Consider the following 112,882-nt stretch of genomic DNA (forward strand, 5'->3'; position numbering starts at 1 on the left):
AAGGTTTTCGTAACGAATTTCCCGCGGTAATATAGCATCATGGATATAAACAACCGGCTGCAAAAGATATTAAAGAAAATGGTTTTCGTTACGAAATAAACCCCTTAATGTAGCAGCATGGATTAGTGACAGGCAGGGAGAAATGAAAAAGGAAAGGTTTTCGTAACGAATTTCCCGCGGTAATATAGCATCATGGATATAAACAACCGGCTGCAAAAGATATTAAAGAAGATGGTTTTCGTTACGAAATAAATCCCTTAATGTAGCAGCATGGATTAGTGACAGGCAGGGAGAAATAAAAAATCAAAAGGTTTTCGTAACGAATAGCCCGCAATAATCTGGCAGCATGTAAATAATCAAACGATCAAAAAAACTTTAAAATACATCTCAAAAAACGATGTAGGGAGCAAGCTTTCCCTGCGCCGTAATGATACAGGAGGCCAGATATAAAGCATGTTTCCTCAGGAGCCAAGCTTTTGGGCCAGTGTCGGACTCTGGCTTTACAGCCATAAAACAGAATGGGGCTATGCCGGCATCGCCGCCATGTTTTCCCTGCTGCGCAGCGCTTGTGCCCGAACCCCCTGGAGCAAGCGTGTGCTTGACGCGGTGTCGTGCAGCGCCCTGGCTTTCTTTGCGGCGCCGACGCTGCAGGTAATTGGCGCGCTGCTGAACTGGAATATGCCCGAGGCCGCCGCCCAGGTTTTTGCCGTTTATATTGGCTACGTGGGTAATGACTATATCAGCGAAAAGTTAAAGCGCTGGATCAACAAAAGAACGGGAGAGCCAGATGGAAATCAGCCCTGACGGTATCAGCTTTATCAAGCAGGAAGAAGGTGAAAAACTTACGGCCTATCGGGATAGCCGCGGCATATTAACTATCGGCGTCGGGCATACGGGCCTTGTTGCCAGTAAAACGATAGCGGACGGCATGGTCATTACGCCTGAGCAAAGTAATAAGCTGCTGCTTGCGGATATTTCGCATGTTGAGCATTTTATTAATGAAAAAGTCAGCGTCAGTCTGACGCAAAATCAGTACGATGCTTTATGTAGTCTGGTATTCAATATTGGCGTCAGCGCTTTTAATAGTTCGACGCTGTTAAAGAAATTAAATCAAGGCGATTATGAGGGCGCCGCAGAAGCCATGCTGTTATGGAAAAGGGCCGGTCAGTTATCTGACGTGCTGCTGCCACGCAGAAAAAGAGAAGCCGCTCTTTTTCTGAAAAAATAAAAACGTCCTTTTTTATTTTCTTCGCTAAAAACCGTGGCGTTTCGCTATGCCATAACCATAAAAATAACTAACCAACAACCCAAGGAAATCAAGATGATTGAAGTTAATTCATTTGCAGAGTTACGCACCACCAAACCTTCCGCCTCTGGCGATATCGCCATGCTGAAACGTTATTACGATAAAGATTCCACCTTTCAGGGCGGCGGGCGTTTCGTCGGCTTTATTGATGCGTCGATAGCAGCATCAAAGGATGATGGCGGCTCCGTGGCGGTAGCGACGGGCGGCGGCTATTACTGGAAGCGTATTATTGATAACGTCGAAGATATTAATATCTATCATTTCGGCGGCAAGCGTCTGCGCGGCGACAGTAATTTCGATGCGGACAATGGTAAAGTCAACCATGACGCCTGCATCAATATGTATAAATGGGGACAGGCTTTTTCATCGCCGATTAGCGATACCAGCAAAAATCCGATCCACGGCGTGGGTATTCGCTTCCCGGCCGGGAAATTCCTGGTAAACCCGGTCGATCTTACCGGCGAAGGCGAAATCAACTATTTCAGCCTGTACGGTGACGACTGCGAATATGGCGTGTCACCGCGCACCATTATTGTTTCCGACCAGTCCGCCGCGACGGTATTTAAAGTGAAGGCGCGCCGCACCGCTATCCGCGGCATCTTCTGGGACGGACAGGCTACGGCGGACACCGAAACCAATACGGGCGTGATTACGCCGGAAATGGTCAGCAACACGCAGCCCTTTTTTGAAAATACCGTGATTGAAGGCGAGTTCGTCAATATTACCTGCTGCCGCATTGAGAATATCGGCGGCGCCGCTTTCAAACTGCTCGATACGCTGGATACGCGTCTGGATCAGATTTACAGCAACACCACCTATGCGCGAGTGTTTGATATCCAGTGGTCGGATTCTGTTATTGGCGTCTGGGATCACTCGACAGCGGTCGAGCTGTCGAACTGTAATTTCCAGAAAGGATACAGCGACGCCACGCTTTATATGCCGCGCGTCACCCAGGGACTGATCCGCAACGTCTGGATTGAACACACGCGTTTCCCCGGCGATTTGAGCAACGGCCAGTGGATTATCGACGCGCTGAGCATCGAGTCTTCTGAAAATCCGCTGAAGCTGAACTACACCAGGGCCACGATGCGCGCCCTCAGCCTTCAGTCCGGCGCCAAAGTCGACCTGAGCAGATCCGGTACGCCGTGGCTGTCAGGCTTTGAATACGGCTGGCGTCGCGATGAAAACTACGGTTCGGAGATGACCGGTTCCCTGAAGGCCGGCTGGTATTCCGGCTACCGCGTCAGCAACACGACGGATGAGGATAAATGGTTCCGCGTCGGCAAATTCTTTTTCCCTCATGCCAACCAGCACTGGCATCTGGAAATGCACGGCAAAACGCTAAGGGATACCGTTACGCAGCCTGCCGATGCGCCGCTGCTGACCAACGTCTGCGGTAAGGCCTACCTGAACCTTTATCGCGGCGCCAGCTCCGTTGGCGGCAACCTGCATTATGAAGGGGATTCGGGCGTGGTTGACTGCATTGTCAGAACCAGCGACAGCAAAGGCCTGTACGGCGAAGTCTGGATCAAGCTCAAGGCGCAGTGCGGCGACGTGATGGTAAATCTGAAAACCACCGGCCCGTCGCGCTTTGAAGCGGGAGAGTGCTCGCTGTTCAGCGCCGACTTCTCAGAAGTCACCGATCTGGATACCACTAAACGCGTCACGCTCTCTACGGTGATGAATTTTCATAACGGCACTGCCGGTTATGGCTTTGACGGCAGCCTGGCGACGCTGACGACGGCAGTAGCGGAAGCGCCGGCGGCGACCGCAACGCCTGCAGGCTATATCACCGTTAAAATTAACGGCGTAAACCGCAAGCTGGCCTATTTCTGATAAATAAAAGGAGAGGACGGATGAAATGAATGAACGCTAAATGGCTAATCTTTATTTTTCTGTCGGTTGTTATGTTGGCCGCAGTAAAAACCGCGCTTTTTTATCATTCCCACTATGTGGATACCCGTAATCAGCTTCGGCAGCAGCAGGAGCAGGTTAATACGCTACAGCAACGGCTTAACGCCGCGGCCGCTATGGATAAAAAATATGTTTCGCAACTGCAACAGGCCAGGGAAAACGCTGGCCAGCTTGAGCATGATGTTGCTGCTGGCCAGCGCAGGCTGCAGCTCGCCGCCAGCTGCCACAGCGCCTCCACGGCCCGCGCCGTCGGCGTGGCTGATGCAGCCGGCCCCCGACTTACTGACGCCGCTCAACGGTATTATTTCACTCTCAGAGAAAGAATAGCGACGGCCCGCATTCAGATAGCGGGATTACAGGATTATATTCGCCAGCAGTGTCAGCCTTAATAAGCGTTATATCCCGACGGATGAAATCTTTTCATCCGCTTTTCTGCTGCCTGCAATTTGCTTTTCATTGCAATAACTAACAGGAGGTGTGCTGGTGACGAATACCAGTAAAACAGCCGGCTGGCTGACGCCGCTTAATGACGAACCAGCCAGGGACGCCGCGCTGGAAGAACAACTCAGCACGTGGATCCAGGGGCTTACCGGCCTGGCTGCCGATCGGGTGGCGGTTGACGACGGCGCGTCGCCGCCTGCATGGCTGCCGACCGGCGAAAGCGGCTGCGCTTTTATGGTGATGAAAATCGCCGCCGAAGGCACGCCCGTGTTGACTAACCAACAGGAGGACAATGTCCAGCTGTGGCGGGATGAACGGATGGAATGCCGACTGCATTTCTATGGCCCTTCCGCCCAGCTTTATGCCGCTCGTTTTCGCGACGGAAATACGCTGGCGCAAAACCTTGCCGCTTTAAAACAGCTTTCGCTTGGCGTCAGCGATTGTAGCGATATTACCACCGTATTGGAAATGGTTAATAACGCTCAGACCCGCCGTTATGAATTAACGGTCAGTGTTGTTCGTAAAATATTCCGTCTCTACGGAATTTACTCACTGGTGGAAACACCCGTTCAATTTTTTGGAGAATAAAATATGCCTCAAGGATTGCCTTTATCCGGCATCGTGAATGTTGACGTCCTGATGTCACCCGTTGCCGCTTCCGGTCGTAACTTTGGCTCAATGCTGATTATGGGAAGCGCCACGGTGATCCCCCTGACGGAACGCCTGCGTCTTTATACCGCCGCCGCCGATATCGGGGCCGACTTTGGCCTGGATTCCCCGGAATATCAGGCGGCAGCCGTCTGGTTTGCGCAGTCGCCGCAGCCGCAGCAGCTTTATATCGGCCGCTGGGCTAAAACGCTCGCCGCGGACGAAGAGGGTAAGACAGAAACGCTGGTCGAAGCCGTCAACGCCGCGCTGGAATATGCTAACTGGTACGGCCTGGCCGTGGCCACCGCCGCAGACGACGTTATCAGCGACGAAGATGTACTCGGCGTAGCGGCGGCTGTCGAATCGGCCGGTCAAAGCCGTGTCTTTGCCGTTACCACCGGCAGCGCAGCGGTGCTGGATGCAACTTCCACCACGGACGTCGCCGCCCGGCTGAAGGCGGCAGGCTATGCGCGCACCTTTGTGCAGTATTCCACCCGCAGCCGCTTTGCCGCGATTTCCGCGTTCGCCCGTGCCTTTACCGTTAATTTCAACGGCAGCAACACCACGCTGACGCTGAAATTTAAGCAGGAGCCGGGCATCGCTTATGAAACCCTGAACGCCAGGCAGGCCGCCGCACTGGAAAGCAAAAGGGCCAACGTCTATGTCCTTTTCGCCAACGACAGCGCCATTCTGCAACAGGGCGTCATGGCTAACGGCGACTTCTTTGATGAGCGCCACGGGCTGGACTGGCTGCAAAACTTCGTGCAGACCAACCTTTATAACCTGCTCTACACCTCTGCCAGCAAAATTCCGCAGACCGAAGCGGGCATTACCCGGCTGATGGGCAATGTGGAAGCGTCGATGGATCAGGCCGTGACCAACGGGCTGATCGCGCCGGGCGTCTGGAACGGCGGCGAGATTGGCCAGCTGGCTGCCGGCGACATGCTCACCAAAGGCTATTACGTCTATGCCCAGCCGCTGGCGCTGCAGTCGCAGGCCGATCGCGAAGCGCGTAAAGCGCCACTGATGCAGGTTGCCTGCAAACTGGCCGGTGCCGTGCACTACGCCGATGTCCAAATTAACGTTGTTCGCTAAGGAAAAAAATATGTCTGCCTATTCATTTATGGATGTTACCGCCTCTTTTATTGGCCCGGGCGCGGTATTTGATTTGGGAAGCGGTTCCGGTAGCTCGGAAGAGGGCATTACCGTTTCCATGAAGGAAAATAAAAACAGCATGAAGCTGGGGATTGACGGCGAAGGGATGAATACCCTGCTGCCGGGCACGTCCGGCCAGATTACGGTTAACCTGCTGGAAACCTCGCCGGTGAATAAAAAGCTTTCGCTGGCCTATAACGCGCAGAGCGCAAGCTCTGCCAGCTGGGGGAAAAATATTATCGTGATCCGCAACAGCGCCTCGGGTGAAGTCATCACCGCGCGCGGCGTGGCCTTCCAGAAGCTGCCCGATCGTAAATTCGCCAAAGAGGGCGGCACCACCGCCTGGATCTTCGACTGCATCAAAATCGATGTGGTGATGGGGGAATATTAATCGATGGAATTCACACTCAACGAAATCACGTTCCGTATCGCTAAGCTGGACGTTTTTCAACAGCTTAAAGTCTCGCGAAAGCTGCTGCCGCTGCTGGCCGGGCTGCTCTCCGACATTAACACGGTGAAATCGGCGGCGGCGCAGGGCGACTATTTCCAGGTGCTGGAAAAAGCTCTGCCCGCTATTGCGCACTCTCTGGCCGACATGAGCGAGGAAGACACCAATGCGATTTTGCATCCCTGCCTGGCAGTAGTCTCGCGCCAGCAGGCAAAAAGCTGGGTGCCGATCTTCTCTCAGGGCGTGCTGATGTTCGATGACCTCGATCTGATCACCATGCTGAAGCTGGTGCTGCGGGTAGTGGAGGATTCGCTGGGCAGTTTTTTGCCCGAACTCCCCGTCAGCAGGAGCGAGGTCCCGGCAGTGGGCTGACACTGGAAACGCTTCCTGACGGGGAAGATTTTCTGATGCGCCCGGTGGATGCCGGGCTTATCAGCTACACCGCGCTCAAGGATGGCTCAGTGGATCTGGCGGATATTGCCCGCCTGAACGACTGGCTGGATCTGAAAGCGGATAATCAACACCGCATTGAGCAATGGAAACAGGCCAATGAACGCTGAAAATACAAAAAATTTTCTGATGGTGCTGGATACACAGCTGGCGGCGGAGGCCGCCAGCTGGCAAAAAGTCAGGCAGTTTGTTGAGGCGCCGGGCTGGCAAAACAACGAACAGGCGGCAAAGGCGCTCGATCTGCAAAAGATCAAACAGACGGTAGAGCAGGCGGGTAAAGCGCTGGTGGAGTACATCAACCGCTTCGCCAGCCGTCTGGAGCAGCTTGGCGTCCGTGCGCAGAATGCCGGTACGCCAGCGGGCGATCTCAACGCGCTGGAATACGGCGCGGCGCAGACCGGCCTCAGCAACGATGCCATAGCGAAAGCTTTCCAGACCCTCATTAATAAGCCGGGCGCGGAAGCGCGCCTGAATAAGCTGGGCGTGGCAACGCGCGACGCCAGCGGCCAGAAAAAAACGGACAGCGAACTCTTCAGCGAGGCCAGCAGCAGGCTTGGCGCTATGCCGGAAGAGCAGGCGCTGGCGACCGCCAATAGTCTGGGACTTGCGCCCGATATCCTGGCCGCCATGCAAAGAGGGCTGGGGAAATTTATCGGCGACTATAACCAGCTTTCCGACTCTCTCGGCGTCAATATGACGCAGGCCGTCTCCGGCGCCGACCACTTTATGACGGCCAGGCGCAAGTTTGATGAGGTTGTCGAACTGCTGCAAACCAACAGCAGCAGCCGGCTGAACAACGGACTTGGGGAGATCTTCGATAACTTTACGAAAAAGCTGACCGACAACGCGCCTGACGTAGAGCGGGTGCTTGACGGCGCGGTGAGCCTGCTGCTGCTGCTTGCTGAAGTGGGAGAGAGGGTCATATTGCGTCTGATCCAGGCGGTGGCCGATTTAAGCGGCTGGTGGGACTCGCTGGATAGCAGTTCGCAGGAGCTGATCGTCACGCTTGGCGTAATGACGGCGGCCTGGCTGGCGCTGAACAGCGCTTTTTTACTCTCGCCCATAGGAATAGTCGTGGCGCTGGTAGCGCTGCTTTTCACGCTTTACGACAGCTATAAAACCTGGCAGGAGGGCGGAAAAACCCTGATTGACTGGGATCAGTGGGCGCCAGGCATCAACGCGGCCAAAAAGGCGCTGGACTGGCTGCTGGAGAAATTCGGCCAGCTTACGGCAGGCACGCTTGACTGGAAGGGCGGGCTACAGGCTATTACCGATTTTGTGACGGGTAACTGGTCGGCGGGCATGACCGCCGCCGTGGATAAGGTGAAGAACTATTTCGATAACTTCTTTACCGATATCACTAATAAGCTGGCCAACAGTCCAATCTGGCGCTTTGTGAAAAAAATGGCCGGAGAGACACAGGCCGCCGTGTCGGACATCTCATTGCCAGGTTTGGCGGATCCAAACAGCCCGTTGAACCCGCAGCAGGCCCGGATGCTGGCGAACGTGATGACGTGGTCTGCCAATGACAATCTGACAGGCGCGCTGCCTTTCAGCATGGGCGGCCGTTTACCCTGGCAAAGTGAAATAGCGCAGAGCCGAACGGACAGCACCGTGGGCATCCAGCAGGAAACCAATATTTATGTGCAGGGTGGCGAGCCACACCTGACGGCCCAGAGAGTGGCGGACAGTCAGTTCGATGTGAACTCGCAATTCGTCCAGACCGTAAGGAATATGCCGGTATGATAAAAGGTTTCCCCACGCTATTAATGCAAAGCAAACGTAAAATCGGTTTGCTTATTCCCAATGTGGTAATGAAAGAGAGCCACACCGACAAACTGAACGTCACCACGCATCCTGTCGAAGCGGGCGCCACCATCGCCGATCATGCTTATCTCTCGCCTGCGGAGCTGACTATGGAGGTAGGCTTTTCCGGCGGCGGTTCGCTGGTGGACTTTATGGATACGACACAATTCGGTATCCAGACATCGTTAAGCCCGGCAGAAAGCTACCAGAATTTGCGGGAGCTGATGACCAACAGGCAGCCGCTGACCGTGGTGACCGGCAAGCGGCTGTACAACAATATGCTGATTACCTCAATTTCCGTGACAACGGATGCCTCTACGGAACACGTGCTGTTCGCCTCGTTAGGCCTGACCGAGCTGATGATTACGCAGACGCGAACGCTCAGCAGCGCGGAAAAGGAGAATATGGCGCAGGGCGCGAAGACCTCTGCCGTGCAGAATAACGGCAAGAAAGTCGCCAGGCCCGGCCCGGCGAATGTGGTTCTCACGAGGGGGAGCAGCTGATGACTATTACCGAAATTCCGCTGACGCCCGATAATCAGCTGTTCGATATTTCCATCAATAATAGCGATTATAAAATGCGCATTATCTGGCGGGAGAGCGGCTGGTTTCTCGATCTGCAAAACAGCGACGGCGGGGATATTATCGCGGGCATTCCGCTGGTGACCGGCGCCGACCTGGTGGCGCAGTATGCTTATCTGCAGCTGGGCTTTGGCCTGTGGCTGTTTTCCGACAGCAGCGGCAATACCGCGCCGGGTCAGTACGATCTCGGTTACACCGCGCATCTTTGCATTATCACGGAGGCGGCATGAGCGTTAACTGGATGCGCTACTGTGAGCTGCTGCTGGAAGATGCCAGTAAAGCGTCGATTATCCTGGGCGATTTAAAGGTCGATTTCAAAATTGTTACTCATGTGCAAAGCAAGGGCAGCACTGCGGAGATTAAAATTTATAACCTGAGTGCGGAAACCCGCAACGCGATCGTGAGCGGCAAATATAAAAAGCTGCGCCTTATCGCGGGCTATACGGGAGTCCTGCCGGATAAGAACGAAGAGGAGCCGGTTATACCTGACTATATGGTGGGAAAAGCGATCGAAAACCCGCCGGTTAAATCAGGAGGCCCAAATTACGGCGAAATCTTTAGCGGCGAAATCCGCTATGCGTTTATTGATAAGATCGGATCCAAAGAATCTACGCAGGCTAGTCCGGAAAGCGTATTGAAAATTCAGGCTATCGATGGTCATCAGGCCGCAATGGAGGCAACGGTCAACACTACCGTCGCCGCAGGTTACGATGCCAGCGCCATCCACAGGTTAACCCTGCGCAGCTTTAATCCTTACGGCGTGACCGCTGGCGCCACCGGCACCATGCCGCCCACGCGTTTCCCCAGAGGGCGGGTACTCTATCAGACGGCCAGCCAGGTGATGGATAACGTTGCCGCGCAGTGCCGCGCGACCTGGCAGTTTGTCGACGGCAAACTGCAAATGGTGCCGGAAGAAAGCTATCTCGAACGCATTGTGGTGCTGAACAGCCAGACCGGCATGATCGGCGCGCCCGAACTGACCACGGAAGGGGTCAACATCAAATGCCTGATCGACCCAACGCTTCGTCTGCATGGTCTGGTGCATATCAATCAGGCTGCGCTTAACAGCATGCGTAATGCCATGGAATCGGTCAACCGCGCGGCCGCCGAAGAAAGAGAGGCGGCGGCAAAAGGGAACAAAGCGCAGCCGCAGGCGGCGCCCCAGGGCGAGCAAAAGAACGCGCAGCCGCCTGCCGATATCGCGGCCGACGGCGTCTATATCGTTAAAGGTATCACTTACGAAGGTGATACCCGTGATAAGAATTGGTATATGACACTGACCTGCATCGTGCGGGATAAACAGACCGCCCTTAAGGCGCCCGCCGCGCCGCACTAATTCAACCATCCGCCTGAGGCGGTTTTTTTTTGGAGTTTTTATGCCCGTTTCTATCCAGTCAGTGATTGGCGGGGAAGCTCAGGCGTATCGGGCTTTAGCGGACATGGTGTCCACAACGCTACGCGTAGCCTTACCCGGCATTATTCAATCCTTCGATCCCGACACTGTAACCTGCGTGGTGCAGCCGGCCATTAAGGGCAGCGTGCGCAATGCCAGCGGCCAGCCGGTTTCTCAGGCGCTGCCTTTGCTGGTCGACGTTCCCGTGATTTTTCCCCGCGGCGGCGGCTGTACCATCACCTTTCCCGTTAAAAAGGGCGATGAATGCCTGGTGATCTTCAGCGATCGCTGCATCGACTTCTGGTGGCAAAACGGCGACGTGCAGGAACCGGTCGATCCGCGTCAGCACGATCTGTCCGACGCTTTCGCGCTGGTCGGGCCGCAGTCCCAGAAGGAAAAAATCAGCGCTATCAGCACGGAGGCTTTGCAAATCCGTACGGATGAAGGCCAGGCCTTTATCGAGCTGAAACAGAGCGGTGAGGTCAATATCACCACTACGCGGCTAACGCTTAACGGCAATCTGCACGTCAATGGCGATATTACCTCGACCGGCGATCAGACCGCTGGCGGCATCAGCCAGATCGATCACGTTCATGGCGGCATCCAGAGCGGCAGCAGCTACACAAGGGGGCCGCAATGAGATATCGCAGAGAAGAGCAGGACGGCGATTACGCCTTTGGCAAAGGGGACAGCGCTTTCCTGGTTAACTCGCCGGCGTGCGTGGCACAGGCGATTAAAACGCGGCTGCAATTATGGTATGGGCAATGGTTTCTGGATACCACGGAAGGCACGCCCTGGCTGCAATCGCTGACCGGCAAGCAGCACAGCGCGACGGCGGAAATGGTTCTGCGCCAGCGCATCCTTGCCACCCAGGGCGTTAAGTCCATTCTCTCTTTCAATACCACGTTCGACTCTTCATCCCGCCGGGCAATTTTCACGGTAACCGTGGAAACGCTGTACGGCACGACGACAGTAACAAGCGAGGCATAATGGCTCTTAAGACAGACAGGCTGGGGTTATCGGCAACGATAACGGCCCAAGGCATCGGCGCGCCTGATTACCAGACAATCCTCAGCGCGCTGACCGACTATTTCCGACAAATTTATGGCACCGACGCCTATCTGGAACCGGACAGCAAAGACGGCCAGATGATAGCGATTATGGCGCTGGCTATCCACGATGCCAATAATATGGCGATAACCTGCTACAACTCGTTTTCGCCGTCCACCGCGGTGGGCGACGCGCTGACGCGCAATGTAAAAATCAACGGTATCGTGCGTAAACCCGCGACCAACTCAACGGTGGATTTACAGCTGAGCGGCACGCCGGGCACCACCATTGTTAACGGCTCGGTCAGGGACAGTAATAACGTTATCTGGAACCTGCCCGCAAGCGTAACGATTGCCACCACGGGATTGGTCACCGTGACGGCCACCTGCGCGGAAACCGGGCCGATAGCGGCGGTAAGTGGTTCCGTTAACCAAATCAACACGCCGACGCGCGGCTGGCAGACGGTGACCAACCTGAACGCGGCGGCCACGGGAAGCGTTGCCGAAACGGACGCGGAACTGCGGCTGCGCCAGGCGCAAAGCGTTTCATTGACGGCGCTGACCACTTTTGACGCGCTGGACGGCGCAATTTCAAATATCGCAGGCGTCGTCGGGCATAAGCTTTACCAGAACGACAGCGATGATAAGGATGCGAATGGGCTGCCCGGCCATACTATTTCGGCAGTGGTGCAGGGTGGTGACGCAAATACGATCGCCGACGTTATTCGCAAAAAGAAATCGCTGGGCGTAGGCACGTTTGGCAATACCACCATAACGCTTGCCGACAGCTATGGCACGCCGCAGGCGATCCGCTTTTCGCGGCCGGTGCCGGTGCCGGTTTATCTGTCGCTGGAGCTGAAAGCGCTGACGGGCTACACCAGCCCCATCGCGGAGAAAATTAAAAAGGCGCTGGCGGCCTATATCAATAGTCTGGGGATCGGCAATAGCGTTCTGCTCAGCCGTCTTTATTCGCCCGCTAACCTGACGACAGGGCAGGACAGTACGGACAGCCAGTACTACGACATCCTGACCCTGCTGGCAGGAAAAAGCGAAGCCGCGCTTTCCTCAGGCAATATCGCTATCGGCTATAACGAATTTGCCAGCTGCGAGGCAGATAATATTACGATATCGGTGACCGCATGAACTATACCGATCTGATCACCAACTACCATCGCGGAAAAGCGAAATACGTTGAGCACATTGATTTAACCACGCGGCCGCAAAAAGAAATTATCGATCTCTTTAGCGAAATCGTAGCGGCGTTAGATATAGACAACGCTACCGGCGCGCAGCTTGATATTTTAGGCGAGTGGATCGGGCGAGCCAGAAGTATTAACGCACCGATTGAAGATTACTTTTTTACCTTTGATAAGGCCTCGCTGGGCTTCGACCTTGGCAGCTGGAAAGACAGGTATGAACCCGATTCGGGCATTATCAAAGTGGATGATGAGGATTATCGCACGATGCTGCGCGCTAAAATCGGCGCCAATAAGTGGGACGGCACGGCCGACACGTTGCCCGCAATTCTGCAAGAAATCTATACGAAGCAGGATATCAATATCACCTTTACCGATAATCAGGATATGACCGTAACGGTATATGTGACGGCAAAAAACCTGTCCACCATTACCAAAGAAATTATTAAGCAGGGCTATCTGGCGATCAAGCCCGCTGGCGTCACGGTAAATTATGAAATTAATGGAGAATAACGATGGCAAAAAATGACTTTAAACCTTTTGCTACGGGCGAAAGCGCAAACGTGCTGTCACAGGCGGATTACGAAGCGCTGGATGCTACGGCAAACGGCTTTCAAACCGGCATCGCCAGAAGCGAACAGCTGAATAAGGTCTGGCGACAGGCCTCGACGATTGCTTCTGTCGTAGCCAGCTTTATGGCAGATAAATCCGGTAATGATGTGCTGGACGATGGTGACACAGCGGCATTGCAGGCAACTTTACTGAAAGCGCTGTTAAATAATTCCACTTCTCAGCTGGATAACCGTTATTTGCAAAGCGGCAAAAACCTTGCGGATGTAAATAACGTAGCGCAGGCGCGCGGCAATCTTGGTTTGGGTAGCCTGGCGTTAAAAAACGGGCTTAGCGCGGCAGAAGTAGGGGCGTTTCCTGTTACTGGTGGTGAGATAAAAGGCGAAGTTTGGTCGAACGCAGTAGATAATTATCGGATTATTTCTAATAACAAAGGCGTTTTTTGGCGATTTGATGGTGAAAATTACTATCTGATGCTGACAAAAGATGGCGATCCCCGAGGTGGATGGAATAATTTAAGGCCATTTGCTGTTAACTATGCCTCTGGCGATCTACGTACAGAGCGTAATTTTTCAGCAAACGGTAGGATTTCATCTGCTCAGGACATATTGTCTATGAGCAGTGTCTATGCCGGAAACGGCGCCTCGCAGCTGGCATCGGATGGTAATGTTTATGGATCTCGATGGGGAGGGTGGCTATATGATTGGGCAAGCGGTCAGCTTAATTCAAGGGTGTCTTCATTCAGACTTGCTGGCTGGGGCAGTGCAACTAATAACAATAATGATAATACGTTTGCAAATGCCCCTGATGGTACGGTAGTGGTAGGCGTGCAACAGAAAACAAACTATACCGCTGTAAACTACCGTTACCCGCAAATTTTAATCAATGGAAATTGGTATAATGTAGGAGTTGCCTGATGTTACACTTGAAGAATTTTATTAAATACTTTCCCGTTCAGAATGAAAACAATAGCGATATTTTTCATTTCATCAATGTAAATAATGTTTCGATTGTTTTTTATCAGGATGAAACTGGTCGGGACTGGTATGACAGTTTGTCTTCTTTTGAAAAGGATACGATCAAAATAGCTTACGATAAAAAAGGTGTGGTCAGGGACTTTAACCAGGATGCTTCGGCAATAGTTCCTGATGATTTAAGCGTTATTGAGATGAATAGCACCGAGCTTCCCAAAGGTTTTGACAGGCTTGGTAATTGGATGGTTGATAATGGAAGCATTATATCTTCTCCGGTAGATTATGTGGAAAAAGCAACTATTCAAAAGGCAGACTTTCTCAGAGAGGCAAATGAGAATATTGAGATTATTCGGGACGCTGAATCACTTGGTATTGTAACCGATGCTGAAGAAAAGATGCTCGCTAAGTGGAAGGCGTTTCGGGTTCTGGTGAGTAGAATCGATGTTAACGTTGCGCAAGATATTATATGGCCTACAGCTCCAAATCGCTAAAGACGATCATGTGATTTAAAATTAATTTGTTGGGTATTTTTTTATTAAGTGCATTCGGCTGGAGTGGCAAATTGTATTTATATAATGCGCTATATTACAATTTTTGATGTAGTTAAAAATATATTTATAGAAATAACCATTTGTTTTTAAATTATAATAGTGAATATCATTCTAAAATAATTTCAAGGGCCTTGTGATTCTGAGGATATCCTGGGAATATATTTTTTAAAGGTACATGGCACACTAGGGTAGTGGTCTGCTCACTACCCCAAGTGTGATTTCATAGTTAATTTTTTTTCTTAATAGAAATAAACGGCCTGACAAAAGCCAGCCACAAACTTTTCTTGATCTTTAACATTACAGGGCGTGAATTCCTTATTCTTCGCCATATTATTTTTTTCTCCTTCCTTACCAATTCTGAGCTTCTGTCCCCAATGGTTGTTACTTTTTCCAACGGTTCATAGGTATTTATCAATGATGGCACTACCCCGTGAAGATCAATTAACCCAAACTCTTGAAACGTTGTCCATTGATCTGCGACGCACCAGACTGGAAAGAGGTTGGCCAGCATCTTTTTTGCCGCCGGTTTATTGATCACATAGCCGTGCGAGAAGGCTGCATTAAGTACTTTATGAACATGATGCGTATTATCTGTAGAATAAAGCTGCTTGTTCTGATATTGGTTAATATCAGAAAGCAGAGTGACGGTACTATGCCTGTCACTGTTATTTTTAGCGATACTCTCCAAATGTTTCCCAATATCGGCGGGAACGGTGACATCATCTTCCAGAATTAAGGCTAGATCATAGTCAGAGTCCACCAGCTGCTTATAAGCCTTCAAATGGCTCATTGCGCAGCCCACTTCCCCTTTAGTGATGGCGTAGCTCACCTCTCTTTTATAGAAGAAGAACTCGTCATCGGCTATTTTCGAACCGTCGACAGCTTTAATAGTAAAAAATTCTTTACCTATAGCAGCCAGCTGTCTCTGCATAGATTGTAACCTGTCTGTAGAGACAGGCAAATTGATCACGAAAATGGCTATATTACTCATCTTTTATCCGCTATTACTTTTTTATTGCTGTTGAGGCTGGCCAACAAAATCAGTGTGCTGAGCAGTACTATATACTCTATAGAGGTCAACAGCACATCTGTCATGCCATACAGCAACGCAGAGATTGCCATAATCGAGACAGGGTTACTAAAGATACCTGCTGTACCATTATCAAAAATCAATTTTATAAAAAAGAATAAAAGGATAAGGAAGCCAAAAACGCCAAATAGCGAGGTGTACTGTAGGAATTCATTGTGCAAGTGAACATCAATATATTCCAGCGCAAATGAATCAGGATGGTTTGTGGTGATCCAGTTGCGTATTATAGTGTTTCTGGTGACCTGGGTTTGACCCAGCAGATTTTCCTGAATAGCCACAAGGCCCGATTGCCACAGGGTAAAACGAGATCCCAGGGATGTGTGGTCATCACCCTGACTGAATCGTGTTATTTCCTGCTGAGTGGTATCAACGCGTGAATAGATGATGCTCTTACCAAAGGTAGCGATGGCCGCAAAAGCTATAACGATGGCTATCACCGGTAAAGGTTTGATGAGTTTACCGCGCCAGAGCGCACTAATCATAATCGCCACTGACAGAAGCGTATGGATAAACATGGCAGAACGGGTTTCAGTCAGTAGAATGATATATATAGAGAGCAGGCAGGTAAGGATGATGGCGGTAAACCTGACGGATAGCGAATTTATTTGATTAAGCATGGTCATCATAGCCAACGCCAGCGCGCTATAAGCATAGGCGGTAAGCGTAGCGCGGTTTATACCAAGAACGATCCTGTCGACGCCGTTTATATGCTGCCAGATGCCGTAAACGCTGGAAAGGATAAAGGCAAAAGATAACGAAACCCACGTTAATTTATAAAGTAGCGTCTTACTGATCAGCTCTTTTTTTACGCCCCACAGGGTAAACAAAGCGATAAGCGTAGCTAAAAACCAGCGTTTAGCCGGGGTGAATAAGAGGCCGTTATCCACTCCTGGAATTTTGTTATACGATGCGAACAGTGACCATACTGTAAACATGATTGCCAATAGCAGACCGGGAAGGATTATTTTGGAATTAAAAAGCGTTGAGCGGATATCTTTAAAGTTCAGTAAAATGCCAGCGGCGCAAAGATAGCTACAAAGATAGAATGAAACTCTGCTGGCCTTTTCATGAATAAATCCGAAAGGCAGTATCAATAAGAGTAATGCCAGAGAACCAAAAAATATTACCCTGGTGACTTGCTCATTTCTTGTGTATTTCCGGGAGGAAAGTAATTCGCTCATTTAGAATAGAGTCCTTGGCACAAGGGAAGATAAACCGTTACGAATGAACGTTAACTGAATAAATACCTGATAACATTTGCTGGGGATACTGCCGCCATTTCCTTTATGGATAATCATTGCGCCTGCCTTCAGGGGAGTAATTTTAGTACTGCCGACTGAGAAAATTAGCCTTCGTTTATAACTGATCTATAAAGAAAAATCAAAACAGCCCGCTTAAAGGTAAGTGCAGGGTCTTATCTATCTGTTTGAAAGAAATGATAAATCCCCTGGTTGCGCATTTGAACCATCCAGACAGTACTATCTTGTTTTACCGCTGGCGCGAGCCTCAAACCAGCTTCTTCACCAGCGCCTCGCTGTGGCGGATATGGCTGGAAGCGCGTTCGGGATCGTGCTGCACCAGCGCCATAAACAGCAGGTCGGTCAGCGTCAGCTGGGCGGAGGTCGAAGAGATTGCCGCGCTGCTGGTGGTTTGCTCTTCGGCCACCGTATAAAGGCAATGCGTGGCGCACTGTTGCAGCGTGTTCGGCGTAAAGCCGGTGAAGGCCAGCACGCTGGCCCCGGCACGCCGCGCTTCCTGAGCGGCAAGGTTGATTTCGCGGCGTTCGCCGGTATAGGAAATTGCCAGCAGCACATCGCCCGGATTTAACGCCTGCACGCTGGCCAATAGCGCATGCATATCCTGCTCGGCCACGGCGTGAATACCAATCTTCATCAGCTTCCACGAAAAATCTTTCGCCACCAGCCCCGACGCGCCGATACCTACCAGCACAATGCGATTCGCTTCCTTTAACAGCTGCAACGTTTCCGTTAGCTTTTCCTCGCTGTTGATATCCAGCGTGGCGCGGATAGCGGACTGTTTTTCTGCCAGCAGCTTCTCGCCCACGACTTTTAACGGATCGTCGCTTAAGATCAGGTTATGCACGGTAATAGCGTCTTTTTTCGCCAGCGATTCGCTCAGCGCCAGCTTCAGTGCCGGAAATCCCTTGTAGCCCAGCTTCTGCGCAAACTTCACCACGCTGGACTGGCTGACGCCCGCTTCTTCCGCCAGCCTTTGCGAACTGAGATGCCGCGCCTTATCCGGCTGCGACAGTAAAAAGTCAGCGAGGCGTCGCTCGTTCAGCGCCAGCGTGGGATAGAGTTGGCGAATACGTAATAGTGAGCTCATCGGCTCCTCCTTAAAACGGTCTGAACACGCTTCAGCACGTCAGCTACCCTTATAAAAGGCGGCCAGCTTAGTAAAAAAGACCCTTCGGAAAACGGTTATGAATATAATATTCAGTAATTAAGCCGAATACAGAATTAAAAATTCATTTGTGAGGATAGCATGGATCTTGGCGCACTGATTTCAGAAACACGTAATGCAGACACAATGGACCTCGACAGTCTCTCCACGCTGGAGATGGTAACGAAATTTAACGATCAGGACGCTACCGTTGCAGCAGCGGTGCGCAGGACGCTGCCGCAGGTGGCGCAGGCGGTAGACGCGGCGGCCGCTTCGTTACAGGAAGGCGGCAGGCTTATCTATATGGGCGCGGGTACCAGCGGGCGGCTCGGCGTGCTGGACGCTTCCGAATGTCCACCGACCTTCGGCGTGCCGCATGGGCTGGTGGTAGGGGTAATCGCGGGCGGGCCGGGCGCGCTGCTGAAAGCGGTCGAAGGCGCCGAGGATAATGAACAGCTGGGCGTCAGCGATTTGCAGGCGCTGAAGCTGACGCCGCAGGATATGGTGGTCGGCCTGGCTGCTTCCGGACGCACGCCTTATGTCATTGGCGCATTGCGTTTCGCCCGCCAGTCCGGCTGCCGCACCGCAGCAATCTCCTGTAACCCGGCCTCGCCCATCGCGCATGAAGCGGCCATCGCCATTTCGCCGGTCGTGGGGCCAGAGGCGCTCACCGGATCGACGCGGCTAAAATCGGGAACGGCGCAGAAGCTGGTGCTGAATATGATCTCCACCGGCGCGATGGTGAAAATCGGCAAGGTCTATCAGAACCTGATGGTGGATATGCAGGCGACCAACGTCAAACTGGTCGATCGCGCCTGCCGGATGGTTTGCCAGGCGACGGGCTGCGAGCGGGAAGAGGCGGAACGGGCGCTTCGGCAAACGGCATATGAAGTAAAAACCGCTATCCTGATGGTGTTGAGCGGCCTTGACGCAACAAAAGCCGCTACGCTGCTTGCCGAACACGGCGGCTTCTTACGCGCGGCATTACAGGCGAGTATGCGCTGAAGCGGATTTACCCGCACCGCGCGCAGTTTTGACATTGCTGTCTCAGCGTCCACTATTATTAACAGCGTTATGACGGCGCGAAACGCGTCTGGTTTGTGGGTTTTCCCCGAGGAGAAAGGTTTGATAACTGGTCAGGAACGACGTGTGGTATTTTTCGATCTCGACGGCACGCTGCATCAGCAGGATATGTTCGGCACTTTTATGCGCTATTTGCTATGGCGTCAGCCGCTCAACCTGTTGCTGGTGGCGCCTTTGCTGCCCGTGATCGGCGCCGGCCTGCTTCTCAAGGGGCGCGCTTCGCGCTGGCCGATGAGTCTGCTGCTGTGGGCGATTACGTTCGGCCACAGCGAAAAGAAGCTGCTGGTGCGCGAAAAAGCCTTTGCGCAGTGGTTTCGGCAACGGGTCACCGCTTTCCCGGTGGTGCAGCAGCGGCTGACCGACTACCTGAACAGCGCTGACGCTGATGTCTGGCTGATTACCGGCTCGCCGCAGTCGCTGGTGGATCTGGTCTATTTTGACTCCGCTTTTCTGCCGAAGGTAAAAACGATCGCCAGCCAGATGTCACGCGGCTACGGTGGACGAGTGCTGACAATGCGCTGCCTGGGACATGAAAAGGTGGCGCAGCTGGAAAAACGTATCGGCACGCCTTTACAGCTTTACAGCGGCTACAGCGACAGCAAGCAGGATAACCCGCTGCTTTTCTTCTGCCAGCATCGCTGGCGGGTGACGCCGCAGGGCGAACTGCAACAGCTGGAGTAAACGGGTATACTGCCCCGCGATTTTTTGCTGGAGGCTCAGGTGAGCGATACCCAAATTGATGAAAAATGGATGCGCCATGCTTTAACGCTGGCGCGCCGTGCCTGGGATGAAGGCGAAGTGCCCGTCGGTGCCGTGCTGGTGCAGGGCGATACCGTTATCGGCGAAGGCTGGAACCGGCCTATCGGCTATCACGATCCGACCGCGCATGCGGAGATTATGGCGCTGCGGCAGGGCGGCAAGGTGCTGGAAAACTATCGGTTGCTGGACACCACGCTGTACGTAACGCTGGAGCCGTGCGTGATGTGTGCGGGCGCGATGGTGCACGGCAGAGTGGGGCGGCTGGTGTTTGGCGCGCGGGATGAGAAAACCGGCGCGGCGGGGTCGTTGCTGGATATCTTAGGCCATGCGGGCATGAATCATCAGGTCAGCGTGGAGCAGGGCGTGCTGGCGGCAGAGTGCGCGGCTATGCTAAGCGATTTCTTCCGCCATCGTCGGGCGGAGAAAAAGGCGCTGCGCGACAGGCTGCGCGCGGAGCTGCTGAAAGGAGAATAAACAAGGGCGCTGGATAACAGCGCCCTTTTGCAGAAAAGAGCAGAGAACGTGGCCTGGCTTAAAGATTCATAAAATGTTGCCGTGCCGCGCTCCGGGTGTTTTTACTTCCCCGCCGTTCCCCGCGCCCATATTCAGTTCATCGCCACCTGCGGCTCCACGGCCGGATAGCCTTTACCCAGCTGCGCTTCCATTGCCGCCTGCTGCGCCAGCTTCCTTTCCTGATCCTGTAAATAGCCCACCAGGCTCAGCTGGTAAATGCGGATGTTCTCCACATAGTTGTAGGCTTCCTGGCCGCGCGCGTAGCCGTAGGTGGTCTGGCTGTAATAGCGTTTCTGGCTCAGCATCGGCAGCCGCTGCTTGACGTCGGCCCAGCTGTCCGGATTGCCTTTTTGCTTTTCGGTCAGCCTGCGCGCGTCCAGCATATGCGCGTAGCCCATGTTATACGCCGCCAGCGCGAACCAGATGCGCTCATCTTCCGGGATGGTCGGCGGCACCTTCTCCATCATTTTCACCAGATACGCGCTGCCGCCGCGAATGCTCTGTTCCGGATCGGTTCTGTCGCTGACGTTGACGCTGTCCGCCGTATTGCGGGTCAGCATCATCATACCGCGCACGCCGGTAGGCGAGGTGGCCTGCGGGTTCCAGTGCGACTCCTGCCAGGAAATAGCCGCCAGCAGCCGCCAGTCGATCTCGCTGGCGTATTTTTGAAACAGCGGGCGGATAGCAGGCAGCATACTGTCGATGGCGCGCAGAAAAGTGCGGGTATCGACATAGTCGAAGGTGCCGACGTGGCCCAGATACTTCTCGTCCAGCCGCGCCATCGCGCCTTCTTCCGCCATCTGGTTAAAGTAGTCCAGCATCGCCGCATACAGGCTGTCATCTTCGTCGCGCGCCATATACCAGGTCACCGGCTCTTCATCCGTGATATCGAAAGCCACCGCCAGCTGCGGATGGATCCGCTGTAGCAGCGCGATCGACACCGAATCGCCCACCGTATAGTCGAGCTTGCCGTCCGCCACCGCTTCCAGCAGGGCATTCGGGCTCTGATCGGTAGAGATGGCCCAGTCCAGATCGGGATACTGATTTTGCCGGATATCGCGCAGCGTCGAAGCGAACGCGGAATCGGACGCAACCGTCAGGCGACCCTTCAGCGCGCCCAGATTCGGCGGACGCGGCTTGCCCATCCGGTAAACCAGCTGCTGGGAAACGGAATAGTAGGTCGGGCCGGTGCGAAAGCGCGACAGGCGATCGCTGTTGTAGATTAGCCCCGCCGCCAGCACGTCCGCTTTATCCTCTTCCAGGTCGTCAAACAGCTCGCTGAGGTTTTGACGCACCGTGATTTGCAGCTTTACGCCCAGATAATCGGCAAAGCGTTTCGCCAACTCGTAATCCATACCGGCCGGTGCTTTATTCACTGTGTAGTAAGTCAGGGGCGAATTGAGCGTGCTGACGCGCAATACTCCCCGTGCTTTTATCTGTTCCGTTCGGTCCAGCCCGCTGCTGTGCCACGGGATCGACGGCCACAGCGCAAGCGCGAGCAGTACCGTCACCAGCCCGATGAACAGATAATTAATTTTCAGGCGTTTCAAATGGTTATCTCTCGATTTCTCTCAGGATTCTGTCTGTAACGGCAGTATTTGTGGTCTTTAATGGTCCCTGAGCGTGGGGCATTTTGCGCAACTCCCTGCGGCGGCGCAACCAGATTTGTGCGGAATTGTGCGCTTTTCAGGCAATTCCCTGTGCCGATTAATTCTGCGCAAACGGTTTCGTAACAGATGGGGATTCTTTATAATGGCGCCCGTTTTCCCCTGTTGCGCCCAAAGAAGCGTCGCCTGGCGCTCTGACGAGAGATCTTTAATGATGGAAATTCTGCGTGGTTCGCCCGCTCTGTCGGCATTTCGTATTAACAAACTGCTGGCCCGCTTTCAGGACGCTCACCTGCCGGTGAGTGACATTTACGCCGAGTACGTCCATTTCGCCGATGTCAGCGCGCCGCTTGACGAGGCTGAAAAAGCCCGTTTACAGCGCCTGCTGAAATATGGTCCTTCTCTCGCCGAACATACCCCCGAAGGTCGCCTGCTGCTAGTGACGCCTCGTCCGGGAACGATTTCCCCGTGGTCTTCCAAGGCGACCGATATCGCCCACAACTGCGATCTGCCGCAGGTGACGCGCCTGGAGCGCGGGCTGGCCTTCTACATCAAAGCGCCGCAGCTGACCGAAGCGCAGTGGACGCAGCTGGGCGCGCAGCTGCATGACCGCATGATGGAAGTGGTGCTCAGCGATCTGTCGCAGGCCGAACGGCTGTTCGCGCATCATGAACCGGCTCCGCTCACCAGCGTGGACGTGCTGGGCGAAGGCCGTACGGCGCTGGAGCTGGCCAACCGCAGGCTGGGCCTGGCGCTGGCGGAAGACGAAATCGACTATCTGCAGCAGGCTTTTGAAAAACTCGGGCGCAACCCGAACGACATTGAGCTGTATATGTTCGCCCAGGCGAACTCAGAGCACTGTCGTCATAAAATCTTTAACGCCGACTGGATCATCGACGGCGAACAGCAGCCAAAATCGCTGTTCAAAATGATCAAAAACACCTTTGAGAAAACGCCGGATCACGTGCTGTCCGCCTATAAAGATAACGCGGCGGTGATGGAAGGCTCGCAGGTTGGCCGCTTCTATGCCGATGCGGAAAGCCGCTACGATTTCCATCAGGAAGAGGCGCATATCCTGATGAAGGTGGAAACCCACAACCACCCGACGGCGATTTCGCCGTGGCCCGGTGCGGCAACCGGTTCCGGCGGTGAAATCCGCGATGAAGGCGCAACCGGACGCGGCGCGAAGCCCAAAGCGGGCCTGGTGGGCTTCTCGGTCTCCAACCTGCGTATTCCCGGTTTTGAACAGCCGTGGGAAGAGGATTTCGGCAAGCCTGACCGCATCGTTACCGCACTGGATATCATGACTGAAGGCCCGTTGGGCGGCGCGGCGTTTAACAACGAGTTCGGCCGTCCGGCGCTGACCGGCTACTTCCGTACCTATGAAGAAGAAGTTAACAGCCACAACGGCGTCGAGCTGCGCGGCTACCATAAGCCGATTATGCTGGCCGGCGGTATCGGCAATATTCGCGCCGATCACGTGCAGAAAGGCGAAATCACGGTGGGCGCGAAGCTGATCGTGCTGGGCGGCCCGGCGATGAATATCGGCCTGGGCGGCGGTGCAGCCTCTTCAATGGCTTCCGGCCAGTCGGATGAGGATCTCGACTTTGCCTCGGTACAGCGCGACAACCCGGAGATGGAGCGCCGCTGTCAGGAAGTGATCGACCGCTGCTGGCAGCTGGGCGAAGAGAACCCGATCCTGTTTATCCACGACGTGGGCGCGGGCGGTCTGTCTAACGCCATGCCGGAGCTGGTGAGCGACGGCGAACGCGGCGGCCGCTTCAACCTGCGCGATATCCTCAGCGATGAGCCGGGCATGAGCCCGCTGGAAGTCTGGTGTAACGAGTCGCAGGAGCGTTACGTGCTGGCCGTGTCGCCGGACAAACTGGCGCAGTTCGCTGCGCTTTGCCAGCGTGAGCGCGCGCCTTACGCCGTTATCGGCGAAGCCACGGAAGAGATGCACCTGTCGCTGAGCGACAGCCATTTCGATAACAAGCCGATCGATATGCCGCTGGACGTGCTGCTGGGCAAAACGCCGAAGATGACCCGTGAAGCCGTCACGCTGAAAGCCAAAGGCGAGCCGCTGGCGCGGGAAGGCATTACCGTTGCCGATGCCGTTAAACGCGTGCTGCATTTACCGAGCGTGGCGGAAAAAACCTTCCTGATCACTATCGGCGACCGTACCGTTACCGGCATGGTTGCGCGCGATCAGATGGTGGGGCCGTGGCAGATCCCGGTCGCCAACTGCGCCGTGACCACCGCCAGCCTCGACAGCTATTACGGCGAGGCGATGGCGCTGGGCGAGCGCGCGCCGGTAGCCCTGCTGGATTTTGCCGCTTCCGGCCGCCTGGCGGTAGGCGAGGCGCTTACTAATATCGCCGCCACGCAGATCGGTTCGTTAAAGCGCATCAAGCTTTCCGCTAACTGGATGGCGGCGGCAGGCCATCCAGGCGAAGACGCCGGGCTTTATGAAGCCGTTAAAGCGGTAGGCGAGGAGCTTTGTCCGGCGCTGGGCATCACTATCCCGGTCGGCAAAGACTCCATGTCGATGAAAACCCGCTGGCGGCAGGGCACCGAGCAGCGCGAAATGACGTCGCCGCTTTCGCTGGTGATCACCGCTTTTGCCCGCGTGGAAGACGTGCGCCGCACCGTGACGCCGCAGCTGCAAACCGCCAACCATGACAATGCGCTGCTGCTGATCGACCTTGGCCAGGGCGTGAATGCGCTGGGCGCGACGGCGCTGTCGCAGGTGTATCGTCAGCTGGGCGACAAGCCTGCCGACGTGCGCGATGCGCAGCGGCTGGCGGGCTTCTTCACGGCCATGCAGACGCTGGTGGCGGAAGAGAAGCTGCTGGCCTATCACGACCGCTCCGACGGCGGCCTGCTGGTGACGCTGGCGGAAATGGCCTTTACCGGCCACTGCGGCGTTGAGGCGGATATCGCCGCGCTGGGCAGCGATGCGCTGGCCGCGCTGTTTAACGAAGAGCTGGGCGCCGTCATTCAGATTGCGGCGGCCGATCGTGAATACGTAGAGCAGGTTTTTGCCGCTCAGGGACTGGCGGACTGCGTGCATATGCTGGGCCGCGCGCTGCCTGGCGATCGTTTTGTGATCACCTCCGGCAATTCGGCAGTCTACAGCGAAAGCCGCAGCACTCTGCGTACCTGGTGGGCAGAAACCACCTGGCAGATGCAGCGCCTGCGCGACAATCCGGCGTGCGCCGATCAGGAACATGAAGCGAAGAAAAACGATCTCGATCCGGGCCTGAACGTGAAGCTGACCTTCCGGCCGGAAGAAGACATCGCGGCGCCTTATATCGCAACGGGCGCGCGGCCAAAAGTGGCCGTATTGCGCGAGCAGGGCGTTAACTCCCACGTCGAGATGGCGGCGGCTTTCCATCGCGCCGGGTTTGATGCGGTCGACGTGCATATGAGCGATCTGCTGGCTGGCCGTCGCGATCTGGCGGATTTTCAGACGCTGGTGGCCTGCGGCGGTTTCTCCTACGGCGACGTGCTGGGCGCGGGCGAAGGCTGGGCCAAATCCATCCTGTTCAACAATCGCGTGCGCGACGAGTTTGAAACCTTCTTCCATCGTCCACAAACGCTGGCGCTGGGCGTCTGCAACGGCTGTCAGATGATGTCCAACCTGCGCGAGCTGATCCCCGGCAGCGAAGCCTGGCCGCGCTTTGTGCGTAACCAGTCAGAGCGCTTCGAGGCCCGTTTCAGCCTGGTGGAAGTGGCGGCCAGCCCGTCGCTGCTGCTGGCCGGCATGGCGGGATCGCAGATGCCGATTGCCGTTTCGCACGGCGAAGGCTTTGTGGAAGTGCGCGACGAGGCCCATCTGGCCACGCTGGAGCATAAAGGCCTGGTGGCGCTGCGCTTTGTCGACAACTTCGGCAAGGTGACCGAGCAGTATCCGGCTAACCCGAACGGCTCGCCGAACGGGATCACGGCGGTGACCAACGAAAGCGGCCGCGTCACCATTATGATGCCGCACCCGGAACGCGTTTTCCGCACGGTCAGCAACTCCTGGCATCCGGCAGAGTGGGGCGAAGACAGCCCATGGATGCGGATTTTCCGCAACGCGCGTAAGCAGCTTGGTTAAGTTTAGCCTCAACCTTAAAGGCAGCTTCGGCTGCCTTTTTTTATGTTTTCTGAGCCGATGGTGAACAACCGTTGCAAAATAGCGACAGGCCGTCAATCGGGTGTCTCTTAATGGCGACATTTAACTTATTGATTATGCTGTGTTCCTGAGGTTAATCCTAATCCTGTTCCCGAACGGCGACACTTTCTGCCAGCCGGGCGAACTCTTCTGACGCCATTGCGCCGTACTGTTTTTAAAAAGCTATTTAAAATAAAGCGTTATAATTTAATTCCAAACATGGCATGGAATTTGCTATACTAGGCCCAGCGGCTCATTCACCTGGTTATGACAGCCCTGCGCAAGCGGTCAAGCGCTTCATAACGTTCCGAATGACGCACAATACGGTGCCTGCCGTCCAGCGAGACCGATACAGCTCCGGCTCTATCACACTCAGGGCGCAACGTTGAGTTAGGCACCACCTATTCAGGCATGTCGGGATCCCGGCATCGCATCGCATGACGGCAGGCTCCCTGAGCCTGCCGTTTTTCGTTTTACGCTAAGGCTTTCCTCTCGCAGCACACTCCGTTAGCATCGGGCTGACTAAAAACAGGAGAGCTTCCCGTGAAAAAATGGCGTCTGTTTCCCCGATCGCTGCGCCAGCTGGTGCTGATGGCCTTTCTGCTGGTGCTGCTGCCGCTGCTGGTGCTGGCCTGGCAGGCGTGGGAAAGCCTCTCCGCGCTGAGCAATCAGGCGGCCGATATCAATCGCAATACGCTGACCGATGTGCGCCGCAGCGAGGCGATGGCGCGCACCGCGCTTGAACTGGAACGAAGCTACCGCCAGTACTGCGTGCTGGACGATCCGATGCTGGCGAACCTTTATCAGACTCAACGAACCAAATATGCCCGCATGCTGGAAGAGCAGGCGGCGGCGGTGCCCGACGATCGGCTAACGCAGTCGTTGCAGCAGCTGCTGTCCGGACTGGCGAAAATAGCGTGCGACAACAGCAGTCCTGTTAAGACGGCTTCCGACAATCTGGAACGTTTTTCCGCCGTCAACGGCCGGCTGGTGCAGTCCACGCGTGATGCAGTATTTTCACGTGGGCTACAGCTGCAGCGCGAAATAGCCGAACGCGGCCAGTATTTCGGCTGGCAGGCGCTGATCCTGTTTCTGCTCAGTTTAGGGCTGGTGGTGCTGTTTACCCGCATGATCATCGGGCCGGTCAAGGCGGTCGAGCGCATGATCAACCGGCTGGGTGAAGGGCGTTCGGCCGGGCACAATCTCGCGCTGAAAGGCCCGCGCGAGCTGCGTTCTCTCGGCCAGCGGATCTTATGGCTTAGCGAGCGCCTGGCCTGGCTTGAATCGCAGCGACATGAATTCCTGCGCCATATCTCTCACGAGCTGAAAACGCCGCTGGCCAGCATGCGTGAAGGGACGGCGCTGCTGGCGGATGAAGTCGCCGGCCCGCTGACCACCGATCAGCGCGAGGTGGTCGCCATCCTCGACGAAAGCAGCCGCCATCTGCAACGGCTGATTGAACAGCTGCTGGACTATAACCGCAAGCTTTCAGAGGCGCAGGTGGTGCTGAAGCCGGTGGAGCTGCAACCGCTGATCGAGCGCATCGTCAGCAGCCACAACCTCACGGCACGCAAGCGCCTGATCCAGACCGATATTGCCCTGACCGCCACCGCCTGCCGGGCGGATGAAGCCCTGCTGACAAGGGCGATCGATAATCTCTATTCGAATGCGATACACTACGGCGATGAATCCGGTACCATCTGGATCCGCAGCTGGCCGCAGGGCCGCAAGGTCATCATCGAGGTCGCCAACAGCGGCACGCCGATACCGGATGCGGAGCGGGCGATGATTTTTGAGCCTTTCTTTCAGGGAAGCCAGCAGCGCAAAGGCGCGGTAAAAGGCAGCGGTCTGGGCCTGAGCATCGCCAAAGACTGCGTGCATCGCCTGCTGGGCGATCTACAGCTGACCGCCAGTAAAGAGGCCGACGTCTGCTTTCGCATCGAACTTAACTCCATTGGCGAGAACAAATAATGCGATTACCTTTCTTTTTTCCGGCTGCGGGATCGGTTATGCAGCTGGGCAAATACACGGCAGCCGCGCTGCTGGCTGGCCTGCTGGCCGCCTGCGCGAGCGACGCGCCCGGCGCTAAAATCGTGGGTCATAGCGCGCCCGTAGAACCGGAAGCAAAGATAGTGGACTACCGGCTGGTGGACTGCGCCCGGATCTGGGACGTGGAAGAGAGCAAAACCAGCAATCCGCTTTACTGGCTGCGGGCGACAGACTGCGCGGCGCGGCTTTCTGCCGCTGACGCGCGCGCTCAGGCACGCCAGCAGGGCGGCGACAGCTGGCAGGGCGCTTTCAAAGAGGCGGTGCTGATGGCCAACGGTAACGTCACGCCCGTCGAGCGGCGTCAGTATATGCTCCAGCTGGACGCCTTCAGCCGCGACTATCCCGCCGCCGTGCGCCCGCTGCTTCAGCTGTGGCGCGATAACCAAATGGCGCAGCTGCAGCTCTCCGAGGAGCGCACCCGCTACCATCATTTGCAGCAGACCAGCGATGCCCAGCTGGACGCGCTGCGCCAGCAGCAGGCGACGCTGAACAGCGAGCTTAAAGTCACCCGACGCAAGCTGGACACGCTAACGGATATTGAACGTCAGCTCTCCACGCGCCGTTCGCCCGACGGCAGCGACGGCCACAGCGAGAAAAACGACGCGGAAAAAGGAGCGCAGCGATGATAAAAAAATCGGCAAACCTGCTGCTGGTGGATGACGATCCCGGCCTGTTAAAGCTGTTAGGGATGCGCCTGGGCAGCGAAGGGTTTAGCGTATCCACCGCCGAAAGCGGGCCGGAGGCGCTGCGCACGCTGCAAAACGAGCGCATTGATTTGGTCATCAGCGACCTGCGCATGGATGAAATGAACGGTCTGGCGCTGTTTGCCGAGGTGCAGAAAAGCCATCCCGGCATGCCGGTGATTATTCTTACCGCTCACGGCTCGATCCCCGAAGCCGTTTCCGCCACGCAGCAGGGCGTATTCAGCTTTTTAACCAAGCCGGTGGATCGCGACGCGCTCTATAGCGCCATCGATCAGGCTCTGGCACATCGCGCGCCGGCCAGCGACGACGCCTGGCGGGAAAGCATTGTTACCCGCAGCCCGGTGATGCTGCGGCTGCTGGACCAGGCCAGGATGGTGGCGCAGTCCGACGTCAGCGTGCTGATCAACGGCCAGAGCGGAACCGGAAAAGAGATCCTGGCGCAGGCGATTCATGCCGCCAGCCCGAGAGCCGGCAAGGCTTTTATCGCGATTAACTGCGGCGCGCTGCCGGAGCAGCTGCTGGAGTCCGAGCTGTTCGGCCACGCAAAAGGCGCTTTTACCGGCGCGGTGAGCCAGCGCGAAGGGCTGTTTCAGGCCGCAGAAGGCGGCACGCTGTTTTTAGACGAAATCGGCGATATGCCGCAGGCGCTCCAGGTCAAGCTGTTGCGCGTGCTGCAGGAGCGCAAGGTGCGGCCGCTGGGCAGCAATCGCGATCTGGATATTAACGTACGTATTATTTCCGCCACGCATCGCGATCTGCCGAAGGCCATGGAGAAAAAAGAGTTCCGCGAGGATCTCTATTATCGTCTGAACGTGGTGACGCTGCGCCTGCCGGCGCTGCACGAGCGCGCGGAAGATATTCCGCTGCTGGCGAACCATTTGCTGAAGCAGTCCGCCGAAAGGCATAAGCCCTTTGTCCGCAGCTTTTCTACCGATGCGATGAAGCGCCTGATCGCCGCAAGCTGGCCGGGCAACGTGCGCCAGTTGGTTAACGTCATCGAGCAGTGCGTGGCGTTAAGCTCCGCGCCGGTAATAGGCGAAGCGCTGGTGGAGCAGGCGCTGGCGGGCGAAAACACGGCGCTGCCAACTTTTGTCGAGGCCAGAAACCAGTTCGAGCTGAACTACCTGCGCAAGCTGCTGCAAATGACCAAAGGCAACGTGACGCACGCGGCGCGCCTGGCCGGACGCAACCGCACGGAATTCTACAAGCTGCTGTCGCGCCATGAGCTGGATGCCTCTGATTTTAAAGAATAGTTTTTTTGTGCCGCATCGCGGTGCAGATATGATAGTTTATCTGCCCGGCAAAAGTGACAGACCGCGCGGCGGATCCTGTCTGCTGCACATATACTGAATACGCTTACCCTCCGGCTGGCGAGGGAACAACAAGGGTCTGCCATGAAAAAGATCGATGCAATTATCAAACCGTTCAAACTGGATGATGTGCGCGAGGCGCTGGCTGAAGTCGGCATCACCGGGATGACCGTGACCGAAGTGAAGGGGTTTGGCCGCCAGAAAGGGCACACCGAACTTTATCGCGGCGCGGAATATATGGTCGATTTTCTGCCGAAAGTTAAAATCGAGATCGTTATCGCCGACGATATTGTGGATACCTGCGTGGAAACGATTATGCGCACCGCCCAGACCGGGAAAATCGGCGATGGCAAAATTTTTGTCTTCGACGTGGCGCGCGTGGTGCGTATCCGTACCGGCGAAGAAGATGAAGAAGCGATCTGAGTCGCCTGTCTTCAGGTAAAAAAGGCCGGACTATCCGGCCTTTTGCGTATTAAAGCACTTTATGCGGGCCGAATACCTCATAGTGCACGCGCTCAACCGCTACTCCCATGCTCACCAGCTGTTCAGCGATATGCTGCATAAAGCCTACCGGGCCACAAAGATAGAAGTGCATTGCCGGATCGCTGAGCTGCTCTGCGATCGGCAGCAGATCCATCAGGCCCGGCGTCTGATAGCGATCGCTATCGTCGGGCTGCGGATCCCGATACCAGATATGCTGTGAAAACTGCGCCAGCTGCTGGCCCGTCGCTACAACCTCATCAGCAAAAGCGTGGGTTTTGCCGTTATCTGCCGCGTGCAGCCAGCGTACCGGCGCAGGGTGGTGCTGTTCCGCCAGCACGTGCAGCATCGCCAGCATCGGCGTCTGACCGACGCCCGCTGAAATCAGCGTGACCGGCGTTTGCGGCGTGATATTCAGGAAGAAATCTCCGGCAGGCGCTGCCAGGCGCACCTCGTCGCCCACTTTGGCGTGATCGTGCAGCCAGCCGGAAACCGTTCCGCCCGCCTCATGCCGCACCGCAATCCGGTAATCTTTGCCGTTTGGCGAACGCGTCAGGGAATACTGGCGGATCTCCTGATTAGCAAAGCTTTTTTCCCGCAGCCAGACGCCCAGATACTGCCCGGCCTGATAATCGGCTACCGGCTGACCATCAACCGGGCTGAAGACAATACTTTTTATTACTTCGCTTTGTGGCGTAATCTCGCTGATGCGGAACGCGCGCGGCGTCCGCCAGCCACCCACTTTTTGTTCCGACGCCTCATACAGCTCTTCTTCACGCTTAATAAACACGTTGGCCAGCACGCCATAGGCTTTTCCCCACGCATCCAGCACTTCCTGGCCGGGGCTGAGCATCTCATCCAGCGTGGCCAGCAGGTGTTCGCCCACTACCTGGTAATGTTCAGGCTGCACGGCAAAGCTGGTGTGCTTCTGCGCGATTTTCTCAACCGCCGGCAGAATAGCGGGCAGGTTTTCAATATTGCCCGCATAGGCGCAGATAGCGTTGAACAGAGCTTCACGCTGGTTGCCGTTGCGCTGGTTGCTCATATTGAAGATGTCTTTCAGCTCCGGATGATGGCTGAACAGCCGATCGTAAAAGTGGGCGGTAAGGGCGGGGCCGGTAGCCAGCAAAGCCGGGATGGTCGCTTTGATGGTGCTGATAGTGCGGGCGTCTAACATGGCGAACTCCTGAGGATTTTTATAAGTTGCATTTTAAATGCATCTTATAGCGAAACACGTCACGCTGTAAATAACCTTTAACCAGACAAGGGCATTTATTACCAAAAAAAAGGGTCGATGTTGAAAAACCTGCACGTAGATGATGATGAAACAGACGAGCCGCCACGCCAGGGAAAAAGAGAACTAACCCTTGCCAGCGCTGGAGCCAATCGTTTGCGTAAAAACCCTGCTTTCCGGCTATCCCTGAGCAGGCAAAACGGTTTACACTGTTGGCCTTCGCCCAAAAGGGCCGTTCAATGCCGAATAGATTGTTAGCTGAGTCAGGAGAAGCGGATGTTAAAGCGTGATATGAATATTGCCGATTATGATGCCGAGTTGTGGCAGGCAATGGAGCAGGAGAAAGTGCGTCAGGAAGAGCATATTGAACTGATTGCTTCGGAAAACTACACCAGTCCGCGCGTCATGCAGGCGCAGGGATCTCAGCTGACCAACAAATATGCGGAAGGCTATCCGGGCAAGCGCTACTACGGCGGCTGTGAGTATGTTGATATCGTAGAGCAGCTGGCGATCGATCGCGCTAAAGAGCTGTTCGGCGCCGATTTCGCCAACGTGCAGCCGCACTCCGGTTCTCAGGCTAACTTTGCCGTTTATACCGCGCTGCTGCAGCCGGGCGATACCATTCTGGGCATGAACCTGGCGCACGGCGGCCATCTGACCCACGGCTCCCCGGTTAACCTTTCCGGCAAGCTGTACAACGTGGTGCCTTACGGCATCGACGAGACCGGCAAAATCGATTATGACGATCTGGCCGCGCAGGCGCAGAAGCACAAGCCGAAAATGATCATCGGCGGTTTCTCTGCCTACTCCGGCATCTGCGACTGGGCGAAAATGCGTGAAATCGCTGACAGCATCGGCGCTTACCTGTTTGTCGACATGGCGCACGTCGCCGGTCTGATTGCCGCAGGCGTTTACCCGAACCCGGTTCCGCACGCGCATATCGTAACCACCACCACCCATAAAACCCTGGCGGGCCCGCGCGGCGGCCTGATCCTGGCGAAGGGCGGGGATGAAGATTTCTATAAAAAGCTGAACTCCGCCGTCTTCCCTGGCGGCCAGGGCGGCCCGCTGATGCACGTGATTGCCGGTAAAGCGGTAGCGCTGAAAGAAGCGATGGAGCCGGAGTTCAAGGTCTATCAGCAGCAGGTTGCCAAAAACGCTAAAGCGATGGTGGAAGTCCTGCTGGAGCGCGGTTACGACATCGTTTCCGGCGGCACCTATAACCACCTGTTCCTGATCGATCTGGTGAGCAAAGGCCTGACCGGTAAAGAAGCTGATGCGGCGCTGGGCCGTGCCAACATCACCGTTAACAAAAACAGCGTGCCGAACGATCCGAAAAGCCCGTTTGTGACTTCCGGCATCCGTATTGGCTCGCCAGCGGTGACTCGTCGCGGCTTTAAGGAAGCGGAAGTGCGCCAGCTGGCCGGCTGGATCAGCGACATTCTTGACAATATCAACGATGAAACGACCATCGAACGCGTGAAAAAGCAGGTGCTGGAACTGTGCGCCCGCTTCCCGGTGTACGCGTAAAAGCCATAAGCCTGCGGGATGCGGTATCCCGCTTCAGAACGCCGGAGAATTTTCCGGCGCGACAACGAAACGGGACGCTACGTCCCGTTTTTTTCGTCTGTACATTGCCGGAGGAAAAATGGCAATCCGTTCTGCGTGGTGGCTGGGGCTGGGCTACTTCACCTACTTCTTTACCTACGGCGTCTGGCTGCCGTTCTGGGCCGTCTGGCTGAAAGGCATCGGACTTGATGCGGAAAAAATCGGCCTTTTATTAGGCGTCGGCATGGTTTCCCGCTTTACCGGCAGCCTGCTTATCGCTTCCCGCGTGACGACGCCTTCGCGCCTGATTAGCGTGCTGCGTCTGCTGGCGGGGCTGTCGCTGCTGTTTGCCCTGGGCTTTTGGTTTAGCGCGTTCTGGGTCTGGCTACTGCTGGTCATGATTGGCTTCAACCTGTTTTTCTCTCCGCTGGTGCCGCTGAGCGACGCGCTGGCCGCCACCTGGCAACGGCAGATTGCAATGGCTTACGGCCCGGTCAGGCTGTGGGGATCGCTGGCGTTTGTTATCAGCTCGGCGCTGACCGGCGTGCTGGTTAACGCTTTCTCTTACCAGGCGATCCTGTGGCTGCTCTGTGCAGGAACGGCGGCGATGCTCGGCGGGATGCTGCTTCGCCCGGCGACCCCGCCGCAGGGGAGCGACAAGGTTGTCGCACGTGCGGGCTGGCAGGACTGGCAGCGGCTGCTGAAATCATCCTGGCGCTTTCTGCTCTGCGTCACCCTGATGCAGGGCGCGCACGCGGCCTATTATGGCTTTAGCGCTATCTGGTGGCAGGATGCAGGCTATTCGGCGAGCGTGGTGGGCTACCTCTGGTCCTTGGGCGTGGTGGCAGAAATTATCGTGTTTGCCTCCAGCAACCGGCTTTTTGGGCGCTGGACCGCACGGGACCTGCTGCTGCTCTCCGGCGTATGTGCGCTGATCCGCTGGAGCCTGATGGCCTCAACCACGGCGCTGCCGCTGCTGATCGTGGCGCAGATCCTGCACTGCGGCAGCTTTACCATTTGTCACCTGGCGGCGATGCGCTTTATCGCCGCCAGGGAAGGCGCCGAGGTTATTCGTCTGCAGTCCGTATATTCGGCGCTGGCGATGGGCGGCGGCATTGCGGTAATGACGATAGTCTGCGGGGCGCTGTTCCAGCATCTGCACGGCGATATATTTTGGGTGATGGCGCTGCTGGTGGTGCCGGCGCTGTTTCTGCGGCCGGAAAAGAGCGCTCGCATTGCGGCGAAAACCTAATCGCACTGCGGCTTTGCTAAAATACTCCCCCTTTGCGCGTAGCGCATTGGGGGAAGTACCTCAGAACTTATGCTTGACGATAATGTAGCCGTTAAACCTTACGGCACAATCCTTATCATTCACAAAAGGCGACACAGTTAACCGCACGGGCGGCGGCCTCTCAACAGGCAAAAAGTAAAAATCAGGCAACAAGGTATTCAGAGCCATTGGGCATTGATTTTATGCAAAACAGGCGCTTTGCCCGCAAGTCTAACCTGCTTTTCGCAGGCGTGGGTCAGGACTCCAGCAGCAGCCTGATACGATCCTGCTGATGCGGCTGTAGCGGCAGTTCCGCATGGATTAACGGCGGAGAGTAGAGCGGCAGCGGCGTGGCATAGGGCGTAATCACCAGCGCAATACCCTTTGGGGCGCTGCTGCGCTGATATTCCGCCACGTCCAGATATTTGATGTTCAGCGGCAGCAGCGTTAATTCCCGGAGCTGCTGTTCGAGCTCTTTTTCCAGCGCGGCATCTTTTCCGGTTAGCAGCAGTACCTGTTTTTCCTGCAGCACGTTTTCCTGCATCAGCCACGCGCCGAAAATAATAGCAATAAGCCCCATCTCTTCTTCAGAAAAACGCAGCGAGTAGCGCTGTTCAAAGCTGACTATTGCCGCCTGGGTGGTACGCAACAGCCGTGGATAAAGCTGCAGAACCTCTTCCGCCAGGCTGTTATCAATGCCGATACCAAACAGGGATCGCTCCAGCGCCTGCGCCATGTGCGTATAGAGCTGTTCGCACAGGCCCTGCACGTTGCCGATACGGTGACCGGAAAGCATCTGAAATTGCTCAATCAGCCGATAAATATCGGCAAGCAGCTGCTGCTCATAGTCATAACGGATCCCGGCGAGGGTGGGCGTATGAAGCTGGCTGAATAGCAGGGCAAGCAAGCAGGCAATATTCGCCTCCGGCGCGGCCTTACAGCGTTTTTGCCAGTGCTGCACAATCTCCTGCGCTACCTGATATTCCCGACGCTTTGCCAGCCAGGCCTGCTGGGCCTCATTAAATGACAGGGGCGCCTGGCGACCCAGCGAATGCTGCATAAACAGCGCCAGAAACTGACAGTCGCGCGGCGTAAACTCTCGTGACAAACCCTGCGCGCAGTGGTGAACCAGCGCATTCAGGTTATGGTCATCATAAAGGGCTTTTTCTATCCGCAGCGTTTGCAGCTGCTGCTTCAGCGCCGGAGAAAAATGCTGCCGAACAAAATCAGGGCTTAGCCGCAGCGCGCGTTTAAGCCAATGCAGCAGGCAAAGCCGCCGATCCAGTTCCGCACCGTCAATCCGATAGCCGTCAGTAGCGTGCTGTAGCAGCGACAGCCGGTGATAGCGCTGGATTTCTGCCGTGACCTCCGCTATATCTTGCCGGGCCACGGAAGGATCCACGCCGTTGAGCTGGCACAATAGCTCCAGCGTGACGCTGCCTGGCAGATAAAGCAGTAATAGCAGATGGCAGCGTCGCTGCGGACTGGAGAAAGCAGCTGGCCCGATTAGAGGTTGAGTCATGATCTGCTGTCCCGATAAAAGTCACCCCGCTAAGAATAGCGTGACCCGGTCGGACTAAACCGACAGCCAGCAGATTTTTTTGTAGCTTTTAAGGCAGGTCACAGATTTTTTCACCGGTTGGATAAGGAGCAGGTATTGTTACGTTATAACATTTTTATCAGACTGCTGTGCATAGCGCTGCTGATGGTAATGCCGCAAGCATGGAGCCATCCCCATAGCTTTATCGCTATGCAGGCCACGCTGGTGCAGCAGGACGATCGGCTGACCGGCCTGAAAATGCACTGGGTGATGGATGAGATCACCTCCGCCGATTTATTGTACGACGCGGGCAAAGCCAAACCGGATTCGGTGGTCTGGAAAAAACTGGCGGCGGAAGTGATGGCCAACGTGATGGCGCAGCATTATTTCGCCGAGTTTTGGCATAAAGGCAAGCCGGTGAAATTTGGCAACTTACCGCCGGAATACCGGCTGTCGCGAGAGGGAAACAAAGCCGTGCTGGAGTTTATTCTGCCGCTGGACGAACCGCAGCCGCTGGCCGGACAGCGCTACACCTTTTCCATTTTCGATCCGACTTACTTTGTCGATATGACTTTTGCATCCGAACAATCGCTGCATCTTCCGCCAGAGCTGGCGCAGCGCTGCCGATTGACGCTTAAAACGCCCAATCCCAACGCTTCGCTCCAGACCTATGCGCTGTCGCTGGATAAAGCCGATGCGCCGCCTGCCGATATGGATCTTGGCCGTCAGTTTGCCCAAACGGTGACCTTATTATGTCAGTGATGTCCGTAGCGCAGCGATCCCGCAGCCGCTGGCTTCAGGCGTGGCCGCTTTACCTGCTGCTGCTGATATTTATCGCAGCGGGCGCGGCGGCCTGGCTGTACTGGCCGCAATTATTGCTGCAAAGCGTGGTCTGGCAGCGCAATTTGCATGTGGAGATGACGGCGCTGCTGCAGCAGGTGGCGAGCCGGCCGCATCAGGTCGGCCTGACGCTGATGGGGTTCAGCCTGATTTATGGCATCCTGCACGCGCTTGGGCCGGGCCACGGCAAAGTAGTGATCGCAACGTTTCTGGCTACGCATCCCACGAAGATGAACACCAGCATCCGGCTGACCCTGGCCGCAGCCCTCCTACAGGGCGGCGTGGCGATTGCGCTGGTGACGATAATGCTGGTGGTGCTACAGCTCTCTTCCCGCCAGCTGCATGTGGGCAGCTACTGGCTGGAAAAGGGCAGTTATCTGCTGGTAGTCGGGCTGGGGCTGTGGTTGTGCTGGCGAGCGGGCGGCAGAATTGTGCGCCTGCTGAAAAAGCCCCGGCTTGCCGTTCGCCGCCTGGTGCCTGTAGAACAGGACCATCAGCACGGCGCACACTGCGGCTGCGGGCATCAGCACGTGCCGGATAGTGGGATGCTGGATAAGGCGGTCAGCGGTAAAACCAAAGCGCTGGTGGTGCTGTCAATGGGGCTGCGGCCGTGCTCCGGCGCGATTATGATGCTGCTGTTTTCTAAAGTGATCGGCGTTTACGCATGGGGCGTGCTTTCCGCACTGGCGATGGCGGTGGGAACGGCCGTTACGGTAACGGCTATGGCCGTGCTGGTGCAGGTTTCGCGCGCGCTGGCGCTGAAGCTGAGTCGACGAGAAAACGCGCAGAGCGATCGCGCTTTTATCTGGGCAACGCTGTCGCTGGCAGGCGGCCTGCTGCTGCTGGCAACCGGCGTAATGCTGTGGTTGAGCGCGCAGCCTGCGTTATCCGGCGGGATACGACCGCTTTTTTAAATGCGCGGCAATAAAAAAGGGCTGAACAAACGTTCAGCCCTTTCTTGAGAGTGATTTAGCGCTTCAGCGCTTCGCTCAGCTCGTCGCGCATGGTCGCCAGCATCGCTTTTACCACGCGTGGGTTACCGGCGACGATGTTGCCGGAGTGCATATAGCCATGCGCGCCAACGAAGTCGGTCACCAGGCCGCCTGCTTCACGTACCAGCAGCTCGCCCGCGGCGAAATCCCACGGCTTCAGGCCGATTTCAAAGTAGCCGTCCACGCGGCCGGCGGCAACGTAAGCCAGATCCAGCGCGGCAGAACCGGTGCGACGGAAATCCGCGCACTGGGTAAAGAGTTTACCCACGATATTGATATACGGCGTGGCGTGCTGCTTCAGCTTGAACGGGAAACCGGTCGCCAGGATGGTGCCATCCAGATCGCGAGCGGTAGAGCCGCGCAGGCGATAGCCGTTCAGCTGGGTGCCCTGGCCGCGTACGGCGCTGAACAGTTCGTTACGCATTGGATCGTAAACCACGGCCACTTCGGTGCGGCCTTTGATACGTACGGCGATAGAAATACAGAAATGCGGCAGGCGCTTAATGAAGTTAGTAGTGCCATCCAGTGGATCGATAACCCATTGCACATCCTTGTCTTCTCCGGGCAGCTCACCGCTTTCTTCACAAATAATGGTGTGCTTTGGATAAGACTTGCGGATCACCTCAATAATCAGGCGCTCGGCGTCGCGGTCAACATTGGTAACGAAGTCGTTGCTGCCTTTCTGGCTGGCTTCAACGGCGTCTGGCGTTTCATAATTCTTGGCAATTAAATTACCGGCCTTGCGCGCAGCGCGCACGGCGATGTTGAGCATCGGATGCATCGGTCTCTCTCACTGGATGTTAAAGAACGGAAAACGGCGCGGATTATAGCAGGGGGCTCGGTAAAAGTCCTGAAAATATGTTAACATTGGCAAATTATCTCACAGACCTGAACTCCTATGCTGCATAACATCCGAATCGTGCTGGTGGAAACTTCTCACACCGGCAATATGGGATCCGTCGCTCGCGCGATGAAAACCATGGGCCTGACCAACCTTTATCTGGTCAATCCGCTGGTCAAACCTGACTCGCAGGCTATCGCACTGGCCGCTGGCGCCAGCGACGTGATTGGCGAAGCGCACATTGTTGACACGCTTGATGAAGCGCTGGCCGGCTGCAGTCTGGTGGTTGGCACCAGCGCCCGTTCGCGTTCGCTACCGTGGCCGATGCTCGATCCGCGCGAGTGCGGCATCAAGAGCGTGCAGGAAGGGCAGCAGGCGCCGGTTGCGCTGGTGTTTGGCCGCGAGCGCGTGGGCCTGACCAACGAAGAGCTGCAAAAGTGCCACTATCACGTAGCCATTGCCGCTAACCCGGAGTATAGCTCGCTCAACCTGGCGATGGCGGTACAGATCATCGCTTATGAAGTGCGCATGGCGTTTTTGCAATCGCAGGAAACCACGCAGCCCGACTACGAAGAGTCGCCTTATCCGCTGGTCGACGACCTTGAGCGCTTTTACCAGCATATGGAACAGATGATGGTGAGAAGCGGCTTTATACGTGAAGGCAATCCCGGCCAGGTGATGAGCAAGATGCGCCGCCTTTATACGCGGGCGCGTCCGGAGCGCGACGAGCTGAATATTCTGCGCGGCATGCTCTCTTCGCTGGAAAAGCCAAAGAGCGAGAAGTAGTCGAGGCGCGCAAAAAAGCAGCGGTAATAGTTGAGTAAATTACCAGGTTAAATACTTGAGTGAATTACTCGGTTAAATAGTTGACCAAAACACTCAGGAATGGCAGACTTCGACCATCAAATGTTCACGAACAACCGAGGTCGTTTACGCCATGAGACTGACATCCAAAGGCCGTTATGCCGTTACCGCTATGCTTGATGTTGCGCTGCACTCGCACGAAGGGCCAGTACCTTTAGCTGATATTTCAGAGCGTCAGGGCATTTCGCTGTCCTACCTGGAGCAGCTTTTCTCTCGCCTGCGTAAAAACGGTCTGGTGGCCAGCGTACGTGGGCCAGGCGGCGGCTATCTGCTGGGCAAAGCGTCCGGCGAGATTGCGGTTGGCGCGGTGATCACCGCCGTGGATGAGTCTGTAGATGCGACCAAGTGTCAGGGCAAAGAAGGCTGTCAGGGCGGCGAACGCTGTCTGACCCACGTGCTGTGGCGCGACCTGAGCGAGCGCATCAGCGACTTCCTGAACAACATTACGCTGGCGGAACTGGTGAACAACCAGGAAATCCTGGATGTGGCCGATCGTCAGAACAACACTGAAAAAGCGCGCGTGCCGGCCGGCCGCCTGCATGAAACGATTAACGTCAATCTGCGAGCCTGATTAAAGCGGCGGCGAAAGCCGTCGTCCTCATACCACTCTGTGTCGGGGACGATGGTCACCGACGCGGCAGACCGCATTGAATGACATACTTAACTGTACGGAGTTCAACGCAATGAAAGTCCCGATTTACCTTGATTACGCCGCCACCACGCCCGCCGATCCCCGCGTAGCGCAAAAAATGGTGCAGTTTCTGACCCTTGACGGGACTTTTGGCAATCCGGCTTCCCGCTCCCATCGCTTTGGCTGGCAGGCGGAAGAAGCGGTCGACGTCGCCCGCAACCAGGTTGCCGAACTGATTGGTGCCGATCCCCGCGAAATCGTTTTTACCTCTGGCGCAACCGAATCCGATAATCTGGCCATCAAAGGCGCGGCCGAACTCCAGCAGGAGAAAGGCAAACACATCATCACCAGCCAGACCGAGCACAAAGCCGTGTTGGATACCTGTATCCAGCTGGAGCGCGAAGGGTTCGAGGTAACTTACCTGGCCCCGCAGGCCGACGGCATTATCACGCTGCAACAGCTGCAGGACGCGATGCGCGACGACACCATCCTGGTTTCCATTATGCACGTCAATAATGAAACCGGCGTGGTGCAGGATATTGCAGCTATCGGCGAGCTGTGCCAGTCGCGCGGCGTTCTCTTCCACGTTGACGCCACGCAGAGCGTCGGCAAGCTGCCGGTGGATCTCAGCGAGCTGAAAGTCGACCTGATGTCTTTTTCCGCGCATAAGCTCTATGGCCCGAAAGGCATCGGCGGACTTTACGTGCGCAGAAAGCCCCGTATCCGTATCGCCGCGCAGATCCACGGCGGTGGTCACGAGCGCGGCATGCGTTCCGGCACGCTGCCCGTGCATCAAATCGTCGGCATGGGCGAGGCCTACCGTATCGCAAAGGAAGAGATGAGCAGCGAAAGCGCCCGGCTTAACCTGCTGCGCAGAACCCTGTGGGCGGGCCTGAGCGAAATTGACGAGGTGTATCTTAACGGTAGCCTGGAGCAGAGCGCGCCGAATATCCTTAACGTCAGCTTTGCGCACGTGGACGGCGAATCGCTGATTATGGCGCTGAAAGATCTGGCGCTCTCCTCCGGCTCCGCCTGCACCTCGGCCAGCCTTGAACCTTCCTATGTCCTGCGCGCGCTGGGCCTGAGCGAAGAGCTGGCGCACAGTTCGCTGCGCTTTTCGCTGGGGCGCTTTACCACGGGTGAGGAGATCGAATACGCTATCGAGCTGGTGCGTAAATCCATTACCCGCCTGCGTGACTTGTCTCCGCAATGGCGAGCGGCGTCTTCGCGCTAATCTTTTCCGTTCTACGGGCTGTTTAGCCCGTTATGCTTAATCTGTTAATCTTAAAACGAACAGGCAGCGTTATCGCTGCCGTCGGCCGTTGCAAGGTCGATATAACAAATTTTTAACAAGGAGCCAGGTTATGACAACCACGCCAATGATCATTACGCTGTCGACGACAGCGGCGGATGCGCGCTGGGGCGAAAAAGCGACCCTGACCAGCAACGACAGCGGCATGACCATCCACCTTAACGGCGGCGATGTGCTGACCACCATTCAGCGCGCGGCGCGCAAAATCGACGGGCAGGGCATTCGTCACGTCAGCCTGCAGGGCGACTGGGACCTGGAAAAAAGCTGGGCCTTCTGGCAGGGCTATCGCGGGCCGAAAGGCGAAAGAAAAGTTGAATGGGCCGCGCTGAGCGAGGCGGATCGGGCCGAGCTCGATCGTCGTCTGAAAATCATCGACTGGGTGCGCGACACCATCAACCTTCCGGCGGAAGAACTTAGCCCGGAGCAGCTGGCGCAGCGCGCGGTCGATCTGCTCTGCGGCGTGGCGGGCGAAAAGGCCAGCTACCGCATTACCAAAGGCGAGGATCTGCGTCTTCAGGGCTACAGCGGTCTGCATACGGTAGGACGCGGCTCAACACGCAGCCCGGCGCTGCTGGCGCTGGACTATAACCCGACGGGCGATGAGAAAGCGCCGGTCTTCGCCTGCCTGGTGGGCAAAGGCATCACCTTTGATACCGGCGGCTACAGCCTGAAACCCAGCGGCTCGATGGATTCAATGAAGTCGGATATGGGCGGTGCCGCCACGCTGACCGGCGCGCTGGCGCTGGCTATCGATCGCGGACTGGATAAGCGCGTGAAGCTGTATCTCTGCTGCGCCGACAACATGGTCAGCGGCAACGCTTTCCGTCTGGGCGATATTATTCGTTACCGCAACGGGAAAAGCGTAGAGGTGATGAACACCGATGCGGAAGGGCGCCTGGTGCTGGCGGACGGCCTGATCGACGCCAGCGAACAGAACCCGCAGCTGATGATCGATGCGGCGACGCTGACCGGCGCGGCCAAAACGGCGCTGGGCAACGATTATCACGCGCTGTTCAGCTTTGATGACGCGCTGGCGCAGTCGCTGCTGGAGAGCGCCGCCAGCGAGAACGAACCTTTCTGGCGACTGCCGCTGGCCGAGTTCCATCGCGGCTATCTGCCTTCTAACTTTGCCGATTTAAACAATATTGCCGCGCCTTCGCATACGGCAGGCGCCAGCACGGCCGCCGCGTTTCTGTCGCACTTTGTGAAGCACTATCAGCAGGGCTGGCTGCATATCGACTGCTCAGCGACCTACCGTAAAGGCGCGGTGGATCAGTGGTCTGCCGGCGCGACCGGACTGGGCGTACGTACCGTGGCGAATCTGCTGCTGAAATAGAACGTGTAGCCGGGCGCTGCGCCCGGCGCTTTGACTGGAAGCAAGCAATGAACGAAATCAACCAGCGCCTGGAAGAGGTGTTGAAACTGGCGGCGACCGAGCCTGCGCACCGCCCGGAGTTCTTTACGTTACTGATGGAAGCCAGCGTCTGGGTGCCTGGCGAAAGCGTGGAGCAGGCCGATGCGGAGCTGCAGCACTGGGAAAAAGAGGACGGCACCAGCATTATTCCCTTTTTCACCTCAGAGCAGGCGCTACAGCAGGCCGTCACCGAAGAACAGCCTTTTCTGGTGATGCCGGTACGCACGCTGTTTGCCATGACTCAGGGCGAAACGCTGTTTCTGAATCCCAAACTGCCCGTCGGCAAGGAGTTTTCGCCGGGGGAAATCAGCAGCCTGTTGGGGAAAGAGGGCAACGCCCTGAGCCAGCAAACGGTGCTGGAAGGCGGCGCTTCGCTGCTGCTGTCGGAAATTGCCGAACCGCCTGCGCAAACCATCGCCTCGCTAACGGAGCTGTTTGCTAAACATAAGCAGGTGCGGCGCGCATGGGTGGCGCATATTAAAGAAGCGGCGGACGCGAAGCCTAATTTGCTAATTGGCATTGAAGCCGACGGTGATATCGAAAATATCATTCAGGCGGCGGGCAGCGTGGCGACCGATACGCTGTTAGAGGATGAGCCGGTAGATATTTGCGAAGTAGTGGATAATGACAATATCAGCCACTTCTTTACCGCGCATATCACGCCCTTTTATGAACGGCGGTGGGGCAGCTTCCTGCGCTCGCTTAAGCAGGACAGGATCCTGTAAAGCGCCGGGCGACTTCTGCTTTGCTGATGGCGTTAAAACAGCGCGGCCAGTGTAAATAGCCGCGCTGAATATCGATCGCCATCGCCCGTCTTAATAAGGCTTTCCTTCCGGCCGCCGGGGCGGCTGTTTATCGGGTAGCGATCGGCAAATCGTCGCGGCTACCCCATTCGCCCCAGGAGCCGTCATAAAGCGTGACGTTTTCCACGCCCAGCGACGTCAGCGCCAGGATCAGCACGACCGCCGTCACGCCGGAGCCGCAGCTGGCCACCACCGGCTCGTCGAGCTTCACGCCCTGACGCTGGAAAATGGCCGTCAGCGCCTCCGGCGACTTCAGCTGACCGTTTTCCACCAGTTCGTTCCACGGCACGTTCAGGCTGCCGGGAATATGACCGCGATGCAGGCCCGGACGCGGCTCGTCCACTTCACCGTAAAACCTGTTGGCGGCTCTGGCGTCGACAATCTGCGCGCCGCCTTCATGGCTGATGACCATCACGTCGGTGATCCGCTTCACCACGGCCGGATCGAAACTGGCCTCGAACTCCGCTTCCGGCAGCGCGACGTCGCCGGTAGCCACCTCGTAACCGGCTTCGCGCCAGCCGCTCAGTCCGCCGGCCAGAATGGAAACCGAGGCTACGCCGAACTGACGCAGCATCCACCAGGCGCGCGGCGCAGAGAAGAGATTACCCTCATCGTAAACCACTAAATGTTTTTCGCTGCTGACGCCCAGCTCGCGCATCGCCACGGCAAAAGCCTCCGCTCGCGGCAGCATATGCGGATAAGGGCTGGCAGGGTCGGAAAGCGCTTCGATATTGAAAAAAGGCGCGTCCGGCAGATGGCCCGCACGGTACTCCGCCTGAATATCGCGAACCTTCTCCTGGCCCGGCGGCAGCATACGCGCGTCCAGTACCTGAATATCATCATCGGCATAGTGTTCCGCCAGCCAGTCGGCGGTCACAAACAAAGAGCAAGTCATAGCGGCCTCGCAACAGGAATAGTTGCCCTGAGTGTCGGTTATCCTGACGGGCATCTCAAGATCTTCTCGGGTTTTCTCCACGCCGGGCGGCGAGCTGAAGCATTTTTGCGCGATTGCGCACTAAGGTTGCCAGTCTGTAGGCGCTTAAGCGACTTTTTTAACGATTTGTTGAATATCCGATAGGAATGCGGGCTTATGCCCCCTATAATCGGCGCCATTTTCCCGGCCGGGGAGCCTTTTCACCGGCCAAACTCGACATCAAACAGGGGTCACTATGACTATCGAACGTACTTTTTCTATCGTAAAACCAAACGCGGTGGCAAAAAACGTAATTGGTGCCATTTTTAACCGTTTTGAAAGCGCTGGCTTCAAAATCGTTGGCACCAAAATGCTGCACCTGACCAAAGAGCAGGCTGAAGGCTTCTACGCAGAACACCAGGGTCGTCCTTTCTTCGACGGCCTGGTTGAATTCATGACCTCTGGCCCGGTAGTGGTTTCCGTGCTGGAAGGCGAAAACGCCGTACAGCGTCACCGCGATCTGATGGGCGCAACTAACCCGGACAACGCGCTGGCTGGTACGCTGCGTGCCGACTACGCGGACAGCTTCACCGAGAACGCGACCCACGGTTCTGACTCTGCCGAGTCTGCCGCTCGCGAAATCGCCTTCTTCTTTGGCGAAGGCGAAGTGTGCCCACGCACTCGTTAATTATTGATTATTGATGGCAGGGGAATGCGGCGCGTTTACAATTTATTTTCATAACGCCCTTTAATCCGCAGACGCTCTGCCTGTACAATAATGCGCCCCTGCTCAGCGGGGGCGTTTCATTTATACTTCTTATTAACCTCCCCAGCGCCATAACGTGTAACAACGAGGCCAGAGAATATTATGTCTGAACAAATTGTCACCCCGTCATCTGCTATCACCACGCCAAAAAAAGAAAAAATCAACCTGCTCGATCTGAACCGTCAGCAAATGCGCGAATTTTTTGTTGGCCTGGGCGAAAAGCCGTTCCGTGCCGATCAGGTAATGAAGTGGATTTATCACTACTGCTGTGATGATTTCGATGAGATGACCGACATCAACAAGGTTTTCCGCGGCAAGCTGAAAGAGCTGGCCGAAATCCGCGCGCCGGAAGTGGCGGAAGAGCAGCGCTCGGCGGACGGCACCATCAAATGGGCGATCACGGTCGGTGGCCAGCAGGTGGAAACCGTTTATATTCCGGAGAAAGATCGCGCTACGCTGTGCGTCTCCTCGCAGGTCGGCTGCGCGCTGGAGTGTAAATTCTGCTCGACCGCGCAGCAGGGCTTCAACCGCAACCTGCGCGTATCCGAAATCATCGGCCAGGTCTGGCGCGCGGCTAAAATTATCGGCGCGTCGAAAGTGACCGGCCAGCGTCCTATCACCAACGTGGTGATGATGGGCATGGGCGAGCCGCTGCTCAACCTGAATAACGTTGTCCCGGCGATGGAAATCATGCTGGACGATTTCGGCTTCGGGCTGTCAAAACGCCGCGTGACGCTGTCCACCTCCGGGGTCGTTCCCGCGCTGGACAAGCTGGGCGATATGATCGACGTAGCGCTGGCGATTTCGCTACATGCGCCAAACGACGCTATCCGCGACGAAATCGTGCCGATCAACAAAAAATATAATATCGAAACCTTCCTGGCTTCCGTCGCGCGCTACATCTCCAAGTCCAACGCCAATCAGGGCCGCGTGACCATCGAGTATGTCATGCTGGATCACGTCAACGACAGCACCGATAACGCGCATGAGCTGGCCGCGCTGCTGAAAGAGACGCCGTGCAAGATTAACCTTATTCCGTGGAACCCCTTCCCGGGCGCGCCGTATGGCCGGAGTTCGAACAGTCGCATCGATCGCTTCTCTAAAGTGTTGATGGATTATGGTTTTACCACTATTGTGCGTAAGACCCGCGGCGATGATATTGATGCCGCCTGCGGCCAGCTTGCTGGTGAAGTCATCGACCGCACGCGCCGCACGATGCGTAAAAAAATGGCCGGCGAAGCGATTTCTGTGAAAGCGCTCTGAAAGCCAGGCTCGCGGCTTGTCCGCTGAGTAAAAGGGCGTAACATCGCTTCCGCTAAGGAGGCGATGATGAATAAGGGATTATCATTTTGGCTGGTCGCGCTGCTGCTTGCGGGCTGTAGCCTGACGACACCGCGCAGCGAGCTGGCCGGGACGCGACTACAATTAGGCCTGGCCTGGCTGGCGCAGGATCAGCTGGCCCCGGCGGAACGCAATTTACGACAGGCGCTGCAGCTGGCGCCTGACGACTATCGCTGCAGGCTTGCCATGGCGCGCTATTTTCAGCGCGTGGGCGACAACGCCGCGGCGCAGGAGCATTACCGAAAAGCCGTGGCGCTGGCAGGACAAAACCGTGACGTAATCAATAATTACGGTGCGTTTCTCTGTCTTTTAGGGCAGTATGATGCGGCCCAGCAGCAGTTCAGTAAGGCGATCCGAATACCGGGTCGCGCCGACGCCCTGGAGAATGCCGGCTATTGCTATCTGCGCGCGGGTGAAGCGCAGAAGGCCAAAGCCGCGTTGCTGGAAGCGACGCAAAACGATGCGGAAAAGGGCGCTGCGCTGCTGGCGGAAGCCGAAAGGCGATTTGGAAAGAACGAGCGCGATTCATCGCGGCTCCTGTTAGATGTTTATCAACACAACTTTGCCGCTTCGGCGCAGAGCTTGTGGTTAGAGATTCGCTTCGCCGCGCGGGCAGGGCATCCGGAGAGCATCCGGCTTGCCGGGGAACAGCTGGCGCGAAATTTTCCACAATCGATACAGTACCTGCATTTTTTAGCTAATGAATACTGAAGCCACTCAAGATAAATCAGCAGTAAATTCAACAGGCGAGCGCCTGCGCGTAGCCCGTGAGCAAATGGGCCTGTCTCAGCAGAACGTTGCGGAGCGCCTTTGCCTGAAACTTTCCACCGTCCGCGATATTGAAGAGGACAAGGCGCCTGCGGATCTGGCGTCTACCTTCCTGCGTGGCTATATCCGTTCTTACGCCCGGCTGGTGCACGTGCCGGAAGAAGAGCTGCTGCCGATGATGGCGAAACAGGCACCCGTACGGGCTGCTAAAGTCGAGCCGATGCAGAGTTTTTCCCTGGGCAAACGCCGCAAAAAACGCGACGGCTGGCTGATGATTTTTACCTGGCTGGTGCTGTTTGTGGTGGTAGGCCTGACCGGCGCATGGTGGTGGCAGAACCACAAGGCGGCGCAGGACGATCTGGTTTCAATGGCCGATCAGAATGTCGGCGCAGGCGGCGATAACAGCCAGTCCATTCCGCTGAACAACAGCGGCGCGGACGGCATGTCGCCAGCTGAAGAGGCGCCGACGGCGCCGGCCCAGAGCGCGCCTGCGGATACCGCGGCCGCGCCTGACGCTGCTGCCACTTCTTCTGCGGCCAATACTTTAGCCGCCGCGACCGGTTCAGCCGCCTCTGCAGCCAATACTTCAGCCGCTGCTACTGGCTCAGCCGCGCCGGTTGCGGTTTCGCCTTCGCAGGTGCCGGCCGACAACGGCCAGATGCCGACGGCTTCTGCAGGCGTTAGCGCGCCAGCCGCCGAGGCCAATGCGCTGGTTATGAACTTCAGCAAAGAGTGCTGGCTGGAAGTTTCCGATGCGACAGGCAAGAAACTGTTCAGCGGGATCCAGCGTAGTGGTGGTAAACTCAGCCTTTCCGGCACGGCGCCATATCGTCTTAAGATTGGCGCGCCGGGCGCCGTTCAGATCCAGTATCAGGGCCAGCCGGTCGATCTGAGTCGTTTTATCCGTAGCAACCAGGTTGCCCGCCTGACAGTCGGTGCGCAATAACGCATCTTCTGGTCGCGAGTAATTTCGGAGAAAGAATATGCATAACGAAGCACCCATTATCCGTCGCAAATCAAAGCGCATTTACGTCGGCCAGGTGCCAGTGGGCGACGGCGCGCCTATCGCCGTCCAGTCCATGACCAATACGCGAACCACCGATGTGGCCGCAACGGTTAACCAAATCAAAGCGCTTGAGCGCGTCGGCGTTGATATCGTTCGCGTCTCTGTTCCCACCATGGATGCCGCCGAAGCGTTCCGCCTTATCAAGCAGCAGGTTAACGTCCCGCTGGTTGCCGATATCCATTTTGACTACCGTATCGCGCTGAAAGTGGCTGAATACGGCGTTGACTGCCTGCGCATCAACCCCGGCAATATCGGCAACGAAGAGCGTATTCGGCAGGTCGTTGACTGCGCGCGTTACAATAATATCCCAATCCGTATCGGCGTTAACGCCGGATCGCTGGAAAAGGATCTGCAGGAAAAGTATGGCGAGCCGACGCCGCAGGCGCTGCTGGAATCCGCTATGCGCCATGTCGATCACCTCGATCGTCTTAACTTCGATCAGTTCAAGGTCAGCGTAAAAGCGTCGGACGTGTTCCTGGCGGTGGAGTCGTATCGCCTGCTGGCTAAGCAGATCGAGCAGCCGCTGCACCTGGGCATTACCGAGGCAGGCGGCGCGCGCGCCGGCGCGGTGAAATCCGCGATTGGCCTGGGCCTGCTGCTGTCGGAAGGCATTGGCGATACGCTGCGTATTTCGCTGGCGGCCGATCCAATCGAAGAGGTGAAAGTCGGTTTTGATATTCTGAAATCGCTGCGCATTCGCTCCAGAGGCATTAACTTTATCGCCTGTCCAACCTGCTCCCGTCAGGAGTTTGATGTGATCGGCACCGTTAACGCACTGGAGCAGCGTCTGGAAGATATCATTACGCCCATGGACGTTTCTATTATCGGCTGCGTGGTCAACGGGCCGGGCGAGGCGCTGGTTTCCACGCTGGGCGTCACCGGCAGCAACAAGAAAAGCGGGTTTTACGAGGACGGCGTGCGCCTGCGCGAGCGTCTGGATAACCACGATATGATTGACCAGCTGGAAGCGCGTATTCGTGCCAAAGCCGCGATGATGGACGAATCCCGTCGTATCGATGTGCAGCAGGTTGAAAAATAAATAATGGCGGGGCGGGCCGCAGCTTGCGCGTCCGCCCCCGAAAGGAAAGAAGAGAAAACAGTGGCGAAGAATATTCAGGCAATCCGCGGCATGAACGACTATCTGCCTGTGGATACCGCGGTGTGGCAGCGTATTGAACAAACCCTTAAGCAGGTGCTGGCCAGCTATGGCTACAGCGAAATCCGCACGCCGATTGTAGAGCAGACCCCGTTATTCAAACGCGCTATCGGTGAAGTCACCGACGTGGTTGAAAAAGAGATGTACACCTTCGACGATCGCAACGGCGAAAGCCTGACGCTGCGTCCTGAAGGCACGGCAAGCTGCGTGCGCGCCGGCATCGAGCACGGTCTGCTCTACAATCAGGAACAGCGCCTGTGGTATATCGGGCCGATGTTCCGCTACGAGCGTCCGCAGAAGGGCCGCTATCGTCAGTTCCATCAAATCGGTGCGGAAGTGTTTGGTCTTCAGGGGCCGGATATCGACGCCGAGCTGATTATGATGACCGCGCGCTGGTGGAAGTCGCTGGGCATTGCCGATCACGTCCGTCTGGAGCTGAACTCTATCGGTTCGCTGGAGGCGCGCGCCAGCTACCGCGATGCGCTGGTGGCTTTCCTGGAACAGCATAAAGAAGTGCTGGACGAGGATTGTAAACGCCGCATGTACAGCAATCCGCTGCGCGTGCTGGACAGCAAAAACCCGGACGTCCAGCAGCTGCTGAACGACGCGCCGGTGCTGGGCGACTATCTGGACGCTGACTCCCGCGAACACTTTGACGGTCTTTGCCAGCTGCTGGATGCCGCCGGTATCGCCTACACGGTGAACCAGCGCCTGGTGCGCGGCCTGGACTACTATAACCGTACCGTCTTTGAATGGGTGACCAGCAGCCTGGGCGCGCAGGGCACGGTGTGCGCTGGCGGCCGCTACGATGGGCTGGTCGAACAGCTGGGCGGTCGCGCTACGCCGGCCGTCGGTTTTGCGATGGGGCTGGAGCGTCTGGTGCTGCTGGTGCAGGCGGTGAATCCGGAATTTGAACCGACGCGCATTGTCGATGTCTATGTTATCGCTTCAGGGGCTGGCGTACAGTCTGCGGCGATGCAGCTGGCGGAAAAACTGCGCGATGCGGATCCGTCTCTGAAGCTGATGACCAATTTTGGCGGCGGCAACTTCAAGAAGCAGTTTGCCCGCGCGGACAAGTGGGGCGCACGCGTCGCGCTGGTGCTGGGCGAGGAAGAAGTGGCCAACAATCAGGTTGTCATCAAAGATTTGCGCAACGGCGAGCAGCAGAAGCTGGAGCAGCATGAGGCGGCAGCGACGCTGGCAGCAATGCTGAAGCAGACGGCCGCGATTTAAGGAGAGTTTGCGTGGAAGTGTATAGCAACGAAAACGAGCAGGTCGACGCGCTAAAAGGCTTTTTCGCGCAGAACGGCAAGGCGCTGGCTATCGGCGTGATTATCGGCATCGGCGCGCTGGCGGGCTGGCGCTACTGGAGCAGCCATCAGGACACCAGCAGCCGCGAAGTCTCGGCGACCTACCAGCAGGTTTCGGGCGCGCTGGACGCCAGCAAGCCGGAAACGCTGACGGCGGCGGCGAAATTCGCCGACAGCAACAGCAACACCTATGGCGCGCTGGCTTCGCTGGATGTGGCAAAACGCTATGTTGACAACAACGAGCTGGATAAAGCCGCCGCGCAGCTGCAAAGCGGCCTGAAGGCGACCAAAGACGCCAATCTGCAGGCGGTGTTGAACCTGCGCCTGGCGCGTATTCAGCTGCAGCAGAAGCAGCCGGATGCGGTACTGAAGACCCTGGATGCGATCAAGGGCGACGGCTGGACGGCTATCATTGCTGACGTACGCGGCGAAGCGCTGCTCAGCAAGGGCGACAGCAAGGGCGCTCGCGAAGCCTGGAGTAAAGGCATTGCTTCCAACGCCTCGCCGGCGCTGAAAGAGATGCTGCAGATGAAAATGAATAATTTGCCAGGTTAATAATTGCCGCAACGGGCTTAAGAGGGATTTCATGGAATTGCGTAAGATACTGCTGCCGGCACTGATTTCAGTCACGCTGCTCAGCGGATGTTCATGGTTCAGCGGTGAAGAAGACGTGGTCAAAATGTCGCCGCTGCCGAAAGTGGAAAATCAGTTTACCCCGGAAGAGGTCTGGAGCACGTCGGTAGGCGATGGCGTGGGCGATTACTACTCCAACCTGCATCCGGCCTGGTCTGAGAACACCGTTTACGCCGCCGATCGTTTCGGCGTGGTAAAAGCGCTGAACGCGGGCGACGGCAAAGAACTGTGGAAGGTCGATCTGTCGACCAAAACGGGCTTCTTCTCTAAGAACCTGCCCGCGCTGCTTTCCGGCGGCCTCTCTTACGACGGCGGTCACGTCTATGTCGGCAGCGAGCGCGGCCAGGTTTATGCGCTGAACAGCAGCGATGGTTCCATCGCCTGGCAGACCAAAGCGGCTGGCGAAGTGCTGTCGCGCCCGGTTGCCAGCGACGGTCTGGTGCTGGTGCATACCAGCAACGGCATGCTGCAGGGCCTGGATCAGAGCAGCGGCGTCGTAAAGTGGACGGTTAACCTTGACGTGCCGGCGCTGTCGCTGCGCGGTGAGTCCGCGCCTGCTACCGCCTTCGGTGCGGCTATCGTCGGCGGCGACAACGGTCGCGTCAGCGCGGTGATGATGAACCAAGGCCAGATTATCTGGCAGCAGCGTATCTCCCAGCCGGGCGGCGCGACGGAAATCGATCGTCTTGCCGATGTGGATACCACGCCGGTCGTCGTTGACGGCGTGGTTTACGCGCTGGCCTATAACGGCAGCCTGGCGGCGCTGGATCTGCGCTCAGGACAGGTGATGTGGAAACGCGAAATCGGCTCCGTAAACGATATGATCGTGGACGCGGGACGCATCTACCTGGTTGACCAGGACGATCGCGTAGTGGCCTTGAGCACCGATGGCGGCGTAACCCTGTGGCGTCAGAGCGATCTGCTGCACCGCAACCTGACCGCGCCGGTGCTTTATAATGGCTATCTGGTCGTAGGCGATAGCGAAGGCTACCTGCACTGGGTGAATACCACCGACGGCCGTTTTGTTGCGCAGCAGAAAGTGGACGGCTCTGGCTTCCAGACCTCGCCGGTGGTCGCCAGCGACAAGCTGCTGATCCAGGCGAAAGGCGGCGAAGTCTACGCTTTCACGCGCTAATACGCTGCCTGCACGTCGAAACGGCTCCTGATTGTTCAGGGGCCGTTTCGTTTTTTTACAGGCGTGGTATCCTCTACGCCTTCAGCCTGCGTGTGCGCCAGTAATCAAGTTGCAAGCGGTCAGGCGTTTAATTTTAGTAATGAGGCTTCAATATGGTACCTGTGGTCGCGCTGGTCGGGCGTCCCAATGTGGGAAAATCTACACTTTTTAACCGTCTTACGCGCACGCGAGATGCGCTGGTAGCGGATTTTCCTGGGCTAACCCGTGACCGTAAGTATGGTCGCGCCGAGGTCGAAGGGCGTGAGTTTATCTGCATTGATACCGGCGGTATCGATGGCAATGAAGAGGGCGTGGAAACCCGTATGGCCGAACAGTCGCTGCTGGCGATCGAAGAGGCCGACGTGGTGCTGTTTATGGTTGATGCGCGTGCAGGCCTGATGCCTGCCGATCAGGCCATTGCCCAACATTTGCGCTCACGCCAGAAACCCACTTTTCTGGTAGCCAACAAAACCGACGGCATGGATCCGGATTCCGCCGTGGTCGATTTCTATTCGCTGGGGCTGGGTGAAATCCATGCTATCGCCGCTTCGCACGGTCGTGGCGTTACCGGCCTGCTGGAAATGGTGCTGCTGCCGTGGATGGATGAGGTTGCGCCGCAGGCGGAGCTGACGGAAGAAGAAGAGAACGAAGCCTACTGGGCGGAGCTGGCGGCGAAAGAGAGCGGCGCAGAGCAGGAAGAAGAGGAAGACGACTTCAACCCGCTGGATCTGCCGATCAAGCTGGCTATCGTCGGTCGGCCTAACGTGGGTAAATCCACGCTGACTAACCGTATCCTCGGTGAGGATCGCGTTGTGGTTTACGATATGCCGGGCACCACGCGCGACAGCATCTATATCCCTATGGAACGCGACGGCCGCGAATATATCCTGATCGACACGGCAGGCGTGCGCAAGCGCGGCAAAATTACCGAAACGGTCGAGAAGTTCTCGGTGATCAAAACGCTACAGGCGATCGAAGACGCTAACGTGGTGATGCTGGTGATCGACGCCCACGAAGGGATTTCCGATCAGGATCTGTCGCTGCTCGGCTTTATCCTCAACAGCGGTCGCTCGCTGGTGATTGTGGTGAACAAATGGGACGGCCTGTCGCAGGAAGTGCGCGAAGAAGTTAAAGAAACCCTCGACTTCCGTCTTGGCTTTATCGATTTTGCCCGCGTGCACTTTATCTCCGCGCTGCACGGCAGCGGCGTAGGCAACCTGTTCGAATCGGTTACCGAAGCTTACGACTGCTCAACCCGTCGCGTGAATACCTCAATGCTGACCCGCATTATGAATATGGCAGCCGACGATCATCAGCCGCCGCTGGTGCGCGGTCGCCGCGTGAAGCTGAAGTATGCGCATGCCGGCGGCTACAACCCGCCGATAGTGGTGATCCACGGCAACCAGGTGAAAGATCTGCCGGATTCCTACAAGCGCTATCTGATGAACTACTTCCGCCGCTCGCTGGAAGTGATGGGTACGCCTATTCGCATCCAGTTTAAAGAAGGGGATAACCCTTTTGCCGGTAAACGCAACCTGCTGACGCCTAACCAGCAGCGTAAGCGCAAACGCCTGCTGAGCCATCTGAAAAAGAACAAACGCTGATTTGCGGGCGATGCCTTATCGCCCTGACAACGGTGTTTTCCGGGCCCGGCATTCTGTCGGGCTCGCTTTTTTGGGGTCGGAATTGATGTCGGCGAGCGGCTTTTCTCTTTGCGGGCCGCCAGCCGGTTACCTCTTTTCTTATTGCCCGACAAAGGCTGCTTCTTAAATGCGGCGGTGCAACTTTGTTTTATACTTATCAAATAAAACAGGAGAAAACGATGAGTGAACATTGCCCGATTTGCCAGCATCCCCTTGTCATCCAGGATGAACGGCTGTACTGCGCCAGCTGCCAGCGTGATTTTGCCGCCAAAGCTATCTGCCCTGATTGCGATCGGCCGCTACAGCTCCTCAAGGCCTGTGGCGCTACCGACTATTTTTGCCCTAACGGCGACGGCTTAATATCCAGAAAGCGGGTTGTCTTCAGGCCGCTGATTGAATCGCTGTAAGCGTATTAAAATAATGCTTCGCTCTGAATGCAGGTTGCTGCTAAGTGGCGAGGCCATTTTCATCAATTCTGCTTTTATTTCCCCGCCCTGAATCCGCTTTAACCCTTTCTTTTTTCGTACCGCCGCGTGCTGCTTATTAAGCTGGCGTGAACTATTATCCCGCGAAATTGTTTAGTAAAAGTTAAAATAAAGTACCAATAAATGTGCTTAATACGCACGAGTGTGAAGTTTGTTAATTTTGTGTGTAGTTATTTATGAACCGCGTGGTACAATTTTGCCGTTAGCGGTCGGCAGGCCGCCAACGCAGGACGGGGTCAACCCGTATCGCCTTGTTAAGCGTCTATAGCATAATGTTGAGTTGCTTTACGCCGCGCCCGTTTAAAATGGGTGCAGAAGCAGCCTGAGATTACGCTAAACGCTGTTTTCCAGGAGTGTTTTTCCATGTCTCAAACAAATGCCCGGTCGTCGAAATGGCTGGGCCTGTGGTGCGTTCTGCTGGGCCTGATCTTGCTGGCAACCGGCCTGTTCTTCGTGGTTGGTGGCGGAAAACTGCTGTCGCTGGGCGGCAGCTGGTATTTCATGATCGCCGGTATTTTGACCGTGATTGCCGCTATCCAGTTTTTCCGCCGCAAATCTTCCGCCGTTGCGGTTTACGCGCTGGTCTTTATCGGCACGGTAATCTGGGCGCTGCTGGAGGTCGGTCTGGATTTCTGGCCGCTGGTTTCGCGCCTGATGACCATCGCCGGGCTGATGCTGCTGGCCGTGATTACGCTGCCCGCGCTGCGCAGGCACGAAGGGAAATCTGCTGCGGCTAAGCCTGCTTATATTTCTGCTGCCGTGCTGGTTGTAGGCCTGGTGGCGACCTTTGTACAGATGTTCCAGCCGCACGCGCCGGTTGCCGACGGCAGCGAACTGCCGCTGGTGCCGGTAAATAAAGCGACCGAACAGAAAAACTGGGACAACTACGGCAATACGCCGGGCGGCAGCCGCTTTGTGGCGCTGGACCAGATCACGCGCGACAACGTGAAAGACCTGAAGATAGCCTGGACTTTCCGTACCGGCGATATTCCTGACAGCCCAACCGGCAACGGCGCGGAAGATCAGCAAACGCCTTTGCAGATTGGCGATGTGCTCTACCTTTGCACGCCGCACAACAACGTGATCGCGGTCAACGCCGACACGGGGAAAAAGATGTGGGAACACGTGGTGAATGCGCAGGCAGAGGTCTGGAACCGCTGTCGCGGCCTGGCTTACTTTGACGCCACTCAGCCACTGAAACAGCCTTCAGTGCCTGGCTCTACGCCGGTGCCGCAGGCCGTGCTGCCTGCGGGCGACAGCTGCCAGCGTCGTCTGCTGATGAATACCATCGATGCGCGCCTGATGGCTATCAACGCCGACAATGGCGAACTGTGCCAGAACTTTGGCGACCACGGTGTGGTTGACCTGAAAGCGGGCCTGGGCGAAGCGCAGGATCCAAAATATCAGCTGACCTCTGCGCCAACGCTTGCGGGCACCACCGTTGTGGTCGGCGGCCGCGTTGCGGATAACGTCCAGACCGATATGCCTGGCGGCGTGATCCGTGGCTTTGACGTGATTACCGGCCAGATGCGCTGGGCCTTTGATACGGGCAATGACGATCCGAATGCAAAACTGCAGCCGGGCCAGAACTATGCCCGCAGCACGCCTAATTCCTGGGCGCCGATGTCCTACGATCCCGCGATGAATACCGTGTTTATGCCAATGGGCAGTTCGTCGGTCGATCTGTATGGCGCAACGCGTACCGCGCTGAACCATAAATATGGCGCTTCCATTCTGGCGGTCGATGCGACTACCGGCAAAGAGAAGTGGGTTTACCAGACCGTGCACAACGATCTGTGGGACTTTGACCTGCCGATGCAGCCAAGCCTGATCGACTTCCCGATGAAGGATGGCACCAGCAAACCGGCCGTAGTGATTGGCACCAAAGCGGGCCAGATCTACGTGCTGGATCGTCTGACCGGCAAGCCGCTGACCGAAGTGAAAGAAGTACCGGTTAAAAAAGGCAATATCCCGAACGAGCAGTATACGCCAACTCAGCCTAAGTCTGTCGGCATGCCGCAGATTGGCGCGGAAACGCTGAAAGAGTCTGATATGTGGGGCGCTACGCCGTTCGATCAGCTTGCCTGCCGCGTGGCCTTTAAATCCATGCGCTACGATGGCCTGTACACCGTGCCGGGCACCGACAAAGCCCTGAGCTTCCCTGGCTCGCTGGGCGGCATGAACTGGGGCAGCCTGTCTACCGATCCGAACAATCACTACATCTTCGTCAACGACATGCGTCTTGGCCTGTGGGTGCAGATGATCCCGGCCAATACCGGCGCTACCGCTCGCGGCAGCAACGGCGGGGAAGCGATCAACACCGGCATGGGTGCGGTGCCGCTGAAAGGCACGCCTTATGCGGTAAACAAAAACCGCTTTATGTCGCCGCTGGGCATTCCTTGCCAGAAACCGCCGTTCGGTACGCTCTCTGCTATCGATCTGAAAACGCAGAAGCTGGTATGGCAGGTTCCGGTTGGTACGGTGCAGGATACCGGCCCGTTCGGCATCAAAATGCACGCGCAGATGCCGGTAGGGATGCCGACGCTGGGCGGCACGCTGGCTACGCAGGGCGGCCTGGTGTTTATCGCGGGCACGCAGGATTACTATCTGCGCGCGTTTGACACGGCTACCGGTAAAGAGGTGTGGAAAGCACGTCTGCCGGTTGGCAGTCAGGGCGGCCCCATTAGCTACAAGTCGCCGAAAACAGGCAAGCAGTACATCCTGATTTCAGCCGGCGGCGCGCGTCAGTCTCCGGATCGCGGCGACTACGTAATTGCTTACGCGCTGGATAAATAAGCGCGATAATAAAAAGCCCCGCCAGCAACGGCGGGGCTTTTTTCTGGCTACTGGCCATCGTGCCAGAGCTGCACCAGCTCGGGCGGCGCCAGATCCTCAGGGATTAGGATCACCAGATTGCCGACCTGCTGCCGCGTGGCATAGCTGATTTCGATACGGTAATAGCGCTGATCGCCTCTTCCGGCGCGGCTTTGCTCTCCCGGCGGTTCTCCCAGCCGCAGTGCATGGCGCAATACGCTGCACACATGTTCCCGCTGCGGAGGATCCAGTTGGGCCAGCGCGATGCGTCTTGGGCTGGACAGTTTAGGGATAAAAGCAAAACCGCCTTCGCGCGCCACGTCGATGACCGCGTCGTCGCTCAGTTCCGGAAGTGAATTCATAACACGCCAACCTCCTTCCAGGCATTTTCAATGGCCTGACCTACCGATTTATTAAAACGTTTCTGACCGTGATTAACAGTATACTGCGCGAAAGTTTTAAAGTCGGCATTCTGTGGCAGCGTTTTATCGCATACCGTATCGTACCAGGCGTAGCCGGCCAGCTCCCAGGCGTAGCCGCCGAGCGTCTTCGCGGCCAGATAGAAAGCGCGATTGGGAATGCCGGAGTTCAGATGCACGCCACCGTTGTCTTCGCGCGTCTGGATATAGCCTTTCATATCCGCAGGCTGAGGATCTTTGCCCAGCAGCGGATCGTCGTAGGCCGTTCCCGGCGCCGACATAGAGCGTAGTCCTTTGCCGTTAATGCCTTTGGCCAGCAGCCCTTCGCCGATTAGCCAGTCCGCCTGATCGGCCGTCTGCTTGCGGCTGAACTGCTTAACCAGCGAGCCAAACACGTCCGACAGCGATTCATTCAGCGCGCCCGCCTGCTCAAAATAGATCAGGCCGGCTTCGGTTTCCGTTACGCCGTGCGCCAGCTCGTGGCCGACCACATCCAGCGCGATGGTAAAACGATTGAAAATTTCGCCGTCGCCGTCGCCGAACACCATTTGCTGACCGTTCCAGAAGGCGTTCTGATAGTCTTTGCCATAGTGCACGGTGCCTTTCAGCGTCAGCCCCTGATTATCCAGGGAATTACGCTTATAGGCCTGCCAGAAAAAGTCGTAGGTGACGCCAAGATAGTCGTAAGCCTCATTGGCGGCAACGTCGTTATTGCCTGACTGGCCTTCGCTGCGCACCAGCGTGCCGGGAAGATTTTGGGTCTGCTCTGAATCATAGATTTCCCGCTGGACCTGACCCGGCGCGGCAGTTTTTGCCCCGTCCGGTTTGACCCAGGTTTCCGCCATCAGCGTCTGCACGTGCGCCAGAGTCTGGCGCGCGCAGCTCTGCTGCAGGCCGGAGCCGTTATCAATGATTTTGCTCAGCATATAGGGAGGGATGACGCCGTAATGCATACCATGCTCCTTGGTCCATCGTAAATGTCCAAAAAGTATAGTGGCTGCTTTGCGTACGCGCTTAACAACACTGGAGCATGTTTCGCATTAACGCAGTAGGTCGTTTTCTGCTATTCCATAATAGCAAGAGAGAATGTATCCTTTCTTTACCCCAACAGTAAGTAAGGATATTTACTATGTTTGCAGAAACCACGGCAGCCATCACAGCAGCTAAAGAAGCCTATGCTCTTGTCAAAGTATTGAAGGACGCCAGGGAACAGTCGGTTATTGATAAGGCGACTGGAGAATTACATGAGAAAATCACAGAATTACAAATGCTTAATGCAGAACTCGCGAGCCTGTACCACGCGGAGAAACAGGTCACCATGCAACTCACTGAGGAAAATGCTCAGATCAAGATGTTTGCTCTGCAATCTTCTCAATACGAAATTCACACGATGGAGTCCGGTTCTACGGTATATCGGCTTAAGGCAGTACCTGACCCTGATATGAAAACGCATTACCTTTGTGCAAACTGCTACCAGAAAAGAGAAATATCGATACTTCAGCCGACCGGAAAAGTAATAGCAGATTCTGCATCTAATTATTGTAAGCAGAGCCTTTGTCCCGCTTGCGGTACTACATTTCTTATGCACAGGCTCCCCAAAAAAGAAAAATACATTCCGCAACCAATATCCAGAAAAGGGGGATGGTAACTTTGTAGATACGGAAATGGGTTTTAGAATATAAATGGAGCGCCCTGACGCATCACAGCGATAATTACATGGCATATCCACCGCAGTTCTAAAAGGGAAAGCGCCGAGGGTAAGTCCATTATTGGGAAGTGTCATATACACAAAAATCCGCGGCCATTACTATATAAAAGCAAGCCAGTGATGAAAAACTTCACCCCTGTCAGCAATTTCTTCGTCGTCTTTTTCGGCCAGGACAGCGATGAATATGGAGACAGTTATTCAGAGATTGTTGACGCTGCTTTCAAAATTTATCTCGAAGACGGCCCGCATTATCTTGATAATTTAATTCGTAATATCGATGATTTTCGGCGTACTTATCCAGATAATGAAACGGCCGCAGTAGCGCTGAATGAATTAACGCGAGGTTCCGCAGGTGACACAAGGGAATATACTCCGACGCTTATTGGTTTTCTTGATTGGTTATCAGCCTACCTCAAAAAAAAGCGGGATGGCATCTGATTTTTTGAACATCCGCTCTTTTTCCGGATCTTATTTAATCCAGACTGGGGAGACGCATACCCTTAAATCGTAGATACGTATCTTGAGTATCAGGATGTGATTGAAAAATTTATTAAGCAAGTTGACGCGTTTTTAAAACGATTATCCAGATAATAAATCAGCAATCTCCGCCCTTCAGCTGCGCCGCCATCAGCATCTGCACGTGCGCCAGAGTCTGACGCGCGCAACTCTGCCGCAGGCCGGAGCCGTTATCAATGATTTTGCGCAGAATATAGGGAGAGATGACGCCATAATGCATACCATGCTCCCTGGTCCATCGTAAATGTCCTTTGCGTACCCGCATAAACAAGCCTGCGGCGCGTCCCGCATTTTTAAAACAGCGATTTTCTTTTGGTTTCTTCAGAGGGTAGATTTGTTTACGGCAATGCTGAATGGCGAAAAGGACGCTTGATATGTGGTCTTGTTGTGTCCACAATATCAGGCGGAGCTACCCCGACCATTTAGCCTTGACCGAAGGAGTAAATATGAACGCAGATGCACTGGTAAAGGCTCGTATCCCGCAAGATATCAAGGAACGAGCCGTCGCTGCCCTTAACAAAATGGGCCTCAGCACATCGGATGTAATCCGCATGGTAATGATCCGCGTGGCGGACGAAGGCCGTCTTCCTTTTGAGGTAAAAACCCCAAATGTGGCTACCCAGGCTGCTATGGAAGAGCTGGATAATGGCCACGGAGAACGCTTTGAATCCGCTGACGCTCTGTTTAAGGACACAGGGATCTGATGTTAAAACCGGTACTGGCGAGTGCCTTCAAAGGAGATATAAAAAGACAGCAACGACGCGGCAAAGATATGACCCGACTGAAAATATTAATCACGTTGTTGGCCGAGGGGAGGAAGATCCCCTCTGAATATGAAGATCATCCTTTGCAGGGCACCTGGCGCGGCTACCGCGATGCGCATATCGAAGGCGACTGGATCTTGATTTACAAAGTCGTAGGTAACGATCTCAAACTCGCAAGAACCGGTACGCATCAGGATATCTTCAGCAGCGCCTGAGGTGAGAAACCCGAAGGCGGCGAAGCGATATGTCTGCCAAAAGCCTCACGCCTTTTTAGCGCGGGCTTTTTTAACGGGCGTGACCGCCGTGACTTCGCTCTCTACCCAGCCGTCGCTCAGCCGGGTTTTCAGCCTGTCGCCCGCCTTCAGCTGCGCGGCCTTTTTAATGGCCTGACCGTCGGCTGCCGTAGTGACGCTGAAACCGCGCGCCAGCGTCGCCAGCGGGCTGACGCCTTCCAGCTGGGCCGCCAGCGTGGCGAACTGCTGTTTGCCGCCGTTGAGCTGCGCCTGCATCGCCTGCTGTAAACGGTAGCGCCACTGCTGAAGCTGCTGCTGCGCGCGATAAAGCCGGTTCTGCGGCTGCGTGGCGGCAAGCCGCTGCGTAGCCTGTTCCTGCTGACGAGCGGCCTGGCGCAGCCGCAGCTGCATGGCGTCATCCAGCCTGCGGTGGAGCCGCATCAGCGTCGTCTGCTGGCGCGCCAGCCGTAGCTGGGGATGCTGCTGCTGTAAACGGTGGTGCAGGCGGGTAAAGGTGCGGTTCTGCTGCGCAAGATAGTAGTCCATCGCCATTTCCAGCCTTGTCTGCTGCGACTGAAGCTGGCGCAGCAGCTCAAGCTGGTTGCGGCTGACCAGCTCCGCTGCCGCAGAAGGCGTTGGCGCGCGCAGATCCGCAACGAAGTCGGCGATAGTCACGTCGGTTTCGTGCCCTACGGCGCTGACGATAGCGATGCGGCTGGCGAAAATTGCCCGTGCCACGCGCTCGTCGTTGAAGCTCCACAGATCCTCCAGCGAGCCGCCGCCGCGTCCGACGATCAGCACGTCACACTCTGCGCGCTGGTTGGCCAGCTCAATCGCCCGCACAATGCTGGCTGGCGCATCCGCCCCTTGAACCGGCGTGGGATAAATCACCACCGGCAGGGAAGGGTCGCGGCGGTGTAAAACCCGCAGCACATCGTGCAGCGCCGCGCCGGTGGCAGAGGTGATCACGCCTACCTGGCGTGCAGGATCGGGCAGCGGCTGCTTATGACTCTGTTCAAACAGGCCTTCGCTCGTCAGCTTTTGCTTCAGCTGTTCAAACTGCTGCTGAAGCAGGCCGTCGCCGGCAGGCTGCATACTTTCAGCAATCAGCTGATAGTCGCCGCGCGGTTCATAAAGCGTGATGGTGGCCCTGACCAGCACCTGCTGGCCGTTTTGCGGACGAAAGGTTACGCGGCGGTTACTGTTGCGGAACATCGCGCAGCGTACCTGTGCGCCGTCGTCCTTCAGCGTAAAATACCAGTGGCCGGAAGAGGGCTGGGAAAAGTTAGAGATCTCGGCGCTCAGCCAGACCTGGCCCATCTCCATTTCCAGCAGCTTGCGCACCGTGGTATTCAGGCGGCTGACGGTAAAAATATTGGCGGTTGGCGGTAGCGACATGTGATAGAGATCAAACTTTAAATCAGAGGGTTAATTAACCGATACTACATGCCTGACGGGAGGGATCAAGAGTTTTTCGTAAATAATGCTGGAGGCAATCGATTACGCCCTGTATAATGCCGCGGCAATATTTTACAAGTTCTCATTCACCCTGAGGTTGAGATATTGCCATGCTAAGAATCGCTAAAGAAGCCCTGACATTTGACGACGTGCTGCTCGTTCCCGCTCATTCGACTGTGTTGCCTAATACGGCCGACCTCAGTACCCAGCTTACCAAAACCATTCGCCTGAATATTCCTATGCTCTCTGCGGCTATGGACACCGTGACCGAAGCGGGCCTGGCTATTGCGCTGGCGCAGGAAGGCGGGCTGGGCTTTATTCATAAAAATATGTCCATCGAGCGCCAGGCGGAAGAAGTTCGCAAGGTGAAGAAACATGAAAGCGGCGTGGTGACCGATCCGCAAACCGTGCTGCCCACTACGGCGCTGAGCGAAGTGAAGCTGCTGACCGAGCGTAACGGCTTTGCGGGCTATCCGGTGGTTAACGGCGACAACGAGCTGGTAGGTATCATCACCGGCCGCGACGTGCGTTTCGTCACCGATATGAGCCTGCCGGTTTCGGCGGTCATGACGCCAAAAGAGCGTCTGGTCACCGTACGCGAAGGCGAAGCGCGTGAAGTCGTGCTGCAAAAGATGCACGAAAAACGCATCGAAAAAGCGCTGGTGGTGGACGATGCTTTCCATCTGCTGGGCATGATCACCGTTAAAGATTTCCAGAAAGCCGAACGCAAGCCTAACGCCTGTAAAGACCAGGAAGGTCGTCTGCGCGTCGGCGCAGCGGTAGGCGCGGGCGCGGGCAACGAAGAGCGCGTGGACGCGCTGGTCGCGGCTGGCGTTGACGTGCTGCTGATTGACTCTTCTCACGGCCACTCTGAAGGCGTATTGCAGCGTATCCGTGAAACCCGTGCTAAATATCCTGACCTGCAGATCCTCGGCGGCAACGTCGCGACCGGCGCTGGCGCGCTGGCGCTGGTTGAGGCTGGCGTAAGTGCGGTGAAAGTGGGTATCGGCCCTGGCTCCATCTGTACCACCCGTATCGTCACCGGCGTGGGCGTGCCGCAGATCACTGCAGTTTCTGACGCGGTCGCCGCGCTGGAAGGTACCGGTATTCCTGTTATCGCCGACGGCGGCATTCGCTTCTCCGGCGACATCGCCAAGGCGATTGCGGCTGGCGCCAGCGCGGTGATGGTCGGCTCTATGCTGGCGGGCACCGAAGAATCGCCGGGCGAAATCGAACTGTATCAGGGCCGCTCGTTCAAATCCTATCGCGGCATGGGCTCGCTGGGCGCGATGTCCAAAGGCTCTTCCGACCGTTACTTCCAGACCGATAACGCGGCGGACAAGCTGGTGCCGGAAGGTATCGAAGGTCGCGTGGCCTATAAAGGCCGTCTGAAAGAGATCGTACATCAGCAGATGGGCGGCCTGCGCTCCTGTATGGGTCTGACCGGCTGCGGCACCATCGAAGCTCTGCGCACCAAAGCGGAATTCGTTCGCATCAGCGGCGCGGGCATCACCGAAAGCCACGTGCACGACGTCACCATTACCAAAGAGTCGCCAAACTACCGCATGGGTTCCTGATAACCCGGCCCGATGCCCGGCGCTGACCGGGCATTTTACTTAATCCCTGTATTTGTTTATCGCTCTGGAATAGCCCAATGACCACGGAAAATATCCATAAACACCGCATCCTGATCCTTGATTTCGGCTCGCAGTATACGCAGCTGGTGGCACGCCGCGTGCGCGAGCTGGGCGTCTACTGTGAACTTTGGGCGTGGGACGTCACTGAAGAGCAGATCCGCCAGTTTAATCCAAACGGCATCATTCTTTCCGGCGGCCCGGAAAGCACCACCGAACACAACAGCCCGCGCGCGCCGGAATACGTTTTCAACGCGGGCGTGCCGGTATTCGGCGTTTGCTACGGGATGCAGACCATGGCGCTGCAGCTTGGCGGCAAGGTGGAAGGCTCCAGCGAGCGCGAGTTTGGCTATGCGCAGGTAGAAGTTGGCGTGGACAGCGCGCTGACTCGCGGCATTGAAGATTCCCTGAGCGCGGACGGCAAACCGCTGCTGGACGTCTGGATGAGCCACGGCGACAAAGTTACCGCTATCCCGTCCGATTTTGTGACCGTTGCCAGCACCGAAAGCTGCCCGTTCGCCATTATGGCTAACGAAGAGAAGCGCCTGTACGGCGTGCAGTTCCACCCGGAAGTGACGCACACGCGTCAGGGCCAGCGGATGCTGGAGCGTTTTGTGCTGGATATCTGCCAGTGTGAAGCGCTGTGGACGCCGGCAAAAATCATCGAAGACGCGGTTGAGCGTCTGCGCGTGCAGGTGGGCAACGACAGGGTGATCCTGGGCCTGTCTGGCGGCGTGGACTCTTCCGTGACCGCGATGCTGCTGCACCGCGCCATCGGCGATCGTCTGACCTGCGTATTCGTCGACAACGGCCTGCTGCGCCTGAACGAAGCGGAGCAGGTGCTGGAGATGTTCGGCGATCACTTTGGCCTGAACATTGTCCACGTGGAAGGCGAAAAACGTTTCCTGGACGCGCTGGCGGGCGTCGACGAGCCGGAAGCCAAGCGAAAAATCATTGGCCGCGTCTTCGTGGAAGTGTTCGATGAAGAGGCGCTGAAGCTGGAAGACGTGAAGTGGCTGGCGCAGGGCACCATCTATCCGGACGTGATCGAATCCGCCGCTTCTGCTACCGGCAAAGCGCACGTTATCAAGTCGCACCACAACGTGGGCGGCCTGCCGAAAGAGATGAAGATGGGCCTGGTTGAACCGCTGCGTGAGCTGTTCAAAGACGAAGTGCGTAAAATCGGCCTGGAGCTTGGTCTGCCGTACAACATGCTTTACCGTCATCCGTTCCCTGGACCGGGTCTGGGCGTGCGCGTGCTGGGCGAAGTAAAGAAAGAGTATTGCGATCTGCTGCGTCGCGCCGATGCGATCTTTATCGAAGAGCTGCACAAGGCCGATCTGTATAACAAGGTCAGCCAGGCGTTCACCGTGTTCCTGCCTGTACGTTCAGTAGGCGTGATGGGCGACGGGCGTAAGTATGACTGGGTGGTTTCGCTGCGTGCGGTAGAAACCATCGACTTTATGACCGCGCACTGGGCGCATCTGCCTTATGAGTTCCTGGGCCGCGTCTCTAACCGCATCATCAATGAAATCAACGGTATTTCCCGCGTGGTTTACGACATCTCCGGCAAGCCGCCGGCGACGATCGAGTGGGAATAGTACTGTAGTTAACCGCCTGTTTTTATACCTGGAATAAAAACAGGCGGTGGTTTTTCTGCGTCATCAATCGTTTTGGTGCGCAGTGCAGGCCTCATCAGAAAAGCCCCTCGAAACCCTGTTCAGTTAGTTAATGCTGACAGGGTATCAGGCACGCTTGTCCGCTCAACGCAGCAAGCGAAAAGTCTCACGCACATGGTCGGTAAGCACTGCCGGGTTTTCCATCGCGGCAAAGTGGCCGCCGTGCTCAGCTTCCGCAAAGAACCTCAAATCCTCGAAACGCGCCTGCGCCCAGCGCCGTGAGAGACGAAGCAGCTCGCCCGGAAACATGCTCACGCCCGCAGGGGTGGGGATGGCAGAAGCGGGACCTTGCTGTTGCATTTCACGTATTCCTTCCCAGTAGAAGCGGACCGAGCTTGGGCCGGCGTTAGGCAGCCAGTACAGCATGATGTCATCGATCAGGGCGTTGATGTCGATTGCCCGCTCAGGCTCGCCGCCGCTGTCGGAGGCGTCCTGAAATAGCGCGTATATCCATGCGGCCAGGCCCACGGGGGAGTCTGCCAGGGCAAAACCTACCGACTGCGGCCGGGTGCTTTGCACCTTCATATAGCCCGAAAGCTCCTGGTCGTAGCGTTGCGCATCAGCCAGCATGCGCTGCTCTTCAGGGGTGGCCTGCGCGATTTCATCCTGGGTCGGCTGATACATCACCATGTTCAGGTGAATGCCGACCAGGCCTGGCGGGCGCATATGCCCCAGAGCGGTGGTCACGGCCGATCCCCAGTCTCCACCCTGGGCAGCCCAGCGCTGGCCATAGCCCAAACGCGCCATTAGCTGCACCCAGGCGCTGGCGGTTTTACCCACGCCCCATCCCGGGGAAGTTGGCTTATCACTGAAACCAAAACCCGGTAGCGCAGGGATAACCAAATGGAACGCATCGCTGGCTTGCCCCCCATAGGCCGTAGGGTCGGTAAGCGGGCCGATCATTGCCCTGAATTCAAGAACAGAGCCTGGCCACCCGTGGGTCATCAGCAAGGGAAGGGCGTCAGAATGGGGCGAGCGAATATGCAGAAAGTGAATGCCGAGGCCGTCGATCTCAGTGCGGCTGCTGTTCCACTGGTTGAGCTGGGTTTCAGTGGCGCGCCAGTCATAGTCTTTTTGCCAGTGCGCTACCAGAGCGCGAAGACGTTCAAGCTTCGGCCCCTGGCTGTTGTCGCTTACGGTTTCCGGATCTGGCCACCGGGTTTGCGCCAGGCGCTGGGCCAGATCGTCAAGCTGCGTCTGGGGAATGTGAATGGGGAAGGACTCTACAGGACTGGTCATCGTTTGATTCCTTGCATAGAGGTGTGGGCCAGTGTGTCGCGGATGGAAGCCCATTCCCGCAGGCTATGGCGTGAGCCGCTATCTTGCAAACCCTGCCGGGCGGGAAAGGGGGTTTACGCGCAGGCGTTAGCGCGCGCTACGCTGATAAGGGTGGACAGCGTCCCGATATTGCCGGGTGGTGTGATCCATAAAGCACCTGTTGGTTAGTGGATGCGGATGAGTAAAGCAACGGTTATACGTGTTGATTCCTGACGTTACCGTTTAATTAACGAACAAACAAGGCATGGATAAGTTGCAGGCCATATCGTTGACCCAATTTGGACTTTATTATCTTGTCCTGCCGGGCGGGAGTAGCGCCATACTGCTAACGCCATCGGCTACCCGCTGGCGTAGCGGAAAGTCGCCGTTATCGCTGCCATAACCAGAGCTTTGCAGGCGCGCGCAACAGCTTCTCATCAGCGGCATCCTGCTCTCTACAGCAGCGCGTCCGGCCCTCTGAAGGCCCGACGCCATTCGCTGGGGCTGACGGCAAACCGGTGTTTAAAATTCTGTCGGAACGATACCGGCGTCTGAAATCCCGACATGGCTGCCACCACCTCAATACTGTGATCCGTCGACTCCAGCAGCACCTGGCTGCGCTGAAGCCGCTCGCTGATCAGCCAGTCGCTCAGCGTCAGGCCGGTAGCGGCAAAAAAGTGGCGGGTCAGGGTGCGGCGGCTCATATTGCAAAAGGCCGCCAGCGAATCGATAGTGTGCGGTCTTTCGAGGTTTCTGCGCAGATAGCCGATCAGTTCGTTAATCGCATTATCGCGAGTGGTTTCCGGGACGGGACGCTCGATATACTGCGCCTGTCCGCCTTCCCGATAGGGCGGCATCACCATGCGCCTGGCGACCTTGTTGGCTAACACGCTGCCATAACGATCGCGCACGATACTCAGGCAGCAGTCGATGCCGGCAGCCGTCCCGGCGGAAGTGGTCAGGCGTTCATCAGTGATATAAAGCGCGTTGGTATCAAGATGCACCTGCGGGAAGCGTTCCGTGAAGTCTTTTTCATATTCCCAGTGCGTAGCCGCGCGTCGGTTTTCCAGCAGTCCTGCATAGGCCAGCACGTAGGTGCCCAGACATAATCCCACCACCTCTGCGCCGCGCCGCCAGGCTGCTTTTAGCGCGCTGAGCAGCGCCGGAGAGGGTTTCTCTTCCGGACGATCCCAGAAAGGCACCACGATAATATCGGCCTTTTCCAGCAGCGCCAGCCCGTGTTTTACATTAATAAACAGGCCAATATCGGACAGAACGTTGCCGGGCGTTTCCGCACAGATTTGCAGATCGAAGCGATCCGGCTCGGGCAGCGCCTTGCCGAAAACGATACAGGGGACGGAAAAGTGAAAGGTGCTGACTCCGGCAGTGGCAATCACGGCAACAACAGGAACGGTCACGTTTTTTCTCCTGACTGGGCTGGGAACCCGCCGAACTGAGCAGGTTCCCCAAAAGCATCAGAATACCAGCGTTTCGCCATCTTCAGGCGCGCACACGCTCTGTTGCATACCTTTTTGCTGAGCAAACTCACGGATTTCCGCGCGGGTCAGCACGCAGTGATTAACGGCTTCCAGATGCGAAGCCACGATCGTCGCCTCCGGCAGCATTTGGTGAGTACGCAGGATATCTTCGGTGCCCATAATAATGGCGCCATAACCGTCGACCTGAGCAAAACCGGCATTAAGCACCACGACGTCCGGCCGGTGGCTTTGCAGGCTTTCCTCATAGGGTTTCACCCAGATAGTATCGCCGGCGATATACAGCACTTTTTCATCGGCGTGGCGGAACACCAGGCCGCAGGCATCACCCAGCATGGCAGCCATTTCCGGGTTTGCATAGGCTTCATCGCTGCCGTGCTGCCCGCCCGTTTTAATGATAGTAATGCCTTCATAGCTGTTTTCCGTCGTCAACACGCGAACGTTGGTAAAGCCCTGGCTGCGGATCAGCGTGGCATCAGCATCGTGCTGGGTAAAAATAAGCTTGTCGTCAGGAATAAGCTGCTGCGCCGCATCGTCCCAGTGGTCGGGATGGGTATGGGTCACGATCACCGCATCGACGTTCAGCAGGGTATCCACGGCAACCGGCAGCGCCACCAGCGGGTTACGCAGATGCGGACGTGCCGTTCCGGGAAAGCCCGGCCAGGCTTCTTTGTCCGCCAGCATAGGATCGATAAGAAATTTTTTCCCCGCATATTCAAGAATAAGCGTGGCGTTACGGATTTGCGTCAGTTTCATCGTTTCTTCCTTCTGTAGTCTTTTTCCGCGTAGCGAAAGGCTTTTAAGCAGGTACGGAAGCAGTATAGGGAGGATAAACAGCGAGGCGTGAGTAGCCCGATGGTCAATAAGCGATGAGATTGGGCCAACCTGAAAGTGAGGGTGTGCCGGGGCGTTTCGATCAGGATCGCAGCTGAATCAGCCTGCCTTTCCAGCGCACTATGCCTTTGCTATCAAGCAAATACCGCGACAACTATGGCCGTTCTGAAGCAACAGCGCACAAATTACCTGGCGATCCTTTTGCAAGCGACAGGAAAATCTGCCAGGATTATCTAGTGCACTAGATAATCAACCAACAGATATTACGAGATGACCATTAACAAACAACGCCGGGAAATAGGCACCGAGCTTTCCTTTGCCCTTTACGGGGCGGCAAACAGGATGAACCGGATGCATAAACCTTTCCTCGATCCGCTGGGGCTGACCTTCCCGCAGTATCTGGTGATGCTGGAATTGTTTAACGGAACGCCCCGATCGGTAGGGGATTTGGGCGGCAGGCTGGGGATGGATACGGGCACCATTACGCCGCTCCTGAAGCGGTTGGAAGCGGCGGGGAAAGTATCCCGCCGACGCGATCCAAAAGACGAACGTCGGGTGCTGGTCACGCTGACAGAGAGCGGAGAGGCGCTGCGTGACACCCTGTGGGCCGTGACCGATCAAATCAGATCGGCCTGCAAACTGACGGAAGCAGGGCTGGTTCAGCTACGCGACACGCTCAATGACTTTGCCCATCCGGCAGCCGAATAACCCCTCAGCAATCAGGAGACATTTATGAATATCGGCATTATTGGCGCGGGAAATATCGGCGCCACACTGGCAGCCAAACTCTCTGCCTGCGGCCATAGCGTCAGGCTGGCAAATTCACGGGGGCCGGAAACCATCGCCGAGGTCGCCCGCAAGGCTGGCGCAACGGCGGTGACGCGGGAAGAGGCCGTCAAAGGCGCCGACGCCGTTATCCTGTCAACGCCCTTTACCGCTCACCAGGGTCTGGCCGAACTGTTGAAAACCGTGCCGGCCAGCGTACCGGTTATCGATACCTCTAACTACTATCCGTTTCGGGATGATGCTATTCCCGCTCTCGCGCAAGGTAAGCCGGAAAGCGTTTGGGCCAGCGAGCAGGCAGGCAGGCCGCTGATTAAAGCCTGGAATGCCGTGCTGGCGGCTACCCTGGCTGACAAGGGGATGCCTGTGGGCGTAACCGAACGGATTGCCATTCCGGTCGCTGGCGATGATGAAACAGCCAAACGCATCGCGATGGCGCTGGTCAGCGATACCGGGTTTGATGCCGTGGATGCCGGTAGCCTCGCGGAGTCCTGGCGTCAGCAGCCCGGTACGCCAGCCTACTGTACAGAACTTAGCGCAGCGGCGCTGAAGAAGGCGCTGCTGGCGGCAGATAAAGAACGTGCCCCCGTAAACCGCGAGGCGCTGCTGAAAGAGTTTATGTCTGCCAGCGAACCGCTGACCCACGAGCATATCGTTGCCCGCAACCGGGCAGTGACGGCATAACGCCGTTTGCACAATGACAATAATCACGGCGTTCGGGCTGTAGATATCGCCAAAGACACGCCGTATTGGAGAACGCTGCCCCGAGCGGCAGCCAATAAGACAGGAGAGAACCATGAACCCTTCATCCCCTTTGAAAATCGGTATTCTCGGTACAGGTCATATAGGCAAAACCCTGGTCCGTAAGCTGGCCGCCGCCGGGCACCAGGTGAAGGTCGCCAACTCGCGCGGGCCGGAAACCATCGAGGCAGAAACGCTTGCCACGGGCGCCCAGGCGGTAAGAACAGAAGAGGCCGTTAACGATATTGACGTCCTGATCCTTTCTATTCCGCTCGTCCGCATTCCGGACGTGGCGCCGCTTATTCGCGCGCTGCCTTCCGGCGTTGTGGTGGCGGATACCTCCAATTATTATCCGCACCGGGATCTGAAAATCGACGCTATCGAAAATGGCCAGCCAGAAAGCCTGTGGGTGTCAGAGCAGATCGGTCGACCCGTGATCAAAGCCTGGAACGCCATCGGCTCGGGATCTTTTGCCGAAAAGGGCATGCCGCAAGGCGCGGCGGATCGCATTGCGATACCGGTTGCCGGCGATGATGAGGCGAGTCGGCAGCTGATTATGCGTCTGGTGAATGATACCGGCTTCGATGCTTTTGACGCCGGCAGCCTGGCGGATTCCTGGCGTCAGCAGCCTGGCTCGCCGGTTTACTGCACGGATTTGCACTATGATGAGATCCCGGCGGCGTTGGCCGAGGCCGATATCTCTCGTCTGCCGAAAAGAAGAGATCTTGCCGTTGCTGTTTTCCAGGAGCGGGCTGGCGACTCGGTTACCAATCCGAACGCGGACTTTGGCGTCCAGGTATCGCGGATAATCTTCAGGTAAGCGAACCACAAATCTTAAAGTCCTGGCAGCGTGGCGTCTTTTCAGAGGATGTCGGGCGAGGATAAAAGAGTGGCCGTGGGGCGCGGGTACAAAGTGAACAGGCTTTGTGCGCGCGCCCCGGACGATACCGTTACTTATGCAGTAAAAAAATCGTCGCCAGGCCCAGGAAAATGAAAAAGCCGCCGGTATCGGTCAGCGCAGTGATCAGAACGCTGGAGCCGACTGCCGGATCGCGTTTTAGTTTGGTCATAATCAGCGGAATAAGGACGCCCATCAGCGCCGCCAGCAGCAGATTCAGCACCATCGCCAGCATCATGACGCCGCCCAGCGCCGGATTGCCGTACATCGCCCAGGTGACGCCGCCCATAATACCGCCCCAGCAAAGACCGTTAATCAATGCCACGCCCAGTTCGCGCGCGATCAAAAACGAAAAGTTGCCCGGTTCGACCTGATGCAGCGCCAGCGCGCGCACGATCATGGTAATGGTCTGATTGCCGGTATTGCCGCCGATCCCGGCTACAATCGGCATCAGCGTCGCCAGCGCCACCAGCTGGGAAATCGTATCCTCAAACAGGCCGATCACGCGTGAGGCGACAAAGGCTGTACAGAGGTTAACCGCCAGCCATGTCCAGCGAGTGCGTACCGCTTTCCTGACCGGGGCAAAAACGTCCTCGTCAGGGTTTACGCCGCCCATCTTACGAATATTGCTGTCGTTCGCCTCGTTAACCAGGTCGATAACGTCTTCGATGGTGACGCGCCCCATCAGCTTGCCTTTGGCATCGATAACGGCGGCAGAGATCAGATCGTAACGCTCAAATGCGCCCGCCGCGTCTTCAGCCTTGTCATCCAGCCGAAAGGTTACCGGCCTGTCGTTCATCACCTCGAAAACCCGCTTGCCGGGCTTGTTCAGCAGAATATCCATCAGCGTCAGCTCGCCCAGCAGCATATTGTTTTCGTCGGTAATAAAAAGCTTATCGGTGCCTTCCGGCATCACTTTCTTCCGTCGCAGATAGCGCTGTACGGTTGCAAGCTTGATGTCGGCCGGTACGGTAACCAGCTTAAAATCCATGATGCGCCCGACGCGGTCGCGGTCGAAATCCATCACTTCCAGCACGCGTGAACGCTGCGCCGGATCGAGCGAGGTCAGCAGCCGGCCCGTTAAATCACGCGATAAATACTTGGCGAGATAAACCTGTTCATCAATATCCAGCGGTTCGATCGCCTGGAGCAGATCGCGATCGCTCATCTCCTCGATCAGGCTTTCCCAGACGTTTTCAGACGCTTCGACCAGCACTTCGCCGCGTCGGTTGGTACCGACCAGCTGCCAGAGCGCCTGGCGTTCCTCTTCCGGCAGCGCTTCCAGCAGGTCGGCGATATCCGCCGCGTGCAGCAGCGGCAGGTAGTCTCTCAGCTCCTGCACCTGCTCCTGATGCGCTGCAGCTTCCGCTTCGCTTTGTTTCAGCGGTTTGCGGAGCAGCGTATCCACGAGGTCGTTGTCGTTGAGCAGAAGATTAAGTATACGGTTACGGATTTCAGCAAGCTGCTGAGCATGTGACTGAGCTACAGACATAAAAATTCCCTTGTGTCTGGCAAAAGCGGACAAAGAAGTAAGTATTGCTTAATTTGGGCGGATGAACGGAATAAGTTGCACTTTTTCAGGCGGCCAGGCCGCTATTTAGCGCCGGGGGCAGAGACCGTCGTTTCCTGCTGTTTTTGTTTGTGGTGTTCGATAGCCCCGGGCAGCACATAAAGCAGGCGTGCTGCCAGGATAATAAAGCTGACCAGCAAAACGATCCGGGTCATACGGCTTGTTTTACGCTGTTTTCTGAATGGCATGGCGCGGTTCACGCAAGTTTCCTGAAGTTAGCCCGTAGGCAATTGCACAATTTAGACACAGCGCGGCCGCCAGGTCAATGCCGATCGCCCGAAGGAGAGGGCTTTGTTCAGACGCGCGGCGCGGCGGGTTTACCTCTCAGCTTCCCTGACGGCAGCGAGATTCTGGCAGAGAAAAGCACTGAAAATGATGAAGATCAATTTTAGCCGGAGGAATATGCATAGTATTGCGGATACGCCAGCGTCGGTCTGCTCCGGCCTATCCTGTTCGGGCGTGATCGCCCTGTTATCCAGCGAGTATCATGATCATCACGGCCCGCCTTAACCGCTTCCGTCAAAGCCCCTGGGGGCTTGCCCTTATTCTGCCGGCTATTCTGATGCCGCTCACCACGCAGCTTTCGGTGCGCCTTTGGATGCTGGATGGCTACGTTTATCTGATCTATCTGCCGCTGGCTATGATCATAGCGATGCTGCTGGTGTATGACTGGAAGGCTTTTCCGGGGATAGCAACAGGGCTGAGCCTCTACTATTTTAACCGCTACGCGCCCGGGCCTGCGGCGGCGATCGCCGCCACCTGGCTGTTGGTGCTGTTAAGCGGCTGGAGCGGCTACCGGCTTCAGGTGAAACGGCGCTGGGGCGTCAGCTATGGCGAGCTGCGCCTGATGCCCAACAGGCTGTTCTGGCTGGCTTTTTTTATCCCCTCGCTGTTTGTTTTTATGATGCAGGGGCTGGCGACGGCAGGCCTTGTGCCGCTAAAAGGCTCGATTTTCCCCTGGGAACCGTTTTCGCTGCATACGTTGCTGAATTTTCAGTCCGTGCTGCTGGCTTGCGTCACTATGATGCCGGTCTGCTATCTGGTTGTCCGCAGCCTGCGCAGTCCGGGCTATCTGCGGCTGACCATCTTTCGCCTTCGCCAGCAGTTTTCACCCGAGGTCAGCAAAACGGAAGGCGTGGTATGGACGCTGCTGTTGGCGTTTCTGTTGACCATGCTGCTTCAGGTCGCGCCTGGCCGGCAGAATCTGTTGGCCACCGAATACGGTTTGCCCCTGATGCTGCCTTTAATGCTCTGGGCAGCGATGCGTTTCGGCTATCTTTTTACCGGCCTGCTCTGGGCGCTGCTGCTGATGGTGCTTTATCAGCTGCGCGATCGTTTTCTTCATCCGGATACCGGGCCTTATCAGCTGGCGGTTATTTCAGCCAACCTGCTGGTGTTCAGCCTTAGCCTGCTGCTGATGGCGGCTATCACCACGCGCCAGCGCCGCACGCTGGCCAGAACCAAAGCGGCGGCGTTAAACGATCCCGTCATGAACCTGCCTAATCTGCGCGCGCTGAGCCTGGCGCTGGCAAACAGCCCCGGCTCCACGCTCTGCTTTCTGACTATCCCCGATCTGGATCGCCTGAGCCGTATCTATGGACTGCGCCTGCGTATTCATTATAAAAGCAGCCTGGCCGCCCATTTGAAGCCTGAACTTCAGCCGGAGGAAGACGTTTATCAGCTCCCCGGCTTCGATTTAGTGATGCGGCTGGAAGGGAGCGGGCAGCTGGCGCGGATTGAAAAGATCACGGCCCGGCTGAAAGATTACTGCCTGAGCTGGGACGGCCTGCCGGTGCATCCCGGTATCGGCGTCAGCTATTGCAGCGTCCTGCCGCCGGTCAATCATCTTTATGAGCTGCTCGGCGAGCTGAGCGGCATGGCGGAGCTCTCGCTGACCAGCGGCATAACGGAGAACCTGCAGCAGAAAATGACGCAGCCGGTGCAGTACCGCATCAGCAAAAAAATCGCGCTGCTGAATACCATCCAGCAGGCGCTAAAATCCAACGGTTTCCAGCTGATTGCGCAGAGAATTTGCGGCGTGCGCGGCGACGACTATCACGCGGTCTGGCTTGCTTTGGAAAACGACCATCGCGAACCGGTACCGGCAACAGAGTTTTATGCGGTCATCAACGAGTTCGGCTTAACCTGGGAGCTGGACTGCTGGCGGCTGCGCCAGATCCTCTCTTTTATCAACCAGCATCGGACAAGGCTGCCCGGCATCCGCATTGCGACGGAGCTTTTCACCCTTAGCCTCTGCAGGCCGGGGCTGGCGAAAGAGATACAGGCGATGTTGCAGGACTACTGCGTTGAGCCGTGGCAGCTGATCTTTTACGTGGAAGAGTCGCCGATGCTGACGCCGCACGGCGGTGGCTATCGGGCCATCGACCAGCTGCGCTATCTGGGTTGCCGCGTCGCTATCAGCAACTTTGGCCACGGCTACGGCAGCTACGCGCTGTTAAAGCAGATCGAGGCGGATATGCTGCGGCTTAACGGCGAGTTTGTCCGCAATATGTTTAATAACAGCCTGGATTATCAAATCATTGAATCAACCTGCATTATGGCCCGGCTGAAAAAAATGCAGATTGTGGCGGCGGACGTGGAAACGCAGGAGGCAGACACTCTGCTGCGCAAGCTGGGCGTGGATTACCTTCAGGGCGCGCTGTACGGCGAAGCAAAGCCGCTGTATTCGCTGGCGGAGAAGGCCGAGGCGCCTCCGCAGAGGCTGCCCGACTAGCCGCTACTCTTTCACCCGCTCTTTTTGCGCCAGCAGCGTGGCGAAACGCAGCGAAATGCGGTTGCCGTGCTCGTCCGTGCGGTGCAGCTGGCCGACATGCTCGTTATATTTCACGATCCGCCATTTGCGATAGTACTCGCTCAGCTCGCCGGATTTAAACGTGAAGGGGAACAGCGAACACGGATAGTCCTCCGTGTCCATCGCCGAGACAATCAGGTTATAGCCGCCCCGTACCGTGCTGGCCTGCATATCGGCAATCAGCTGCGGGATGGCTTCCGGCTGTAAAAACATCATCACCACGGTAGAGAGCACCAGCTCGTAAGCGCCGTTAAACCTCACGTTATTAAGATCTTTAACCGCCGTGTGAATGCCGCTCAGCTGCTCTTCCGCAATAATTTGCTCAAGACGCGCCGGATTGCGATCCCAGGCGGTTACCTCAAATCCCTTCAGATGGAGATAAAGCGAATTCCGCCCGCTGCCGCAGCCCAGATCGAGCGCCCGACCGCCGGGCGCTATCTGACTAACGGCCGCCACCACTTCAGAGTGCGGGGCGGTAAGCTGATACTTTTCGGTGTAGTAATGGTCGGGCTTCTGGTTCATTCATCGGACTCTTTGATCGTCAGCTGCCAGCCGGTCACCTCTTTCCAGTAGCTCTGTTCGCGTTCCAGATCGAGCTGAACCAGATTGTTCTGGCTAAAGTAATCGCGGGGGAAGGTCAGCGTCCAGTGGCCGTCGTCCGTCTCCAGCAGCAGCGAATCGGGCGTCGAAGTCGCCTGGCGCTGATTGTTCAGCAGCGTGCCCAGCCGCAGCAGAAACACCAGCGGCAGAAACTGCTTTTTCTTGTACAGCGTCAGGCGCGGCAGCTCGTCCACCTTCACCGCTTTGCGATGCCAGCGTACCAGCGTCGCCAGCAGCGTTTGCTGATCCTGATTAAAGCCCGGCATATTGGTGTTTTGCAGGATATAGGACGAATGGCGATGCAGGCCGCTATGGTTGATGGTCAGCCCCACCTCATGCAGCATCGCCGCCCATTTCAGCAGCGCGGCCAGCTGCGGATTCGCCTGCTTAGGATTTTGATCCCGCCACTGGACGTAGAGCTGTTCGGTGGTGTCCAGCACGCGCCGGGCCTGGTCGCTGTCGATGGCGTAGTGGTTCGCCATGCTCTGCGCGGTACGGCTGCGAATATCCTGATGGCGGAAGCGGCCCTCCATCTCATAAAGCACGCCTTCGCGCAGCGCGCCGTCGGAAAGCCGAAGCTCGCGGATAGCCAGCGCGTCAAAGACGCCGCAGAGAATAGCCAGGCCCGGCACAAACACCACCTTACGCTCGTCGGAAAGGCCCGGCAGGCTCAGGCTGTCGAAAGACTTATGCTTAATCACCTCGTCATAAAGACTCTCCAGCCGCTCTGGCGTAATCAGCTTGTCTTTCTCGCCCATCGCCTGGAGCACTTCCACCGTGGCTTTGATGGTGCCGGACGCGCCCAGCGCGTACTGCCAGCCGTGCAGGCGATACTGCCAGGAGAGCGTTTCCAGCTTTTGCGTGGCGGCCAGCCGCGCGCGGCGGAAATTCTCTTTGCTGATGGCGCCGCCGGGGAAATAGAGATTGGCGAAGCTGACGCAGCCCATGCGGCGGCTTTCCACCAGTTTAGGTTCGAAATCTTCACCGATCACCAGTTCGGTCGAGCCGCCGCCGATATCGATCACCAGCTTGCGGCCTTTTTCAGGCTGGGTGTGCTCCACGCCCATAAAAATCAGGCGCGCCTCTTCCTGCCCGGAAATAACTTCAATCGGGTAGGGGATGACGTCCGCCGCGCGCCGTAAAAAGTCTTCCGCATTCACCGCCTGGCGCAGCGTGTGGGTGCCGACGATGGTAACGTTGGCCGCGCTGAAGCCCTGCAAACGCTCGGCGAACAGCGCCAGACAGCTCAGGCCGCGTTCAATCGCCTCTTCGGCCAGCACGTTGTTGTGATCCAGACCGTCGGCCAGATGCACCCGCTGTTTCAACCTGCCGAGCACCTGCATGGCGCCGTCCACCACGCGGGCAATCACCATATGAAAACTGTTTGAGCCCAAGTCGATGGCGGCGAATTCCTGGGGTTTGGGCGTACTTTTCTGGGATATTGGCATAGTGGTTAGTCAGGTTGTTCCAGAGATTTAATGTAATCGTAAATAGCCAGCTGCGCGCGCACCTTACGGCGGTTGCCGCGCGGAACGTAACGGTTGCTAAGCTCTTTGTCTACGAAGCGCGCCTTAAGCGTATCACTGAAGAGGATGCCAATAATATCCAGCACCCGCTGTTTCAGAATAGGGTCAAGGATGCAGCAGGCCACTTCAATACGGTAATCGATATTGCGTGTCATCCAGTCGGCGGAGGAGAGGAACACTTTTTTGTCGCCGCCGTTATCGAAAATATAGACGCGATCGTGCTCCAGATAGCGATCGACAATGCTGATCACGCGGATATTATCGCTGATGCCTTCCAGATTGGGGATCAGCGAGCACATGCCGCGCACCAGCAGGTTAACCTTCACGCCGACGCTGGAGGCGGTGTAAAGCCGATCCACCAGGCCTTTATCGACCAGATTGTTGATCTTCAGCGTGATGCCGGCCTGAATGCCTTTCTGCGCGTTGGCTATTTCGTTATCAATCAGCTGATAGAGCATCTGACGCGAGTTCTGCGGCGACACCATCAGGTGCTCGAAACTCACCGGACGATAGGGGTTTTCGATAAAGTTAAAGACGCGTCTGACCTCGTTGGTGATGCGGGCATCTGCGGTCAGTAAGGAGTAGTCGGTGTAAATTCGCGCCGTTTTTTCGTTGAAATTGCCGGTGCCGATATGGGCATAGCGGACGATCTCGCCGTTTTCACGGCGGGAAATTAAAAACAGCTTGGCGTGAATTTTCAGGCCCGGCGCGGAGAAAATCACGTGCACGCCCGCTTCCGTCAGACGTTTCGCCCAGTGAATATTCGCCTCTTCATCGAAGCGCGCCTGTAGCTCCACCACCACGGTGACTTTTTTACCGTTATAGGCCGCGTGGATCATCGCATCGATAATGCGTGAATTCTTCGCCACGCGGTAAATGTTGATCTTTATCGCCAGCACGGCAGGGTCGAAAGAAGCCTGGCGCAGCAGCTCCAGCACGTGCTCAAAGGTGTGATAAGGATAGTAAAGCAGCACGTCGCGATTGCGGATGGCGTCAAAGCCGTTGCGGAAGCGGTCAAACCAGATGTGGCGCAGCTGCGGCAGCGGTTTGTTGACCAGATTGGCCTTGCCGACGTTCGGGAAGCCGATAAAGTCTTTAAAGTTATGGTAGCGGCCGCCGGGCACGATGGAGTCATAGTTGCTGATGTTCAGCTTCTTGCTGAGCATCTCCACCATCGCGTCGGGCATATCGCGCTGATAGACAAAGCGCACCGGCTCGGCGGTCAGGCGCTGCTTCAGGCTGGAAGACATCAGCTCCAGCAGGCTGGACTCCATTTCGGTGACCAGGTCATATTCCGCATCGCGGGTCATCTTCATCGAATAGGCGTTCAGCGCATCGTAATCAAAAAAGCCGCGGAAGATATCGCCCAGACAGTAGCGCAGAATGTTATCCAGCAGGATCATCGGTTTGCGGCGGCGCGGTGTTTCCGGCGGCAGGTTGACAAAGCGCGGCACCTTATCAGACGGGATCTCCAGCAGCGCATAGTCAATCTTTTCGCCGCGAATAATCTCTACCGCCAGATAGGTGTAATCGTCTTTCAGAAACTCAATCAGATCGGTGTCGGGATAAACCAGGATCGGCGTAATGTGCTGCCGCAGCTCGTGTTTAAAATAGTGCCGCAGCCAGCTTTGCTGATTGGGAGAGAGCTGACGTTCGTTGATCAGAAAAATTTGGTTGCGCGCCATTTCCAGCAGCAGATCGTTATACAACCCGTCAAATTCCTGATCGGCTTTCAGCACGCGCGCCTGGATTTTTTTCAGCAGATGGCGCGGCGTGTCGGGCGAACCCTGTTCTTCCCCAATCAAAATGCGGCGTTTCAGATCGGCGAAGCGGACTTTATAAAACTCTTCCAGATTATTGGAGTAGATGCCCAAAAACCGCATCCGTTCAATCAGGGGATTGGATTTGTCCGCCGCTTCCTGTAAAACGCGCTCATTAAAGGATAACCAGCTTAGTTCTTTCTCTATATAAAGCTTTTCCTGACCCATTTTTACTCCGTTCCACAGATCCTGTAAAAAACCAGGCATTGTCTCGGGGCATTATGACGAGAGTATGACAGCCCTGTCTATGGCGAATCCCGATTGTCTTATTAGCCACATACGGGCAACATAAGGCGCTTAAGCGCATTTTATAGCGAAGACTGGCATGAACCCAATTCCCATTCCTGCACATTATAACGATCGGCGGCGGCAGTTTATCGATCGGCTGACCCGACGCGTGGTGATGGCCTGCGGACTGGCGATTTTGCTGGTGATGCTGCTGCTGTTCGTCTGGCTGATCTGGGTGGTGGTGCCGCTTTTTTCGTCGCCGACGCTCAGCAGCGTTAGCCGCATTGCGCTGGATCAGGACCAGCCGGCCGTAGCAATGGGCATGGACGCGCAGCAGCAGTGGGGATGGCGTATTGACGCGCAGGGCAGGGCGGAATTCCTTTCGCTGATGAATCAGTCGAAAGTGCCTGCGCTATGGCTGGCGCAGGGCCGCGTCGCCGTTGCGACGGATAACGACAGCGTCCTGCTGAAAAGCGCCGCCGGCCTGACGCTGGTGCAGCCCGACTTCAGCGAAGCGGAGCCGCGCTGGAAGTTTCCGCTGGGCGACCAGCCGCTGGGCGGCAATCCCGACGCGAAGGTTATTGCGCTGGCGCAGACGGCGGAAAACCGCTGGCTGGTGGCCGAGGCCAGCGCCACGCAGATCACGCTTTACCGCTTTCAGCCGCTACAGGCGACGGCAAGCTTCAGCGTCAGCGTGCCGGACGTCAGCCAGCTGATGATTTCGCCCGATGGACGGCTGCTGTACGGCCTTGCCAAAAACAGCCTGCGCGTCTGGCGCATCACCGACGGCGGTCTGACGCTGCGCGAATCCCACACCTTACTGCAACAGCCGGAACGGCTGGCCCAGCTCAGCGGGGGCAGCACGCTGCTGATGGCTAACCACGACAGCATCACACAGTGGTTTGATATCGCCAGCGCGACCGGCCCGCATCTGAACGCTATCCGTGCTTTCCATCACGCCAGCAACCAGCCTCTGCTGTTAAGCGAGGCGCATCGCCGCGTGTTCGCTACCTTAAACCCGGCGGGCGAATTTAAGCTGTTCGCCAGCAAGCAGGAAGGCGTGGTGCTGCGCAGCCAGCTCGATCCCGGCGTGCTGAACGCGGCCTTTGCGCCGCGCGGCGACGGGCTGCTGGTGGAGCGACAGGGCAGCTGGCAGCATTATCACCTCAGCAACCCCTGGCCGGATATCAGCTGGCGCAACCTGTGGCAAAAAGTCTGGTATGAGCACTATCCGCAGGCGGACTACGTCTGGCAGTCCACGTCGGCCAACGACGATTACCAGGGCAAGTTCAGCCTGGTGCCAATGGTGGTCGGCACGCTGAAGGCGGCGGGACTGGCGATGCTGTTCGCCACGCCGCTGGCGCTGGCCGCCGCTATGTATACGGCCTGGTTTATGGCGCCCGCGCTGCGTCGCTGGGTAAAACCGGCGATAGAGATGATGGGCGCGCTGCCCAGCGTGGTGATCGGGCTGATTGCCGGGCTGTGGCTGGCGCCGCAGCTGGCGGATCGCCTGGCGGGCGTGCTGCTGTGGCCGCTGGCGCTGGCCGCCGCGCTGCTGCTGTGCAGCCACGTTTCACAACGGCTGCCGGAAAAATGGCGCAGGCGGCTGTGCGACGAAGGGCGTGAAATCTGGATTTTACTGCCGGTGCTGCTGCTGGTGACGCTGGGCTGCCTCTGGCTGCTGCCGATGCTGGAACATCGCGTGCTGGGCGTCAGCCTGGCCGACAGCCTGTGCGGCGGCTATCAGCAGCGTAACCTGCTGATCGCCAGCGTGGCGATGGGCTTTGCGCTGGTGCCGCTGATCTTCACCCTGGCCGAGGACGCCATTTTCAGCGTGCCGCCGTCGCTGGGGCAGGGATCGCTGGCGCTGGGCGCGACGCAGTGGCAAACCTTAACGCGCGTCGTGCTGCCGGGCGCGTCCGCCGGTATTTTTGCGGCGCTGATGATCGGCTTTGGCCGGGCGATAGGAGAAACCATGATCGTGCTGATGGCAACGGGCAACACGCCGGTGACGGAAGGCGGATTGTTACAGGGCGTACGCACGCTCTCCGCTAACGTGGCGATAGAAATGCCGGAAGCCGCTGCAGGCAGCGGCCATTATCGGGTGCTGTTTCTGAGCGCGCTGGTGCTGCTGGTCTTTACGCTGGTGGTCAACACCCTGGCGGAGCTGGTGCGTCAGCGGTTGCGTCAGCGCTTCAGCCAGCAGGAAATGCAGGGATGAGCGCCGTTAGCCGCAATCATCGCTGGCGATGGCTGACCGGCGGCGCGGTGGCGCTGAGCCTGTTGGCGTTTCTGTTGCTGATCGCGCTGCTCGGCTGGTCGGCCATGCGCTACTTCTGGCCGCAGCCGGTGACGCTGTTTACGGTGGATCATGCGCCGCAGACGCTGGGTGAAATCGCCAGCTCTCAGGGCGTCTCGCGCGAGCGTCTCGAGGCCAGCGGCGCGCCGCTGCCGGATAATCTGCCGGAACACGTGACGCGTTACCTGATTAAAACCGGCAACCGCGACTTCAGCGACAGTGATTTTCACAGCCTGCTCAGCAGCGATATTATCGCGACGGAGCGGCCAGGCAACGTTATCGCCCTGCAACGTCGCGTCGGCGGTATGGCCTACGGCTGGTTTGACGGCCTGCGCGAAAACGGAAGGCCGCTGGTGGCTGCCGATATGATGCGCGTGCTACAGCAGCGGATTAAAGAGACGCGGCAGCGCCAGCGGCAGGCAGAAAAAATTCGCCATGTGGCGCTGGCGCGGCTGAACAGCGAAATGGAGCAGCTGGATCGTAAACGGCAGCGCCTGGAGCAGGAGCAGCGCTATACGCCGCAGGCGCAGAGCATCTGGCAGGCGGACAGCGCCGAGCTTCAGCGGCAGTTTCGCCAGCAGGCGCAGGCGCTGACCGGACTGAGCCAGGAGAACGAAGGCACCGTGCTGGTGCTGCGCGACGTCACGGGATCGCAGCATCTTATTCCGCTGACGCAGATCCTGGCGGCCTGGTATCCCAACGCCATGAGCTACGGCGAAAAGTGGCGCCATTTTGGCTCGCAGCTGTGGCATTTTGTCAGCGGCGCTTCCGGCGGCAGCCTGGGCGAAGATGGCGTATTTCCGGCTATTTTCGGCACGATTTTAATGGTGCTGCTGATGTCCGTGGTGGTGATGCCGCTTGGCGTGGTGGCGGCGATCTGGCTGCATGAGTATGCCGGCAACGGTTTTCTTACGCGTCTTGTGCGCATCGCGGTAGTCAATCTTGCTGGCGTGCCCTCCATCGTTTACGGCGTGTTCGGGCTGGGCTTTTTTGTCTGGCTGGTCGGCGGCAGCCTGGATCGGCTGTTCTTCGCGCACGCGTTGCCCGATCCCACTTTCGGCACGCCGGGCCTGCTCTGGGCGTCGCTGACGCTGGCGCTGCTGACGCTGCCGGTGGTGATTGTCGCCACGGAAGAGGGGCTGTCGCGCATTCCGCAGACGCTGCGGCAGGGATCGCTGGCGCTGGGCGCAACCCAGGCGGAAACGCTGTGGCATGTGGTTTTGCCGCTGTCGATCCCGGCGATGCTGACCGGGCTGATCCTGGCGGTGGCGCGAGCGGCAGGCGAAACCGCGCCGCTGATGCTGGTTGGCGTGGTGAAAATGGTGCCGGAGCTGCCGGTGGATGCGGTTTTTCCCTATCTGCATCTTGACCGCAAATTTATGCATCTTGGCTTCCAAATCTACGATCTGGCGTTTCAGAATCCCCACGCGCAGGCGGACAGGCCGCTGGTTTTCGCCACGGCGCTGCTGCTGGTGCTGATTATTCTGGCGCTGAACCTGCTGGCGATGGCGCTGCGCCACCGGCTGCGCGAACGCTACCGCGCGCTGATTAATTAATGGAGAAGAGCGTAATGCCAAACGAGCAGGACACCGCGCTGGAGGTGGAGAACCTTTCGCTGTGGTATGGCGAGAAACAGGCGCTGAAGGCAATCGATCTGCGCGTGCCCAAAAACCGCATTACCGCGCTGATTGGCCCGTCGGGCTGCGGTAAATCGACGCTGCTGCGCTGCTTTAACCGCATGAACGATCTGATTGACGGCTGTCGGGTTACGGGCGATATCCGCCTGCAGCAGCAGTCGATTCTGGGCGGCAATGAGGATCTCGCGGCGCTGCGCAGAAGGGTCGGCATGGTTTTTCAGCGGCCAAACCCGTTCCCCAAAACCATCTATGAAAACGTGGTGTACGGGCTGCGTCTTCAGGGCGTACGCGACAGGCGCGTGCTGGACGAGGCGGTGGAAAGCGCGCTGCGCGCGGCGGCGCTCTGGTCAGAGGTAAAAAACAACCTCTGGCAGAATGCCTTAACGCTCTCCAGCGGCCAGCAGCAGCGGCTGGTGATCGCCAGAGCCATCGCCATCGAACCGGAAATTTTGCTGCTGGACGAGCCGACCTCGGCGCTCGATCCGATCTCCACGCTGGTGATTGAAGAACTGATGAGCACGCTGAAACAGCATTTCACGCTGGTGCTGGTCACGCATAATATGCAGCAGGCCGCGCGCGTATCCGACTATACCGCGTTTATGCATCACGGCAGCGTGGTGGAGTTTGATGAAACGGACAGGATTTTTACCGCGCCGCGCCAGCGACGCACAGAGGATTATATTACGGGACGCTATGGCTGAATAAAAAAGGGAAACGCCGGTTTCCCTTTTAGCCCCAGGCGTAGCCTTCCGGCGGCAGTTGCTCGCCGTCCAGCCAGGCCGCGCCGTCCTGCATTTTCAGGCGGCCATCCGCAAACCAGCCGACCACCAGCGGATAAATAGCGTGCTCCTGATGCTGCACGCGCGCCGCGACCTCATCGATCGTATCTCCGGAAAAAACCGGTACTTTGGCCTGAAGGATCACCGGGCCACCGTCCAGCTCTTCGGTAACGAAATGCACCGAGGTGCCGTGCTCTTCGTCGCCGTTTTCAATCGCCTGGCGATGCGTGTGCAGGCCAGGATATTTCGGCAGCAGGGAAGGGTGGATATTCAGCATCCTGCCCGCGTAGCGCGCCACGAAATCCGCACTCAGAATACGCATATAGCCTGCCAGGATCACCAGGTCGGGCGCGTAGGCGTCAATTTCCAGCATCAGCTGGCGATCGAAGGCGTCGCGATCGGCAAACTGCGCGGCCGCCAGCGCATGAGCGGGCACGCCCGCCTCGCGCGCGCGCGTCAGGCCGTAAGCGTCGGCTTTGTTGCTGAACACGGCAGCAACGCTGCCGTGGATCCGTCCCTGCCGGCAGGCGTCCAGAATGGCCTGGAGATTGCTCCCCTGGCCGGAAACCAGCACGACGAGCCGCTTCATGCGTTAATCACCACGCGCTCTTCGGCATCGGAGGCTTTAATCACGCCAATCTTCCAGGCTTTTTCGCCGGCGGCGGTCATCAGCTCTACCGCTTTATCCGCTTCGCTGGCGTCCAGCGCAATCACCATGCCGACGCCGCAGTTAAAGGTGCGATACATTTCAAAGCGGCTGACGTTGCCCGCTTCCTGCATCCAGCCGAACACGGCAGGCCACTGCCAGCTTGACTCCGACAGCACCGCCTGGGTGTTGTCCGGCAGCACGCGCGGGATGTTTTCCCAGAAGCCGCCGCCGGTCAGGTGGGCGATAGCGTGGACGTCAACCTGCTCAATCAGGCTGAGAATATTTTTAACGTAAATGCGGGTTGGCTCCAGCAGATGATCCGCCAGCGGCTTGCCTTCAAGCAGGGTGGTTTCCGGGTCGGTATTGCTGAACGCCAGAATTTTGCGCACCAGCGAATAGCCGTTGGAGTGCGGGCCGCTTGAACCCAGCGCAATCAGCACGTCGCCGTCTTTGACTTTGCTGCCGTCGATAATTTCCGACTTTTCCACCACGCCAACGCAGAAGCCCGCCACGTCGTAATCTTCGCCGTGATACATGCCGGGCATTTCAGCCGTTTCGCCGCCGACCAGCGCGCAGCCGGACTGTAAGCAGCCTTCTGCAATACCGGTAATCACGCTGGCGGCCGTCTCCACATCCAGCTTACCGGTGGCGTAGTAATCAAGGAAGAACAGCGGCTCGGCGCCCTGGACCACCAAATCGTTCACGCACATCGCAACCAGGTCGATACCGATGGCATCGTGGCGCTTCAGGTCCATGGCCAGACGCAGCTTGGTGCCGACGCCGTCAGTGCCGGAAACCAGAACCGGTTCACGGTATTTTTGCGGCAGCGCACAAAGCGCACCGAAACCGCCCAGTCCGCCCATCACTTCCGGGCGACGAGTCTTTTTCACTACGCCTTTGATACGGTCGACTAAAGCATTGCCAGCATCGATATCTACACCGGCGTCTTTATAGCTGAGAGAGGTTTTGTCGGTCACTGCGAAATCCCCACGCGGTTTGCGGTTGGTGGTTGGTAATAAAGCGCGGCAATTCTAACAGCGCAGGCAAACGTTTGCGAGCCTCATCTTCGCCACCATTGCGCCGCGCTCACTTTGCGCTAATCCTTAAGGGGATGGCAGGGATCCGGCAGAAGTCGGATTAAGTAATAGGTACTGGCTGCTAAATGGCGCTATAATCTCGCGATTTTTTTTTGCAGCCATACACTCCGGGAGTAAAACAATGAAGATCGTGGAAGTCAAACACCCGCTGGTCAAACATAAACTGGGTCTGATGCGTGAACAGGACGTCAGCACCAAACGTTTTCGTGAACTCGCCTCGGAGGTGGGAAGTCTGCTGACTTATGAAGCCACATCGGATTTAGAAACGGAAAAGGTCACTATCGAAGGCTGGAACGGCCCGGTAGAAATCGACCAGATCAAAGGCAAAAAAATTACCGTTGTGCCTATCCTGCGTGCCGGCCTGGGCATGATGGAAGGCGTGCTGGAGCACGTGCCCAGCGCGCGCATCAGCGTCGTGGGCGTGTATCGCGACGAAGAGACGCTGGAGCCGGTGCCTTATTTTCAAAAGCTGGTTTCCAATATCGAAGAGCGCATGGCGCTGGTGGTTGACCCTATGCTGGCGACCGGCGGCTCGATGATCGCCACTATCGACCTGCTGAAGAAAGCGGGCTGCAGCAGTATTAAAGTGCTGGTGCTGGTTGCCGCGCCGGAAGGCATCGCGGCGCTGGAAAAAGCGCATCCGGACGTGGAGCTGTATACCGCCTCCGTCGATCAGGGACTGAACGAAAAAGGCTATATCATTCCGGGCCTTGGCGACGCGGGCGACAAGATCTTCGGTACGAAATGATAAAGCCGCAGGCCTTTTTATCCGCCCGTCCGGGGCCGGACAGCGTCCGGCATCGCCGCGCGTTGCCCAACGGCCGCGCCGGGCATCGGCCTGCAACCCGCGTTTTATCATGACTGCCAGCGATCAAGCCGACCAGAGAGTCGGTTTTTTATTGTGAAAAATAAGGGGTAACTCACCATGACGCGTCGCGCTATCGGCGTAAGCGAGCGGCCACCGCTGCTGCAAACCATCCCACTCAGCTTCCAGCATCTGTTCGCCATGTTTGGCGCGACGGTGCTGGTGCCTATCCTGTTTCATATCAATCCGGCCACCGTGCTGCTGTTTAACGGCATCGGCACGCTGCTGTACCTTTTTATCTGTAAAGGGAAAATCCCGGCCTATCTGGGCTCCAGCTTTGCCTTTATTTCGCCGGTGCTGCTGCTGCTGCCGCTGGGCTACGAGGTGGCGCTGGGCGGCTTTATCCTTTGCGGCGTGCTGTTCTGCCTGGTGGCGCTGATTGTGAAAAAAGCCGGAACGGGCTGGCTGGATGTGATGTTTCCACCGGCTGCGATGGGCGCTATCGTGGCGGTCATCGGGCTGGAGCTGGCCGGCGTGGCGGCGAATATGGCCGGCCTGCTGCCGGCTAACGGCGCGGCGGTCGACGGCAAAACCATTCTGATTTCCATGGTGACGCTGGCGGTGACCGTTTTCGGCTCGGTGCTGTTCCGCGGCTTTCTGGCGATTATCCCTATCCTGATCGGCGTGCTGGTCGGCTATGCGCTTTCCTGGTTTATGGGCATCGTAAACTGGTCATCGGTTGAAGCGGCACCGTGGTTTGCGCTGCCGACCTTCTACACGCCGCGCTTCGAGTGGGCGGCAATGCTGACCATTCTGCCTGCGGCGCTGGTGGTGATCGCCGAGCATGTCGGGCATCTGGTGGTTACGGCGAACATCGTTAAAAAAGACCTGCTGAAAGATCCCGGCCTGCATCGCTCGATGTTTGCCAACGGCGTCTCGACGATTTTTTCCGGCCTGTTCGGCTCTACGCCTAACACCACCTATGGCGAAAATATTGGCGTGATGGCAATTACCCGCGTTTACAGCACCTGGGTGATTGGCGGCGCGGCTATTCTTGCCATTCTGCTTTCCTGCGTTGGCAAGCTGGCCGCCGCGATCCAGGCGGTGCCGGTGCCGGTGATGGGCGGCGTGTCGCTGCTGCTGTACGGCGTGATTGGCGCTTCCGGTATCCGCGTGCTGATTGAATCCAAAGTGGATTACAACAAGGCGCAGAACCTGATCCTGACCTCGGTGATCCTGATCATCGGCGTCAGCGGCGCCACGGTGCATATTGGCGCGGCAGAGCTGAAAGGCATGGCGCTGGCGACTATCGTCGGCATCGGGCTGAGCCTGATCTTCCGGCTGATTACGCTGATCCGCCCGGAAGAGGTCATTCTGGATCCGCAGGATCGCGAGTAAAGATCTGACGGGCAGCGGCGCTGCCCGTTTCATAATCCTTAAAGAACTGTGATAAACTGCCGCCGGATTTCGACCCATTACTGAGGTGCTTCTGAACACTCCGGCACAGCTCTCACTGCCGCTCTATTTGCCCGATGATGAAACCTTCGCCAGCTTCTGGCCGGGGGATAACCCGTCGCTGATCGCCGCGCTGCAAGGGGCGTTACAGCAGGAGCACGGCAGCTATCTCTATTTCTGGTCGCGTGAAGGCGGCGGGCGCAGCCATCTGCTCCACGCGGCCTGTGCGGAACTCTCCGCGCGTGGCGAAGCCGTGGGCTACGTGCCGCTCGACAAGCGTACCTGGTTCGTGCCTGAAGTACTGGACGGTATGGAACAGCTGGCGCTGATCTGCATCGACAACATCGAGTGCATCGCCGGCGACGAACCCTGGGAAATGGCGATTTTCGATCTCTATAACCGTATTCTGGAAACGGGCCGCACCCGTCTGCTGATCACCGGCGATCGCCCGCCGCGCCAGCTGAACCTGAAGCTGCCCGATCTCGCTTCCCGTCTGGACTGGGGACAAATCTATCGTTTGCAGCCGCTGTCGGATGACGACAAGCTTCAGGCGCTCCAGCTGCGGGCGCGGCTGCGCGGTTTTGAACTGCCAGAAGATGTCGGCCGCTTTCTGCTAAAAAGGCTGGATCGGGAAATGCGCACGCTGTTTATGACGCTGGACAAGCTGGATCGCGCCTCGATCAGCGCCCAGCGCAAGCTGACCATTCCCTTCGTGAAAGAGGCGCTGGATCTTTAAAGGATAGCCAGCACCTGCTCCGGCGGCCTGCCCAGCCGCGCCTTGCCGTTAGCCACCACGATCGGGCGCTCAATCAGCTCCGGATAAGCGACCATTGCCGCCAGCAAATCCGCTTCGCTAAGCGTGGGATCGTCCAGGTTCAGCGCCTGATAGCGCGCCTCTTTGCTGCGCATCAGCTCGCGTGCAGAGCTGAAGCCCGCCTGAAGGAGCAGTCTTTCCAGCGTGGCGACAGTCGGCGGATTTTTCAGATAGAGCACGACTTCCGGTTCAATCCCTTTACTTTGCAACAGCGCCAGCGTTTCGCGGCTTTTGGAGCAGCGTGGGTTATGGTAAATCTCAACGTTCGACATCATTCGCCTACCTTTTCTGATACTGACGGAAACGCTGCTGTAAATAGCGCAGCTGATCGATACGGGCATCGTAGCGGGCCTGCTTGAGGCTGCCCAGCGGCACGGCGGCGCTGGCGTCGCTCAGGCTGCGGATCGCCTGATCCAGCTGGCCGTTCAGCGCCAGGCTTTCCGCCCGCGCCGCCTCTTCTTCATCCGTCAGCCCCTGAGCGGACGACGCCTGCGCCAGCAGATCCCAGCCGTTGGGATCGTCTTTATGCGTCCAGGTATAGCGATAAAGGATTTTGCTGGCGCTGGCGGGCTGCTTCGCCTCGACGTAAGCGTTAGCCAGGTTGAGCTGTACCACCGGGCTGGATGCTTTGGCTTTTTCCAGCAGGGCGATAGCGCGCTGCGGCTGCTTCAGGCCGATATCAATATCGGTCATCAGATCCAGATACCAGACGTTATTCGGCTGAGCGGCCAGCAGCGGCGCGATAATGCGTCGGGCGTTGTCATAGCTTTTCGCCTGCAGGAACTGAACGGCCTTGCCGTACTGCGCGGCGGTCTGCTCGCGCGTGTTGCCTTTACTCAATGTTTCCAGCAGATCGTCACCAAGCTGGTTTTTTCCCGTCGCGTACATGCCCAGCACGCGCACTTTCGCCATATAGAAATCCTGTGACGACTGCACCACGACGGGCTTCATCTGGTTGGCGCGGTTGCGGGCATCGGCCAGGCGGCTGTCGGGCAGGGGATGGGTCAGCAAAATTTCCGGCGGCTTAGAGGCGAAGCGGGACTGGTCGGACAGCTTTTGCAGAAAGTTGGGCATCGCCTGGGGATCGAACCCCGCGCGCTGCAAGACCTGAATGCCGATACGGTCAGCCTCCTGCTCGTTCTGCTGGGTAAAGCTGATCACGCCCTGCTGCGCGCCCGCCAGCGTGCCGCTTAACGCCGCCATCCCGGCCTGCGGGTTTGCCATCGCCAGCAGAATGGAGCCAAGCGCGCCCACCCAGGTCAGCGGCGCGTTACGCTGCTGCTCTTCCATCGCGCGCGCCAGGTGACGCTGGGTAACGTGAGAAATTTCGTGTGCCAGCACCGAGGCCAGCTGGCTTTCGTTTTCGGTATAGCGGAACAGGGCGGAATGCAGCACCACGTTGCCGCCGAAAAAGGCAAAGGCGTTCAGCTCGTCATTGCTGACCAGGAAAAAGTGGAACGGCGTCTTGACCGACCAGGCGTGCGCCACCAGCCGCTGGCCCAGCTGGTTGATATAGTCATTGAGCAGGGGATCGTTGATCAGCGGCGCGCTGGCCCGCAGCTGGCGAACATAGAAATCCCCCATCGCCAGTTCCTGATTAACGGAAAGCGTATTGCCTGCGGTGGTGCCGATATCCGGCAAAGTATCGCTGATGTCGGCCCTGGCAGGCTGCGCGGCTATCGTGGGCAGCAGGATCAGCGACGCCAGCGCGCACCTTTTCAGTCGGTTAATCATGCAAAATCCTATTCTGATAACGTCCTCAATTGCCCGGCAGAAGGATTAACGGTTCTGCAGGACGGCGCTCTTCAGCGGCTATCTTAACCAGAGGTGATAAGGAAGGAAACGCCGCTAAGCATGAATAAATACCGGGCCGGACAAGCATGCCTTAAAGTCAGCGAAAAAAACTGAACGTAGGCCCTGCTGGCACACAGGGGCAGGAAAGCGGACTGTTAAGTAAATTCAGGTAAATTTATTCAGTAAAATTGAATATGGCACGAAAATTGTTTAGGTTTACTCCTAAAAATGGCTGTAAACCGATCCTTCTCGCCGTCTCTTGCACAGGCCTTCCTTGCGTTTATCTTTATAATCCCGCTCCAGGCTTTATCAGAATTTTTTGCTTAGCCAAAAAACCATGGCTGACTCAGCAGGAATAATAAAAAGCATTGAGGAGAAAATGCTTTTATACGCTGGCACTTTTTTCTGATTAGAAATATATCTCACTTTTAAATAAAACAGATAAATAAAACCAACGAACAGTGCCGCACTTATAAAAGCAGAGTAGCGCTTATTTACAGCAAGACATAATTTACTCAATCTTTGCGTCAGATTTACACGATAACTTCACTTCCCTCTGTTCCGTTTCCGATTCGTTACGCTTTCTGGAGAGCATGCTATGCGTCCTGTTGTGTCTTACGTTTTAATCGCTGCCGTGGCCGGTTTTATTGGCGCCAGCTTCTCTTCCGCCCCGGCTATTGCAGAGAAAATCAGCCAGCACTTTGGCGTTCAGGATAACGATCCTGACGGCTTCTGGAGCACGCCGGCTATCGATGGCTACGGCAAAATTCATTATGAGGCGGATGCGGCTTATAAGCCGGCCGTGGGCGACAGCAATAAAGTCGTGTTCCAGATAACCAAAGCGGAAAATGGCCCTAAAGTCCCTAACCTTGGCCTGGAACGCGTTGCCCGCGTGGTAAATTTATATATTGCTTCCGGAGTGCCGCAGGAGCAGCTTAAATTTGTGGTTTCGGTGACCGGCGACGGTACGCCAGCAATGTTAAATAACGCGGAATATAAAAAAGTCTTCGGCGTGGATAACCCTAATCTGAAGCTGATTAACGAACTGCGCGCTAAAGGCGTGGACGTCTCCGTCTGCGATCAGTCAGTGGCTTTCCATCACTTTAAGCATGAGTGGATTGATACCTCCGTTACCCATGCACTTTCCAGCCCGACCACGGTCGCCACGCTGGAAAACCAGGGCTACGCTTTCCTCGCTATGTAGCCATCTTTGTCCCGCCCGTTATCGGTGCGGGACGCTACCCCCGCTGTCGCCTGAATTCGCCTTCTTATCAGTTACCTCTGCCCATCTGCAAAAAATTGAGTTAAAATCTCTAAGATTATTCCTAATGCTGACGATACTCCTTGTATGACTCCATGCTTCACCAGGGCATGACGCGTTACCAAACCAAATTAAAAAAAAAGAAGCGACATCTATGAAATGTTTCCTCGGGGCTAATCTATGAGGCTTCCTCGCCTGAAGCTGGATTTGCGCACGCTGATTATGCTGCTGGCCTTCGCCAGCATTGCCATCACGTTGGCCAACTCTCTGTACGCCACCCGGCAAGTACAGCGGGAAGTGCTGATCGAAAATACGCTGGAATCCAACCGGGTTTATGCGACCAAGCTCGCCTCTACCACGGAAATGTTTTTTCAGCTGGCGGAATCGCAGCTGGCTTTCAGTGCCAAAACGCTGGGACAGGGCGGCAATGATGACGCGCTGATGCAGCGTGAAGTCATGCGCCTGCGCGAGCAGACCAACAGTTTTAACTCGGCGGTGATTGTCGATGCCAACGGCTGGGTAAAAGCCATCTCTCCCGACTCGCTGATGCTCAAAGGCGTGCATCTGACCACGCCGGTTACCCGACAGGCGCTGAAAGAGCGTAAACCGCTGGTCAGCCAGCCTTCGCTGTCGGTCGCCAATAATTTAATGGTGTTCGTCTCCTATCCCATCTGGTCGCCCAACGGCGTCTATCTGGGTTTTGTTGGCGGCACCATCTACCTGAAGAAAAAGAGCATTCTCAACGAGCTGCTGGGCGAGCAGTTCTACCGTGACGGCTCTTCTCTTTACGTGGTCGACAGCGGCAACCGCGTGCTGTATCACCAAAACGGCACGTTAATCGGGCAGAAAATCGCGCCGCTGATTAGCGACGAGATGAAACAGGATAACGGCTCTCAGCAGGTGTCAAAGCAAAACGGCGAGCCGATGCTGGCGGGCTACGCAATGGTTGCCACGCCCGGCTGGATGATTGTGGCGATGAAGCCGACGCCCACCACGCTGACGCCGCTTACCAGCATGATGCTGCAGGTGGTGCAGCGCGCCGTTCCGCTGGCGCTGTTGACGCTGGCGTTAGCCTGGCTGTTTGCCTGGCTGATCGCGCGGCCGCTGGGGCAGCTGGCGGACAACGCCAGCCAGATGGATGCGCCCGGCGCGTCTACGGAGATTGGCGCCATCCGCTCCTGGTATTACGAAGCGGCGCAGATCAAGCGGGCAATGCTCACCGGCCTCGGCCTGCTGCAGGATAAAATTGGTCGCCTGAAGTTTGAGGTGCAGACCGATCCTATGACCTCCTTGCTGAACCGTCGCGGCCTGCACGCCGTGCTGGAGTATTTTTACGCCACGCGCCAGCCTTTTGCCGTGCTGGCGCTGGATATCGATCACTTTAAACGCGTCAACGACGGCTGGGGCCACGACGTGGGCGACAGCGTGATTAAAAGCGTGGCGCAGGAGCTGAGCAAAAGCTCGCGCCAGACCGATGTGGTATGCCGCAACGGCGGCGAAGAGTTTTTGATGATCCTGCCGGGCGCGGACCGGGAAATGGCGGCGGTAATTGCCGAGCGTGTGCGTAAAAAAATTGAACAGCTGGCGCTGGCCCCGGTGGGATGCGTGACGCTGTCGATTGGCGTAGCGCTGTGGAACGCGGACGAGATGCCGCTGGAGCAGGTATTTAAACAGGCGGACGACGCCCTCTACAGCGCCAAACATGCCGGACGCAACCGCGTGGTGGTGAGCGGGCAATGGCAGGAAACGGCGCAGGAGATTTACCGTCAGTATGGCTGAGGCCGGCGCTGGAAGCCGCGCGGCCAGCCATTTTTTCAGGTAGACTCTGCGGCTTCCTTCAGTAAGCCAGGACTTTTCCATGCTGGATCTTCTACTACAGTGGTATCGCCGGCGCTTTAGCGATCCCCAGGCTATCGCGCTGCTGGCGATACTGCTTGCCGCTTTCGGCATCCTTTTCTTCTTTAACGGCCTGCTGGCGCCGCTGCTGGTGGCGCTGGTTGTTGCTTATCTGCTGGAGTGGCCGACGGTACGTCTGGAACGGCTTGGCTGCTCGCGCGCCTGGGCCACTACTATCGTACTGATTTTCTTCGCCACTATTGTGCTGGTGCTGATCCTGGTCGTGGCGCCCGTCGCCTGGCAACAGGGCATCAATTTAGCGCACGAGCTGCCTACGATGCTAACCAGCCTGTATCACTTTGCCACGCGTCTGCCGGAGCGTTTCCCGGCGCTGATAGATGTCGGGCTGGTCGATATCGTGGTGGAAAACCTGCGCGCCAGGCTGAGCGGTATCGGCGATCAGCTGCTGCGCTATTCTCTGGCTTCGTTGGTGGGCCTGATGACGCTGGCGATTTACCTGGTGCTGGTGCCGCTGATGGTGTTCTTCCTGCTTAAGGATAAAGAGCAGATGCTGGCGGCGATCGGCCGCATTTTACCGCGTAATCGCGGCCTGGCCGGACAGGTCTGGCTGGAGATGAATCAGCAGGTTTCCAACTATATTCGCGGCAAAGTGCTGGAAATGGTGGTGGTCGGCGTGGCGAGCTGGATCGGTTTTCTGGCTATCGGCATGAACTACGCGCTGCTGCTGGCGGTGCTGGTTGGCGTGTCGGTACTGATCCCTTACATAGGCGCGCTGGCCGTGACCGTGCCGGTTATTGGCGTAGGCCTGGCGCAGTGGGGGCTGGGCGGCGATTTCTGGACGATGATTATCGTTTATCTGATTATTCAGGGGCTGGACGGCAATATTCTGGTGCCGGTGCTGTTTTCCGAAGCGGTGAATCTGCATCCGCTGGTAATTATTCTGTCGGTGGTGATTTTTGGCGGTCTGTGGGGCTTCTGGGGCGTATTTTTCGCTATTCCGCTGGCCTCGCTGGTGAAAGCGGTGCTTCATGCCTGGCCTGATGAACTGAATTCTGAACGTTCAGGGCTTAAATAGGTAATAAAGAGAGGAGAGAATATCTCCTCTCTTTATCTATTAATTCTTGTTGCGCTATTCATGAAATTATTTTCTGTATAATCGAGTCGCTATTCCGCAAAGGGATAATGAATTAAAGTTTTTTTTCGTGGAAGGAAGCGTAATGTTTTAGGTTTTTTTAAAGCCCTTCCTTTAACTCTTCTTCAAAAGGATTTTTATGGAAAGATTAAGCGGAAAACATTGGGTAAAAGAGTTTTTTGGCAGAGAGCCTGGCCGCAGCAGCGGAAATGATGGCAGCATTTGGCATGGCAAACCTGAACGTTGCGCCATCGTTAAGAAGCCGGCATACGGAAGGGAAAGTTATTGATATGGCCATTTCCTGGTCTGGGGTGTTAATAATAGAAGACAATAATAAAAAAACGCTAACTATCAGATCATTTCCGAAAGACGGCATGAATAAAGAACTTCATGAGGTGGGGAAAATATTTGGCGTCATTAAATACCGTGGTGGTATAAGCGATAAACCTCATTGGTCCTCGGATGGGCGGTAATATGAAAGCTCACTTAGCTGTTCTTGTTTTTAATTTTACTGTTTGCGGTTGTTCGTATGCCAATAAGCCTCCATCTGTACCCAAAGATTTGAAGGCATTTTTGGATAACGCCGAAGATTGCCAGCACTTTTCAGGCGAATGGGACAGTACGCTTTCAGCGGCACGCCAAAATGAGATAGAAAAGAAGGTAGAAACCGTCTGTGACCAGGCCAGAAGACAAAAGGAAAAATTAAAGAAAAGGTATTATGGAAATAAAATGATTGAAGCACAGCTGGATGACTACGATTTTTAACATCAGAAAACGTTATCGCAATGGGCGGTAATCACACCGCCCGTTTCACCATCAGGCCGATTGCAAATAGTCCATCACGATATCGTGGTGGTTGCTGGTTTTGAAATCATCAAACACTTTTTCGATTTTGCCGTCGGTACCAATCAGGAAGCTGATGCGGTGGATGCCGTCATAGGTTTTGCCCATAAAGGTTTTCTCGCCCCAGATGCCGAACTGCTCGCAAACCCGATGATTTTCATCCGACAGCAGCGTGAAGTTCAGCAGCTCCTTCTCGACAAAACGCGAGAGTTTTTCCGGTTTATCGGTGCTGATGCCCAGCACTTCCACGCCCGCTTTTTTCAGCTCGTCCATGCTGTCGCGCAGACCGCACGCCTGTACGGTGCAGCCCGGCGTCATGGCTTTTGGGTAAAAATAGACCAGAACGCGCTGTCCCTGGAAGTCGGTCAGGTTTACCTGCTCGCCATCCTGGTCGGGCAAGCTAAAGACGGGTGCGGGATCGCCGGCTTTCAGTGGATTCATCACTATTCTCCGTTTTTTCATCATGCTGTGGATACTGGACGACGCTAATAGTGCCTTGTGCACTTAACTCTGTACAGAGGCTGTTAAACGCCTGCTCAATAATGGCAGCATCCTGGCTGGCAGGACTGTGCGCGGTAATTTGAATATAGAGCAAGGGCGGCTGATTTTCTGCCGCAGGTTGCGTGCGTGAGACCAGTTCAGCAATATGCATCTGATGGGAATCAAAGAGATCGGTAAAGCGTTCGATAATATGCGCGGAGTCGGTGACTTCAATCTGCACCCAGACGGTAGCGGGCATAGGCGGCCTTTCGCGAAAGGTGGTGCGCTTCATCACGATCAGCAGCTCCAGCTCGGCGCCTTTCAGCGGCAGCGTCGATTCAATCAGCGCGATAGCGTTCCAGCTTCCTGAAAGCAGCATAATAAAAGTGAATTCATCACCCAATATGGCCAGGCGGCTGTCTTCGATATTGCAATCGCAGCTGCTGACGTGGCGGGTAATGGTATTAACAATCCCCGGTCGGTCGACGCCCACGGCGGTAATAACCAGGTGATGTTGCTCTGACTGCGGCAAAATAATGCTTCCTGTACGTCTCAGTGATTAGCAATTGTGATAACTCTTAGGTAAACATAAAAAATACCCTGTGCCAAGGGGCCTGGCAGGCTTGCCCGCTTGCTTTTCGTGGGCCGTCAAACGTACCATGAAGCACTTGTTTGTGGAGGGGATGGCTAATGTTTACGGGAAGTATTGTTGCGCTCGTTACGCCGATGGACGACAAAGGGTCCGTCTGTCGCGCAAGTCTGAAAAAACTGATTGATTATCATGTTGCCAGCGGAACAGCGGCAATTGTCTCCGTAGGAACAACGGGCGAATCGGCAACATTAAGCCACGACGAGCATGGTGACGTGGTCATGCTGACGCTGGAGCTGGCCGACGGGCGCATTCCCATCATTGCCGGTACCGGCGCCAACGCCACGGCGGAAGGCATCGCGCTGACGCATCGTTTTGAAAACAGCGGCGTGGTAGGCTGCCTTACCGTCACCCCATACTACAATCGTCCAACCCAGGAAGGGTTGTACCAGCACTTTAAAGCCATCGCCGAAAGCACCGATCTTCCTCAAATGCTCTACAATGTGCCGTCGCGTACCGGTTGCGATATGCTGCCGGAAACCGTAGGCCGTCTGGCGAAGATCAAAAATATTATCGGAATCAAAGAGGCGACCGGGAACTTATCGCGGGTTAGCCAGATCCAAGAGCTGGTCGATGACGATTTCGTGCTGGTCAGCGGCGACGACCTTTCTGCCCTCGACTTTATGCAGCTGGGCGGCAGGGGCGTTATCTCCGTAACGGCCAACATCGCCGCGCGCGAAATGGCGGAGCTCTGCGCGCTTGCGCAGCAGGGCAACTTCCGGGAAGCGCGCCGCCTTAACCAGCGTCTGATGCCTCTGCATCAGAAGCTATTTATTGAGCCTAATCCTGTCCCGGTAAAATGGGCGGCTAAAAAATTAGGATTAATTGCAACCGATACGCTGCGTCTACCAATGACGCCGATGACTGATGCCGGTCGTCCGGTTGTTGAGCAGGCACTGAAAGACGCAGGCCTGCTGTAAATTTAGGGAGAAGTAATGGCTTACTCAGTACAAAAGTCGGCAATCGCAAAAGTGGTTGGCCTGTCGCTGGTGATGTTGCTGGCGGCATGTTCGAGCGATCAGCGCTACAAGCGCCAGGTCAGCGGCGACGAATCTTACCTCAAAGCTGCGGATATCAACGAGCTGCACGCGCCAGCAGGAATGATCCTGCCGCTGCAAAACGGTGATTTTGATATCCCTTCCGCCAGCGCGAAAGGCGCCGTCGGCAAGCAGCTGGATATCCGTCCACCGGCCCAGCCGCTGGCGCTGATCAACGGCGCCCGCACTCAGTTTGCCGGCAACTCCGGCGTGCTGCTGGTCGATAACGCCAGCGGCGCGCTGTGGCCGCAGGTTGTGACGGTAGTGCAGACGCGCAACTATCCGATTGCCAGCCGCACCGACGGCAGCCAGACGCTGACCACCGACTGGGTGCAGTGGAACCGCGCTGATGAAGATCATCAGTATCGCGGCCGCTACCAGATAGCCGTGCAGCAGCAGGGCTATCAGCAGGCGCTGAGCGTGAAGCTGCTGGAGCTGGAGCAGGAAGGTAAAGCCGTTACTTCACCCGTCCAGCTGCAGCGCTACACCGCGCAGATGCTGAACGAGCTGAGCGCTGGTCTGGATAAAATCGCCACGACTCGCGACGACGCGGCGGTTAAAGGCAGCACTGCGCAAATCAACGTGCAGAGCGGCGCGGACGATACCGGCCTGCCTACGCTGGTGGTGCGCGCGCCGTTTAACCTGGTCTGGGAGCGTCTGCCGACCGCGCTGGAGCGCGTGGGCATGAAGATCACCGACCGCAACCGTCCGCAGGGCAGCCTGAACGTGACCTACAGCGCCCCGTCCAGCGAGACCTGGGACAGCATTGGCGCGAAAGATCCTGAGCTGACCGACGGCAACTATAAGCTACAGGTCGGCGATCTGGATAACCGCAGCAGCCTGCAGTTCCTGGATCCAAAAGGCCATGCGCTGACCCAGTCGCAAAACGATGCGCTGGTCGCCGTGTTCCAGGCGGCATTTAACAAATAATCGAAAGGCCGACGCGCGTCGGCCTTTTTTATTTGCTGCCGCGTAATCGATTGCTTCGGTTTTTTCGCGTCCGATCATACAATGGACGCAACAGTTCATACCCGACCGGTTTCGGCCTGTTCGCAGGCGCAAAGCACCGGGCATTTCACGTTTGGAGTAAAGAGATGAAAAAGCAAGCTGAGTTGTATCGCGGCAAAGCGAAAACCGTTTACAGCACCGAAAATCCGGATCTGCTGATACTCGAATTCCGCAACGATACATCAGCCCTGGACGGTGAGCGCATCGAACAGTTTGACCGCAAAGGAATGATTAACAATAAATTTAATCACTTTATCATGAGCAAGCTGGCGGAAGCGGGCATCCCTACCCAGATGGAAGCGCTGCTGTCGGACAACGAAGCGCTGGTCAAAAAGCTGGAAATGGTGCCGGTGGAGTGTGTAGTGCGCAACCGCGCGGCAGGGTCGCTGGTGAAGCGCCTGGGCGTGGAAGAGGGCACCATCCTGAACCCGCCGCTGTTCGATCTGTTTTTAAAAGACGATGCGCGTCACGATCCCATGATCAACGAATCCTACTGTGAAACCTTTGGCTGGGTGAGCAAAGAGAACCTGGCGCGTATGCGCGAGCTGACCTACAAAGCCAACGACGTGCTGAGCCAGCTTTTCTCCGATGCCGGTCTGATCCTGGTGGACTTCAAGCTCGAGTTCGGCCTGTTCCACGGCGAAGTCACGCTGGGCGATGAGTTTTCCCCGGACGGCGCGCGCCTGTGGGACAAAGAGACGCTGAATAAAATGGATAAAGATCGCTATCGCCAGAGCCTGGGCGGTCTGATTGAAGCCTATGAAGAAGTGGCGAATCGTCTGGGCGTGAAGCTGGACTGATTTCCCCCGGCCGTGGGTGTCGCCACGGCCGCTTTTCTCTTACCTGCTCCGCTAATCTACCTCTATTCTGAAATACCTTTCCGTTCCGGCCCGGCAGCCGCCGCAAGGCTGGTGTTAGCGGCTATGCGCGACTAAAATCACTCCAACAGTTCATAATCCGAGGTAGTGTATGCGTTGGCAAGGGCGCCGTGAGAGCGATAACGTGGAAGATCGCCGTAATGAATCCGGTGGTAACTCAATGGGCGCGGGACGGATGCGTATTCCGCGCGGCAAAGGCGGCATTATTCTGCTGATCGTCGTGATGATTGCGGGCTACTACGGCTACGATTTAACGCCTTTATTGACCGGCGAGTCGACCTCGCTCTCTTCACAACAGCAGCAGCGAAGCACGCCGCAGCAGGATGAGGCGGCGAAATTCACCTCGGTGATGCTGGCCACCACGGAAGACACCTGGCAAAAAATCTTCGAGAAAATGGGCAAAACCTATACGCCACCCAAGCTGGTGATGTATCGCGGTGCAACCCGTACCGGCTGCGGCACGGGACAGTCCGTGATGGGGCCGTTCTACTGCCCGACCGACAGCACCGTCTACATCGATCTGTCGTTCTATGATGAAATGAAAAACAAGCTTGGCGCCGATGGCGACTTTGCGCAGGGCTACGTGGTCGCGCACGAGGTCGGACACCACGTGCAGCATCTTCTTGGTATTGAACCTAAGGTGCGTCAGCTGCAGCAGCAGGGCGGCCAAAAGCAGGCGAACCAGCTTTCCGTGAAGCTGGAGCTACAGGCCGACTGCTTTGCCGGCGTTTGGGGCCACTACATGCAGCAGGAAAACGTGCTGGAGCCGGGCGATTTGCAGGAGGCGCTGAACGCCGCCGAAGCGATCGGGGACGATCGTCTGCAACAGAAAAGCCAGGGACGCGTAGTGCCGGACAGTTTCACCCACGGCACCTCGGAGCAGCGCTACAGCTGGTTTAAAAAAGGGTTCGACAGCGGCAATCCTGGCCAGTGTGACACTTTCAGTGGCTGATCTGCGCGACGTCATTACGCAAACGGAACAGCTACAGCGGCAGGGAATGCGCAGGCTGATGGTTATCAGCGGCGAGGCGGAGTGGTGCCAGCAGCAGGCGCAGCAGTGGCTATCGCTGCTGCCCGGCGACTGGCTGTGGCTTGGCGATGCGCCGCAAAGCCCGCTGCATTGCGCGCCCGAAGCGGTGCGGACGCTGCTGGGGCAGGAGTTTCTGCACGCCGTGTTTGACGCGCGTCACGGCTTCAACGCCGAGGCGCTGGCGGTGCTGGCGGGCACGCTGAAAGCGGGAAGCTGGCTGCTGATGCTGGTGCCGGAATGGGCCGGCTGGCCAACGCAACCCGATAAAGATTCGCTGCGCTGGGGAGATACCGCTACGCCGCTCGCCACGCCTAATTTTGTCTCCCGTCTGCAAAAGCTGCTGCTGGCCGATCCACAGGCCGCGCGGTTTTGCCAGCATCAGGCGCCCGTTTTGCCTGCGCCGCCGTTCGCGCCAGACTGGCAGCCCGATGACGACGGTCAGCAGCAGGCTCTGTTGGAGCAATTGCTGATGGCGAAACCGGGTATCTACGTGGTCACCGCGCCGCGAGGACGAGGCAAATCCGCGCTTGCCGGGTTGCTTGCCGCCCGCTGGCCCGGCCGTGCGCTTATCTCCGCCCCCGCGAAAGCCGCCACCGACGTGCTGGCAACCTACGCGGGCGACGCTTTTGATTTTATCGCGCCGGACAGGCTGCTGGCGCTCGACCCGGCGGCGCGTCCCCGGGATGTTGACTGGCTGCTGATTGACGAAGCGGCAGCGATCCCCGCGCCGATGCTTGAGCAGCTGGTCAGGCTTTTTCCGCGCACGCTGTTAACCACCACCTTGCAGGGTTATGAAGGGACGGGGCGCGGCTTTATGCTGAAGTTCTGCGACAGCCTGCCCAACGCTACGCTGTGCCGACTTGACCAGCCTTTGCGCTGGTCGGCGCACGATCCGCTTGAGCAGTTTATCGATCGCGCCCTGCTGTTCAGCGAAGCGGAGCCTGAAATTGTCAGCGCGCCGGTGCGCTTTTGTTTTCCGCAGCAGGCGGAATGGCAGGAAAACCCGGCGGTGCTGGAGGCGATTTATCAGCTGCTCGCCAGCGCGCACTACCGCACTTCGCCGATCGATCTTCGGCGCATGATGGACGCGCCGGGCATGCGCTTCAGCGCCGCGCTGCAGGCGGACAAAGTTCAGGGCGCGCTCTGGCTGGTAGAGGAAGGTGGATTAACGGCGGAGCTGGCGCAGGCCGTGTGGGCGGGACTGCGTCGTCCGGCAGGCAACCTGGTGGCGCAGTCGCTGGCGGCCCACGGCGGCTGGCCGGAAGCGGCGCAGATGCGCTCACGCCGTATCAGCCGCATCGCCATCATGCCCGCGCTGCGGCGGCAGGGTGTCGGCAGGGAGATGGTGCGGCACAGCGTCAGTCAGGCGGAAGGGCTGGACTTTTTCTCGGTGAGTTTTGGCTATACGCCTTCGCTATGGCGTTTCTGGCAGGCCTGCGGGTTCCGGCTGGCGCGGGTGGGCACGCGAACGGAAGCGAGCAGCGGCTGCCACACCGCGATGGCGATTCTGCCGCTGAGCGAACGGGGAAGGGCGCTGGCCGACAGGGCGGAGCGTCGGCTGGCGCGCGACTGGCGCTGGCTGCGTCCTTTTCTTCATGACGTCGATCTGACTTTCCCGAACGTTGAGGCCACTGGCCTGGATGAGGACGACTGGCGCGAGCTGGCGGGCTTTGCGTGGGCGCAGCGCTCATTCGAGGCCGCTATCGGTGCGCTGGGCCGACTGCTGGAAAACGCCCCGCAGCCGCTGCCGTTATTACAGGGCGCGCTGACGGAAGGGCTGGCTCAGGCAGAGCTGGTCAAACTGTCGGGGCTGTCGGGGCGTAAGGCGTTGCTGAACGGCTGGCGGCAGGAGGCGGAACGGGCGCTGACAGCGCTGGATAATGAGCGGGCAGAAACATGGCGGCTAAAGATAATGAAGACAGGGCAGTCGGACATAAATTAAAACAGGGGCCGTCGCCCCTGTCGTTTACTTCTTCTTCGGCCAGTCGTCTTCATCGTCCCATTTATCGTTAAAATCGCGATGCGGCGGCAAATCCGGGCGGTTATCCATATATTTTTTATGGTCGATACGCTTCAGGTCTTTATACACATTCATCAGAATGCCCACCATCAGCACAATCCCCAGCAACCACCAGTACTCTTTCAGCCATTCCATATTTGATCCTTACGCTATCAATTGTTCCATAATGCGCTGATACATCCGACTCAGCAGCTGGAGGTCGGCAGCCTTAACGCACTCATTTATTTTGTGAATGGTGGCGTTGACCGGCCCTAACTCCACAACCTGCGCGCCCATACGGGCAATAAAGCGGCCGTCGGACGTGCCGCCGGTCGTCAGCAGCTGTGGCTTGATCTCATTATAGTGCTCAACGGCGTTTACCACCGCCTCGACCAGTTTGCCGGTAGAGGTTAAAAAAGGCTGGCCGGAAACCACCCAGTCAAGCGTATAGCGCAGCTGATGCCGATCCAGCAGCGCCTGTACGCGCTCTTTGATCAGCGCGTCGGTCAGCTCGGTGCTGAAACGGAAATTAAACTGCACGAAAAACTCGCCGGGGATCACGTTGTTGCTGCCGGTTCCGGCCTGAACATTGGCAATCTGCATGCTGGTCGGCGGGAAAAACTCGTTGCCCCGATCCCATTCTGTCGCCGTCAGCTCGTTCAGCGCAGGCAGCGCGCGATGTACCGGATTATCAGCGAGGTGCGGATAAGCGACGTGGCCCTGGACGCCATGAATGGTCAGGTTGGCGGTCATCGAACCGCGACGGCCGTTTTTCACCACGTCGCCCACGATTTCCGTGCTGGAAGGCTCGCCGACCAGGCAGTAGTCCAGGCGCTCGTTGCGCGCCATCAGCGTCTCGACAACTTTGACCGTGCCGTTTACGGCGCTGGCTTCTTCATCGGAGGTAATCAGAAAGGCCAGGCGGCCCTTGTGGTGCGGATGGGCGGCGACAAAACGCTCGGCGGCGACAACCATGGCGGCCAGCGAGCCTTTCATATCCGCCGCGCCGCGTCCAAACAGCATGCCGTCGCGGATGGCGGGTTCAAACGGCGGGTTGATCCAGCGGTTGGCATCACCTGCGGGCACTACGTCGGTATGCCCGGCAAAGGCCAGCGTTTCGCCTTCGCCGCGCCATGCCCAGAAATTTTGCGTATCGCCAATATTCATTAATTCAACGGTAAAGCCCAGCGCCTTAAGGCGCTCGATCATCACAGCCTGGCAACCGGCATCATCCGGGCTGAGGGAAGGGCGACGAATAAGCTGCTGCGTCAGCTCAATGACCGGACAATACATAATCAGGACTTCTCCACGATAAAAGATGCGTAAGCGGTTTCGTTAAAACCCAGCAGCATAGAGCCGTCGGCCCGGCAGAGCAATGGGCGTTTAATCATCGCCGGCTGTGCCAGCATAAGCTGCTGCGCGGCCGCCGCGTTGTCTACCGCGCTGCGCGTCGCTTCATCCAGTTTGCGCCAGGTGGTTCCACGCGTGTTCAGCAGCGCCTCCCAGCCCAGCGTATCGCTGAAGCGCTGGAGCAAATCCGCCTCCAGCCCGTCGGCGCGATAGTCGTGAAACTGGTAAGCTACACCGTTAGCATCCAGGTACTTTCGTGCCTTTTTGATGGTGTCGCAGTTTTTAATGCCGTACATCGTCAGCATGGCGGGTTCCCTTCTATTTTCTGTGGGCTTCATCTATATTCGATACTGCTCAGGCGCTGAGTTTACAATGGATACGCCTGCGAGGCACGGAAGACGGCATAAACCCAGGAACAGAGGAGAGGGAGGGATAATATGAACTATATGGAAGCGTCTTCCGCCCATACGGTTGAAGAGACGAAATCGACAATTGTGATCGCCAGAAAAAAAGAGACCCGCTGCGATGAGTTTAATCACATCGTTGAAGCGGTACTGGCCGAGCATCCCGATGCCAAAACCCATATAGACAGCGAGAGCGGCGGCTACGACAAAATTATTGTGCTGAAGTAGTAAATGCGCGAGGGGGCTTCAGGCCCCCTCAAAAACTTCCCGTGCTTCATACTTCGTGCTTCGCCTGATGTCTCGTACCGCGTACCGCGTACTTTGTGCCTGATGTCTCTTACTACGTACTTCAAACCTTGTACTTCGTGCCTGATGTCTCATACCGCGCGCTTCATATCTGAAGCCCGGTTGTGTCTTGCCAAATGCCTTTTGCTGACATATCAGCCTAATCAAGCGGTTAGCCGATCGTCCGATCCCTGATGATAAGCAGGCTATTAATTCCCTTAAAAATCAACCGATAAGAAATGTGCGCGGCCGCACGTTTTAAGATAATTCTTAATTTTATACCCCTGTTCATGGCCGAAAGTTGTTCACTTCGCCTTAGGAATAATCCTATAATGACCGCAACACAACGAGAGAGGTGATGTATGATTGATTTAGAACTGGGGAACTGGAAAGACTTTATCGAAACGATGTTGACTCGTAAGTAACACATTCATAAAGAAAAATCCGGCAGCACGCCGGCAAGCTTTACCTTCAGTAACCGAATTTAAAAAAGGCAGCCTTCAGGCTGCCTTTGCTCTTTTATGCGATCGGCCTCTCTTTTAACGGAAAGCGTCGGCGCACCAGCACAAAGAAAATCGGCACAAAGAACAGCGCCAGCACGGTGGCGGCGATCATCCCGCCCATCACGCCCGTGCCTACCGCGTGCTGGCTGCTGGAGCCTGCGCCGTTGCCGACAGTCATCGGCAGCACGCCAAAAATAAAGGCCAGCGACGTCATCAGAATAGGGCGCAGGCGTTGACGCGAGGCTTCCAGCGTCGCCTCCAGCAAATCGCATCCTTTACTGTTCATCTCGTTAGCAAACTCCACGATAAGAATGGCGTTTTTCGCCGACAGCCCGATCACCGTCAGCAGCCCTACCTGGAAATAGACGTCGTTTTCCAGCCCGCGCAGCCAGGTCGCCGCCAGCGCGCCCACCACGCCCAGCGGGACGACCAGCATCACGGAGAAAGGCACCGACCAGCTTTCATAAAGCGCCGCCAGGCAGAGAAAAACCACCAGCAGAGAAATGGCATAGAGCGCGGGCGCCTGCGAGCCGCTCATCCGCTCCTGAAACGACGCGCCGGTCCACTGCACGCCAAAACCGGTCGGCAGCTTGCTGACCAGCTGCTCCATGCTGTCCATCGCGGTGCCGGTGCTGACGCCCTGAGCGGATTCGCCAACGATCTCTACCGATGAATAGCCGTTATAGCGTTCCAGACGCGGTGAGCCGGTTTCCCAGCGGGTGCTGGCGAAAGCGGAAAAGGGCACCATGCCGCCGCTGCTGTTGCGCACGTACCATTTATTGATATCGTCCGGCAGCATGCGGAAAGGCGCGGCCGCCTGCACGTAGACTTTTTTTACGCGTCCGCGATCGAGAAAGTCATTAACATAGGTCGAGCCCCAGCCGGTGGTGAGCGTGTCGTTGATATCGTCCACCGACACGCCCAGCGCCTGCGCCTTGTGCTGATCGATATCGATCCGCAGCTGCGGCGTATCGTCCAGCCCGTTATGACGCACGCGGGCCAGTGACGGATCGCTCTCCGCCATCGCCAGCAGCCGATCGCGAGCCTGCATCAGCGCGTCGTGACCCAAACCGGCATGATCCTGCAATTCCATATCGAAGCCGGCCGAGTTGCCCATGCCGGTGATTGCGGGCGGGCTGCTGGCGATCACGCGGCCCTCGCGGATTGATTTAAAAGCCACGGTTGCGCGTTCAATAATGGCAAACGAGCTGTTGTCCTTGCCCGGCCGATCCCGCCAGTCTTTCAGCCGGACAAACATGCGCGCCACGTTCTGCCCGTTGCCGCCTGGCCCGGCGCCGATAGTCGAAAACACCGACAGCACGTTATCCTTCTCCTGCGTCAGGTAATATTGCTCAACTTTATTCACCACTTTATTCGTCTGTTGCAGCGTGGAGCCTGGCGGTAGCTGCACCTGAGTGGTAAAGACGCCGCGATCTTCCAGCGGCAGAAAAGAGGTCGGCAGATGCAGGAACAGCAGCGCCATGCCGGCGATAAGCAGCACATAAAGCAGCAGCCAGCGTCCCGCTTTCGCTACGATGCGCCCTACGCCGCGCTTATAGCGGTCTGCGTTACGGTTAAAGGTGCGGTTAAACCAGCCGAAGAATCCTCGCCGTTCATGATGCGCGCCCGGCGGCAGCGGTTTTAACAGCGTGGCGCAGAGGGCGGGCGTCAGCACCATCGCCACCAGCACGGAAAGCACCATAGCGGAAACGATAGTGATGGAAAACTGCCGGTAAATGGCGCCGGTGGTGCCGCCAAAAAAGGCCATCGGCACGAAAACGGCGGAGAGCACCAGCGCTATCCCCACCAGCGCGCCCTGAATTTGCCCCATTGACTTTCGCGTGGCCTCGCGCGGCGAGAGGCCTTCCTCACTCATTATTCGCTCGACGTTTTCCACCACCACAATCGCGTCGTCCACCAGCAGGCCGATCGCCAACACCATCGCAAACATCGTCAGCGTGTTAATACTGAATCCGCAGGCAGAGAGAATGGCAAAAGTGCCAAGCAGTACCACCGGCACGGCGATGGTGGGAATAAGCGTGGCGCGAAAATTCTGCAAAAACAGATACATAACCACGAACACCAGTACGATGGCCTCCAGCAGCGTTTTCACCACGTCTTCAATAGAGGCGACCACGAAAGGCGTGGTTTCATAAGCGATTTCCGCCTTAAGGCCGGGCGGGAAATAGTGGGAAAGTTCTTCAATGCGCGCTCTGACCAGCTTGTCCGTTTGCAGCTCGTTCGCGCCCGAAGCCAGCTTTACGCCCAGACCCGAAGCGGCCTGGCCGTTGTACTGGCTCAGATAGTCATATTTTTCCGCGCCCAATGCCACCTGCGCCACGTCGCCCAGCCGCACCTCCGAACCATCCTGATTAACGCGCAGCGTAATCTGACGAAATTGCTCGGGCGTGGTCAGTAACGACTGAGAGTTAATAGTAGCGTTGAGCGCCTGGCGTTCTACGGAAGGCAGGCCGCCCAGCTGGCCCACGGCAACCTGGCTGTTTTGCGATTCGATGGCGCTGACGATATCGGAGGTGGTCAGCGCATAGTTGATCAATTTGTCAGGATCGAGCCAGATGCGCATGGCGTATTGCGAGCCGTAGGCGTCTACCTGGCCCACGCCGTCGATGCGGCTCAGCGGATCCTGCACGTTGCTGGCGACGTAATCCGCAATGTCCTGTTTGTCCATGCTGCCGTCGGTAGAGACGAAGGCCACCATCAGAATATTGGTGTCACCGGTTTTGGTTACCGTCACCCCCTGAGACTGCACGGCCTGAGGCAGCTTGCGCAGCGCGGTTTGCAGCTGGTTTTGCACCTGCTGGCGCGCCTCGTCGGGATTGGTGCCCGCAACAAAAGTCAGCGTAATCGTCGCCTGGCCGGTATTGCTGCTTTGCGAAGACATGTACATCAGGTTATCGATGCCGGTCATATTCTGCTCGATCACCTGAGTAACCGTATTTTCCAGCGTCTGCGCGGAAGCGCCGGGATAGTTAGCGGTAATACGGACGTTAGGCGGCGCCAGCGCCGGATATTGCTCTACGGGCAGCGAAAAAATAGCCAGAGTACCGGTCAGACACAGCAAAATTGCTATCACCCACGCAAATATGGGGCGATCGATAAAAAAATTCGCCATCAGCGGCTCCAGGCTAGCGTCGGGAAAGGTTACGACCGGGCGACGCCGTGCAGAATGCATCGCTGCCCGTAACAAAGCGTTTAAGCAGAGCGTTTCACTTTACCCGGCGTCCCTGGCGGAATCGTGGAGAAAATGAGGATAAAATGTAAATTATCATGCAAAATTTCAGCGCCGTGCGCCTTAGCTTTTGTCCGGTATAAAACGGAGGAGCACCCGCGTGCCGCCTTGCGCTTGCGGGGTAATTTCCAGCTGCGCGTTCAGACTTTTTGCGCGCTCCTGCATTATAGCCAAACCGTAGTGGCCGGGTTTGGCATCGGCCAGACAAAATCCCTGGCCGTTATCGCTGACCTCAATATGCAGCAAATCGGCGGCCGACTGCGTAACGCGTACCGCAATGTCGCTGGCGCGCGCGTGGCGGAGAGCGTTGAGCAGCGCTTCCCGGACGATTTGTAAAACGTGTACCTGCTGTTGCGCATTCAAACGCTGCTGCCGCGCCTCGCTGATAAGCTTAATATCCGCTTCCGTTTGCCGGTTAAGCTGCGCGACGACCTGTTCCAGCGCGGTAGTGAGATCGGCTGGCTCCACCGACAGGCGAAAAGTGGTCAGCAGTTCGCGCAGCTGGCGATTGGCTTCGGCCAGCGCCACGTCGATTTCGCCGACGATAGCTGCCGGCGGCGTCTCTTTGTCGACCACGCGCTTCAGCCGTGCCAGCTGAATGCGCAGGTAAACCAGCGACTGCGCCAGGGAATCGTGTAGCTCTCTGGCGATAGTGGCGCGCTCTTCCATCAGCAGCAAATGGCGGCCTTTTTCTTCAGCGTCGTCCAGCTGTAACGAGCGGCCCAGCATCGTCGCCAGCCCCTGCATCAGCGAGGGTTCGCTGTCACTTGCCTGCCAGCGCAGCACCCCGCCTTGCGTCTGCTCCAGCGGCAGGCTGTGCCAGGCGAGACGTTTATCCTCTTCGCCAGCGGTCAGCTGCCAGCGAGGCGCCACGTCCAGAGCGATAATCGGCAGATTTTCATGCTCTTTCGCCAGCTCAAGCACCTGCGCATAGGCCTTATCGTGTCCGCGCAGCATCTCGGAGCAGCGATAAAGCAGTTTCAGGCGGCGATTCGCCTGGCGCAGATCGCCGGTTCGCTCTTTGACCGCCTGTTCAAGCCACAGATACTGTTTTTCTAAATCGCCCGACATGCGGGCAAAGGCTTTCGCCAGCAGGGCAATGGCAATAAAGCCCAGCAGGCAGGCGCCTGCCACCAGTTTCATTTTAAGCTCCGCCCAGCGCTGCAGGGCAAGCACAAATCGATCTATCTGCGCGACATAGTGCGAGACATGCTGCCGGAAGCGCTGACCATCGTCCCTGGTCAGCTCGGGCTGTAGCTTTTGCCAGGCCGTCAGCATTTCGTGATAGCGCGCTTTAACATTGTTTGGCACCCAGGCATGCTGTAGCGAAAGCAGCACCGGCGCCTGAAGCGACTGCTGATAGCTGAGGATATCGCTGTCCAGCGAGGGCGAGCGGGTTGCGGCATCCAGCGCCAGGCGGTAGCTCTGCATGCGCAGCGAACCGGCCATATTGAGCGCCTCGGCATCGCGCAGGCTGGCTGAAAGCGTCAGCAGCGCCAGAAAAGAACAGCACACGGCCAGCAGCACGATAGCGAACAGCGCGCGAGCCAGGCTGCGGGTAACGGAACGTTTTAACATGCAATGCTCCCGTAAAGGGCGTTAACGCTGCGGATAGCGTCATCGGCCAGCGTCAGCCAGATAAGGCCTGCCGCAGTATAAGCTTTTCCTCGCGCGGTGCAGCGCACGAACGCCGGCGCTTTGCGAAAGATCAAAAGTGTGCGGTCGCGCACTTGAAGCCAGACGCGGCGGCGGGTAGAGTTAAAAAGTCGTCATAAAATTACGCTGCGCATTAATATAAAGTTACATCATGCAGAAAAAGTAACTTTTATTGACGCTTCTTGGGATAAATGTTTGTCACGCCCACATTCCTTTAACGCTTTTACCGCGCGCTTACCCTGCTTTGCACCTCATCCGTCATAGTTAACGCCGTATCCCGAATCATGCTATCCGCTAATCCGGATAAGGAGCTAACTATGAATAAACTGCCTGCAACGATTGCCGCTGCCATTCTGGCCGCCACTTCATTTTCAACGCTGGCCGCCACCCAGGTCAGCACTGAACAGAGTCAAAACCTGCAACAAATGGGCACGGTTTCCGTGACCGGCGTGACCGGCTCGCTGGATGACGCCACCGCGCAGCTGGCGCAAAAAGCCGAAGAGATGGGCGCCAGCCACTATCGCGTGATCCGTGCCGACACCCCCGGCGACTCCAGCCTGTGGAGCGGCAACGCCGAGATTTACCGCTAGAACCTGTCCTGTCCCATGTAGCCTTTCCCTGTTGGAGAACCGACCGTCTTAAGCGGTCGGTTTTTTTTTGCCTCCTCTGATGGAAGTCACAAAACCTCACGATTTCGCCTACAGATTTTTTGCGTCGGCTTTACAGAACGGTTAGGATGCATCGCCGTGATTTTCCCGCTTCCGTCAACACAATAACTACAGGAAGAGGGGAAAACGCCCGAACGCCTGCGGGCAACGCAATCGTTTGGTTAGCGCAACAGAAATCAGGTCGCCCGGGAATGGTAGCCGTATCACTGTGGACAGGATAATTAGGAAAGAAAATGAAAGCTGATAAAAAAGCGGTAGCAGACAAGCGCGCCGCAAGAAGACGTTGGTTA

Annotated in this window: 107 protein-coding genes and 1 pseudogene (1 of these 108 cut by a window edge); 77 read left to right on the forward strand and 31 right to left on the reverse strand. The window is 56.9% G+C overall.

What is annotated here, in order from left to right:
• Nucleotides 1-453 precede the first annotated feature (453 nt).
• From AB3U87_RS15060 to AB3U87_RS15150, 19 genes are all read left to right on the forward strand, one after another.
• Nucleotides 454-804, forward strand: coding sequence for a phage holin, lambda family (locus AB3U87_RS15060; protein WP_394149586.1), 351 nt, complete (start codon nucleotides 454-456; stop codon nucleotides 802-804).
• The gene (locus AB3U87_RS15065) at nucleotides 788-1,228 is read left to right on the forward strand and encodes a lysozyme (protein WP_369895837.1); all 441 of its coding nucleotides are present in this window, start codon (nucleotides 788-790) and stop codon (nucleotides 1,226-1,228) included. Before AB3U87_RS15060 ends, AB3U87_RS15065 begins: the two co-directional genes overlap by 17 nt.
• 93 nt (nucleotides 1,229-1,321) lie before the next feature.
• Nucleotides 1,322-3,142, forward strand: a complete 1,821-nt coding sequence (locus tag AB3U87_RS15070; RefSeq protein WP_301252076.1) for an amylovoran biosynthesis protein AmsF — start codon at nucleotides 1,322-1,324, stop codon at nucleotides 3,140-3,142.
• Between the two features lie 29 nt (nucleotides 3,143-3,171).
• The gene (locus AB3U87_RS22615) at nucleotides 3,172-3,609 is read left to right on the forward strand and encodes a lysis protein (RefSeq protein ID WP_436830343.1); all 438 of its coding nucleotides are present in this window, start codon (nucleotides 3,172-3,174) and stop codon (nucleotides 3,607-3,609) included.
• 94 nt (nucleotides 3,610-3,703) lie between these two features.
• Nucleotides 3,704-4,249, forward strand: a complete 546-nt coding sequence (locus tag AB3U87_RS15080; protein ID WP_394149588.1) for a phage neck terminator protein — start codon at nucleotides 3,704-3,706, stop codon at nucleotides 4,247-4,249.
• A 3-nt stretch (nucleotides 4,250-4,252) separates the two neighbouring features.
• Nucleotides 4,253-5,404, forward strand: coding sequence for a DUF3383 family protein (locus AB3U87_RS15085; protein ID WP_301252073.1), 1,152 nt, complete (start codon nucleotides 4,253-4,255; stop codon nucleotides 5,402-5,404).
• A gap of 10 nt (nucleotides 5,405-5,414) precedes the next feature.
• Complete coding sequence (locus tag AB3U87_RS15090; protein ID WP_125289487.1) at nucleotides 5,415-5,855, forward strand: phage structural protein; 441 nt, start codon at nucleotides 5,415-5,417, stop codon at nucleotides 5,853-5,855.
• Nucleotides 5,856-5,858: 3 nt separating this feature from the next.
• A complete protein-coding gene (locus AB3U87_RS15095) occupies nucleotides 5,859-6,284 on the forward strand; it encodes a phage tail assembly chaperone (protein ID WP_394149591.1) in 426 nt (141 codons plus the stop codon).
• 35 nt (nucleotides 6,285-6,319) lie between these two features.
• On the forward strand, nucleotides 6,320-6,472 hold the full coding sequence (locus tag AB3U87_RS15100) for a DUF6889 family protein (RefSeq protein WP_125289489.1): 153 nt from the start codon (nucleotides 6,320-6,322) through the stop codon (nucleotides 6,470-6,472).
• The gene (locus tag AB3U87_RS15105) at nucleotides 6,462-8,108 is read left to right on the forward strand and encodes a phage tail tape measure protein (protein ID WP_253459222.1); all 1,647 of its coding nucleotides are present in this window, start codon (nucleotides 6,462-6,464) and stop codon (nucleotides 8,106-8,108) included. Before AB3U87_RS15100 ends, AB3U87_RS15105 begins: the two co-directional genes overlap by 11 nt.
• Complete coding sequence (locus AB3U87_RS15110; RefSeq protein ID WP_369895831.1) at nucleotides 8,105-8,671, forward strand: phage baseplate protein; 567 nt, start codon at nucleotides 8,105-8,107, stop codon at nucleotides 8,669-8,671. The genes AB3U87_RS15105 and AB3U87_RS15110 overlap by 4 nt, the downstream gene beginning before the upstream one ends.
• Entirely contained in the window at nucleotides 8,671-8,979 is a 309-nt protein-coding gene (locus AB3U87_RS15115) for a phage baseplate plug family protein (RefSeq protein ID WP_253459228.1), read from the forward strand. The genes AB3U87_RS15110 and AB3U87_RS15115 overlap by 1 nt, the downstream gene beginning before the upstream one ends.
• The gene (locus tag AB3U87_RS15120) at nucleotides 8,976-10,085 is read left to right on the forward strand and encodes a hypothetical protein (protein WP_370734384.1); all 1,110 of its coding nucleotides are present in this window, start codon (nucleotides 8,976-8,978) and stop codon (nucleotides 10,083-10,085) included. Before AB3U87_RS15115 ends, AB3U87_RS15120 begins: the two co-directional genes overlap by 4 nt.
• 40 nt (nucleotides 10,086-10,125) lie before the next feature.
• Nucleotides 10,126-10,782: a Gp138 family membrane-puncturing spike protein gene (locus AB3U87_RS15125; protein WP_369895829.1), complete on the forward strand. Its 657-nt coding sequence runs from the start codon at nucleotides 10,126-10,128 to the stop codon at nucleotides 10,780-10,782.
• The gene (locus AB3U87_RS15130) at nucleotides 10,779-11,132 is read left to right on the forward strand and encodes a contractile injection system sheath initiator (protein ID WP_369895827.1); all 354 of its coding nucleotides are present in this window, start codon (nucleotides 10,779-10,781) and stop codon (nucleotides 11,130-11,132) included. The genes AB3U87_RS15125 and AB3U87_RS15130 overlap by 4 nt, the downstream gene beginning before the upstream one ends.
• On the forward strand, nucleotides 11,132-12,334 hold the full coding sequence (locus AB3U87_RS15135; RefSeq protein ID WP_394149595.1) for a baseplate J/gp47 family protein: 1,203 nt from the start codon (nucleotides 11,132-11,134) through the stop codon (nucleotides 12,332-12,334). The genes AB3U87_RS15130 and AB3U87_RS15135 overlap by 1 nt, the downstream gene beginning before the upstream one ends.
• The gene (locus AB3U87_RS15140) at nucleotides 12,331-12,900 is read left to right on the forward strand and encodes a baseplate wedge 1 family protein (protein WP_301252063.1); all 570 of its coding nucleotides are present in this window, start codon (nucleotides 12,331-12,333) and stop codon (nucleotides 12,898-12,900) included. The genes AB3U87_RS15135 and AB3U87_RS15140 overlap by 4 nt, the downstream gene beginning before the upstream one ends.
• Before the next feature lie 2 nt (nucleotides 12,901-12,902).
• Nucleotides 12,903-13,874, forward strand: coding sequence for a phage tail fiber protein (locus tag AB3U87_RS15145; RefSeq protein WP_301252062.1), 972 nt, complete (start codon nucleotides 12,903-12,905; stop codon nucleotides 13,872-13,874).
• Nucleotides 13,874-14,422, forward strand: a complete 549-nt coding sequence (locus AB3U87_RS15150; protein ID WP_301252060.1) for a tail fiber assembly protein — start codon at nucleotides 13,874-13,876, stop codon at nucleotides 14,420-14,422. Before AB3U87_RS15145 ends, AB3U87_RS15150 begins: the two co-directional genes overlap by 1 nt.
• Before the next feature lie 286 nt (nucleotides 14,423-14,708).
• Here AB3U87_RS15150 and AB3U87_RS15155 read toward each other — a convergent pair whose 3' ends face one another.
• The 3 genes from AB3U87_RS15155 to AB3U87_RS15165 form a co-directional block, all read right to left on the reverse strand.
• Nucleotides 14,709-15,473: a glycosyltransferase family 25 protein gene (locus AB3U87_RS15155; protein WP_301252059.1), complete on the reverse strand. Its 765-nt coding sequence runs from the start codon at nucleotides 15,471-15,473 to the stop codon at nucleotides 14,709-14,711.
• Nucleotides 15,470-16,753, reverse strand: a complete 1,284-nt coding sequence (locus AB3U87_RS15160; RefSeq protein ID WP_301252057.1) for an O-antigen ligase family protein — start codon at nucleotides 16,751-16,753, stop codon at nucleotides 15,470-15,472. Before AB3U87_RS15160 ends, AB3U87_RS15155 begins: the two co-directional genes overlap by 4 nt.
• Before the next feature lie 325 nt (nucleotides 16,754-17,078).
• Nucleotides 17,079-17,918 (reverse strand): MurR/RpiR family transcriptional regulator, encoded by an 840-nt coding sequence (locus AB3U87_RS15165; protein WP_301730823.1) that lies wholly within the window; start codon nucleotides 17,916-17,918, stop codon nucleotides 17,079-17,081.
• 159 nt (nucleotides 17,919-18,077) lie between these two features.
• Between AB3U87_RS15165 and murQ the strand changes: the two genes are divergently transcribed.
• The 3 genes from murQ to tadA all read left to right on the forward strand — a co-directional run bounded on the left by murQ (nucleotide 18,078) and on the right by tadA (nucleotide 20,291).
• Nucleotides 18,078-18,980 carry an N-acetylmuramic acid 6-phosphate etherase gene (gene murQ, locus AB3U87_RS15170; protein ID WP_394149599.1) on the forward strand — a complete coding sequence of 301 codons (903 nt, stop codon included), beginning with the start codon at nucleotides 18,078-18,080 and terminating at the stop codon, nucleotides 18,978-18,980.
• Nucleotides 18,981-19,100: 120 nt separating this feature from the next.
• Nucleotides 19,101-19,739: a phosphatidylglycerophosphatase C gene (yfhb, locus tag AB3U87_RS15175; protein ID WP_253459257.1), complete on the forward strand. Its 639-nt coding sequence runs from the start codon at nucleotides 19,101-19,103 to the stop codon at nucleotides 19,737-19,739.
• A 39-nt stretch (nucleotides 19,740-19,778) separates the two neighbouring features.
• Complete coding sequence (gene tadA / locus AB3U87_RS15180) at nucleotides 19,779-20,291, forward strand: tRNA adenosine(34) deaminase TadA (protein WP_394149602.1); 513 nt, start codon at nucleotides 19,779-19,781, stop codon at nucleotides 20,289-20,291.
• A gap of 131 nt (nucleotides 20,292-20,422) precedes the next feature.
• Here the strand turns inward: tadA and mltF are convergent, their stop codons facing one another.
• The gene (mltF, locus tag AB3U87_RS15185; protein WP_253459260.1) at nucleotides 20,423-21,880 is read right to left on the reverse strand and encodes a membrane-bound lytic murein transglycosylase MltF; all 1,458 of its coding nucleotides are present in this window, start codon (nucleotides 21,878-21,880) and stop codon (nucleotides 20,423-20,425) included.
• 268 nt (nucleotides 21,881-22,148) lie between these two features.
• On the opposite strand from mltF, the gene purL reads away from it, so the two are divergent.
• The 5 genes from purL to glnB all read left to right on the forward strand — a co-directional run bounded on the left by purL (nucleotide 22,149) and on the right by glnB (nucleotide 30,582).
• The gene (gene purL, locus AB3U87_RS15190; protein WP_394149604.1) at nucleotides 22,149-26,039 is read left to right on the forward strand and encodes a phosphoribosylformylglycinamidine synthase; all 3,891 of its coding nucleotides are present in this window, start codon (nucleotides 22,149-22,151) and stop codon (nucleotides 26,037-26,039) included.
• Nucleotides 26,040-26,639: 600 nt separating this feature from the next.
• Nucleotides 26,640-28,067, forward strand: coding sequence for a sensor histidine kinase (locus AB3U87_RS15195; RefSeq protein ID WP_301252049.1), 1,428 nt, complete (start codon nucleotides 26,640-26,642; stop codon nucleotides 28,065-28,067).
• A 38-nt stretch (nucleotides 28,068-28,105) separates the two neighbouring features.
• Nucleotides 28,106-28,771 carry a two-component system QseEF-associated lipoprotein QseG gene (gene qseG / locus AB3U87_RS15200; protein WP_253459268.1) on the forward strand — a complete coding sequence of 222 codons (666 nt, stop codon included), beginning with the start codon at nucleotides 28,106-28,108 and terminating at the stop codon, nucleotides 28,769-28,771.
• Entirely contained in the window at nucleotides 28,768-30,102 is a 1,335-nt protein-coding gene (gene glrR, locus AB3U87_RS15205) for a two-component system response regulator GlrR (protein ID WP_253459270.1), read from the forward strand. The genes qseG and glrR overlap by 4 nt, the downstream gene beginning before the upstream one ends.
• A gap of 141 nt (nucleotides 30,103-30,243) precedes the next feature.
• A complete protein-coding gene (glnB, locus tag AB3U87_RS15210; protein ID WP_125289509.1) occupies nucleotides 30,244-30,582 on the forward strand; it encodes a nitrogen regulatory protein P-II in 339 nt (112 codons plus the stop codon).
• A gap of 49 nt (nucleotides 30,583-30,631) precedes the next feature.
• Here the strand turns inward: glnB and hmpA are convergent, their stop codons facing one another.
• A complete protein-coding gene (hmpA, locus tag AB3U87_RS15215) occupies nucleotides 30,632-31,816 on the reverse strand; it encodes an NO-inducible flavohemoprotein (protein WP_301252048.1) in 1,185 nt (394 codons plus the stop codon).
• A gap of 333 nt (nucleotides 31,817-32,149) precedes the next feature.
• On the opposite strand from hmpA, the gene glyA reads away from it, so the two are divergent.
• Both glyA and AB3U87_RS15225 read left to right on the forward strand, forming a co-directional pair.
• Nucleotides 32,150-33,403, forward strand: coding sequence for a serine hydroxymethyltransferase (gene glyA, locus AB3U87_RS15220; RefSeq protein ID WP_301730817.1), 1,254 nt, complete (start codon nucleotides 32,150-32,152; stop codon nucleotides 33,401-33,403).
• A gap of 118 nt (nucleotides 33,404-33,521) precedes the next feature.
• Nucleotides 33,522-34,673: a 3-phenylpropionate MFS transporter gene (locus AB3U87_RS15225; RefSeq protein WP_253459279.1), complete on the forward strand. Its 1,152-nt coding sequence runs from the start codon at nucleotides 33,522-33,524 to the stop codon at nucleotides 34,671-34,673.
• A gap of 274 nt (nucleotides 34,674-34,947) precedes the next feature.
• On the opposite strand, the gene csiE is transcribed toward AB3U87_RS15225, so the two are convergent.
• Nucleotides 34,948-36,213 (reverse strand): stationary phase inducible protein CsiE, encoded by a 1,266-nt coding sequence (gene csiE, locus AB3U87_RS15230; protein ID WP_394149608.1) that lies wholly within the window; start codon nucleotides 36,211-36,213, stop codon nucleotides 34,948-34,950.
• Nucleotides 36,214-36,396: 183 nt separating this feature from the next.
• Between csiE and AB3U87_RS15235 the strand changes: the two genes are divergently transcribed.
• Both AB3U87_RS15235 and AB3U87_RS15240 read left to right on the forward strand, forming a co-directional pair.
• Nucleotides 36,397-36,993, forward strand: a complete 597-nt coding sequence (locus tag AB3U87_RS15235; protein ID WP_301730876.1) for a DUF1007 family protein — start codon at nucleotides 36,397-36,399, stop codon at nucleotides 36,991-36,993.
• A complete protein-coding gene (locus AB3U87_RS15240; RefSeq protein ID WP_394149610.1) occupies nucleotides 36,984-37,985 on the forward strand; it encodes a nickel/cobalt transporter in 1,002 nt (333 codons plus the stop codon). The genes AB3U87_RS15235 and AB3U87_RS15240 overlap by 10 nt, the downstream gene beginning before the upstream one ends.
• Before the next feature lie 55 nt (nucleotides 37,986-38,040).
• Here the strand turns inward: AB3U87_RS15240 and suhB are convergent, their stop codons facing one another.
• Entirely contained in the window at nucleotides 38,041-38,844 is an 804-nt protein-coding gene (gene suhB, locus AB3U87_RS15245) for an inositol-1-monophosphatase (protein WP_253459288.1), read from the reverse strand.
• Nucleotides 38,845-38,961: 117 nt separating this feature from the next.
• On the opposite strand from suhB, the gene trmJ reads away from it, so the two are divergent.
• The 5 genes from trmJ (at nucleotide 38,962) to sseB (ending at nucleotide 43,850) form a co-directional block, all read left to right on the forward strand.
• A complete protein-coding gene (gene trmJ, locus AB3U87_RS15250; RefSeq protein WP_253459291.1) occupies nucleotides 38,962-39,690 on the forward strand; it encodes a tRNA (cytosine(32)/uridine(32)-2'-O)-methyltransferase TrmJ in 729 nt (242 codons plus the stop codon).
• 151 nt (nucleotides 39,691-39,841) lie between these two features.
• Nucleotides 39,842-40,339, forward strand: coding sequence for a Fe-S cluster assembly transcriptional regulator IscR (iscR, locus tag AB3U87_RS15255; RefSeq protein ID WP_253459294.1), 498 nt, complete (start codon nucleotides 39,842-39,844; stop codon nucleotides 40,337-40,339).
• A gap of 112 nt (nucleotides 40,340-40,451) precedes the next feature.
• The gene (locus AB3U87_RS15260; protein WP_253459297.1) at nucleotides 40,452-41,633 is read left to right on the forward strand and encodes an IscS subfamily cysteine desulfurase; all 1,182 of its coding nucleotides are present in this window, start codon (nucleotides 40,452-40,454) and stop codon (nucleotides 41,631-41,633) included.
• 130 nt (nucleotides 41,634-41,763) lie between these two features.
• The gene (gene pepB, locus AB3U87_RS15265; protein ID WP_253459300.1) at nucleotides 41,764-43,047 is read left to right on the forward strand and encodes an aminopeptidase PepB; all 1,284 of its coding nucleotides are present in this window, start codon (nucleotides 41,764-41,766) and stop codon (nucleotides 43,045-43,047) included.
• 47 nt (nucleotides 43,048-43,094) lie between these two features.
• On the forward strand, nucleotides 43,095-43,850 hold the full coding sequence (gene sseB, locus AB3U87_RS15270) for an enhanced serine sensitivity protein SseB (protein WP_253459304.1): 756 nt from the start codon (nucleotides 43,095-43,097) through the stop codon (nucleotides 43,848-43,850).
• Between the two features lie 127 nt (nucleotides 43,851-43,977).
• Here sseB and sseA read toward each other — a convergent pair whose 3' ends face one another.
• Nucleotides 43,978-44,823 (reverse strand): 3-mercaptopyruvate sulfurtransferase, encoded by an 846-nt coding sequence (gene sseA / locus AB3U87_RS15275; protein WP_253459307.1) that lies wholly within the window; start codon nucleotides 44,821-44,823, stop codon nucleotides 43,978-43,980.
• A 274-nt stretch (nucleotides 44,824-45,097) separates the two neighbouring features.
• Between sseA and ndk the strand changes: the two genes are divergently transcribed.
• From ndk to AB3U87_RS15330, 11 genes are all read left to right on the forward strand, one after another.
• Nucleotides 45,098-45,529, forward strand: a complete 432-nt coding sequence (ndk, locus tag AB3U87_RS15280) for a nucleoside-diphosphate kinase (protein WP_125289523.1) — start codon at nucleotides 45,098-45,100, stop codon at nucleotides 45,527-45,529.
• Between the two features lie 180 nt (nucleotides 45,530-45,709).
• Nucleotides 45,710-46,870 carry a dual-specificity RNA methyltransferase RlmN gene (gene rlmN, locus AB3U87_RS15285; RefSeq protein WP_253459309.1) on the forward strand — a complete coding sequence of 387 codons (1,161 nt, stop codon included), beginning with the start codon at nucleotides 45,710-45,712 and terminating at the stop codon, nucleotides 46,868-46,870.
• Between the two features lie 66 nt (nucleotides 46,871-46,936).
• The gene (gene pilW, locus AB3U87_RS15290; RefSeq protein ID WP_301252041.1) at nucleotides 46,937-47,659 is read left to right on the forward strand and encodes a type IV pilus biogenesis/stability protein PilW; all 723 of its coding nucleotides are present in this window, start codon (nucleotides 46,937-46,939) and stop codon (nucleotides 47,657-47,659) included.
• The gene (rodZ, locus tag AB3U87_RS15295; RefSeq protein WP_394149615.1) at nucleotides 47,649-48,662 is read left to right on the forward strand and encodes a cytoskeleton protein RodZ; all 1,014 of its coding nucleotides are present in this window, start codon (nucleotides 47,649-47,651) and stop codon (nucleotides 48,660-48,662) included. The genes pilW and rodZ overlap by 11 nt, the downstream gene beginning before the upstream one ends.
• Nucleotides 48,663-48,699: 37 nt before the next feature.
• Entirely contained in the window at nucleotides 48,700-49,821 is a 1,122-nt protein-coding gene (ispG, locus tag AB3U87_RS15300; RefSeq protein WP_125289527.1) for a flavodoxin-dependent (E)-4-hydroxy-3-methylbut-2-enyl-diphosphate synthase, read from the forward strand.
• A 60-nt stretch (nucleotides 49,822-49,881) separates the two neighbouring features.
• Nucleotides 49,882-51,171 (forward strand): histidine--tRNA ligase, encoded by a 1,290-nt coding sequence (gene hisS / locus AB3U87_RS15305; RefSeq protein WP_253459318.1) that lies wholly within the window; start codon nucleotides 49,882-49,884, stop codon nucleotides 51,169-51,171.
• Between the two features lie 11 nt (nucleotides 51,172-51,182).
• On the forward strand, nucleotides 51,183-51,803 hold the full coding sequence (locus AB3U87_RS15310) for a YfgM family protein (RefSeq protein WP_253459321.1): 621 nt from the start codon (nucleotides 51,183-51,185) through the stop codon (nucleotides 51,801-51,803).
• 31 nt (nucleotides 51,804-51,834) lie between these two features.
• Nucleotides 51,835-53,016, forward strand: coding sequence for an outer membrane protein assembly factor BamB (gene bamB / locus AB3U87_RS15315; protein ID WP_394149618.1), 1,182 nt, complete (start codon nucleotides 51,835-51,837; stop codon nucleotides 53,014-53,016).
• Nucleotides 53,017-53,168: 152 nt separating this feature from the next.
• Entirely contained in the window at nucleotides 53,169-54,659 is a 1,491-nt protein-coding gene (gene der / locus AB3U87_RS15320) for a ribosome biogenesis GTPase Der (protein WP_301252036.1), read from the forward strand.
• A 218-nt stretch (nucleotides 54,660-54,877) separates the two neighbouring features.
• Entirely contained in the window at nucleotides 54,878-55,105 is a 228-nt protein-coding gene (locus AB3U87_RS15325) for a zinc ribbon domain-containing protein (protein ID WP_253459330.1), read from the forward strand.
• 441 nt (nucleotides 55,106-55,546) lie between these two features.
• The gene (locus AB3U87_RS15330; RefSeq protein ID WP_394149621.1) at nucleotides 55,547-57,979 is read left to right on the forward strand and encodes a glucose/quinate/shikimate family membrane-bound PQQ-dependent dehydrogenase; all 2,433 of its coding nucleotides are present in this window, start codon (nucleotides 55,547-55,549) and stop codon (nucleotides 57,977-57,979) included.
• 47 nt (nucleotides 57,980-58,026) lie between these two features.
• Here the strand turns inward: AB3U87_RS15330 and AB3U87_RS15335 are convergent, their stop codons facing one another.
• Nucleotides 58,027-58,359 (reverse strand): protealysin inhibitor emfourin, encoded by a 333-nt coding sequence (locus AB3U87_RS15335; RefSeq protein ID WP_125289534.1) that lies wholly within the window; start codon nucleotides 58,357-58,359, stop codon nucleotides 58,027-58,029.
• A complete protein-coding gene (locus AB3U87_RS15340) occupies nucleotides 58,356-59,369 on the reverse strand; it encodes a M4 family metallopeptidase (RefSeq protein ID WP_394149623.1) in 1,014 nt (337 codons plus the stop codon). The genes AB3U87_RS15335 and AB3U87_RS15340 overlap by 4 nt, the downstream gene beginning before the upstream one ends.
• A gap of 176 nt (nucleotides 59,370-59,545) precedes the next feature.
• Between AB3U87_RS15340 and AB3U87_RS15345 the strand changes: the two genes are divergently transcribed.
• A complete protein-coding gene (locus AB3U87_RS15345; protein WP_394149625.1) occupies nucleotides 59,546-60,064 on the forward strand; it encodes a hypothetical protein in 519 nt (172 codons plus the stop codon).
• A gap of 180 nt (nucleotides 60,065-60,244) precedes the next feature.
• Nucleotides 60,245-60,562: a contact-dependent growth inhibition system immunity protein gene (locus AB3U87_RS15350; RefSeq protein WP_394149627.1), complete on the forward strand. Its 318-nt coding sequence runs from the start codon at nucleotides 60,245-60,247 to the stop codon at nucleotides 60,560-60,562.
• Between the two features lie 187 nt (nucleotides 60,563-60,749).
• Here AB3U87_RS15350 and AB3U87_RS15355 read toward each other — a convergent pair.
• A pseudogene (locus AB3U87_RS15355) lies at nucleotides 60,750-60,860 on the reverse strand (protealysin propeptide domain-containing protein); the annotation flags it as partial.
• Between the two features lie 226 nt (nucleotides 60,861-61,086).
• Between AB3U87_RS15355 and AB3U87_RS15360 the strand changes: the two are divergent.
• Together AB3U87_RS15360 and AB3U87_RS15365 are read left to right on the forward strand one after the other, a co-directional pair.
• Entirely contained in the window at nucleotides 61,087-61,344 is a 258-nt protein-coding gene (locus AB3U87_RS15360) for a type II toxin-antitoxin system RelB/DinJ family antitoxin (RefSeq protein ID WP_253459348.1), read from the forward strand.
• A complete protein-coding gene (locus tag AB3U87_RS15365; protein WP_253459350.1) occupies nucleotides 61,344-61,619 on the forward strand; it encodes a type II toxin-antitoxin system YafQ family toxin in 276 nt (91 codons plus the stop codon). Before AB3U87_RS15360 ends, AB3U87_RS15365 begins: the two co-directional genes overlap by 1 nt.
• A 45-nt stretch (nucleotides 61,620-61,664) precedes the next feature.
• Here AB3U87_RS15365 and xseA read toward each other — a convergent pair whose 3' ends face one another.
• On the reverse strand, nucleotides 61,665-63,035 hold the full coding sequence (gene xseA, locus AB3U87_RS15370; RefSeq protein ID WP_394149630.1) for an exodeoxyribonuclease VII large subunit: 1,371 nt from the start codon (nucleotides 63,033-63,035) through the stop codon (nucleotides 61,665-61,667).
• Between the two features lie 170 nt (nucleotides 63,036-63,205).
• Here xseA and guaB point away from each other — a divergent pair, with 170 nt between their 5' ends.
• The gene (gene guaB / locus AB3U87_RS15375) at nucleotides 63,206-64,672 is read left to right on the forward strand and encodes an IMP dehydrogenase (RefSeq protein ID WP_253459355.1); all 1,467 of its coding nucleotides are present in this window, start codon (nucleotides 63,206-63,208) and stop codon (nucleotides 64,670-64,672) included.
• A 77-nt stretch (nucleotides 64,673-64,749) separates the two neighbouring features.
• A complete protein-coding gene (gene guaA / locus AB3U87_RS15380) occupies nucleotides 64,750-66,330 on the forward strand; it encodes a glutamine-hydrolyzing GMP synthase (RefSeq protein ID WP_253459358.1) in 1,581 nt (526 codons plus the stop codon).
• A 162-nt stretch (nucleotides 66,331-66,492) separates the two neighbouring features.
• Here the strand turns inward: guaA and AB3U87_RS15385 are convergent, their stop codons facing one another.
• The 3 genes from AB3U87_RS15385 to AB3U87_RS15395 all read right to left on the reverse strand — a co-directional run bounded on the left by AB3U87_RS15385 (nucleotide 66,493) and on the right by AB3U87_RS15395 (nucleotide 69,917).
• A complete protein-coding gene (locus AB3U87_RS15385) occupies nucleotides 66,493-67,647 on the reverse strand; it encodes an epoxide hydrolase family protein (protein ID WP_253459360.1) in 1,155 nt (384 codons plus the stop codon).
• 473 nt (nucleotides 67,648-68,120) lie between these two features.
• Nucleotides 68,121-69,083: a GlxA family transcriptional regulator gene (locus AB3U87_RS15390; RefSeq protein WP_394149633.1), complete on the reverse strand. Its 963-nt coding sequence runs from the start codon at nucleotides 69,081-69,083 to the stop codon at nucleotides 68,121-68,123.
• Nucleotides 69,084-69,140: 57 nt separating this feature from the next.
• A complete protein-coding gene (locus AB3U87_RS15395; protein ID WP_301730799.1) occupies nucleotides 69,141-69,917 on the reverse strand; it encodes an MBL fold metallo-hydrolase in 777 nt (258 codons plus the stop codon).
• 429 nt (nucleotides 69,918-70,346) lie between these two features.
• Here AB3U87_RS15395 and AB3U87_RS15400 point away from each other — a divergent pair, with 429 nt between their 5' ends.
• The 3 genes from AB3U87_RS15400 to AB3U87_RS15410 all read left to right on the forward strand — a co-directional run bounded on the left by AB3U87_RS15400 (nucleotide 70,347) and on the right by AB3U87_RS15410 (nucleotide 72,339).
• Complete coding sequence (locus tag AB3U87_RS15400) at nucleotides 70,347-70,703, forward strand: MarR family winged helix-turn-helix transcriptional regulator (RefSeq protein WP_253459366.1); 357 nt, start codon at nucleotides 70,347-70,349, stop codon at nucleotides 70,701-70,703.
• 24 nt (nucleotides 70,704-70,727) lie between these two features.
• Nucleotides 70,728-71,462 (forward strand): NADPH-dependent F420 reductase, encoded by a 735-nt coding sequence (locus tag AB3U87_RS15405; RefSeq protein ID WP_370734369.1) that lies wholly within the window; start codon nucleotides 70,728-70,730, stop codon nucleotides 71,460-71,462.
• A gap of 112 nt (nucleotides 71,463-71,574) precedes the next feature.
• Complete coding sequence (locus AB3U87_RS15410; protein WP_301252014.1) at nucleotides 71,575-72,339, forward strand: NADPH-dependent F420 reductase; 765 nt, start codon at nucleotides 71,575-71,577, stop codon at nucleotides 72,337-72,339.
• Between the two features lie 130 nt (nucleotides 72,340-72,469).
• Here the strand turns inward: AB3U87_RS15410 and mgtE are convergent, their stop codons facing one another.
• Nucleotides 72,470-73,909 (reverse strand): magnesium transporter, encoded by a 1,440-nt coding sequence (mgtE, locus tag AB3U87_RS15415; RefSeq protein ID WP_125289544.1) that lies wholly within the window; start codon nucleotides 73,907-73,909, stop codon nucleotides 72,470-72,472.
• A gap of 101 nt (nucleotides 73,910-74,010) precedes the next feature.
• Nucleotides 74,011-74,187, reverse strand: coding sequence for a YfgG family protein (locus tag AB3U87_RS15420; protein ID WP_125289545.1), 177 nt, complete (start codon nucleotides 74,185-74,187; stop codon nucleotides 74,011-74,013).
• A 287-nt stretch (nucleotides 74,188-74,474) separates the two neighbouring features.
• Here AB3U87_RS15420 and AB3U87_RS15425 point away from each other — a divergent pair, with 287 nt between their 5' ends.
• Complete coding sequence (locus AB3U87_RS15425; protein ID WP_394149636.1) at nucleotides 74,475-76,721, forward strand: sensor domain-containing phosphodiesterase; 2,247 nt, start codon at nucleotides 74,475-74,477, stop codon at nucleotides 76,719-76,721.
• Nucleotides 76,722-76,724: 3 nt separating this feature from the next.
• Here AB3U87_RS15425 and tehB read toward each other — a convergent pair whose 3' ends face one another.
• The 3 genes from tehB to ppk1 are packed head-to-tail and all read right to left on the reverse strand — an operon-like array spanning nucleotide 76,725 to nucleotide 80,913.
• Nucleotides 76,725-77,321: a tellurite resistance methyltransferase TehB gene (tehB, locus tag AB3U87_RS15430; protein WP_301730796.1), complete on the reverse strand. Its 597-nt coding sequence runs from the start codon at nucleotides 77,319-77,321 to the stop codon at nucleotides 76,725-76,727.
• Nucleotides 77,318-78,847 (reverse strand): exopolyphosphatase, encoded by a 1,530-nt coding sequence (ppx, locus tag AB3U87_RS15435; protein ID WP_253459376.1) that lies wholly within the window; start codon nucleotides 78,845-78,847, stop codon nucleotides 77,318-77,320. The genes tehB and ppx overlap by 4 nt, the downstream gene beginning before the upstream one ends.
• Nucleotides 78,848-78,852: 5 nt before the next feature.
• Nucleotides 78,853-80,913 (reverse strand): polyphosphate kinase 1, encoded by a 2,061-nt coding sequence (gene ppk1, locus AB3U87_RS15440; protein ID WP_253459378.1) that lies wholly within the window; start codon nucleotides 80,911-80,913, stop codon nucleotides 78,853-78,855.
• Between the two features lie 157 nt (nucleotides 80,914-81,070).
• Here ppk1 and AB3U87_RS15445 point away from each other — a divergent pair, with 157 nt between their 5' ends.
• The 3 genes from AB3U87_RS15445 to pstB are packed head-to-tail and all read left to right on the forward strand — an operon-like array spanning nucleotide 81,071 to nucleotide 85,610.
• A complete protein-coding gene (locus tag AB3U87_RS15445) occupies nucleotides 81,071-83,194 on the forward strand; it encodes an ABC transporter permease subunit (RefSeq protein ID WP_394149639.1) in 2,124 nt (707 codons plus the stop codon).
• Nucleotides 83,191-84,828 carry a phosphate ABC transporter permease PstA gene (gene pstA, locus AB3U87_RS15450; protein ID WP_394149641.1) on the forward strand — a complete coding sequence of 546 codons (1,638 nt, stop codon included), beginning with the start codon at nucleotides 83,191-83,193 and terminating at the stop codon, nucleotides 84,826-84,828. Before AB3U87_RS15445 ends, pstA begins: the two co-directional genes overlap by 4 nt.
• A gap of 14 nt (nucleotides 84,829-84,842) precedes the next feature.
• Nucleotides 84,843-85,610, forward strand: coding sequence for a phosphate ABC transporter ATP-binding protein PstB (gene pstB, locus AB3U87_RS15455; RefSeq protein ID WP_301252009.1), 768 nt, complete (start codon nucleotides 84,843-84,845; stop codon nucleotides 85,608-85,610).
• 28 nt (nucleotides 85,611-85,638) lie between these two features.
• On the opposite strand, the gene purN is transcribed toward pstB, so the two are convergent.
• Complete coding sequence (purN, locus tag AB3U87_RS15460) at nucleotides 85,639-86,277, reverse strand: phosphoribosylglycinamide formyltransferase (RefSeq protein ID WP_253459388.1); 639 nt, start codon at nucleotides 86,275-86,277, stop codon at nucleotides 85,639-85,641.
• Nucleotides 86,274-87,314: a phosphoribosylformylglycinamidine cyclo-ligase gene (purM, locus tag AB3U87_RS15465; RefSeq protein WP_253459391.1), complete on the reverse strand. Its 1,041-nt coding sequence runs from the start codon at nucleotides 87,312-87,314 to the stop codon at nucleotides 86,274-86,276. Before purM ends, purN begins: the two co-directional genes overlap by 4 nt.
• A gap of 241 nt (nucleotides 87,315-87,555) precedes the next feature.
• Here purM and upp point away from each other — a divergent pair, with 241 nt between their 5' ends.
• The 3 genes from upp (at nucleotide 87,556) to hda (ending at nucleotide 90,430) form a co-directional block, all read left to right on the forward strand.
• Complete coding sequence (gene upp / locus AB3U87_RS15470) at nucleotides 87,556-88,182, forward strand: uracil phosphoribosyltransferase (protein WP_125289554.1); 627 nt, start codon at nucleotides 87,556-87,558, stop codon at nucleotides 88,180-88,182.
• A gap of 177 nt (nucleotides 88,183-88,359) precedes the next feature.
• On the forward strand, nucleotides 88,360-89,637 hold the full coding sequence (gene uraA, locus AB3U87_RS15475; protein ID WP_253459394.1) for a uracil permease: 1,278 nt from the start codon (nucleotides 88,360-88,362) through the stop codon (nucleotides 89,635-89,637).
• An 85-nt stretch (nucleotides 89,638-89,722) separates the two neighbouring features.
• Entirely contained in the window at nucleotides 89,723-90,430 is a 708-nt protein-coding gene (gene hda / locus AB3U87_RS15480) for a DnaA inactivator Hda (protein WP_125289556.1), read from the forward strand.
• Here the strand turns inward: hda and arsC are convergent.
• Together arsC and bepA are read right to left on the reverse strand one after the other, a co-directional pair.
• The gene (gene arsC, locus AB3U87_RS15485) at nucleotides 90,427-90,780 is read right to left on the reverse strand and encodes an arsenate reductase (glutaredoxin) (RefSeq protein ID WP_394149666.1); all 354 of its coding nucleotides are present in this window, start codon (nucleotides 90,778-90,780) and stop codon (nucleotides 90,427-90,429) included. The genes hda and arsC overlap by 4 nt on opposite strands.
• A 7-nt stretch (nucleotides 90,781-90,787) precedes the next feature.
• Entirely contained in the window at nucleotides 90,788-92,242 is a 1,455-nt protein-coding gene (gene bepA, locus AB3U87_RS15490; RefSeq protein ID WP_253459397.1) for a beta-barrel assembly-enhancing protease, read from the reverse strand.
• 658 nt (nucleotides 92,243-92,900) lie between these two features.
• Between bepA and AB3U87_RS15495 the strand changes: the two genes are divergently transcribed.
• From AB3U87_RS15495 to AB3U87_RS15515, 5 genes are all read left to right on the forward strand, one after another.
• The gene (locus AB3U87_RS15495; RefSeq protein ID WP_394149646.1) at nucleotides 92,901-93,506 is read left to right on the forward strand and encodes a DsrE family protein; all 606 of its coding nucleotides are present in this window, start codon (nucleotides 92,901-92,903) and stop codon (nucleotides 93,504-93,506) included.
• Between the two features lie 237 nt (nucleotides 93,507-93,743).
• Complete coding sequence (locus AB3U87_RS15500; RefSeq protein WP_253459405.1) at nucleotides 93,744-95,342, forward strand: sensor domain-containing diguanylate cyclase; 1,599 nt, start codon at nucleotides 93,744-93,746, stop codon at nucleotides 95,340-95,342.
• A 79-nt stretch (nucleotides 95,343-95,421) separates the two neighbouring features.
• Entirely contained in the window at nucleotides 95,422-96,495 is a 1,074-nt protein-coding gene (locus AB3U87_RS15505) for an AI-2E family transporter (protein WP_125289561.1), read from the forward strand.
• 236 nt (nucleotides 96,496-96,731) lie between these two features.
• Nucleotides 96,732-97,025 (forward strand): hypothetical protein, encoded by a 294-nt coding sequence (locus tag AB3U87_RS15510; protein ID WP_301252004.1) that lies wholly within the window; start codon nucleotides 96,732-96,734, stop codon nucleotides 97,023-97,025.
• Nucleotide 97,026: 1 nt separating this feature from the next.
• Complete coding sequence (locus AB3U87_RS15515) at nucleotides 97,027-97,317, forward strand: hypothetical protein (protein ID WP_301252003.1); 291 nt, start codon at nucleotides 97,027-97,029, stop codon at nucleotides 97,315-97,317.
• A 51-nt stretch (nucleotides 97,318-97,368) separates the two neighbouring features.
• Here AB3U87_RS15515 and bcp read toward each other — a convergent pair whose 3' ends face one another.
• Together bcp and AB3U87_RS15525 are read right to left on the reverse strand one after the other, a co-directional pair.
• Complete coding sequence (gene bcp / locus AB3U87_RS15520; protein ID WP_253459414.1) at nucleotides 97,369-97,836, reverse strand: thioredoxin-dependent thiol peroxidase; 468 nt, start codon at nucleotides 97,834-97,836, stop codon at nucleotides 97,369-97,371.
• A complete protein-coding gene (locus AB3U87_RS15525) occupies nucleotides 97,796-98,407 on the reverse strand; it encodes a glycine cleavage system transcriptional repressor (RefSeq protein ID WP_125289565.1) in 612 nt (203 codons plus the stop codon). The genes bcp and AB3U87_RS15525 overlap by 41 nt, the downstream gene beginning before the upstream one ends.
• A 158-nt stretch (nucleotides 98,408-98,565) precedes the next feature.
• Between AB3U87_RS15525 and dapA the strand changes: the two genes are divergently transcribed.
• The 5 genes from dapA (at nucleotide 98,566) to AB3U87_RS15550 (ending at nucleotide 104,419) form a co-directional block, all read left to right on the forward strand.
• Complete coding sequence (gene dapA, locus AB3U87_RS15530; RefSeq protein ID WP_125289566.1) at nucleotides 98,566-99,444, forward strand: 4-hydroxy-tetrahydrodipicolinate synthase; 879 nt, start codon at nucleotides 98,566-98,568, stop codon at nucleotides 99,442-99,444.
• Between the two features lie 15 nt (nucleotides 99,445-99,459).
• Complete coding sequence (bamC, locus tag AB3U87_RS15535; protein WP_301730789.1) at nucleotides 99,460-100,491, forward strand: outer membrane protein assembly factor BamC; 1,032 nt, start codon at nucleotides 99,460-99,462, stop codon at nucleotides 100,489-100,491.
• Between the two features lie 164 nt (nucleotides 100,492-100,655).
• Complete coding sequence (purC, locus tag AB3U87_RS15540) at nucleotides 100,656-101,369, forward strand: phosphoribosylaminoimidazolesuccinocarboxamide synthase (RefSeq protein WP_253459418.1); 714 nt, start codon at nucleotides 100,656-100,658, stop codon at nucleotides 101,367-101,369.
• 169 nt (nucleotides 101,370-101,538) lie between these two features.
• Complete coding sequence (ypfJ, locus tag AB3U87_RS15545) at nucleotides 101,539-102,399, forward strand: KPN_02809 family neutral zinc metallopeptidase (protein ID WP_301730788.1); 861 nt, start codon at nucleotides 101,539-101,541, stop codon at nucleotides 102,397-102,399.
• A 1-nt stretch (nucleotide 102,400) separates the two neighbouring features.
• On the forward strand, nucleotides 102,401-104,419 hold the full coding sequence (locus tag AB3U87_RS15550) for a tRNA(Met) cytidine acetyltransferase TmcA (protein ID WP_394149668.1): 2,019 nt from the start codon (nucleotides 102,401-102,403) through the stop codon (nucleotides 104,417-104,419).
• A gap of 24 nt (nucleotides 104,420-104,443) precedes the next feature.
• Here AB3U87_RS15550 and AB3U87_RS15555 read toward each other — a convergent pair whose 3' ends face one another.
• Genes AB3U87_RS15555 through AB3U87_RS15565 form a run of 3 tightly spaced genes read right to left on the reverse strand, consistent with a single transcriptional unit; the run spans nucleotide 104,444 to nucleotide 106,131 of the window.
• Nucleotides 104,444-104,632: a YpfN family protein gene (locus tag AB3U87_RS15555; RefSeq protein ID WP_253459424.1), complete on the reverse strand. Its 189-nt coding sequence runs from the start codon at nucleotides 104,630-104,632 to the stop codon at nucleotides 104,444-104,446.
• Nucleotides 104,633-104,641: 9 nt separating this feature from the next.
• Nucleotides 104,642-105,769, reverse strand: a complete 1,128-nt coding sequence (gene dapE / locus AB3U87_RS15560; protein ID WP_253459426.1) for a succinyl-diaminopimelate desuccinylase — start codon at nucleotides 105,767-105,769, stop codon at nucleotides 104,642-104,644.
• Between the two features lie 2 nt (nucleotides 105,770-105,771).
• Nucleotides 105,772-106,131, reverse strand: a complete 360-nt coding sequence (locus AB3U87_RS15565) for an ArsC family reductase (protein ID WP_253459427.1) — start codon at nucleotides 106,129-106,131, stop codon at nucleotides 105,772-105,774.
• Between the two features lie 132 nt (nucleotides 106,132-106,263).
• Between AB3U87_RS15565 and AB3U87_RS15570 the strand changes: the two genes are divergently transcribed.
• Complete coding sequence (locus AB3U87_RS15570; RefSeq protein WP_125289573.1) at nucleotides 106,264-106,458, forward strand: hypothetical protein; 195 nt, start codon at nucleotides 106,264-106,266, stop codon at nucleotides 106,456-106,458.
• Between the two features lie 419 nt (nucleotides 106,459-106,877).
• Nucleotides 106,878-106,940 carry a protein YpfM gene (ypfM, locus tag AB3U87_RS15575; protein ID WP_148101251.1) on the forward strand — a complete coding sequence of 21 codons (63 nt, stop codon included), beginning with the start codon at nucleotides 106,878-106,880 and terminating at the stop codon, nucleotides 106,938-106,940.
• Nucleotides 106,941-107,034: 94 nt separating this feature from the next.
• Here ypfM and acrD read toward each other — a convergent pair whose 3' ends face one another.
• Nucleotides 107,035-110,151 carry a multidrug efflux RND transporter permease AcrD gene (gene acrD / locus AB3U87_RS15580; protein WP_394149651.1) on the reverse strand — a complete coding sequence of 1,039 codons (3,117 nt, stop codon included), beginning with the start codon at nucleotides 110,149-110,151 and terminating at the stop codon, nucleotides 107,035-107,037.
• A gap of 180 nt (nucleotides 110,152-110,331) precedes the next feature.
• Entirely contained in the window at nucleotides 110,332-111,846 is a 1,515-nt protein-coding gene (locus AB3U87_RS15585) for a type IV pili methyl-accepting chemotaxis transducer N-terminal domain-containing protein (RefSeq protein ID WP_253459431.1), read from the reverse strand.
• Between the two features lie 395 nt (nucleotides 111,847-112,241).
• Between AB3U87_RS15585 and AB3U87_RS15590 the strand changes: the two genes are divergently transcribed.
• Together AB3U87_RS15590 and ansP are read left to right on the forward strand one after the other, a co-directional pair.
• Nucleotides 112,242-112,514 (forward strand): YdgH/BhsA/McbA-like domain containing protein, encoded by a 273-nt coding sequence (locus AB3U87_RS15590; protein ID WP_125289577.1) that lies wholly within the window; start codon nucleotides 112,242-112,244, stop codon nucleotides 112,512-112,514.
• Nucleotides 112,515-112,825: 311 nt separating this feature from the next.
• Nucleotides 112,826-112,882 carry the 5' portion of an L-asparagine permease gene (gene ansP, locus AB3U87_RS15595; protein ID WP_253459433.1) on the forward strand. It continues 1,413 nt past the right edge of the window, so 57 of the gene's 1,470 nt are visible here — the first part of the coding sequence; the start codon lies at nucleotides 112,826-112,828; its stop codon lies beyond the right edge, outside the window.

The sequence above is a fragment of the Erwinia plantamica genome (assembly GCF_043420595.1).
Taxonomy (GTDB): Bacteria; Pseudomonadota; Gammaproteobacteria; order Enterobacterales; family Enterobacteriaceae; genus Erwinia; species Erwinia aeris.

What these genes read in the sequence shown, in the direction of transcription:
- AB3U87_RS15060 (WP_394149586.1), top strand. Translation starts at nt 454, where the DNA reads ATGTTTCCTCAGGAGCCAAGCTTTTGGGCCAGTGTCGGACTCTGGCTT.
- AB3U87_RS15065 (WP_369895837.1), top strand. Translation starts at nt 788, where the DNA reads ATGGAAATCAGCCCTGACGGTATCAGCTTTATCAAGCAGGAAGAAGGT.
- AB3U87_RS15070 (WP_301252076.1), top strand. Translation starts at nt 1,322, where the DNA reads ATGATTGAAGTTAATTCATTTGCAGAGTTACGCACCACCAAACCTTCC.
- AB3U87_RS22615 (WP_436830343.1), top strand. Translation starts at nt 3,172, where the DNA reads ATGAACGCTAAATGGCTAATCTTTATTTTTCTGTCGGTTGTTATGTTG.
- AB3U87_RS15085 (WP_301252073.1), top strand. Translation starts at nt 4,253, where the DNA reads ATGCCTCAAGGATTGCCTTTATCCGGCATCGTGAATGTTGACGTCCTG.
- AB3U87_RS15090 (WP_125289487.1), top strand. Translation starts at nt 5,415, where the DNA reads ATGTCTGCCTATTCATTTATGGATGTTACCGCCTCTTTTATTGGCCCG.
- AB3U87_RS15095 (WP_394149591.1), top strand. Translation starts at nt 5,859, where the DNA reads ATGGAATTCACACTCAACGAAATCACGTTCCGTATCGCTAAGCTGGAC.
- AB3U87_RS15100 (WP_125289489.1), top strand. Translation starts at nt 6,320, where the DNA reads ATGCGCCCGGTGGATGCCGGGCTTATCAGCTACACCGCGCTCAAGGAT.
- AB3U87_RS15105 (WP_253459222.1), top strand. Translation starts at nt 6,462, where the DNA reads ATGAACGCTGAAAATACAAAAAATTTTCTGATGGTGCTGGATACACAG.
- AB3U87_RS15110 (WP_369895831.1), top strand. Translation starts at nt 8,105, where the DNA reads ATGATAAAAGGTTTCCCCACGCTATTAATGCAAAGCAAACGTAAAATC.
- AB3U87_RS15115 (WP_253459228.1), top strand. Translation starts at nt 8,671, where the DNA reads ATGACTATTACCGAAATTCCGCTGACGCCCGATAATCAGCTGTTCGAT.
- AB3U87_RS15120 (WP_370734384.1), top strand. Translation starts at nt 8,976, where the DNA reads ATGAGCGTTAACTGGATGCGCTACTGTGAGCTGCTGCTGGAAGATGCC.
- AB3U87_RS15125 (WP_369895829.1), top strand. Translation starts at nt 10,126, where the DNA reads ATGCCCGTTTCTATCCAGTCAGTGATTGGCGGGGAAGCTCAGGCGTAT.
- AB3U87_RS15130 (WP_369895827.1), top strand. Translation starts at nt 10,779, where the DNA reads ATGAGATATCGCAGAGAAGAGCAGGACGGCGATTACGCCTTTGGCAAA.
- AB3U87_RS15135 (WP_394149595.1), top strand. Translation starts at nt 11,132, where the DNA reads ATGGCTCTTAAGACAGACAGGCTGGGGTTATCGGCAACGATAACGGCC.
- AB3U87_RS15140 (WP_301252063.1), top strand. Translation starts at nt 12,331, where the DNA reads ATGAACTATACCGATCTGATCACCAACTACCATCGCGGAAAAGCGAAA.
- AB3U87_RS15145 (WP_301252062.1), top strand. Translation starts at nt 12,903, where the DNA reads ATGGCAAAAAATGACTTTAAACCTTTTGCTACGGGCGAAAGCGCAAAC.
- AB3U87_RS15150 (WP_301252060.1), top strand. Translation starts at nt 13,874, where the DNA reads ATGTTACACTTGAAGAATTTTATTAAATACTTTCCCGTTCAGAATGAA.
- AB3U87_RS15155 (WP_301252059.1), bottom strand. Translation starts at nt 15,473, where the DNA reads ATGAGTAATATAGCCATTTTCGTGATCAATTTGCCTGTCTCTACAGAC.
- AB3U87_RS15160 (WP_301252057.1), bottom strand. Translation starts at nt 16,753, where the DNA reads ATGAGCGAATTACTTTCCTCCCGGAAATACACAAGAAATGAGCAAGTC.
- AB3U87_RS15165 (WP_301730823.1), bottom strand. Translation starts at nt 17,918, where the DNA reads ATGAGCTCACTATTACGTATTCGCCAACTCTATCCCACGCTGGCGCTG.
- murQ (WP_394149599.1), top strand. Translation starts at nt 18,078, where the DNA reads ATGGATCTTGGCGCACTGATTTCAGAAACACGTAATGCAGACACAATG.
- purL (WP_394149604.1), top strand. Translation starts at nt 22,149, where the DNA reads ATGATGGAAATTCTGCGTGGTTCGCCCGCTCTGTCGGCATTTCGTATT.
- qseG (WP_253459268.1), top strand. Translation starts at nt 28,106, where the DNA reads ATGCAGCTGGGCAAATACACGGCAGCCGCGCTGCTGGCTGGCCTGCTG.
- glrR (WP_253459270.1), top strand. Translation starts at nt 28,768, where the DNA reads ATGATAAAAAAATCGGCAAACCTGCTGCTGGTGGATGACGATCCCGGC.
- glnB (WP_125289509.1), top strand. Translation starts at nt 30,244, where the DNA reads ATGAAAAAGATCGATGCAATTATCAAACCGTTCAAACTGGATGATGTG.
- hmpA (WP_301252048.1), bottom strand. Translation starts at nt 31,816, where the DNA reads ATGTTAGACGCCCGCACTATCAGCACCATCAAAGCGACCATCCCGGCT.
- glyA (WP_301730817.1), top strand. Translation starts at nt 32,150, where the DNA reads ATGTTAAAGCGTGATATGAATATTGCCGATTATGATGCCGAGTTGTGG.
- AB3U87_RS15225 (WP_253459279.1), top strand. Translation starts at nt 33,522, where the DNA reads ATGGCAATCCGTTCTGCGTGGTGGCTGGGGCTGGGCTACTTCACCTAC.
- csiE (WP_394149608.1), bottom strand. Translation starts at nt 36,213, where the DNA reads ATGACTCAACCTCTAATCGGGCCAGCTGCTTTCTCCAGTCCGCAGCGA.
- AB3U87_RS15235 (WP_301730876.1), top strand. Translation starts at nt 36,397, where the DNA reads ATGGTAATGCCGCAAGCATGGAGCCATCCCCATAGCTTTATCGCTATG.
- AB3U87_RS15240 (WP_394149610.1), top strand. Translation starts at nt 36,984, where the DNA reads ATGTCAGTGATGTCCGTAGCGCAGCGATCCCGCAGCCGCTGGCTTCAG.
- suhB (WP_253459288.1), bottom strand. Translation starts at nt 38,844, where the DNA reads ATGCATCCGATGCTCAACATCGCCGTGCGCGCTGCGCGCAAGGCCGGT.
- trmJ (WP_253459291.1), top strand. Translation starts at nt 38,962, where the DNA reads ATGCTGCATAACATCCGAATCGTGCTGGTGGAAACTTCTCACACCGGC.
- iscR (WP_253459294.1), top strand. Translation starts at nt 39,842, where the DNA reads ATGAGACTGACATCCAAAGGCCGTTATGCCGTTACCGCTATGCTTGAT.
- AB3U87_RS15260 (WP_253459297.1), top strand. Translation starts at nt 40,452, where the DNA reads ATGAAAGTCCCGATTTACCTTGATTACGCCGCCACCACGCCCGCCGAT.
- pepB (WP_253459300.1), top strand. Translation starts at nt 41,764, where the DNA reads ATGACAACCACGCCAATGATCATTACGCTGTCGACGACAGCGGCGGAT.
- sseB (WP_253459304.1), top strand. Translation starts at nt 43,095, where the DNA reads ATGAACGAAATCAACCAGCGCCTGGAAGAGGTGTTGAAACTGGCGGCG.
- sseA (WP_253459307.1), bottom strand. Translation starts at nt 44,823, where the DNA reads ATGACTTGCTCTTTGTTTGTGACCGCCGACTGGCTGGCGGAACACTAT.
- ndk (WP_125289523.1), top strand. Translation starts at nt 45,098, where the DNA reads ATGACTATCGAACGTACTTTTTCTATCGTAAAACCAAACGCGGTGGCA.
- rlmN (WP_253459309.1), top strand. Translation starts at nt 45,710, where the DNA reads ATGTCTGAACAAATTGTCACCCCGTCATCTGCTATCACCACGCCAAAA.
- pilW (WP_301252041.1), top strand. Translation starts at nt 46,937, where the DNA reads ATGAATAAGGGATTATCATTTTGGCTGGTCGCGCTGCTGCTTGCGGGC.
- rodZ (WP_394149615.1), top strand. Translation starts at nt 47,649, where the DNA reads ATGAATACTGAAGCCACTCAAGATAAATCAGCAGTAAATTCAACAGGC.
- ispG (WP_125289527.1), top strand. Translation starts at nt 48,700, where the DNA reads ATGCATAACGAAGCACCCATTATCCGTCGCAAATCAAAGCGCATTTAC.
- bamB (WP_394149618.1), top strand. Translation starts at nt 51,835, where the DNA reads ATGGAATTGCGTAAGATACTGCTGCCGGCACTGATTTCAGTCACGCTG.
- der (WP_301252036.1), top strand. Translation starts at nt 53,169, where the DNA reads ATGGTACCTGTGGTCGCGCTGGTCGGGCGTCCCAATGTGGGAAAATCT.
- AB3U87_RS15325 (WP_253459330.1), top strand. Translation starts at nt 54,878, where the DNA reads ATGAGTGAACATTGCCCGATTTGCCAGCATCCCCTTGTCATCCAGGAT.
- AB3U87_RS15330 (WP_394149621.1), top strand. Translation starts at nt 55,547, where the DNA reads ATGTCTCAAACAAATGCCCGGTCGTCGAAATGGCTGGGCCTGTGGTGC.
- AB3U87_RS15335 (WP_125289534.1), bottom strand. Translation starts at nt 58,359, where the DNA reads ATGAATTCACTTCCGGAACTGAGCGACGACGCGGTCATCGACGTGGCG.
- AB3U87_RS15340 (WP_394149623.1), bottom strand. Translation starts at nt 59,369, where the DNA reads ATGCATTACGGCGTCATCCCTCCCTATATGCTGAGCAAAATCATTGAT.
- AB3U87_RS15345 (WP_394149625.1), top strand. Translation starts at nt 59,546, where the DNA reads ATGTTTGCAGAAACCACGGCAGCCATCACAGCAGCTAAAGAAGCCTAT.
- AB3U87_RS15350 (WP_394149627.1), top strand. Translation starts at nt 60,245, where the DNA reads ATGAAAAACTTCACCCCTGTCAGCAATTTCTTCGTCGTCTTTTTCGGC.
- AB3U87_RS15360 (WP_253459348.1), top strand. Translation starts at nt 61,087, where the DNA reads ATGAACGCAGATGCACTGGTAAAGGCTCGTATCCCGCAAGATATCAAG.
- AB3U87_RS15365 (WP_253459350.1), top strand. Translation starts at nt 61,344, where the DNA reads ATGTTAAAACCGGTACTGGCGAGTGCCTTCAAAGGAGATATAAAAAGA.
- xseA (WP_394149630.1), bottom strand. Translation starts at nt 63,035, where the DNA reads ATGTCGCTACCGCCAACCGCCAATATTTTTACCGTCAGCCGCCTGAAT.
- guaB (WP_253459355.1), top strand. Translation starts at nt 63,206, where the DNA reads ATGCTAAGAATCGCTAAAGAAGCCCTGACATTTGACGACGTGCTGCTC.
- guaA (WP_253459358.1), top strand. Translation starts at nt 64,750, where the DNA reads ATGACCACGGAAAATATCCATAAACACCGCATCCTGATCCTTGATTTC.
- AB3U87_RS15385 (WP_253459360.1), bottom strand. Translation starts at nt 67,647, where the DNA reads ATGACCAGTCCTGTAGAGTCCTTCCCCATTCACATTCCCCAGACGCAG.
- AB3U87_RS15395 (WP_301730799.1), bottom strand. Translation starts at nt 69,917, where the DNA reads ATGAAACTGACGCAAATCCGTAACGCCACGCTTATTCTTGAATATGCG.
- AB3U87_RS15400 (WP_253459366.1), top strand. Translation starts at nt 70,347, where the DNA reads ATGCATAAACCTTTCCTCGATCCGCTGGGGCTGACCTTCCCGCAGTAT.
- AB3U87_RS15405 (WP_370734369.1), top strand. Translation starts at nt 70,728, where the DNA reads ATGAATATCGGCATTATTGGCGCGGGAAATATCGGCGCCACACTGGCA.
- AB3U87_RS15410 (WP_301252014.1), top strand. Translation starts at nt 71,575, where the DNA reads ATGAACCCTTCATCCCCTTTGAAAATCGGTATTCTCGGTACAGGTCAT.
- mgtE (WP_125289544.1), bottom strand. Translation starts at nt 73,909, where the DNA reads ATGTCTGTAGCTCAGTCACATGCTCAGCAGCTTGCTGAAATCCGTAAC.
- AB3U87_RS15425 (WP_394149636.1), top strand. Translation starts at nt 74,475, where the DNA reads ATGATCATCACGGCCCGCCTTAACCGCTTCCGTCAAAGCCCCTGGGGG.
- tehB (WP_301730796.1), bottom strand. Translation starts at nt 77,321, where the DNA reads ATGAACCAGAAGCCCGACCATTACTACACCGAAAAGTATCAGCTTACC.
- ppx (WP_253459376.1), bottom strand. Translation starts at nt 78,847, where the DNA reads ATGCCAATATCCCAGAAAAGTACGCCCAAACCCCAGGAATTCGCCGCC.
- ppk1 (WP_253459378.1), bottom strand. Translation starts at nt 80,913, where the DNA reads ATGGGTCAGGAAAAGCTTTATATAGAGAAAGAACTAAGCTGGTTATCC.
- AB3U87_RS15445 (WP_394149639.1), top strand. Translation starts at nt 81,071, where the DNA reads ATGAACCCAATTCCCATTCCTGCACATTATAACGATCGGCGGCGGCAG.
- pstA (WP_394149641.1), top strand. Translation starts at nt 83,191, where the DNA reads ATGAGCGCCGTTAGCCGCAATCATCGCTGGCGATGGCTGACCGGCGGC.
- pstB (WP_301252009.1), top strand. Translation starts at nt 84,843, where the DNA reads ATGCCAAACGAGCAGGACACCGCGCTGGAGGTGGAGAACCTTTCGCTG.
- purN (WP_253459388.1), bottom strand. Translation starts at nt 86,277, where the DNA reads ATGAAGCGGCTCGTCGTGCTGGTTTCCGGCCAGGGGAGCAATCTCCAG.
- upp (WP_125289554.1), top strand. Translation starts at nt 87,556, where the DNA reads ATGAAGATCGTGGAAGTCAAACACCCGCTGGTCAAACATAAACTGGGT.
- uraA (WP_253459394.1), top strand. Translation starts at nt 88,360, where the DNA reads ATGACGCGTCGCGCTATCGGCGTAAGCGAGCGGCCACCGCTGCTGCAA.
- arsC (WP_394149666.1), bottom strand. Translation starts at nt 90,780, where the DNA reads ATGTCGAACGTTGAGATTTACCATAACCCACGCTGCTCCAAAAGCCGC.
- bepA (WP_253459397.1), bottom strand. Translation starts at nt 92,242, where the DNA reads ATGATTAACCGACTGAAAAGGTGCGCGCTGGCGTCGCTGATCCTGCTG.
- AB3U87_RS15495 (WP_394149646.1), top strand. Translation starts at nt 92,901, where the DNA reads ATGCGTCCTGTTGTGTCTTACGTTTTAATCGCTGCCGTGGCCGGTTTT.
- AB3U87_RS15500 (WP_253459405.1), top strand. Translation starts at nt 93,744, where the DNA reads ATGAGGCTTCCTCGCCTGAAGCTGGATTTGCGCACGCTGATTATGCTG.
- AB3U87_RS15505 (WP_125289561.1), top strand. Translation starts at nt 95,422, where the DNA reads ATGCTGGATCTTCTACTACAGTGGTATCGCCGGCGCTTTAGCGATCCC.
- AB3U87_RS15515 (WP_301252003.1), top strand. Translation starts at nt 97,027, where the DNA reads ATGAAAGCTCACTTAGCTGTTCTTGTTTTTAATTTTACTGTTTGCGGT.
- bcp (WP_253459414.1), bottom strand. Translation starts at nt 97,836, where the DNA reads ATGAATCCACTGAAAGCCGGCGATCCCGCACCCGTCTTTAGCTTGCCC.
- dapA (WP_125289566.1), top strand. Translation starts at nt 98,566, where the DNA reads ATGTTTACGGGAAGTATTGTTGCGCTCGTTACGCCGATGGACGACAAA.
- bamC (WP_301730789.1), top strand. Translation starts at nt 99,460, where the DNA reads ATGGCTTACTCAGTACAAAAGTCGGCAATCGCAAAAGTGGTTGGCCTG.
- purC (WP_253459418.1), top strand. Translation starts at nt 100,656, where the DNA reads ATGAAAAAGCAAGCTGAGTTGTATCGCGGCAAAGCGAAAACCGTTTAC.
- ypfJ (WP_301730788.1), top strand. Translation starts at nt 101,539, where the DNA reads ATGCGTTGGCAAGGGCGCCGTGAGAGCGATAACGTGGAAGATCGCCGT.
- AB3U87_RS15555 (WP_253459424.1), bottom strand. Translation starts at nt 104,632, where the DNA reads ATGGAATGGCTGAAAGAGTACTGGTGGTTGCTGGGGATTGTGCTGATG.
- dapE (WP_253459426.1), bottom strand. Translation starts at nt 105,769, where the DNA reads ATGTATTGTCCGGTCATTGAGCTGACGCAGCAGCTTATTCGTCGCCCT.
- AB3U87_RS15565 (WP_253459427.1), bottom strand. Translation starts at nt 106,131, where the DNA reads ATGCTGACGATGTACGGCATTAAAAACTGCGACACCATCAAAAAGGCA.
- AB3U87_RS15570 (WP_125289573.1), top strand. Translation starts at nt 106,264, where the DNA reads ATGAACTATATGGAAGCGTCTTCCGCCCATACGGTTGAAGAGACGAAA.
- acrD (WP_394149651.1), bottom strand. Translation starts at nt 110,151, where the DNA reads ATGGCGAATTTTTTTATCGATCGCCCCATATTTGCGTGGGTGATAGCA.
- AB3U87_RS15585 (WP_253459431.1), bottom strand. Translation starts at nt 111,846, where the DNA reads ATGTTAAAACGTTCCGTTACCCGCAGCCTGGCTCGCGCGCTGTTCGCT.
- AB3U87_RS15590 (WP_125289577.1), top strand. Translation starts at nt 112,242, where the DNA reads ATGAATAAACTGCCTGCAACGATTGCCGCTGCCATTCTGGCCGCCACT.